The sequence below is a fragment of the Flavobacterium sp. WC2509 genome (assembly GCF_052683105.1).
The window spans coordinates 1,499,458-1,614,800 of the sequence record NZ_JBQZFG010000001.1 but is presented as its reverse complement, the minus strand read 5'-3'; the positions used below and the strand labels follow the sequence as shown (position 1 = coordinate 1,614,800).

The 115,343-nt window shown below is 32.8% G+C and carries 85 protein-coding genes, 1 tRNA gene and 2 rRNA genes (2 of these 88 only partly in view); 44 read left to right on the top strand and 44 right to left on the bottom strand.

The window, feature by feature from the left end; translation table 11 throughout:
• Together ACUN3A_RS06790 and rrf are read left to right on the top strand one after the other, a co-directional pair.
• Window positions 1-201, top strand: a 23S ribosomal RNA gene (locus ACUN3A_RS06790) (it extends 2,682 nt beyond the left edge of the window).
• A 156-nt stretch (window positions 202-357) separates the two neighbouring features.
• Window positions 358-467: ribosomal RNA gene (rrf, locus tag ACUN3A_RS06785) — 5S ribosomal RNA — on the top strand.
• 269 nt (window positions 468-736) lie between these two features.
• On the opposite strand, the gene ACUN3A_RS06780 is transcribed toward rrf, so the two are convergent.
• Together ACUN3A_RS06780 and ACUN3A_RS06775 are read right to left on the bottom strand one after the other, a co-directional pair.
• Entirely contained in the window at window positions 737-1,366 is a 630-nt protein-coding gene (locus ACUN3A_RS06780; protein ID WP_445550552.1) for a response regulator, read from the bottom strand.
• A gap of 18 nt (window positions 1,367-1,384) precedes the next feature.
• On the bottom strand, window positions 1,385-2,857 hold the full coding sequence (locus ACUN3A_RS06775) for a sensor histidine kinase (RefSeq protein WP_445550551.1): 1,473 nt from the start codon (window positions 2,855-2,857) through the stop codon (window positions 1,385-1,387).
• Between the two features lie 463 nt (window positions 2,858-3,320).
• Here ACUN3A_RS06775 and ACUN3A_RS06770 point away from each other — a divergent pair, with 463 nt between their 5' ends.
• Genes ACUN3A_RS06770 through ACUN3A_RS06760 form a run of 3 tightly spaced genes read left to right on the top strand, consistent with a single transcriptional unit; the run spans window position 3,321 to window position 14,045 of the window.
• Window positions 3,321-11,123, top strand: coding sequence for a DUF7507 domain-containing protein (locus ACUN3A_RS06770; protein WP_445550550.1), 7,803 nt, complete (start codon window positions 3,321-3,323; stop codon window positions 11,121-11,123).
• A gap of 53 nt (window positions 11,124-11,176) precedes the next feature.
• A complete protein-coding gene (locus ACUN3A_RS06765) occupies window positions 11,177-12,088 on the top strand; it encodes a PorP/SprF family type IX secretion system membrane protein (RefSeq protein ID WP_445550549.1) in 912 nt (303 codons plus the stop codon).
• Between the two features lie 13 nt (window positions 12,089-12,101).
• On the top strand, window positions 12,102-14,045 hold the full coding sequence (locus ACUN3A_RS06760; protein ID WP_445550548.1) for an OmpA family protein: 1,944 nt from the start codon (window positions 12,102-12,104) through the stop codon (window positions 14,043-14,045).
• A 432-nt stretch (window positions 14,046-14,477) separates the two neighbouring features.
• On the opposite strand, the gene ACUN3A_RS06755 is transcribed toward ACUN3A_RS06760, so the two are convergent.
• From ACUN3A_RS06755 to gldJ, 3 genes are all read right to left on the bottom strand, one after another.
• Complete coding sequence (locus ACUN3A_RS06755) at window positions 14,478-17,312, bottom strand: pectate lyase family protein (protein WP_445550547.1); 2,835 nt, start codon at window positions 17,310-17,312, stop codon at window positions 14,478-14,480.
• Between the two features lie 987 nt (window positions 17,313-18,299).
• A complete protein-coding gene (locus tag ACUN3A_RS06750; protein ID WP_445550546.1) occupies window positions 18,300-19,583 on the bottom strand; it encodes a UDP-N-acetylmuramoyl-tripeptide--D-alanyl-D-alanine ligase in 1,284 nt (427 codons plus the stop codon).
• 64 nt (window positions 19,584-19,647) lie between these two features.
• Window positions 19,648-21,348: a gliding motility lipoprotein GldJ gene (gene gldJ, locus ACUN3A_RS06745; protein WP_445550545.1), complete on the bottom strand. Its 1,701-nt coding sequence runs from the start codon at window positions 21,346-21,348 to the stop codon at window positions 19,648-19,650.
• Between the two features lie 212 nt (window positions 21,349-21,560).
• Between gldJ and porU the strand changes: the two genes are divergently transcribed.
• The 5 genes from porU to ACUN3A_RS06720 all read left to right on the top strand — a co-directional run bounded on the left by porU (window position 21,561) and on the right by ACUN3A_RS06720 (window position 30,240).
• Window positions 21,561-25,388 (top strand): type IX secretion system sortase PorU, encoded by a 3,828-nt coding sequence (porU, locus tag ACUN3A_RS06740; RefSeq protein ID WP_445550544.1) that lies wholly within the window; start codon window positions 21,561-21,563, stop codon window positions 25,386-25,388.
• 44 nt (window positions 25,389-25,432) lie between these two features.
• Window positions 25,433-26,626 (top strand): type IX secretion system outer membrane channel protein PorV, encoded by a 1,194-nt coding sequence (porV, locus tag ACUN3A_RS06735; RefSeq protein WP_445550543.1) that lies wholly within the window; start codon window positions 25,433-25,435, stop codon window positions 26,624-26,626.
• 337 nt (window positions 26,627-26,963) lie between these two features.
• The gene (gene cdd / locus ACUN3A_RS06730; protein ID WP_445550542.1) at window positions 26,964-27,446 is read left to right on the top strand and encodes a cytidine deaminase; all 483 of its coding nucleotides are present in this window, start codon (window positions 26,964-26,966) and stop codon (window positions 27,444-27,446) included.
• A 162-nt stretch (window positions 27,447-27,608) separates the two neighbouring features.
• The gene (gene pdhA, locus ACUN3A_RS06725) at window positions 27,609-28,607 is read left to right on the top strand and encodes a pyruvate dehydrogenase (acetyl-transferring) E1 component subunit alpha (protein ID WP_445550541.1); all 999 of its coding nucleotides are present in this window, start codon (window positions 27,609-27,611) and stop codon (window positions 28,605-28,607) included.
• A gap of 7 nt (window positions 28,608-28,614) precedes the next feature.
• Window positions 28,615-30,240 carry a 2-oxo acid dehydrogenase subunit E2 gene (locus tag ACUN3A_RS06720; protein WP_445550540.1) on the top strand — a complete coding sequence of 542 codons (1,626 nt, stop codon included), beginning with the start codon at window positions 28,615-28,617 and terminating at the stop codon, window positions 30,238-30,240.
• A gap of 91 nt (window positions 30,241-30,331) precedes the next feature.
• On the opposite strand, the gene ACUN3A_RS06715 is transcribed toward ACUN3A_RS06720, so the two are convergent.
• From ACUN3A_RS06715 to ACUN3A_RS06700, 4 genes are all read right to left on the bottom strand, one after another.
• On the bottom strand, window positions 30,332-30,997 hold the full coding sequence (locus tag ACUN3A_RS06715) for a fibrobacter succinogenes major paralogous domain-containing protein (RefSeq protein ID WP_445550539.1): 666 nt from the start codon (window positions 30,995-30,997) through the stop codon (window positions 30,332-30,334).
• Window positions 30,998-31,008: 11 nt separating this feature from the next.
• Window positions 31,009-31,584, bottom strand: coding sequence for a hypothetical protein (locus ACUN3A_RS06710; RefSeq protein WP_445550538.1), 576 nt, complete (start codon window positions 31,582-31,584; stop codon window positions 31,009-31,011).
• 64 nt (window positions 31,585-31,648) lie between these two features.
• The gene (locus ACUN3A_RS06705; RefSeq protein WP_445550537.1) at window positions 31,649-32,791 is read right to left on the bottom strand and encodes a hypothetical protein; all 1,143 of its coding nucleotides are present in this window, start codon (window positions 32,789-32,791) and stop codon (window positions 31,649-31,651) included.
• Window positions 32,792-33,117: 326 nt separating this feature from the next.
• Window positions 33,118-33,693, bottom strand: coding sequence for a Crp/Fnr family transcriptional regulator (locus tag ACUN3A_RS06700; RefSeq protein ID WP_445550536.1), 576 nt, complete (start codon window positions 33,691-33,693; stop codon window positions 33,118-33,120).
• Between the two features lie 237 nt (window positions 33,694-33,930).
• On the opposite strand from ACUN3A_RS06700, the gene ACUN3A_RS06695 reads away from it, so the two are divergent.
• Window positions 33,931-35,052 carry a pectate lyase family protein gene (locus tag ACUN3A_RS06695; protein WP_445550535.1) on the top strand — a complete coding sequence of 374 codons (1,122 nt, stop codon included), beginning with the start codon at window positions 33,931-33,933 and terminating at the stop codon, window positions 35,050-35,052.
• A 145-nt stretch (window positions 35,053-35,197) separates the two neighbouring features.
• Here the strand turns inward: ACUN3A_RS06695 and ACUN3A_RS06690 are convergent, their stop codons facing one another.
• Entirely contained in the window at window positions 35,198-35,602 is a 405-nt protein-coding gene (locus tag ACUN3A_RS06690) for a secretion protein (protein ID WP_445550534.1), read from the bottom strand.
• Window positions 35,603-35,918: 316 nt separating this feature from the next.
• On the opposite strand from ACUN3A_RS06690, the gene ACUN3A_RS06685 reads away from it, so the two are divergent.
• Complete coding sequence (locus tag ACUN3A_RS06685) at window positions 35,919-36,470, top strand: nucleotidyltransferase family protein (protein ID WP_445550533.1); 552 nt, start codon at window positions 35,919-35,921, stop codon at window positions 36,468-36,470.
• A gap of 88 nt (window positions 36,471-36,558) precedes the next feature.
• Here ACUN3A_RS06685 and ACUN3A_RS06680 read toward each other — a convergent pair.
• Window positions 36,559-36,633 (bottom strand) — tRNA-Val (locus ACUN3A_RS06680).
• Window positions 36,634-36,979: 346 nt separating this feature from the next.
• Window positions 36,980-38,230, bottom strand: a complete 1,251-nt coding sequence (locus ACUN3A_RS06675) for a glycosyltransferase (RefSeq protein ID WP_445552816.1) — start codon at window positions 38,228-38,230, stop codon at window positions 36,980-36,982.
• 110 nt (window positions 38,231-38,340) lie between these two features.
• Here ACUN3A_RS06675 and ACUN3A_RS06670 point away from each other — a divergent pair, with 110 nt between their 5' ends.
• Together ACUN3A_RS06670 and ACUN3A_RS06665 are read left to right on the top strand one after the other, a co-directional pair.
• A complete protein-coding gene (locus tag ACUN3A_RS06670) occupies window positions 38,341-38,922 on the top strand; it encodes a tRNA-(ms[2]io[6]A)-hydroxylase (RefSeq protein ID WP_445550532.1) in 582 nt (193 codons plus the stop codon).
• A 60-nt stretch (window positions 38,923-38,982) separates the two neighbouring features.
• Window positions 38,983-41,745, top strand: a complete 2,763-nt coding sequence (locus tag ACUN3A_RS06665) for a hypothetical protein (RefSeq protein ID WP_445550531.1) — start codon at window positions 38,983-38,985, stop codon at window positions 41,743-41,745.
• 62 nt (window positions 41,746-41,807) lie between these two features.
• Here ACUN3A_RS06665 and ACUN3A_RS06660 read toward each other — a convergent pair whose 3' ends face one another.
• The 3 genes from ACUN3A_RS06660 to ACUN3A_RS06650 all read right to left on the bottom strand — a co-directional run bounded on the left by ACUN3A_RS06660 (window position 41,808) and on the right by ACUN3A_RS06650 (window position 44,789).
• Window positions 41,808-42,398: a hypothetical protein gene (locus ACUN3A_RS06660; protein ID WP_445550530.1), complete on the bottom strand. Its 591-nt coding sequence runs from the start codon at window positions 42,396-42,398 to the stop codon at window positions 41,808-41,810.
• A 241-nt stretch (window positions 42,399-42,639) separates the two neighbouring features.
• Window positions 42,640-43,440: a hypothetical protein gene (locus ACUN3A_RS06655; RefSeq protein WP_445550529.1), complete on the bottom strand. Its 801-nt coding sequence runs from the start codon at window positions 43,438-43,440 to the stop codon at window positions 42,640-42,642.
• 113 nt (window positions 43,441-43,553) lie between these two features.
• Window positions 43,554-44,789 (bottom strand): bifunctional folylpolyglutamate synthase/dihydrofolate synthase, encoded by a 1,236-nt coding sequence (locus ACUN3A_RS06650; RefSeq protein WP_445550528.1) that lies wholly within the window; start codon window positions 44,787-44,789, stop codon window positions 43,554-43,556.
• 128 nt (window positions 44,790-44,917) lie between these two features.
• Between ACUN3A_RS06650 and ACUN3A_RS06645 the strand changes: the two genes are divergently transcribed.
• A complete protein-coding gene (locus ACUN3A_RS06645; protein WP_445550527.1) occupies window positions 44,918-45,613 on the top strand; it encodes a MotA/TolQ/ExbB proton channel family protein in 696 nt (231 codons plus the stop codon).
• Window positions 45,614-45,616: 3 nt separating this feature from the next.
• Window positions 45,617-46,012, top strand: a complete 396-nt coding sequence (locus ACUN3A_RS06640) for an ExbD/TolR family protein (protein ID WP_445550526.1) — start codon at window positions 45,617-45,619, stop codon at window positions 46,010-46,012.
• A gap of 460 nt (window positions 46,013-46,472) precedes the next feature.
• On the opposite strand, the gene ACUN3A_RS06635 is transcribed toward ACUN3A_RS06640, so the two are convergent.
• From ACUN3A_RS06635 to ACUN3A_RS06625, 3 genes are all read right to left on the bottom strand, one after another.
• Window positions 46,473-47,375 carry an energy transducer TonB gene (locus tag ACUN3A_RS06635; protein ID WP_445550525.1) on the bottom strand — a complete coding sequence of 301 codons (903 nt, stop codon included), beginning with the start codon at window positions 47,373-47,375 and terminating at the stop codon, window positions 46,473-46,475.
• 358 nt (window positions 47,376-47,733) lie between these two features.
• A complete protein-coding gene (locus ACUN3A_RS06630; RefSeq protein ID WP_445550524.1) occupies window positions 47,734-48,318 on the bottom strand; it encodes a chalcone isomerase family protein in 585 nt (194 codons plus the stop codon).
• A gap of 262 nt (window positions 48,319-48,580) precedes the next feature.
• On the bottom strand, window positions 48,581-49,666 hold the full coding sequence (locus ACUN3A_RS06625) for an anhydro-N-acetylmuramic acid kinase (protein ID WP_445550523.1): 1,086 nt from the start codon (window positions 49,664-49,666) through the stop codon (window positions 48,581-48,583).
• Between the two features lie 96 nt (window positions 49,667-49,762).
• Between ACUN3A_RS06625 and ACUN3A_RS06620 the strand changes: the two genes are divergently transcribed.
• Together ACUN3A_RS06620 and ACUN3A_RS06615 are read left to right on the top strand one after the other, a co-directional pair.
• Window positions 49,763-50,902 carry an acyl-CoA dehydrogenase family protein gene (locus ACUN3A_RS06620; protein ID WP_445550522.1) on the top strand — a complete coding sequence of 380 codons (1,140 nt, stop codon included), beginning with the start codon at window positions 49,763-49,765 and terminating at the stop codon, window positions 50,900-50,902.
• A gap of 185 nt (window positions 50,903-51,087) precedes the next feature.
• Window positions 51,088-51,726, top strand: coding sequence for a hypothetical protein (locus tag ACUN3A_RS06615; protein WP_445550521.1), 639 nt, complete (start codon window positions 51,088-51,090; stop codon window positions 51,724-51,726).
• A 2-nt stretch (window positions 51,727-51,728) separates the two neighbouring features.
• Here the strand turns inward: ACUN3A_RS06615 and ACUN3A_RS06610 are convergent, their stop codons facing one another.
• Window positions 51,729-52,298, bottom strand: a complete 570-nt coding sequence (locus ACUN3A_RS06610) for a GNAT family acetyltransferase (RefSeq protein ID WP_445550520.1) — start codon at window positions 52,296-52,298, stop codon at window positions 51,729-51,731.
• A gap of 134 nt (window positions 52,299-52,432) precedes the next feature.
• Between ACUN3A_RS06610 and ACUN3A_RS06605 the strand changes: the two genes are divergently transcribed.
• From ACUN3A_RS06605 to ACUN3A_RS06595, 3 genes are read left to right on the top strand one after another with little or no spacing between them, the layout of a single operon-like run.
• Window positions 52,433-53,110 carry an SDR family NAD(P)-dependent oxidoreductase gene (locus tag ACUN3A_RS06605; protein WP_445550519.1) on the top strand — a complete coding sequence of 226 codons (678 nt, stop codon included), beginning with the start codon at window positions 52,433-52,435 and terminating at the stop codon, window positions 53,108-53,110.
• Window positions 53,111-53,159: 49 nt separating this feature from the next.
• Window positions 53,160-53,759, top strand: coding sequence for a SprT-like domain-containing protein (locus ACUN3A_RS06600; protein WP_445550518.1), 600 nt, complete (start codon window positions 53,160-53,162; stop codon window positions 53,757-53,759).
• A 35-nt stretch (window positions 53,760-53,794) separates the two neighbouring features.
• A complete protein-coding gene (locus tag ACUN3A_RS06595; RefSeq protein ID WP_445550517.1) occupies window positions 53,795-54,850 on the top strand; it encodes a mannose-1-phosphate guanylyltransferase in 1,056 nt (351 codons plus the stop codon).
• Between the two features lie 90 nt (window positions 54,851-54,940).
• Here the strand turns inward: ACUN3A_RS06595 and ACUN3A_RS06590 are convergent, their stop codons facing one another.
• From ACUN3A_RS06590 to gcvP, 7 genes are all read right to left on the bottom strand, one after another.
• Window positions 54,941-55,702 (bottom strand): ABC transporter ATP-binding protein, encoded by a 762-nt coding sequence (locus ACUN3A_RS06590; protein WP_445550516.1) that lies wholly within the window; start codon window positions 55,700-55,702, stop codon window positions 54,941-54,943.
• Window positions 55,699-56,448 carry an MlaE family ABC transporter permease gene (locus ACUN3A_RS06585; protein WP_445550515.1) on the bottom strand — a complete coding sequence of 250 codons (750 nt, stop codon included), beginning with the start codon at window positions 56,446-56,448 and terminating at the stop codon, window positions 55,699-55,701. The genes ACUN3A_RS06590 and ACUN3A_RS06585 overlap by 4 nt, the downstream gene beginning before the upstream one ends.
• Window positions 56,449-56,528: 80 nt before the next feature.
• The gene (locus tag ACUN3A_RS06580) at window positions 56,529-57,377 is read right to left on the bottom strand and encodes a glycosyltransferase (RefSeq protein WP_445550514.1); all 849 of its coding nucleotides are present in this window, start codon (window positions 57,375-57,377) and stop codon (window positions 56,529-56,531) included.
• A 56-nt stretch (window positions 57,378-57,433) separates the two neighbouring features.
• Window positions 57,434-57,961, bottom strand: coding sequence for a methyltransferase (locus ACUN3A_RS06575; protein WP_445550513.1), 528 nt, complete (start codon window positions 57,959-57,961; stop codon window positions 57,434-57,436).
• A 205-nt stretch (window positions 57,962-58,166) separates the two neighbouring features.
• Entirely contained in the window at window positions 58,167-59,225 is a 1,059-nt protein-coding gene (locus tag ACUN3A_RS06570; RefSeq protein WP_445550512.1) for a 3-oxoacyl-ACP synthase III family protein, read from the bottom strand.
• Between the two features lie 273 nt (window positions 59,226-59,498).
• Window positions 59,499-60,443 carry a lipid A deacylase LpxR family protein gene (locus ACUN3A_RS06565; RefSeq protein ID WP_445550511.1) on the bottom strand — a complete coding sequence of 315 codons (945 nt, stop codon included), beginning with the start codon at window positions 60,441-60,443 and terminating at the stop codon, window positions 59,499-59,501.
• Between the two features lie 187 nt (window positions 60,444-60,630).
• The gene (gcvP, locus tag ACUN3A_RS06560; RefSeq protein WP_445550510.1) at window positions 60,631-63,480 is read right to left on the bottom strand and encodes an aminomethyl-transferring glycine dehydrogenase; all 2,850 of its coding nucleotides are present in this window, start codon (window positions 63,478-63,480) and stop codon (window positions 60,631-60,633) included.
• Window positions 63,481-63,699: 219 nt separating this feature from the next.
• Here gcvP and ACUN3A_RS06555 point away from each other — a divergent pair, with 219 nt between their 5' ends.
• On the top strand, window positions 63,700-64,521 hold the full coding sequence (locus tag ACUN3A_RS06555; protein WP_445550509.1) for a hypothetical protein: 822 nt from the start codon (window positions 63,700-63,702) through the stop codon (window positions 64,519-64,521).
• 108 nt (window positions 64,522-64,629) lie between these two features.
• On the opposite strand, the gene ACUN3A_RS06550 is transcribed toward ACUN3A_RS06555, so the two are convergent.
• From ACUN3A_RS06550 to ACUN3A_RS06535, 4 genes are read right to left on the bottom strand one after another with little or no spacing between them, the layout of a single operon-like run.
• Complete coding sequence (locus ACUN3A_RS06550) at window positions 64,630-65,016, bottom strand: hypothetical protein (RefSeq protein WP_445550508.1); 387 nt, start codon at window positions 65,014-65,016, stop codon at window positions 64,630-64,632.
• Between the two features lie 19 nt (window positions 65,017-65,035).
• A complete protein-coding gene (locus ACUN3A_RS06545; RefSeq protein WP_445550507.1) occupies window positions 65,036-65,383 on the bottom strand; it encodes a hypothetical protein in 348 nt (115 codons plus the stop codon).
• A gap of 2 nt (window positions 65,384-65,385) precedes the next feature.
• Window positions 65,386-65,829 (bottom strand): hypothetical protein, encoded by a 444-nt coding sequence (locus ACUN3A_RS06540; protein WP_445550506.1) that lies wholly within the window; start codon window positions 65,827-65,829, stop codon window positions 65,386-65,388.
• 56 nt (window positions 65,830-65,885) lie between these two features.
• A complete protein-coding gene (locus tag ACUN3A_RS06535; RefSeq protein WP_445550505.1) occupies window positions 65,886-66,389 on the bottom strand; it encodes a GbsR/MarR family transcriptional regulator in 504 nt (167 codons plus the stop codon).
• Between the two features lie 184 nt (window positions 66,390-66,573).
• Here ACUN3A_RS06535 and ACUN3A_RS06530 point away from each other — a divergent pair, with 184 nt between their 5' ends.
• On the top strand, window positions 66,574-66,816 hold the full coding sequence (locus ACUN3A_RS06530; protein WP_445550504.1) for a type II toxin-antitoxin system HicA family toxin: 243 nt from the start codon (window positions 66,574-66,576) through the stop codon (window positions 66,814-66,816).
• A gap of 3 nt (window positions 66,817-66,819) precedes the next feature.
• The gene (locus ACUN3A_RS06525; RefSeq protein ID WP_445550503.1) at window positions 66,820-67,170 is read left to right on the top strand and encodes a type II toxin-antitoxin system HicB family antitoxin; all 351 of its coding nucleotides are present in this window, start codon (window positions 66,820-66,822) and stop codon (window positions 67,168-67,170) included.
• 52 nt (window positions 67,171-67,222) lie between these two features.
• On the opposite strand, the gene ACUN3A_RS06520 is transcribed toward ACUN3A_RS06525, so the two are convergent.
• The 3 genes from ACUN3A_RS06520 to ACUN3A_RS06510 form a co-directional block, all read right to left on the bottom strand.
• Window positions 67,223-69,250 carry a M3 family metallopeptidase gene (locus tag ACUN3A_RS06520; RefSeq protein ID WP_445550502.1) on the bottom strand — a complete coding sequence of 676 codons (2,028 nt, stop codon included), beginning with the start codon at window positions 69,248-69,250 and terminating at the stop codon, window positions 67,223-67,225.
• Window positions 69,251-69,542: 292 nt separating this feature from the next.
• Entirely contained in the window at window positions 69,543-70,022 is a 480-nt protein-coding gene (gene purE, locus ACUN3A_RS06515; protein WP_445550501.1) for a 5-(carboxyamino)imidazole ribonucleotide mutase, read from the bottom strand.
• A 108-nt stretch (window positions 70,023-70,130) separates the two neighbouring features.
• On the bottom strand, window positions 70,131-71,285 hold the full coding sequence (locus tag ACUN3A_RS06510; RefSeq protein WP_445550500.1) for a 5-(carboxyamino)imidazole ribonucleotide synthase: 1,155 nt from the start codon (window positions 71,283-71,285) through the stop codon (window positions 70,131-70,133).
• Window positions 71,286-71,601: 316 nt separating this feature from the next.
• On the opposite strand from ACUN3A_RS06510, the gene ACUN3A_RS06505 reads away from it, so the two are divergent.
• The 4 genes from ACUN3A_RS06505 to ACUN3A_RS06490 all read left to right on the top strand — a co-directional run bounded on the left by ACUN3A_RS06505 (window position 71,602) and on the right by ACUN3A_RS06490 (window position 79,407).
• Window positions 71,602-72,687: a T9SS type A sorting domain-containing protein gene (locus tag ACUN3A_RS06505; protein ID WP_445550499.1), complete on the top strand. Its 1,086-nt coding sequence runs from the start codon at window positions 71,602-71,604 to the stop codon at window positions 72,685-72,687.
• Between the two features lie 281 nt (window positions 72,688-72,968).
• Entirely contained in the window at window positions 72,969-76,658 is a 3,690-nt protein-coding gene (locus tag ACUN3A_RS06500; RefSeq protein ID WP_445550498.1) for a rhamnogalacturonan lyase family protein, read from the top strand.
• Between the two features lie 66 nt (window positions 76,659-76,724).
• The gene (locus ACUN3A_RS06495; RefSeq protein ID WP_445550497.1) at window positions 76,725-77,861 is read left to right on the top strand and encodes a hypothetical protein; all 1,137 of its coding nucleotides are present in this window, start codon (window positions 76,725-76,727) and stop codon (window positions 77,859-77,861) included.
• A 259-nt stretch (window positions 77,862-78,120) separates the two neighbouring features.
• A complete protein-coding gene (locus ACUN3A_RS06490; RefSeq protein WP_445550496.1) occupies window positions 78,121-79,407 on the top strand; it encodes a HupE/UreJ family protein in 1,287 nt (428 codons plus the stop codon).
• Window positions 79,408-79,414: 7 nt separating this feature from the next.
• Here ACUN3A_RS06490 and ACUN3A_RS06485 read toward each other — a convergent pair whose 3' ends face one another.
• Window positions 79,415-79,975: a hypothetical protein gene (locus ACUN3A_RS06485; protein ID WP_445550495.1), complete on the bottom strand. Its 561-nt coding sequence runs from the start codon at window positions 79,973-79,975 to the stop codon at window positions 79,415-79,417.
• 23 nt (window positions 79,976-79,998) lie between these two features.
• Window positions 79,999-82,089, bottom strand: coding sequence for a TonB-dependent receptor (locus ACUN3A_RS06480; RefSeq protein ID WP_445550494.1), 2,091 nt, complete (start codon window positions 82,087-82,089; stop codon window positions 79,999-80,001).
• A 290-nt stretch (window positions 82,090-82,379) separates the two neighbouring features.
• Here ACUN3A_RS06480 and hpt point away from each other — a divergent pair, with 290 nt between their 5' ends.
• From hpt to obgE, 4 genes are all read left to right on the top strand, one after another.
• Complete coding sequence (hpt, locus tag ACUN3A_RS06475) at window positions 82,380-82,910, top strand: hypoxanthine phosphoribosyltransferase (protein ID WP_445552815.1); 531 nt, start codon at window positions 82,380-82,382, stop codon at window positions 82,908-82,910.
• A gap of 31 nt (window positions 82,911-82,941) precedes the next feature.
• Complete coding sequence (locus ACUN3A_RS06470) at window positions 82,942-83,514, top strand: adenylate kinase (RefSeq protein WP_445550493.1); 573 nt, start codon at window positions 82,942-82,944, stop codon at window positions 83,512-83,514.
• 198 nt (window positions 83,515-83,712) lie between these two features.
• Window positions 83,713-84,987 carry a hemolysin family protein gene (locus tag ACUN3A_RS06465; protein WP_445550492.1) on the top strand — a complete coding sequence of 425 codons (1,275 nt, stop codon included), beginning with the start codon at window positions 83,713-83,715 and terminating at the stop codon, window positions 84,985-84,987.
• 73 nt (window positions 84,988-85,060) lie between these two features.
• Entirely contained in the window at window positions 85,061-86,062 is a 1,002-nt protein-coding gene (gene obgE, locus ACUN3A_RS06460) for a GTPase ObgE (protein ID WP_445550491.1), read from the top strand.
• A 217-nt stretch (window positions 86,063-86,279) separates the two neighbouring features.
• Here the strand turns inward: obgE and ACUN3A_RS06455 are convergent, their stop codons facing one another.
• The 3 genes from ACUN3A_RS06455 to ACUN3A_RS06445 all read right to left on the bottom strand — a co-directional run bounded on the left by ACUN3A_RS06455 (window position 86,280) and on the right by ACUN3A_RS06445 (window position 94,533).
• Window positions 86,280-87,272: a glycosyltransferase family protein gene (locus ACUN3A_RS06455; protein WP_445550490.1), complete on the bottom strand. Its 993-nt coding sequence runs from the start codon at window positions 87,270-87,272 to the stop codon at window positions 86,280-86,282.
• A 51-nt stretch (window positions 87,273-87,323) separates the two neighbouring features.
• Entirely contained in the window at window positions 87,324-88,139 is an 816-nt protein-coding gene (locus ACUN3A_RS06450) for a UDP-2,3-diacylglucosamine diphosphatase (protein ID WP_445550489.1), read from the bottom strand.
• 121 nt (window positions 88,140-88,260) lie between these two features.
• Window positions 88,261-94,533 carry an alpha-2-macroglobulin family protein gene (locus ACUN3A_RS06445; protein WP_445550488.1) on the bottom strand — a complete coding sequence of 2,091 codons (6,273 nt, stop codon included), beginning with the start codon at window positions 94,531-94,533 and terminating at the stop codon, window positions 88,261-88,263.
• A 357-nt stretch (window positions 94,534-94,890) separates the two neighbouring features.
• Here ACUN3A_RS06445 and ACUN3A_RS06440 point away from each other — a divergent pair, with 357 nt between their 5' ends.
• The 11 genes from ACUN3A_RS06440 (at window position 94,891) to ACUN3A_RS06390 (ending at window position 104,678) form a co-directional block, all read left to right on the top strand.
• Complete coding sequence (locus ACUN3A_RS06440) at window positions 94,891-95,505, top strand: RDD family protein (RefSeq protein WP_445550487.1); 615 nt, start codon at window positions 94,891-94,893, stop codon at window positions 95,503-95,505.
• Window positions 95,506-95,642: 137 nt separating this feature from the next.
• On the top strand, window positions 95,643-97,553 hold the full coding sequence (locus ACUN3A_RS06435) for a M48 family metalloprotease (RefSeq protein ID WP_445550486.1): 1,911 nt from the start codon (window positions 95,643-95,645) through the stop codon (window positions 97,551-97,553).
• 274 nt (window positions 97,554-97,827) lie between these two features.
• Entirely contained in the window at window positions 97,828-98,406 is a 579-nt protein-coding gene (locus tag ACUN3A_RS06430; RefSeq protein ID WP_445550485.1) for a YdeI/OmpD-associated family protein, read from the top strand.
• Between the two features lie 37 nt (window positions 98,407-98,443).
• Window positions 98,444-99,019, top strand: a complete 576-nt coding sequence (locus ACUN3A_RS06425) for a Crp/Fnr family transcriptional regulator (protein WP_445550484.1) — start codon at window positions 98,444-98,446, stop codon at window positions 99,017-99,019.
• A gap of 67 nt (window positions 99,020-99,086) precedes the next feature.
• Window positions 99,087-99,527, top strand: a complete 441-nt coding sequence (locus ACUN3A_RS06420; protein ID WP_445550483.1) for a carboxymuconolactone decarboxylase family protein — start codon at window positions 99,087-99,089, stop codon at window positions 99,525-99,527.
• A gap of 178 nt (window positions 99,528-99,705) precedes the next feature.
• Complete coding sequence (locus tag ACUN3A_RS06415) at window positions 99,706-100,410, top strand: tetratricopeptide repeat protein (RefSeq protein WP_445550482.1); 705 nt, start codon at window positions 99,706-99,708, stop codon at window positions 100,408-100,410.
• Window positions 100,411-100,444: 34 nt separating this feature from the next.
• Entirely contained in the window at window positions 100,445-101,800 is a 1,356-nt protein-coding gene (locus ACUN3A_RS06410; protein WP_445550481.1) for a UDP-N-acetylmuramate--L-alanine ligase, read from the top strand.
• Between the two features lie 130 nt (window positions 101,801-101,930).
• Window positions 101,931-102,392 carry a GNAT family N-acetyltransferase gene (locus tag ACUN3A_RS06405; protein ID WP_445550480.1) on the top strand — a complete coding sequence of 154 codons (462 nt, stop codon included), beginning with the start codon at window positions 101,931-101,933 and terminating at the stop codon, window positions 102,390-102,392.
• Between the two features lie 11 nt (window positions 102,393-102,403).
• Complete coding sequence (radC, locus tag ACUN3A_RS06400) at window positions 102,404-103,096, top strand: RadC family protein (RefSeq protein ID WP_445550479.1); 693 nt, start codon at window positions 102,404-102,406, stop codon at window positions 103,094-103,096.
• Between the two features lie 148 nt (window positions 103,097-103,244).
• On the top strand, window positions 103,245-103,934 hold the full coding sequence (locus ACUN3A_RS06395; protein WP_445550478.1) for a YjjG family noncanonical pyrimidine nucleotidase: 690 nt from the start codon (window positions 103,245-103,247) through the stop codon (window positions 103,932-103,934).
• Between the two features lie 3 nt (window positions 103,935-103,937).
• The gene (locus ACUN3A_RS06390) at window positions 103,938-104,678 is read left to right on the top strand and encodes a hypothetical protein (protein ID WP_445550477.1); all 741 of its coding nucleotides are present in this window, start codon (window positions 103,938-103,940) and stop codon (window positions 104,676-104,678) included.
• A 20-nt stretch (window positions 104,679-104,698) separates the two neighbouring features.
• Here the strand turns inward: ACUN3A_RS06390 and ACUN3A_RS06385 are convergent, their stop codons facing one another.
• Window positions 104,699-105,976: a replication-associated recombination protein A gene (locus ACUN3A_RS06385; RefSeq protein WP_445550476.1), complete on the bottom strand. Its 1,278-nt coding sequence runs from the start codon at window positions 105,974-105,976 to the stop codon at window positions 104,699-104,701.
• 290 nt (window positions 105,977-106,266) lie between these two features.
• Here ACUN3A_RS06385 and ACUN3A_RS06380 point away from each other — a divergent pair, with 290 nt between their 5' ends.
• Window positions 106,267-107,067, top strand: coding sequence for a rhomboid family intramembrane serine protease (locus ACUN3A_RS06380; RefSeq protein WP_445550475.1), 801 nt, complete (start codon window positions 106,267-106,269; stop codon window positions 107,065-107,067).
• A 65-nt stretch (window positions 107,068-107,132) separates the two neighbouring features.
• Here the strand turns inward: ACUN3A_RS06380 and rlmB are convergent, their stop codons facing one another.
• From rlmB to ACUN3A_RS06355, 5 genes are all read right to left on the bottom strand, one after another.
• Complete coding sequence (gene rlmB / locus ACUN3A_RS06375; protein WP_445550474.1) at window positions 107,133-107,867, bottom strand: 23S rRNA (guanosine(2251)-2'-O)-methyltransferase RlmB; 735 nt, start codon at window positions 107,865-107,867, stop codon at window positions 107,133-107,135.
• A 105-nt stretch (window positions 107,868-107,972) separates the two neighbouring features.
• Window positions 107,973-109,442, bottom strand: a complete 1,470-nt coding sequence (locus ACUN3A_RS06370; protein WP_445550473.1) for a SusD/RagB family nutrient-binding outer membrane lipoprotein — start codon at window positions 109,440-109,442, stop codon at window positions 107,973-107,975.
• Window positions 109,443-109,458: 16 nt separating this feature from the next.
• Window positions 109,459-112,626, bottom strand: coding sequence for a SusC/RagA family TonB-linked outer membrane protein (locus ACUN3A_RS06365; protein WP_445550472.1), 3,168 nt, complete (start codon window positions 112,624-112,626; stop codon window positions 109,459-109,461).
• Window positions 112,627-113,137: 511 nt separating this feature from the next.
• Window positions 113,138-114,652 (bottom strand): SusD/RagB family nutrient-binding outer membrane lipoprotein, encoded by a 1,515-nt coding sequence (locus tag ACUN3A_RS06360; RefSeq protein ID WP_445550471.1) that lies wholly within the window; start codon window positions 114,650-114,652, stop codon window positions 113,138-113,140.
• An 11-nt stretch (window positions 114,653-114,663) separates the two neighbouring features.
• Window positions 114,664-115,343, bottom strand: partial view of a SusC/RagA family TonB-linked outer membrane protein gene (locus ACUN3A_RS06355; protein WP_445550470.1) — the final stretch only. 2,560 nt of this gene lie beyond the right edge of the window; 680 of the gene's 3,240 nt are visible here — the last part of the coding sequence; the start codon falls outside the window, past its right edge — the gene reads right to left on this strand; the stop codon is at window positions 114,664-114,666.

The window sequence follows — 115,343 nt, the reverse complement described above, 5'->3', positions numbered from 1 at the left end:
AGTGTATCTGTTGTCCCGCCAGGGGCACCGCAGAGTAGCTACGTTGGGAAGGGATAAGCGCTGAAAGCATATAAGCGCGAAACCCACCACAAGATGAGATTTCTTTTAAGGATCGTGGGAGATGACCACGTTGATAGGCTATAGATGTAAAGGCAGTAATGTCATAGTCGAGTAGTACTAATAATCCGTAAGCTTATGTACACCCTTTTCCCCCGATGCAAATCGGGGGGAGAAACTTTCTAATAAAATACTTTTATATTCTTTATCTCAGTATGTTAAAATATTGGTTTATGGTTGATAGTTGTCGGTTGACAGGCTATCATCAATAAACAAGTTGTCCAAAGCAACTAACAACCTTAAGGTGGTTATTGCGGCGGGGCTCACCTCTTCCCATCCCGAACAGAGTAGTTAAGCCCGCCTGCGCAGATGGTACTGCAGTTATGTGGGAGAGTATGTCGCTGCCTTTTTTTATAAAAACCCTGTTTCAATCTGAAACAGGGTTTTTTGTTTGGAAAAAATCCAGTTTTAAAACGATAGCATTATGGATCAGTTGCAAAAGTTGAGGATTAAGCAAAAAGATTAGATAATCTGAATAGAAGAAATCTATCTTTCTTACTCCTCTAAATTGAGATCTAATAGCTTTTATTTTAGCATTAAAGTATTATATTGCTAGAATTTATTTAATGCAATAGAGTCTCGGATTGTGTTAAATTTAAAATAAAAAAGTATCAATAACTTAGATTATATACTTGTTGAAAACGCCAATTAATTCTATTATATTTTTGATATTAAGTTTACTGAATATTTTATTCTTATGAGTACTTACTGTTGTCATTTGTATATTTAATTTATTAGCAATTTCTAGATTACCATTACCTTCTAATAATAATTCGGAGATTTCTAATTCTCTTTTTGATAATTTATCAAGAGGATTCATTGATCCCTTATGTGTGCTTGCTTTAATTATAGTGTTCATAATTTCAAATGAAACATAATTACCAGTTTTCAATATTGATTCAACAGCAAGGACGATAGTTTCTTTATCACTTAATTTATTTAAATATCCATTAGCTCCAGCTAGTATATATTGGTAGGCATGACTAGATTCTTCATAGCCAGAAAAAATTAATATTTTTATATTAGGTTGTATTTCTCGAATTGCCGAAATCATCTCTTTATTTTTTCCCCCGGGAATATTTATATCGAGAATTATTAATTTAACTTCGTTTTCTTTTAAAAAATCAATAGTTTCTGGGAAATTTTCAATTGTGAAAAACTCAACTTCTTTAAAATATTCACCAAGAATAATTGAAACACCTGTTCTTACAACTAAATGATCATCAACGATTAGTATTTTTTGAGGCATAGTAGAGGGGTTTTATAATTAATGATTTACTTCAATAGTTACCAAAGTTCCTTTTTTATCACCACTCGAAAATGTAATATTTCCTTTGAGGATAATAAGTAACTCTAGAACAAAATGTAATCCAACTCCAAAATTGTTTAGTATTAGTTTTTCTGATTCTTTATTTTTGAAACGATTTGTATAATATTCTATCAAATTACTATCCATGCCTACTCCTGAATCTTTTATAGAAAAAATTAATTTTTCATCATCAGTAGTTGCATTTATTTCTATTTGGCCATCATTAGTATTTTTTATTGCATTATCTAAGAGGTTATGAATGATGATAGAAATGATATTGATGTTGGTATGACAAAGCATTTTTTTGTCTATATTATTTATTATAATTATGTTTTTACTATTGGCAATTTCTTTAAATAACTCTACTTTTTTATGTGCTAAGTAATAAAATGAATAGTTTCTTTTTTTATGATTTTTATCTTCAATGTATATGTTAGAATATTCTACTAATACTTTAGTAAATTCATATAGTTGTGAAGATGATTTTAATATTGAACTGGCATATTTATGAGAAATTGAACTGCTGTCCTTTTGCGTTTCGGCACACAGATAGTTGCCAATTAAAACAATATACTTTAATGGACTTTTAATATCATGGCTGATCGTACCAATTATTTTTTTTTGTTGGAATATTTCTTTAGATAAATCTTCTTTTGTTTGTTCTAAATCTTTAATTGTTGACTGTAATTGCTGATTATTTTCTTTAATTTTTTGTTTTGATAAAAGTATTCTTCTAATCATTTTTAAGTAATAAAGGCTTACACAACTAAAAATTATTAATACAAAAAAGATATTAACTAATGTAAGATAGAATTTAATTATTCGTGTCCCTTCTCCTAAAAGGTTGGAGAAATTTCTTTCTCTAACAGTTAGTTTATCACTTATATCACTTAGGCTAGATAAAATGTTTCGTTGTTCATCAGGACTTAAATTTGATTTTTTAATTTTTCTTTTAATTTCAAGACCAATAGCATTTGTTTGATTAATTAAAATATCAGCTTGATTCCATTCATTTATGGCTTTTTTGAAAAATGAAACATCTTTAAAATTTATAAAAAGCCAGATTAAATCGTCTAAATCTTCTTCGTGATTTCTACCAGCTCTAAATCCGTCTTTAATAATTTCAATTTTTTGATTATTTATTAAAGCTCTTCTTGCATTTCCATCGCCTATGGGAACATTTAATTCGGTTTTGTATAATTGCCATTGTGCATTATTTTCTGTATATAAATATGTTATTAAATGTCTGATTGCATCTTTTTGACCTTTTGAGTAGTGTGATTCTCCATTTACATAAGCTCTACAACTGGATAAAATTTTTATTGTATAAAAGTTTATTATAATTATAGATAAGCAAGACATAAATATAATTACCAATAATATATGGATATCTGTATGCTTGATTTTTTTTATAAAAAAAGGTTTAAACATATTTATTGACTTTTTTTTGACGGATATTTTTTTAAAAAACTACTTTAAATGTAGTTTTTTTTTACATAATTACGTAATAATTTATTGTTAAAATAGGCGTAAAATACTTTAGATTGTTTTATTTTATTGATTTTCAGTATTTTTTGTAGTCATATTGTTCTGAATTACTGTAGGAATAAGTCCATTTTTAATTGAAAAATGTCAATATCCGTATAGTTTTAATTCTGCATTTTTATAGGTTTATCTTCGTAGTATTTATCGGATATAAAATTAACACTAGACTAACTTTATAAAACAATCAAAATAGATTTATTCGCCTTTCCTAAATCTTAAACCTATTCTATTAATATTTAATGAATGATAATATTGCCTCGAGTGCATTTCTTTTGATTGTTTTTTGGATTAACGTTTGAGAAATGTACCTCATTAATTTAGTAGTAAGTAAAATTTTAAAATCTATATTATGAAGAAAAATTACGTCAGCTTCTCGATTAATCTTATTGACAAATTTCCTCTACTATTCAGATTATTTGAATCGACATTTCGAAAAATTGGATACTTTTTAATTTTTGTCTTGTCTTATCTTTCCGTTTCAGCACAATGTAATTCGGTAGAGCCAATTCCAATGGTTCCAGGTTCATTTGACGATTTATCAGTTAGTACTTCCACAACAGGTTGTTTATTATGTGGGGTCACAGGTTCGGGAAATGTTATTGATTCCAATTTAAGTAATTTTGCGACTGCTGTTACAACTATTGGTTTAGGGGTAACTCATAGTATTAAAGTGGTTGATGGTAACGATACTTACGCTGCAGGATCATTCGTGGGTTATAGAATCAAACCAAGTGGCGGAGTATTATCTGTAAATTTATTAAATGGTATTTCTATTAAAACTTATCTAGGAGGTGTTTTAAAAGAAACCACGACAGGAGGATCACTTGTAAGTTTAAATTTGTTATCAAATCCTGGTGACTATATAGTTGGTTTTAACACGACAGAAGTTTTTGATAGTGTTGAAATTAGCATTAATAGTTTAGCAGGACTAGTGACTTCTACTAATATTTATTATCCTGTTATCACTACATATTGTCCTGGCCCTAATTTAAGTTGTAATGTACCTACAGCTATGAATTATCCTCTTTTTCCAACAATAATTGAAACATCTCATACTGGAATTTTTGGATTAGGAGCTGGAAGTGTAACTAATACAAACAACGTATTAACAGCAGATACTAACGATTTTGCAAGCATATCTGTTTTGGTTGGGGTTGCTAGTTCTGGAAGTATTTCAGTAAAAAATCAGGCAACCAATTATCCTTCTGGTACATATGCAGGATTTGAAATTTCAAACTCCAATTTGGTTGACATTAGTGCTTTAGGAAATGTTACCATTAGAACCTACCTCAAAGGAGCTTTTAAAGAACAATTTTCTGGAAATAATTTATTGGTTAATGGCAATTTACTAAATAATAATGATCGTTATAAAGTTGGGTTTGTTTCAACAATGAATTTTGATGAAGTACAAATTTCAATTAATCAAGTAGCGGGTATTAATTTAGGTTCTACCAAAGTATATAATGCTGTTTTTGAAAATTTTTGCGCTGGTCCCACTTTACCTTGTAACACTCCAACAACAATGACTGCTCCTACATATCCTGTTTTTATTAATGGGGTTAATACAGGAATTAGTGGCTTAACTTGTGCTTTATGTTCCATAACCAATGTTGATAATTTAATCGATACCAATCTTACAAATTATGCTCTGGTAAGCCTAACTGCAAGTGTTGGTTCTAGTGGAAGTATTTCTGTCAAAGATCAAATAACAGATTATCCAGCGGGTAATTTTGCTGGATTTGATATAGAAAGTTCAGGTCTGTTAAGTGTTGATGCTTTAAATGCAATTACAGTAACTACTTATTTGAATGGAACTGTAAAAGAAATAAAATCTGGTACAGGTGCTTTAGTTTCTGTGGGAACTGATTTATTAGTTTCAACAGGCAGAAAAACAATTGGTTTTACGACAACTACGGCTTTTGATGAAGTAAAAATCAGTTTTAATAATACTGGTGCAGTAACTTTAGGAGATACAAAAGTATATGGTGCTTTGTTTCAAAAATTCTGCGTACCTACAGTTTTATGTAATCAAACTTATGCTTTAACAAATCCTGATTTTCCAGTTTTTATTGATAGTGATAGATCTGGGGTATCTGGCGTAGTTTGTGCGGCTTGTACTGTTAACAATAGCAACAATGTGCTAACAGCAAGTACTACAGATTTTGCAAATATTACATTAGATGTAGGTGTTTTGGCAACTGGTTCTATTGCTGTAAAAGACCAATTATTTACATATCCAACTGGTACATTCGCAGGTTTCACAATTAGAGATTTAAATAATTTAGTAGAATTAAATTTATTTCAATCACTCACAATTTCGACTTATAATAACGGAGTACTTCAGCAATCAAGAACAGGAGGCCAATTACTAGGATTATCTTTAGTAGTTCCGGTTTTAGGAAGTGGTCCTGGTTTCCATAATGTTGGTTTCAAAGCAACATTACCATTTGATGAAATAAGAATTACAGTTAATTCTCTCGCCAGTGTAATTACGAATATTAATGTTTATGGAGCATTTGTAAATACAAAAGACAGTAATAGCGGAGGTTCTGGATCGCTGAATTGCGCTAGTTCAGATTTAGGTGTTGTTAAAACTGTTAGTAATAACGCTCCAGTTGTGGGTTCAAATGTAATTTTTACTATTACTGCAAGTAATGCAGGTCCTAGTGACGCTACTGGTGTTGTTGTAAATGATGTACTACCAACAGGCTACTCTTATGTAAGTTCAACAGTATCAACAGGAGCTTATGATAGTGCAACTGGCGTGTGGACAATTGGTAATATGACTGTAAATGTTAATCAGACTTTAACTATTACAGCAATAGTAAAAGATGCTGGTAATTACGCTAATACAGCAACTATTACTGGGACTGAATCAGATTTTAATATGATCAATAATACATCAACAGTTACTCCAGTTCCTGTTAATGCAATTGTTGCAAATGACGATACTGGTGGATTAATATATGCTACAGTTGGCGGGATTGCTGTAACTAATGTTTTGACAAATGATACCTTAAATGGACAACCGGTAACTATATCTCAAGTGAACTTAACTTTTATTTCTTCTACTGATCCAAATATTACTTTATCAGGAACAGATGTAATAGTTGCACCAGGTATAACTGCAGGAAATTACGCTTTGGTATATCAAATTTGTGAAAAATTGCATCCTACAAATTGTGATCAAGCAACAGTTACAATAAACATAATAGATCCAAATGTTCCAAGTATAAGAATAACCAAAGACGGTTTGTATGTTGATAACAATTCAGACGGAATCACAAGTGTAGGAGATACTGTTGTGTACAGTTTTGTAGTTACCAATACCGGAAATGTTACCTTAAGCAATATCACAGTTACTGATAACAATGCAACAGTAAGCGGAGGCCCGTTGGCTACTTTAGCAGTTGGAGCTTCAGATGCGAGTACTTTCACAGCGATTCATACGATCACTCAGGCAGATATTGATGCTAAATTGGTTTATAATTTAGCCACAATAAATGCTACAGATCCGAGCAATAATCCAGTGACAGCGACTTCAACAGATCCAACACCTTGTACTACTTGTCCAATAAACACAACATGTCCAACCTGTACTACAACAACACTGACCACTTCTCCTGGTATTAAAATCACCAAAGATGGTTTGTATGTTGATAACAATTCAGACGGAATCACAAGTGTAGGAGATACTGTTGTGTACAGTTTTGTAGTTACCAATACCGGAAATGTTACCTTAAGCAATATCACAGTTACTGATAACAATGCAACAGTAAGCGGAGGCCCGTTGGCTACTTTAGCAGTTGGAGCTTCAGATGCGAGTACTTTCACAGCGATTCATACGATCACTCAGGCAGATATTGATGCTAAATTGGTTTATAATTTAGCCACAATAAATGCTACAGATCCGAGCAATAATCCAGTGACAGCGACTTCAACAGATCCAACACCTTGTACTACTTGTCCAATAAACACAACATGTCCAACCTGTACTACAACAACACTGACCACTTCTCCTGGTATTAAAATCACCAAAGATGGTTTGTATGTTGATAACAATTCAGACGGAATCACAAGTGTAGGAGATACTGTTGTGTACAGTTTTGTAGTTACCAATACTGGAAATGTTACCCTAAGCAATATCACAGTTACCGATAATAATGCAACAGTAAGCGGAGGACCGTTGGCTACCTTAGCAGTTGGAGCTTCAGATGCGAATACTTTCACAGCGATTCATACGATCACTCAGGCAGATATTGATGCAAAATTGGTTTATAATTTAGCAACAATTAATGCTACAGATCCAAGTAATAATCCAGTGACAGCGACTTCAACAGATCCAACACCTTGTACTACTTGTCCAACAAACACAACATGTCCAACCTGTACTACAACAACATTGACCACTTCTCCTGGTATTAAAATCACCAAAGATGGTTTGTATGTTGATAACAATTCAGACGGAATCACAAGTGTAGGAGATACTGTTGTGTACAGTTTTGTAGTTACCAATACCGGAAATGTTACCTTAAGCAATATCACAGTTACTGATAATAATGCAACAGTAAGCGGAGGCCCGTTGGCTACCTTAGCAGTTGGAGCTTCAGATGCGAATACTTTCACAGCGATTCATACGATCACTCAGGCAGATATTGATGCAAAATTGGTTTATAATTTAGCAACAATTAATGCTACAGATCCAAGTAATAATCCAGTGACAGCGACTTCAACAGATCCAACACCTTGTACTACTTGTCCAACAAACACAACATGTCCAACCTGTACTACAACAACATTGACCACTTCTCCTGGTATTAAAATCACCAAAGATGGTTTGTATGTTGATAACAATTCAGACGGAATCACAAGTGTAGGAGATACTGTTGTGTACAGTTTTGTAGTTACCAATACCGGAAATGTTACCTTAAGCAATATCACAGTTACTGATAATAATGCAACAGTAAGCGGAGGCCCGTTGGCTACCTTAGCAGTTGGAGCTTCAGATGCGAGTACTTTCACAGCGATTCATACGATCACTCAGGCAGATATTGATGCTAAATTGGTTTATAATTTAGCAACAATTAATGCTACAGATCCAAGTAATAATCCAGTGACAGCAACTTCAACAGATCCGACACCTTGTACCACTTGTCCAACAAACACAGCTTGTCCGACCTGTACTACAACAACACTGACCACTTCTCCTGGTATTAAAATCACCAAAGATGGTTTGTATGTTGATAACAATTCAGACGGAATCACAAGTGTAGGAGATACTGTTATGTACAGTTTTGTAGTTACCAATACTGGAAATGTTACCTTAAGTAATATCACAGTTACCGATAATAATGCAACAGTAAGCGGAGGCCCGTTGGCTACCTTAGCAGTTGGAGCATCAAATGCGAGTACTTTCACAGCGATTCATACGATCACTCAGGCAGATATTGATGCAAAATTGGTTTATAATTTAGCAACAATTAATGCTACAGATCCAAGTAATAATCCAGTGACAGCGACTTCAACAGATCCAACACCTTGTACTACTTGTCCAACAAACACAACATGTCCAACCTGTACTACAACAACATTGACCACTTCTCCTGGTATTAAAATCACCAAAGATGGTTTGTATGTTGATAACAATTCAGACGGAATCACAAGTGTAGGAGATACTGTCGTGTACAGTTTTGTAGTTACCAATACTGGAAATGTTACTTTAAGAAATATCACAGTTACCGATAATAATGCAACAGTAAGCGGAGGCCCGTTGGCTACCTTAGCAGTTGGAGCTTCAGATGCGAGTACTTTCACAGCGATTCATACGATCACTCAGGCAGATATTGATGCAAAATTGGTTTATAATTTAGCAACAATTACAGCTACAGATCCAAGTAATAATCCGGTGACAGCGACTTCAACAGATCCGACACCTTGTACCACTTGTCCAACAAACACAGCTTGTCCGACCTGTACTACAACAACACTGACCACTTCTCCTGGTATTAAAATCACCAAAGATGGTTTGTATGTTGATAACAATTCAGACGGAATCACAAGTGTAGGAGATACTGTCGTGTACAGTTTTGTAGTTACCAATACTGGAAATGTTACCTTAAGTAATATCACAGTTACCGATAACAATGCAACAGTAAGCGGAGGCCCGTTGGCTACCTTAGCAGTTGGAGCATCAAATGCGAGTACTTTCACAGCGATTCATACAATCACTCAGGCAGATATTGATGCTAAATTGGTTTATAATTTAGCCACAATAAATGCTACAGATCCGAGCAATAATCCAGTGACAGCGACTTCAACAGATCCAACACCTTGTACTACTTGTCCAACAAACACAACCTGTCCGACCTGTACTACAACAACATTGACCACTTCTCCGAGTATTAAAATCACCAAAGACGGTTTGTATGTTGATAACAATTCAGACGGAATCACAAGTGTAGGAGATACTGTTGTGTACAGTTTTGTAGTTACCAATACCGGAAATGTTACCCTAAGCAATATCACAGTTACCGATAACAATGCAACAGTAAGCGGAGGCCCGTTGGCTACCTTAGCAGTTGGGGCTTCAAATGCGAGTACTTTCACAGCGATTCATACGATCACTCAGGCAGATATTGATGCAAAATTGGTTTATAATTTAGCCACAATTACAGCTACAGATCCAAGTAATAATCCAGTGACAGCGACTTCAACAGATCCAACACCTTGTACCACTTGTCCAACAAACACAACCTGTCCGACCTGTACTACAACATTAATATTGAAAGCAAAGGATGATCCATATAGTATTGTTGCTTGCGGTTCTGCTAGCTTAGTTGGTAATATATTCACTAACGATGCTTTGGGTATTATATTTGTAAATACGTCCATAGATAGCCATGTTGATTTGACTATTTTAACAGGTAGTTATCCTAATATAAACATTGATAATAATGGTGACATTAAGGTAACTGGTACTTTAAGCAAAGGAGTCTATACATTTACTTATAGAATTTGCAGTAGCGCACTAAATATTTGTGATGTAGCAAAAGTAACAATTAATGTAACAGACACTACTAATCCAGTTTGGACATCCAGTTTACCAAACAACATAACAGTAAATTGTACCAATATTCCTGTTGCTCCAATTTTAGCTGGTAGTGACTCATGTGGAAGTACTACAGTTACTTATAATGAAATAATTACAGCAGGGAGCTGTCCAGGTAATTATGTAATAACAAGGACTTGGGTGTTGATGGATTCTTCAAATAATAGTATAACACATACTCAGACCATTACTGTGCAAGATACATCAGCTCCAACATTTGTAGAAGCATTACCAGCAAATGTAACTGTTGAATGTTCAAATATTCCGGTAGCAGTTATACTTACAGCCATTGATAATTGTAGTTCAGCGAATGTAAGTTTCACACAAACAATTTCAGATAAAGATTCTAAAGGGACTTATACTATTTCCCGAACTTGGAGAGCAAGTGATTTGTGTAATAACAGTAATGTGTATACGCAAATTGTAAAAGTAACAACTCCTAATTATTCTGAGACATTAACATTAGATCAGCAGTGTAACAGTGATAGTAGCTTGTCATTGGATTTAATAAATTTAATAAAATCCAAATATCCTGATATTATAGTTCCAACAGGAACTTGGACAGTTATGTCTGGTGCTTCGAGTGCATTTAATGCAACAACAGGTATTTTTACTCCTTTTGGATTGCAAATTGGTGATTATGTGGTAAAATACAATAATAATGATCTCAATTGTCCAAAGGCTGTTGAAATTACGATCCCAGTTGTATTAAACTGTGTAGTACTGCCTTGTGCTAGCATAAATATCTATAACGGAATATCAGCAAATAATGATGGACAAAATGACTTTTTCTTTATTGAAAACATTACTGAACCATGTTATACTTCGAATACAGTAGAGGTTTATAACCGTTGGGGAATCAAAGTATTTGAGAGAACAAATTATGATAACATCACTGGTGTTTTTAATGGTGTTTCTGAAGGAAGAGATACTATTAATCAATCATCAGAGTTGCCATCAGGTACTTACTACTACGTCTTGAAAATCAAATCCGATGGAGGTAATGATATAGTCAAAAATGGATATTTATATTTAACAAGATAACATATAATTAAAGGAGTTTCTATTTTCTAATATTTGTTTAAACATCTAAACGTATGAGATCAATATTTATAAATTTAGCCATAATGCTACTGAGTTTTTTGTGTTATTCACAGCAAGATGTTCAGTATACACAATATATGTACAATACGATCAATGTCAATCCAGCTTATGCAGGTTCACGTGGTGTGATGAGTATTTTTGGATTGTACCGATCACAATGGGTTGGGCTAGATGGAGCCCCAGTCACCAATACATTATCTCTAAATTCACCTATTGAAAATAGCAAATTAGGTTTTGGAGTGTCTATTGTGAATGACCGTATTGGTCCAACAGTTAATAATACTATTTCTGGAGATCTATCATACACGATTGAAACATCAGAAACGTATAGACTATCATTTGGAATAAAAGCGACTGCAAGTTTATTCAATTTGAATGCGAATAAATTAAACATAAAGAATCAAGGAGATGCATCGCTACAGGATATGGATAATTATTTTTCACCAAATGTTGGTGCTGGAGCCTATTTTTATTCAGATAAGATGTATTTAGGTTTATCTTCTCCCAGCTTATTACAAACTAAGATGTATAATAATAATGATATAGCCGTTTATGAAGAAAAAATGAATATCTATTTTATGGGGGGATATGTATTTGATTTGAGTCCCAGTTTAAAATTCAAGCCTACTTTTTTAAATAAAATTACTCAGGGAGCACCTTGGCAGCTAGATGTTTCGGGAAATTTTTTAATCAATGATAAATTTGTCGTTGGAGCTGCATGGCGATGGAGTGCGGCCATGAGTTTTTTGGCTGGATTTCAAATTAATGAAAAAATGTATATTGGATATGGATATGATTTGGATACAACTAATTTAGGAAATTACAATTCTGGTTCTCATGAAGTTTTTTTGAGATTTGAATTGTTTAAAGATCAGAGTCGAATATTGTCACCAAGATTTTTCTAAATAAATTATAATTATGAGAAATAAAATTACACTTCTGGTATTCGTATTTATTTCATCAATAAATATGATGCAATCCCAAAAATTAGAGGAAACCAAAGCGGATAAAGAATATAATAAATTTGCTTATGTAGAAGCAATAAAAACGTATGAGCGAATTATTGAGAAGGGATACGTATCACAAGAGATGTTGCAAAAATTAGGAGATTCTTATTATTTCAAAGGCGATTTAGTTAATGCTGAAAAATGGTATGCTAAATTATTTGGCTTTACTAAGGATGATGCTCCAGAATATTATTTTCGCTATGCACAAACATTAAAAGCAATAAAGGATTATAAAAAAGCCGATGAGATGCTGGCAAAATTTAATGAAAGAAACGGTAATGATTTGAGAGCAAAATTAGCAGTTTCTCAAAAAGATTATTTAGCTCAAATTAAGAAAAACTCAGGGAGATTTACTATCGAAAATGCAGGTGATGTTAATTCTAAGTACTCTGATTATGGAAGTGCTTTTTATAAAGACAAAATAGTGTTTGCATCTGCAAGGGATACTTCCAGATTCAAAGGAGGCAAAAATTCATGGACAGGAGAAGGGTATACCAACTTATATGATGCTAATGTAGATGCTGCAGGTGAATTAGTGACACCTGAAAGATTTGGGGGTAATCTAAATTCAAAATTTCATGAATCAACACCAGTTTTTACCAAAGATTTAAAAACAGTTTACTTTACTAGAAATAATTTTTTGGGTGGAAAAAAAGGAGAAGATTCTAAAAAATCAATTTTACTCAAATTATATAAAGCAACGTTAAAAGATGATAAATGGATAGATATACAAGATTTGCCATTTAATAGTAACGAGTATAGTGTGGCACATCCAGCATTGAGTGCCGATGATAAAACATTGTATTTTGCATCAGACATGCCTGGTACTTTGGGGCAATCGGATTTATTTAAGGTAGCTATCAATGACAATGGAAGTTACGGAAAACCTATTAATTTAGGCAATGTAATTAATACCGAAGGGAGAGAAACGTTTCCAATGATTACTCCGAGTGGTGAATTGTATTTTGCTTCAGATGGACATCCAGGACTTGGAGGATTAGATGTATTTATGTCCAAACTAGAAAGTGATGGAAGTTTTAAAGAAGTTCAAAATGTAGGTGAGCCATTAAATAGTTCTTATGATGATTTTGGATTTTTAATTAATGAAAGTAGTAGAATTGGGTATGTGACTTCCAACAGAGAAGGCGGACGTGGGGGAGATGATATTTACAATTTTAAAGAAATAAGAAAATTAGAATGTGAGCAAAAAATATCAGGAATTATAACAGATAAAGAAACCAAAATACCTTTGGCAGATGTCAAAGTTACTCTTTCAGATGCTAATTTTAATATGCTAAGAGAAACAAGGACAGATAAAGATGGTAAGTTTGATTTTGGACAAGTAAAATGCAATTCTAAATATTATATTAAAACAGATAAAGAGGAGTATCTTACAATGGAAACTCCAGTAATCACTGCGGAAGAATCTGGGCAAACTTTTGTGAAAATTGAGATTGAAAAAGCTGTTAAGGCTGTTACTATTGGTGATGATTTATTTAAAGCCTTTAATATAAAAGAAATCTATTTTGATTTAAATAAATGGGACATCCGTCGAGACGCAGAAATAGAATTAGCCAAAATACTAGATGTCTTAGAACAAAATCCAACTCTTGAAATGGAAATTCGTGCTCATACTGATTCACGACAAACATTTAAATATAATCAGGTACTATCAGATAAAAGAGCTAAATCAACTATGGATTGGTTAGTATCGCAAGGTATTAATAAAAATCGCCTAAAAGCTAAAGGATACGGTGAAAAAGAATTGGTAAATAAATGTGCTGATGGTGTTCAATGTACAGAAGAAGAACATCAAGCAAACAGAAGATCTGAGTTTTTAGTTATTAAGATGTAGGTTGATTAAAAAAAATATTTTTCCAGCATTAATTCGATAACAATTTCGCCCATTTATGCATGAAGATGTTACAATATTTGGAAGTTTTTTATACTGATGAAATGATGCTGTATGTTTTATTCAAGACCATTTTAAAGAAAATGAAATATTAATATAGGCCAGTAAAGAAGCTTTTATTACTTTTTATTACAGAGCTTCGTCTGATTATGAAATGAAAGAGTTTGAGCGATTTTGCAGAGAAGAAGATAATTATTCTTTAAAATAATATATAAAGTGAATCGAATCTAAATTCGAATCTCTTTTAAAAGTTCTCAAGAAAATGTTATTTTTCTTTTATTAATAGCTATAGTTTTTCAGAATTATACAAGTTTTAGAAATAGAAAAACCTCGATTAAATTGCTTTAATCGAGGTTTTTTTGAATGCTAATTCAATTATTTTTTGATAATTTTTTGAGTAGTTGATCCTTGATCAGTAGTTACTTTTACTAAATAACTTCCTGTTTTTAGATTACTTACATCTACAGATTCAGAAACATTTGATGTTGTTTTTACAATCGAACCTAATAAATTGTAAATCGTAACATTTTCGATTCTCTGATCTGTATTAGAGAAATACAATTGATCTGTTACTGGATTTGGGTACAAAGTTAATTTTGGACCTTGAGCAGTATTGTCGTTTAAACCTAACGTTGCGTATGCTGTTTTTATATAAAATAAGTTCGCAGTATCACCTTTAGAAATAACATTAGTACCAGCAGCAACATTTGATATTGTTATAATTCCTCCTACAGCTGCTGCACTACTCACTCCATTGAGTTTGATTTTACCCACAAAAGTAGGGTCAAATACCAAAGTTAAAGTAGAAACCGCTGCAGTCGTATAAGTAATTGTTGTAGCACTTTCAATTTTTAAACGTGCCGTTAATGTTAAACCATCATAAGTTGCTGAACCTGCCGTTGAATTCATATTTGCGGTTGTACCAAATGTATAAAATGAACTTGTCTTTCCAGTTGCAGTGAAATTATGAATTTGATTTCCAGAAACTACTGCATTTACAGTAATAGTTCCTGATACTGAAACTGGAGTTCCTGCACTTCCCAAAGTTGTTATAGTATAAGTAGAAGAACCTGTTGCAGTTGGTGTACCTGATAAAGTAATGGTTTTAGCATTTACATCTTTAGTAGCATCAATACCATTTGGTAATCCTGTAATAGTTACATCTGTTGCATCTCCACTCCATGTAAAAACTATAGTAGGAATAGCAGTTCCAACAGTTATGTTTTGGCTGTTATTGTTGCTAGTTGAAGTAAGTACTTGGCTGCTTGGAGGCAAAAGTGTGATAGTTCCGGAATCTGAAGCTGAAACACCAAGACTTCCTGTAGTAGTTACTGTGTACTCCATTGTTTCAGTAGGTGTTCCTGAAAGTGTTAATGTTTTTGCTGTAGTGTTTTTTGTAGCAGTAATTCCGTTAGGCAATCCAGCTACAGTAGCATCAGTAGCATCACCTCCCCAAGTAAATACGATATTACTAATAGCAACACCAGCAGAAACTGACTGATTATTATTGTTAGTTGTTGCTATTAAAGATTGATTTCCTGCAGGTGCAGTTTCACCTTGAACTGCTACCATTGTTGAAGTATAATTAGTAAGTGCGGTCTTTAATCCTGCAATAACTATGTATGATTTGTCATCTACTGAATTATCAAAAGTCCATTTTAAATCACCACCGGAAATACGTCCTGCGTATTGCATTACAGTAGCTTTAGCATTTGCTGGAGTTTGAATTACTAAATTCTTTACATAAAATGCTGGGTCTGTATCAAAATTGTTATAAATATTTCCACCTGACTTTGATACTACTGTAGCTGGCACAGTCTCTCCTCTTGTTGCTACTGAATAAGCATCAAAATCAGTTGTTGAATTAATTTTACCTGAAATATTATATAAAGGATTAGTACTACCATAAGACACAAAACGCATACTGTTTGTAGCGATATCAGAATCAAATGTATTGTTGAATTCTTTGATAGAACCTCCTGCCTCTCCAGAGAAAGTCCCCATGGTTCCTGCATTGTTTACTTGATTTGTTTCGTCCCAGATATCAGTTCCTTGCATAGAAACCATCATTGGATGTTTAGCATTACGATAATAATTTCCTTCTACAAATAATGAAGATCCTAAAGTTGATCCTGAACCATATTTTGCATTCCCATCAAAATAATTGTTATAGATATGAGTCGAATAATAACGAACACGAGGGTGGCGAGAGTCAGAATGGTCAAACCAGTTATGGTGATATGTAACATATAGTCCTGCTGTAGAACCTTCACTCAATCCCAAAAGACTTGCTTTTCCATTATCCCAAAAGTGATTATAAGACATTGTAATAAAAGTAGAGTTTTTATTATCTAATGCGCCATCTCCTTTTATCTGATCAGCATCACTTCCTGCATTACCATAGAACAAATCATTATTATGTACCCATATATGATCATTATCTTGTTGCATTCCGATGTTATCACCAGCAGTACTGTTACAGTTCATAAAACCAAGATTGCTTACCTCAATATTAGAGGCTGATTTAAGACGAACACCCATTCCGTTTACTACAGCATCATTACCTACTCCTTCAATAGTTAGGTAACTATTTGCGTTGTTTGCGTTTTCTATCGTGATATCTCCGCCTTCCATAACAGTCATATCAGTAATATTTCCTATCAAACGAATAATAAAAGGACGTGTGTCTTTTCCTTTTTTGATTGCATATAAAATATTTTGAAGACCTACGCAAGGATTTACACTAGCTCCAGTGATATTTGTAGAAATTGTATTTTTTGTATTTTGAGTAATATAAAGAATTACAGCTCCAGGTTTTGGAGTTCCATTAGATGTATATCCACCAGGAACACGGCCTCCATCAAATGCAAAACCATTACGGTCATGAGCTATGACGGTTATAGGCGTAGTTGTTACTCCAGCTTGTTCTGCACCTGACACAACAGGTTTTACAGTTACAGTGTAGCTTCCTGCAGCAATCCCAGGTATATCTGCTCGGAAATAACTTCCATAACTACGGATAAGTTGTTCGTCAATTTTTTGGTCGGTTTTTCCGCCTCCTGTATAATATACATTATAGCTTGTAGCATTAGTTACTGGAGACCATTTTACAAATGCTGATTCTAGCCAGCCATTTTGTTCTGTAATTGTTTGTGACCAAATATTTGCTGTCGCTAATATAAAAGCCATGATGAGTAAAACTTTTTTCATAAAATGTGATTTTTTGAAATTTAAATAATAGTTTTTTTTGTGAATTTGGTTTGGTTTATTTTAGTGTAATCGATTGCACAAATATAGTATTATTTTTAAAAAAAACATATAATTTAAAAAATTATGTATTTTTTTTAAAATATTTTATTTTTTAGTCATTTTACGTGTTATTAAATAATTTTATTTTGTTTATAAAATTAACTAAATTGTCTATTTATGAATATTTTTGCAGCTATTAAAGTGTTATTATTTGCTTTAAATGTAATTATTAATGTCTTTGTAATGATTAATTATTTTTTAGACAAGCTGTTTTATTTAACAAATAAACTTCTTCATAAAATCATGGCTAGTTTTGAGTTGAGTTTATAAAAAGGCATGATTATTCTAGAAAAAGACAATACTTTCATTTGAATAATATGGATATTCTATGAATTTTATTTGCTAAACGAAATGAAGAGTTTTTAAGCGAATGTCACAGTATTAGATAGATTAATTTAAACATTAGAATTACCAATTTTAAGTAAATTCTATTTGTTTTCTGCTTTTAAATTTTTGATAGATAAGATTTATTTAAATAAAAATTCAAACCTCAAACCATTAAGTAGGATTTATCTGTATAAATTAAAAATTACGGTGGATTGATGTAATATGTTGAATATGGAAGAGTAAGCTCTTTCTTTATGAAAATGCTATTTTAAAATTGTAATCTTGGTTTCGTTGGTTTTATTTTAGATAATGTAAGGTAGGGAAAGTATTGAAAAATTTTATCCATTACATTTTGGTAAAACAAGTTGAAAGTTTTCTTTTTGGGAGTAAATATTCTAAAAAGAGTTGATTAAAAACTTGCTAAAATTACAGAAATAAGGAATAATTTGATGGTGAATACTGACTTAGTATAATAAAAAAATTAGAAAAACGTAATGGCTTTTAATGAGTGTTTAATAAAAGGAAACCAGCATTTGATGCTGGTTTCTCGTTTTCTTTTTATTATATAAACTCTAAAGTTCGTTCTAAAGCCATTCCTCTTGATCCTTTAATAAGAATCATATTGTTGTTGATTTTTTTCTGTTTAATAGCTTCAGAAAAATTTTCAAAATTTTCGAAGAAGAAAAAATTAGATTTATCCAATTTATTTTGATAAAAATCTTTCCCTATAAAATAGCAATCAATATTATCTTGACTGATCAATAAATCTATAACTCCTTTGTGTTCTATAAGGCTTTCTGCGCCTAATTCAAACATGTCTCCAAGGAAAAGTGTTTTATTGATTTTATCTAATAGTATGAAGTTTTCAATTGCAACTTTCATGCTGCTAGGATTGGCATTATAGGCATCTAAAATGATTTCATTTGTGCCTTTAGTTGTTAATTGGGATCTATTGTTTTCAGGAATGTAACTTTCAAGTGCATCTTTGATGTCTTTTTTTTGAACGCCAAAATAGCTGCCTATTGATATAGCTGCATTGATGTTATTAGCATTATATAAGCCAATTAAATGTGTTGTAATAGTATTTTGAGAATATGTAACAGTTACAAAAGGATTCGCTTCTATGTGGTTAATGTTTATGTCAACATTCTCATTTTTTACTCCAAAAGAAAATGATTTAATATCTTTAGTCTTTTCGACTTGAATAGGATCTTCAAAATTTACAAAAACTAGCTTGTCATTCTTTAAAAGATACTGATACATTTCGCTTTTGCCTTGAATTACGCCTTCAACTCCCCCAAAACCTTCAAGATGAGCTTTTCCAAAATTAGTAATATATCCATAATCAGGTCGAGCAATTTTGCAAAGAAATTCAATTTCTTTTTTATGATTGGCTCCCATTTCTACAATACCAATCTCTGTCTTCTCATCAAATGATAGTAATGTTAAAGGTACTCCAATATGGTTGTTTAGATTTCCAATAGTAGCTTTGGTGCTGAATTTCTTTGAAAGTACAACATTGATTAGTTCTTTGGTCGTTGTTTTGCCATTGCTGCCAGTTAGAGCGATTATAGGTAATTTTAAATAATTTCTATGATATGTTGCTAATTCTTGCAGGGTAACTAAACTATTTTCAACCAAAATGGTTCTTTCGTCAATATAGTAATCATTATTGTCAATTATTACGTATGAAGCGCCCTTGTCAAGTGCTTCCTTAGCAAAAGTATTTGCGTCAAAATTATCTCCTTTGATGGCTACAAAAAAAGAATTTGCACCAATTTTACGTGTGTCAATTGAAACTGAATTGCATTTCAGAAACAAACTATGAATGTAACTAATATCCATATATAAATATAATTTAAAAAATAAAAGCCCTATGAAAGGGCTTTTATTGGTTTATCTAAAAAAATTAATTTCTAGGTGTTTTTTTTGTGTTTGATTTAGAACCTACTCTTGACATAGCACATCTGAATCCGATGTAATCTGTCGCCATATCTTGCGGGAAGAATCTTCTTTGTGCAGGATCTAGCCAATATGCTCTATCTCTCCAAGACCCTCCTTTGTATACACGAACTGCATCGTTTATTAAAGTAGTTCTTTTGTTTGATTTATCGTATTTTCTTTCCATATTCCCTAAACTGTCAATTTTGACATTTTGTTTGGGTGAATTATACATATTTTCTTTGTCAGTTACTTTTCCGTTATCTGCATCTGATGCTCCAAACTTGTAGAATTTACTAGATTGTTTGTCTCCATCTCTGTAATTGATATTGTTACTAGTACTGAAATTTTGTCTCAAATATGTTTCATTTTCATCAACAGGAACTTGAGCAATTTCACCAGGCATGTATTTAGGAACTAATTTACCATTGCTTAATGTGTCATAAACTACATTTTTATTAGTGATAATTTCAATTTTTCCGTCTTTACCTATTTTGTTTTTAGTATAAACATTTCCTCTGAAATAATTAAAATCATTAGTTTCAACATCTACAATTGGTCTGTAAACATCAGCAACCCATTCAGCTACGTTACCTGCCATGTCATATAATCCAAAGTCATTCGCTGGGTAACTTTTAACTTGGTTAGTGATATCAGCACCATCGTCAGACCAACCTGCGATTCCGCCGTAATCTCCATTACCTTGTTTGAAGTTAGCTAATTGGAAACCTTTATTAGATCTTTTTCCTGAACGAGTATAACTTCCAGACCAAGGATATTTTTTTTGTCCTTTATAGATATTATATTCTCTTTGTCCTACATCAGCTGCAGCAGCGTATTCCCACTCCGATTCTGTTGGAAGTCTGTATTCTGGCAATATAATCCCTGAAGATCTTTGTGCGTATACATTTTTTTCTTCGGTTACATTACCGTTTTTGTCTGGTTTTGGAGCTCTTTTAGAAGTTGCTCTTCCTTTCAAAAGAATTTCTTCATTACCTCCATAAGTCATTGTTGGAGCGGCTAAGTATGTTTCGGTATTAAAATTGCTTTCTGCAGAAACATCTAATGTCTTAGCATCTTTCTTTAGATAATGATTTTTCTCTAAAACAGCTTCGTTTACACGATCTGTTCTCCATTTGCTGAATTCAACAGCTTGAACCCAATTTACCCCAACAACAGGATAGTTAGCATAAGCAGGATGTCTTAGATAATTGTTGGTCATAGTTTCATTATAACCTAATCTGTTTCTCCAAACAAGTGTATCAGGAGATGCGCCTTCATAAATATTTTTGTAATTTTCTTCTGTAGGAGGGTAAACCTTTTTCAACCATTCAAGGTATTCAAGGTACATTAAGTTTGTAACTTCTGTTTCGTCCATATAGAAAGACATTACATGTTGTTCGTTTGGAATGTTATTCCAATCATGCATTACATCGTCTTGAACTAGTCCTTTTGTGAAAGTTCCACCTTCTATAAATACTAATCCTGGGCCAGTTTCTTGCTGTTTTCCAGCTGCTCCTTTAGTAAAACCTCCTTTGGAACTACTTACATTCCAGCCTGTACCCCTTGAGGCACTATCGGATTTAGATTTTTTGCTACAACTAGCTAAACCTAATATTAACGCAAGCGATAGCGTTATATTTAGGGCTATAGTCTTATTTACTTTCATAGTTTCTGGTAGGTAATAATTAAAATTTAGGTAGTGCAATGTAATAATTAAAATTAAATCACAAAATCATTTTCAACTTAATTTGTTTAACACTTTTTAGATGCTTTATAAACGCAAAAATATATTTTTTATTACAGAAAACAAGAAAAAAGACTTTAATATTTTTTATTTATTTTAGCAATTATTTAGACTTCAATTTGTAATATTTGCCCATGAGAAATTTAATCTTTTATTTTGTTCTATTCTTTCCTATTATAGCTTTTACTCAAGTTAAAGGTGATGTTAGTATTGATTGGATAGAAAACAATACTACAACCTCTATTGGTGTCAAATCCAAAGCGCCAGTTTTTAAAGGAGATAGTTATTTTTATGACGGTTTTAATCAAGCACTTTATTACAGTTTAAATCTAAATAGTAATGCTGATTTGAATGCAAATAGCCTTCAGATTAATAATGTTGTGTATGAGCCGGTAATAGCGTCTTTTATTGAAAACTTAAACCCTGCAACGATTCCGACAGAAATTAAAGCTACTATTTACAGTACAAAATCTAGAAATATCATTCAGAATTTTTTAAAAATATCTCCAATAATTAAAGATAATTCAGGTTACAAAAGAATAAAATCATTTTCCTACAGCATAGATGTTGGTTCAACTAGGAAAATTTCTTCAATGAAAAGCAAAACAAGCATTAGTAATTCAGTTTTAGCGTCAGGGGATTGGTATCGTTTTTATATTGAAAAATCTGGAGTTTATAAAATTTCAAAAGATTTTCTACAACAGCTAGGAATAGATTTAAATGGAGTGAATCCAAAAAGAATTAAACTCTATGGAAACGGTGGTAAGATGCTACCTCTATCAAATAACGATTTTTATCCTGCAGATTTAACTGAAAATAGTATTCAAATTCAAGGTGAAAGTGATGGTGTTTTTAATTCTGAAGATTATATTTTGTTTTATGGTCAAGGAACTTCAAATTGGAATGAGGAAAGTCAAACCAATCTTAATTTGTATGATACAAAGTCTTATTATTATATAACAGTGCAAGGTGGTGATGGAAAAAGAATTTCGGATATGTCGCAACCAACTGCTCCAAGTACTACAGCATTGTCATCGTATGATGATTATCAATTTCATGAAGTAGATCAAACAAATATTGCACAAGTTGGCCGCCAATGGGTTGGAGAATCATTCGAAATTAATAATACTCAGGAATTTGCATTCGATTTTCCTAATATCGATACTTCAGTTCCTGTTAATTTGAACGTTTTTTTAGCATCAGGTGCGTATACTCCGACTTCGTTTAAAGTTACTGGCAATGGTATTGATCTTGGTGCAGTTTCTTTTGCGGCTTTGACTACAAGTTCAGAAACACAGTATTTCAACGGTGCGCTAACAGATGCTACATTCACAGGAACTTCAAGCATAAAAATAAAGTTGATCTATAATAATAATGGTGTTCCAGGATCTAAAGGTTTTTTGGACTTTATCCAATTAAAAGCAAAAAGTAAATTGCAAGGATTTGGAAAACAGTTTCATTTTCAATACGATTTAGCAGATTCTAGTCTTGGGGTAGTATCATATAACTTTACAAATGCCTCTGCTATTTCACAAGTTTGGAATATTACCGATATTTATAATGTGACAAAAGCAGAAAACAATAAAAGTACTGCATTTTCATTTAAAGCAAATCTTGGAGAACTTCAAAAATATATTGCTATTGATTTAAATGATTATTATGTTCCTTTGAAGGAGAGTAAGTCAAAAATAACCAATACAAACATCAAAGGAACAGTGTTTAAAAATGCTCAAGGGCAGTTTCAAGACATTGATTATGTTATTATTTCACCAGAATTTTTAAAGACTCAAGCGGAAAAATTAGCCGCTTTTCATCGGGTAAATTCTAATTTAAATGTAAAAGTTCTTACGCTAGAATCAATTTATCAAGAATTTGCTTCTGGAAAACAAGATATAGCAGCGATTCGAAATTGTATTAAATACATTTACGACAATGCATCCTCTTCTGATAAAAAAATAAAATATGTAAATCTTTTTGGTGATGCCTCTTTCGATTATAAAAACAGAATAACAAATAATAATAATATTGTACCTATTTATGAATCTTTAACGAGTAACACTCCTGGAGAAGCTTCTTTCGCCTCAGATGATTTTTATGGGTTAATGGATATTTCCGAAGGAAATATTACCAATTATTATGGAGGTATTGATATTGCAGTTGGCCGAATGCTTGTTAGTACGACGACTCAGGCTGATGAGATGGTTACTAAAGTTCTCGAGTATCATGACAAAAAAGCGTATGGATCTTGGAGAAATAATTATGTAGCCTTATCTGATGATTCGGATAAGCTTAGTGATAATTCTTTACAGTCAAATCAAAATATTCTAGCAGATGAAATTGGGGTTCAAAAACCATTTTTGAATGTGTCAAAAATATTTTTAGATTCTTACGTACAAGAATCATCTGCGGGAGGTCAAAGATATCCAAAAGCCAAAACTGAATTTTTAAACGAATTTGGCAAAGGAGCATTGGTTTTTAATTATTTGGGACACGGTGGTGAAGATGGTTTGGCTAGCGAACGACTTTGGAATAAATCGGATAGTCAAAGTTTAAATAATCAATATAAATATCCATTATTTATTACTATAACCTGCGATTTTTCGCGTTTTGACAATCCTACAAGGCCTACGGCTGGAGAATATATTTATTGGAATCCAAAAGGAGGTGCTGTCTCTCTAATTTCTACTATTCGATCAATTGGACAATTTAGTGCTGAAAATTTTAATGCTGTTTTTGCAAAACATCTTTTAGCTTATGGTTCAAATCAATATGTTTCAATAGCAGAAGCTTTAAGAATATCCAAAAATGAAAATCCAAATTCATCAACAAACGTAGTTCTTTACTTAGGAGATCCTGCGCTATTTTTGGCTATTCCAAAGCCAAAAATAATACTTACTAAAGTAAATGATGTCCCAATTAGTCAACCTATTCCTGATTTTAAATCACTAGGAAAAATGAAAATATCTGGAGAAATAACAGATGAAAATAATACTCCAATTACTAATTATAACGGTGTTTTAGCTGCGATTTTATTTGATAAAACGGTAACAAAAAGCACTTTAAATAATGATGGTTATAGTCCTGCCATGACTTTTAAGGCTTTGGGAGAGGCTATTTTTAGAGGAAATGTATCCGTAGCGAATGGTCAATTTGAATGTAACTTTATTGTGCCTAAAGATATTCGTATTCCTTTAGATAATGGAAAATTAAGTTTTTATGCGCAAAAAAATCAAGTATTAGAGGATGTAGCAGGGTATGATACGTCAATAAAGGTAGGAGGGATTAATGAAAATGCTGTTGCAGACAATAATAGTCCAAAAGTTAAGTTATATATGAATGATGAAACTTTTGTTTCTGGAGGTATAACCAATGAGTCGCCTATTTTTATTGCTTACATGGAAGATGAAAGTGGAATAAATACTGCGGGAGGAATTGGTCATGATATAATTGCTGTTTTAGATGGGGACATAACTAATCCTGTTGTGTTGAATGATTATTATCAAACGGAACTAGATAGTTATACCAAGGGTAATTTGCAATTTCCCTTTAGAGATTTAAAAGTTGGTATTCATACTATTGCATTTACTGTTTGGGACGTTTATAATAATGCAACAACGACAGAAATACAATTTTTAGTAGTTGGAAATGAGACATTGACATTGACAAACGTTTTAAATTATCCTAATCCATGCGTTAATTATACGCAATTTTGGTTTACCCATAATAAGCCAAATGAACCGTTAGAAGTACAGGTTCAAGTGTTGACAATTACTGGTAAAGTAGTCTGGACAAAAAATCAGACTATATCAAATCCAGGATTTTTATCACGAGATATAACATGGGATACGCGAGATGATTTTGGGAACAGGATTGGAAAAGGAGTGTATGTTTATAAGCTCACTGTAAAAGCTACCTTGTCTAATAAAAAAGTAGAAAAGATTGAAAAACTTGTAATTCTTTAATAATATAGTATATTTACCCCTAATTAATTTTTTTATTTAACACAATGAAAAGAGCATTTTTAATAGTTACATTTTTATACGCATTTAATTCTGTTCATGCCCAAGAGAACAACATAACGACAGCTGTTCCTTTTCTCTTAGTAGCTGCAGATGCTAGATCAGCAGGTATGGCGGATAATGGGGTTGCTTCAACTCCAGATAATTTTTCACAACAATGGAATCCTTCAAAATATGCTTTTGCTGATGATCAACAAGGTTTTTCAGTGAGTTATACTCCATATTTGACTCAATTAGTAAATGATATTTCATTAGCTCAATTAAACTATTACAATAAATATAATGAAAGAAGTGCTTTTGGTGCTAGTTTTCGTTATTTTGGATTAGGTGATATTGATTTAAGAACTGATTATGACAGTGACGTGCTAGTTGTTTCGCCTAATGAGTTTGCATTAGACTTGTCTTATTCTTTAAAGTTAAGTGACAAATTTGCTATGGCAGTAGCTGGGCGCTTTATAAATTCTAATCTAAAGGTTCCTTCTGATAATAATGATGCTTCCTCAGCAAGCAGTTTTGCTGTAGATGTAGCTGGTTTTTTTCAATCTGATGAAATTGCATATAGCGATTTTAATGGAAGATGGAGAGGCGGATTCAATATACAAAATATGGGACCCAAAATGAGTTATGATAATGATCAAATAAATAGAAGTTTTCTTCCTGCTAATATGAAAATAGGGGGTGGTTTTGATTTTATTTTAGATGAATACAATAAAATAGCTGTTAATTTGGAACTAAGTAAATTATTAGTGCCAACTCCACAAGTGTACAATACTAGTAAAGGTATTTATGAAGGTAAAGACATGAATAATGACGGAATAGTTGATAAAACTGATTACGATATATCTAATGAAGATTACAAAAATATAGGTTGGTTTTCTGGAATGTTTCAATCATTTACAGATGCTCCCGGAGGATTTAGCGAGGAATTAAAAGAGGTGACTTATTCATTAGGGTCAGAATATGTATATCAGGATGCTTTTTCATTTCGTGCAGGATACTTTTATGAAAATCCAAATAAAGGAGCAAGGGAATATTTCTCTCTTGGGGCGGGTTTCAAATACACTTCTATTAAAGTAGATGTTTCTTATTTGTTCTCAGCATCTAAAGTGCAAAATCCACTAGAGAATACATTACGTTTCTCTTTGTCTTTCAATTTTGGAGACAAGTATGAAAACTATTAGTATAAAATTTTAATTCATCAAATAAAAAATCCAATTTCAAAATAATGAAGTTTGGATTTTTTGTTTTTTATAGACTACAGCTTATTTCGGAAAAAAGGAATCTTAAAGCTCTGTTTTAATTTACAAAAATGTATTTTGTAGGAACTAATAGTGGCAATAAACAAGTAATGTCCTTGTCTTTAGTTTTGGTTAAAATGATTCTTTTGTCTTTAGAAAAACAAAAAAAACAAAGATTTAATGAAGAATAGGTTTTTTGTTTCCAAAAAAGCCTTTTGTTGCTGCTTCAAAAATTAATAATAAACTTAGATTAATGTAAATCATTAAAGATAGTATTCAAATGAAAGAAATAACAATTACTTCAAAAATTAATGTATTTGAATCTATTCAAGAATTACCTCAAATAGAACAAAGCTTAATGCGAAAAGCTATTGAAGTAAGAAAAAATGCTTACGCTCCTTATTCTAAATTTAGAGTTGGAGTGGCTATTTTGTTAGACAATGGAGAAATAGTGGTTGGTTCCAATCAGGAAAATGCAGCATATCCTTCTGGTCTTTGTGCGGAAAGAGTTGCGATATTCTATGCTGGAGCAGTATATCCTGATGCTGTTGTATTAAAAATAGCCATTACTGCAGCTTCGGACGATAATGCTACAACAATTCCTGTGCCTCCATGTGGGGCTTGTAGGCAATCAATTGCTGAATATGAAATTCGTCAGAACACCCCCATAAAAATATATTATATGGGAGAAACAGGAGAAATTCATCAATCAGAATCCTTGAGAAATCTGCTTCCTTTTATGTTTGATAACAAATTACTTTAAAAAAGAACTAAAAATTAGCTTTTAAATTTTAGTTCTTAGCAGGAATGTCTTATTTTTGCATCCCGACCCCTCTGGGGCGCAAATTTGTGGTGAGGAAACTATTTTGCGTTACTAGGTCATGATTGATAAAACAATAACACTTAAGCAAAAGAATTATTTCAGATGAAAGAAGTTACAAAAGAAGTTTATTTAAAGTGGTATGAAGACATGCTGCTTTGGAGAAAGTTTGAAGACAAACTTGCAGCATTATACATTCAGCAAAAAGTTAGAGGTTTTCTACACTTATATAATGGTCAAGAGGCTGTTTTAGCAGGAGCTTTACATGCTATGGACTTGACAAAAGATAAAATGATTACTGCTTACAGAAATCACGTTCAACCAATTGGTATGGGTGTAGATCCAAGACGAGTTATGGCTGAACTTTTAGGAAAAGCAACAGGGACATCTAAAGGAATGGGTGGATCGATGCATATTTTCTCTAAAGAACACCGTTTTTATGGAGGACATGGAATTGTAGGTGGTCAAATCCCATTGGGAGCTGGTTTGGCATTTGGAGACAAATACAACGGAACTGGTGGAGTTACTATGACTTACTTTGGAGATGGAGCTGCACGTCAAGGTTCATTGCACGAAGCTTTCAATATGGCTATGTTGTGGAAGCTTCCTGTAGTTTTCATTGTAGAAAATAATGGATATGCAATGGGAACTTCTGTTGAAAGAACTGCTAATCATACTGATATTTGGAAACTAGGTTTAGGATACGAAATGCCTTGTGGACCAGTTGATGGAATGAATCCTGTAAAAGTTGCTGAAGCAATGACTGAAGCAATTGATAGAGCAAGACGCGGTGATGGTCCAACATTTCTTGAAATGAAGACATACCGTTACAGAGGACACTCTATGTCTGATGCTCAATTGTATCGTTCTAAAGATGAGGTTGAGGAATACAAAAAAATAGATCCAATCACTCAAGTTTTAGATGTGATTTTAGATCAAAAATTTGCTACTCAAGACGAAATTGAAGTGATTGATCAAAGAGTAAAAGATCTTGTTGAAGAATGTGTTAAATTCGCAGAAGAATCTCCTTACCCGGAAATTCAACAATTATACGACGTAGTATACGAACAAGAAAACTATCCATTCATACCTCATAAACTATAAATCAATTATGGCAACAATTGTAACAATGCCTCGCTTGAGCGATACTATGACAGAAGGAACGGTAGCAGCTTGGCTTAAAAAAGTAGGAGACAAAATAAGCGAAGGTGATATCTTAGCTGAAATTGAAACCGACAAAGCAACAATGGAATTTGAATCCTTCAACGAAGGAACTCTTTTATATATTGGAATCCCAGAAGGCGAAACAGCTCCTGTAGATTCTTTATTAGCAATTATTGGTAAAGAAGGAGAAGATGTTTCAGCTTTGATAGCTGGAGGAGCAGCTGCACCAGTAGCAGCCGATTCAACGCCATCACCAGTTGAGGTAAAAACAGCGGAAGCTCCTGCAGCAGCCCCAGCGACAGCGTTACCAAAAGGAGTTATTGTTGTAACAATGCCTCGTTTGAGTGATACTATGACTGAAGGAACAGTTGCTTCTTGGTTGAAAAAAGTAGGTGACTCAGTTGCTGAAGGTGATATTCTTGCTGAAATCGAAACTGATAAAGCAACAATGGAATTCGAATCTTTCAACGAAGGAACTTTGTTATTCATTGGAATTCAAGAAGGAAATACTGCACCAGTAGATAGTCTTTTGGCTATAATTGGGCCTGCGGGGACTGATATCAGTGGAATCGCAGAAAACTATAAAGTTGGTGGGGCCGCTCCAGTAGAAGTAAAAGAAGAAGGAAAAGCTTCTGTTGTAGAAACTGCTGCACCAGTAGCAGAAGCTGTTAACGACGGAAGAAGAATTTTAGCTTCTCCATTAGCTAAAAAAATAGCTAGCGACAAAGGAATTCAATTAGCTCAAGTAAAAGGATCTGGAGAAAACGGACGTATCGTGAAAAGCGACATCGAAAACTTTACACCAGTAGCTACTGCTCCTAGTGCAAGTGCATCAAAAACTTCAGAGACTGCAAAAGCAGAAGCTCCAAAAGTTTTTGTACCTGCAGGAGAAGTTTTTACAGAAGAAATAAAAAATTCGCAAATGCGTAAAATCATTGCGAAACGTTTGGCTGAATCATTGTTTACAGCACCTCATTACAACCTTGTAATTGAAGTAACAATGGATGATGCAATGCAATCAAGAGCTATTATTAATTCAGTGCCAGATACTAAAGTGTCTTTCAATGATATGGTAATCAAAGCTTGTGCATTAGCATTGAAAAAACACCCAAAAATCAATTCGCAATGGAAAGAAGATGCTATCATCATCAATCACCATGTAAATATTGGTGTTGCAGTTGCAGTTGAAGATGGATTAGTGGTTCCAGTTTTAAGATTCACAGATGCAATGAGCCTTTCTCAAATTGGCGCTAGTGTTAGAGATCTTGCTGGTAGAGCAAAAAACAAAAAACTTGGTCCACAAGAAATGGAAGGAAGTACTTTCACTGTTTCTAACCTTGGAATGTTTGGTATTACTGAATTTAACTCTATCATCAATCAACCAAATTCTGCTATCTTATCAGTAGGAGCTATTGTTGAGAAACCGGTTGTTAAGAATGGACAGATTGTAGTTGGAAATACAATGATGCTTTCATTAGCTTGTGATCACCGTACAATTGACGGAGCAACAGGTGCTCAGTTTTTACAAACATTAAAACAATACATTGAGAATCCAGTAACTATGCTAGCTTAATAACTAGTTAGTTTTTATAATAGAAATCCCGTTTTGAGTAAATTCAGAACGGGATTTTTTAGTTTTAGAGCTATAATAAACAGTTCTTGAATTATTCTTCTTTTATGCACTTTATTGCAAAACCATATTGTTTAAAAACTTCATCTCTTCTCACATCTGCAAAGGCTTGAAACATTCTTGCGCTCCAATGATACAATTCAAAACTTCCATTGTCAGTCCAATAATATCCGTTTGCTTTTAGCATATAAAAACCTCCTTCGTTATCTCTAAATCCGCCAGGAAGTGCGTTAAAACCAGTTGCATTATTTCCAGTTGTATTTGAGGGAAGCCAATGTGTATTACCTTTTTCTTTTAAAAAGATACCTGTTTGACTGTTAGAATTTATAAATAATTCTAACTCTTTTAAATCTTCTTCAGTTGGGATTCTCCAGCCTTTGGGTGCGATACTTCTGCTGTCTTTCAGACAGAAGTAATTGTATAAAAAGCCATAATCTTTTATAAGTGAGCTATCGTTATTGTATACACTATAAGCAGCTTGTTGGGATTGCTCCCAATTAGTATTGCTTTTTATATTTGCGATCAAATCACCGTTATTAAACCGAGTTGTTTTAAGATTTTCTACCATCCAAGTTTGGTTGCCAATTCTTGTTGTGTGGTATATGTTCCCGTCTAAATCTTCTACAGTATCTGTGCTATTACAGGAAGAAATAAGAAGAGATATAAAGATGTAAATACAAATCAATTTAGAATTTATCATTGTAAATTATATTAGAGCATTTTAAATATCATTATTTTATTGTCAGCTTCATAAAGCGTTAAATAGTCTTGTTCTAGATTTTTTAAAAGAAATCCATTATTCTTTAATACTAGAGATTCAGGTTTCTTTTTTACAACATCTGTTCGGCCTGCAGGTTTTATGGTTACGCAAAAATTGACTCCTTTGGTGTTGATTTTTTCAATTGAAAATGGTGAAATCCAATAAGAATACCCTTTTTTTGTAGAAAAAGCAATTATCACTTTTAGATTGTTTTTCTCTTTTACCAGCAATGCATAATCCATAATTTGATCGTTATTAATGTCTGTAAAACATTCATTTGGAGTTACAGTTCTGTCATAAAAATCCCAAAACAAATTAGAATATGCTTCTTTGTTTATTATTTCGGCTTCTGAAAAGTGTTGTAACAAACTATCTTTAATCTCTTTAGGAATAGTAAAAGTATGGCTTTCTGTAGTGACATTTCTTTTGAATTCGCCAACCGATTCTTTTGATGATTTGCTGCATCCGTTAAAAAATAATGAAAGAAATAAAAAAAACAATAATCTACTTATTAAACTATTCATCATAAAAGTGTTTTGCAAAAAAAGCGATGTAAAAATACACCGCTTTTCTTTTTAAAATTAGAAACTATTACCAAATACCGTTTACTGCAGTATAGGTTTGACCATTTACTTTAGTGCTGCAATTAGTTGCGTTTTGGTGTTGTACATTAGGATTTCCATTGCTTACTGTTCCAGCTAACACTTTTGTATTAGAAGCATCTTGCAATAATATACCCTGAATAGCAGTATTGGCAATATCTACTGTATTAACAGTACACCCGTTGCTGCCTGTAACACTAAAAAAACCACGGCCACTACCGCGAGAATACACTTTACTACAAACCACATTTGGTCCATTGCTATTGGCGCAACGGAAAGTTGCGTAACCAGTAACAGAACCTGTAGTACTATTATTTGTTCCGGTAACGGTACCTACAGTTCCGTTTTTAGACTGATTCAATAATACTCCACAAGCAGCATTATTACTAGAAGTAACATTACCAATAGTAAATCCATCTACGCCATAAGTTTCTATAGAATTGTCTCCACCAGTTATATTGATTGTACCACTGATAGTTAAATTGCTAGTTGCTGCAGTGCTATTATCAACTCTGATACCTAATCCAAGATCCGTTTGCGGTATGCCAATATTCATAGTAATGTTGCTAATATTCATCACTGTGCAACCTTTAAACCAAATACCATAGCGAGGTTTTCCTGTTACTTTTAAATTTTTCACTTCAACATTAGTTTTTCTATCAGCCCAAATAGGAATGATTAATGCATCACCACTATTAGCGTTGAAAGTATTGTTTGTAAAATCCAAACCAGTATAGCTAGCCATATTTACATATTTTAAAGCTCCACCTGATGAACCAGAAGCGCCAGAAGCGCTAATAGTAACCCATTCTTTTACATCTCTGCCTGAAGTAAGACCATTAATGGCTGCCTGAATAGCTGCAACATAATCAGAACCTGAATATTTTGTAACACCATTTACTTTGGCTACATAAGCTCCTGTAGAACCTGTAACCGTTCCAGAAAGAGTACCTCCTTTTGAGGTTGAATTTTTTTCAGCTTCTTTTGTGACAGCTGTTTCAGTCTCGGTTTTCATACTAGTTTCTGCTCCAGTTTCTACATTTTCACTTTCGCAGTTTGTAAAAAAATTAAGACCGACAAATAATACAGAAGCGATAAAAAGCTTCTTAAACATTTTTTCTTTTTTTTTCATTATTATCTTTTTTGGTTGTTAATTAGGTATGCAATTTATTGATATATAAGTAAGTAACTGTCCTGCTCAATCCTGATTGCTTAAAAAATTAATAATATTTAAATTAAAAATTTAAATAAAATGCTAAAAAAATGATGAATTTTAATAAAAATAACACTTTGGCTTTTGAGTGTTAATTGAAGATTATTTTGTTGTTAAACTCAGTAAATTCAGTTGATATGAGCGAAACAAAAAGAAAGATTAATCCTTGTTTTTTTAATAATTAAATAAGAAAAGTATATTTAATACATTAATGAGTTTTTATCCAAAATTAAAAAAGCATTTATTTAAAAAATAAATGCTTTTTTAATTTTGGATAAAAACTCATGTGAAACACCTAGATAAGAGGATAAGTTTTTGTTGTTGATTTTATGGCTTTTGTGAGGGTATTTTTTTATGAAATCTGCATATCGCTGTTTGGATGTTTTGTTTAATACATCTAAAAGTCTTTCTTGCATAGCAATATTGGTTCGTTCGACCATTAAGGTGTGAAATTGAATCAATTTTGGAACTTGCTGAAATAAGAAAGTTTTATTCACTTTATTGATGACCAATATGTCACTGTCTTCTAATGCTTTTATGTTGTATTTAGTTGGTTTTTGATGGTAAAAACTTTCAATATCTGATAGCCAGTCGTTTTCAAATGCAAAATAGAGGACACTTTCAGTCCCATCTTCTTTTAGTATATAAATTTTAAAAGATCCTTTCAAAATAAAACCCTCGTATTTACTATTTGAATCTTGAATTTGTAAAAACTCATTTTTCTTCAATTTGATGAATTCAGTCTTCTCAAGTATTGTTTCCCATTCATTATTTGTGAGCGGAATTTTACGTTCTATATTTTGCCTTAGTAATTCGTACATGTCATTGGGGTTTTATATGTGCTTAAATTTTTCTAAGTATTTGTAATACATTTTAGTATGAAAATGTAATCGATTGCGCAAAAATATGAAAAAATTACAATACTCATAAAAATATTGTTAATAAAAAATTAAAAGCATAATTTTTTTTACAAAAAGTTGAACTTGTTCAATCTTTTTACGGCAAACTTTTTACAGATTTGCAGTGTTATAACTAACACTAACCATAAAAAAAATATTATGAAATCTAAATTATCAGTGCTTTTACTTGCTGTCTTTTTCAGTTTTGCAAGTTGCACAAATGAAGATCTTAACACGACCGAAAAAGATCAAACTGCTATTGCTAATAATGAAGAAGTGACAATTCAAAAAGGTTCAACTGCAAAAGTTGGGAATTGTTCTGAAGTTCCAGGATGGGCATCACAAAATGGAGGAACAACTGGGGGAGGAAGTTCTACTGAAACTGTAGTAACGACTTATGCGCAATTAAAATCAGCTATTGAAAACAGTGCCGTAAAAGTGATTAAAGTTTCGGGTACAATTACAATACCAGCAACTTCTACAGGAAGATTGGCTTTTCAGGATCAATCTGGAAAAACAATATATGGGGCTAGTGGCGCCAAAATTGTTTCTACAGATCAAACGAAAGCAAATTCAGGTATCATTTACATTAAAAGATGTACTAATATCATTATTAGAAATTTAATTTTCGAAGGACCAGGTGCTTATGATACGGATGGTTGGGATAATGCTACTTTGGACAATTGCCAAAACGTATGGGTAGATCATTGCGAATTTAGAGACGGTGTTGATGGTAATTTTGACGTAAAAAACATGTCTGATTATATTACTGTTTCTTATACGAAATTCACCTATCTTAAAGCTCCAAAAGCTGGGGGTTCAGGAGGTTCAGACGATCATAGATATTCAAATTTAATTGGTTCTAGTGATGATGCAACTGCTGATCGTGGTAAATTAAGAATTACATTCGCCCGTTGTTGGTGGGCTAGTGGTTGTAGAGAAAGAATGCCAAGAGTTCGTTTTGGAAAAATACACGTTATAAACAGTTATTTTAACAGTTCTGTTAGTAATAAATGTATTGCTGCTGGTTTTGAAGCGAACATTCGAGTTGAAAACAATGTGTTCGAAAATGTTAAGCAACCTATTGATTTAATGACAGGTTACACGGCGGTTACAGCTGTTGGAAATGTTTTTACTAATGTTACTGGAAATACAGCAGGAAGTAATACTGCTTTTACGCCTCCTTATACAATTGTGACTCTTGCTGCGTCAGCGGTTAAAGCTGATGTTTCTGGTGGTGCAGGAGCTACGTTTGCAGGTAATACTTGTGGTTCATTTTAATCGTTTTTAAGTTTAGATTATATCAAAGCTGCCTTAATTGGCGGCTTTTTTATACGAATACATGAAAATATAAACTTAAATAAAGTTTTTGGCTAAAAAAAAAACAGCTTCAAAAGAGCTGTTTTTGTATATTTAAATAAAACTATTAATTAGTAGTAGCTATATTTTGATTTTTTACTTTTAAATCACCTTTGTAAACTTCGGCAATTGATTTTCTAGATAAAGTTGAAATCTCATTGGTAACTACGATTTCGTGTGTCACTTTTTTTAAATCAGTTTCAACTTCTAAAAGATAAACACCATCAGCAAATTCCTCAAGATTGTAGGCTCTTTCTAGGCCATCTTTTCCAGTTAAAGTTTCGCTATAAATTAAATTATGTGACTTATCGTAAATTGTTACATTGGCTTTTTGAATTCCATTTACCAAAATAATAATTTTTTTGCCTTCTCTATTTTTTACATTAAGCAAAAAATCACCGTTATCTGCGTATGTGTTCAAACTACTCATAGCTAACAATACGGCTAAGCTAATTTTTAATATCGTTTTCATAATGCTCTCATTTTAAATTAGTACTTATTTTCTACAGCTAATTTACTTTCGTAATTTCTTTAAAAGCACAGCAGTGTTGTCTGATGTAGGTGTTATTTTAACTTTACGAAAACGATATATTGATTGTTTGGATAATATAGAGTATAATTAGGTCAATTCAGCATAGTTGGAATTTGTGAGACTATGAATAAAAGATGAAAGAAGAGGGCGTGTTTGGGCCTTGAATTTTCTATCTTCGTCAAGTCTATAATCATTATATTAAATGATAATTGGAGAATTTAATAATTAATAAAACTATCAGAAATTGTATTGAGTAATGGAATATAGAAATGAATTAATTTATATATTGACAAAAGATGAGCTAATTATTGAAATTCTTACTATTGTTAAAAATTTAGAATTAAATGATTGTTGGGTTGGGGCTGGATTTATAAGAAATAAAGTTTGGGATACTTTACATGAGAAAAAAACAATAAAATTTAATGATATAGACGTTGTCTTTTTTGATGAAACTAATATTTCAGAAAAGTTGGAAAAAGAGATTGAACAAAAACTTACTGAAATAAACTCAAAGATTAAGTGGTCTGTTAAAAATCAGGCAAGAATGCATTTTCGTAATAACCACCTGAAATATAGAAATACTGAGAATGCAATTTCCTATTGGCCCGAAACAGCTACAGCAATTGCGGCTAGGTTAAATTTAAATGATAAAATAGAAATTTTGGCACCACATGGTTTAAATGATTTGTTTAACTTAATAGTTAGGTCTACTCCTAATTTTGATTTAATTGTTTTTCAAAAGAGAATAAATGAAAAACAGTGGGGGAAGCAATGGGGAAATTTAAAATTTTATAATAATAACTCTTGATTGAACTTTCGAAAAATTGCAGTTTTCTAAGATCAAAACATTTCAATATAAAGCAAAAAAAAACTTCCCAATTTCTTGAGAAGTTTTGTGGGCGATGAGGGGTTCGAACCCCCGACCCCCTCGGTGTAAACGAGGTGCTCTGAACCAGCTGAGCTAATCGCCCTTTCGGGTTGCAATGTCTTGCGTTATTGCGAGTGCAAATATAGGCTAGTTTTTCGCTTATGCAAAACATTTTTAAAGAAATTTTACTTTTTATTTTAGTAAAATTGTCATTGGCTTAATATTTAGTGTTTTAAAAAATAAAAAATTTGCAAAAAAAATGGTTTTAATTCGGAAAGTAGATACGAAGAGACTAAGTTGCTAAGATTCTAAGTCGATAAAAGTCGCTAAATAGTCTACAATTTTCACAGAATCTCACAGGATATTTTTTCATATTATTTAGTAGACGGTAAAAAATCCGTGCAAATCCGTTTGATCTGTATAATCCGTGGGCTATTGCGCTATAAGGATTAATCTTTTTTACTGTTTTTGGCTTCAATCCAGCGTGACATATATTTTGTGCTGCTCAAAGTATGATGCTGTAACAAAGCTCCCAAGAAATTATTTAAACGATGTTGCTCTAAATTGGATTGTAAAAATTCAATTTTGGATGCAAAATCAATTTCAAACAATTTTTTAGAATACCGTTGATTGATAATCGTAATTCCATTTTGTTGTGCTGTTGTCCAAAGTTCTTTGTCTTCGTATAACTCTTTTGCAGATTTTATAAATTCTGGTACATCATCAGTTACATATCCATTCCAAGGTAGATTTCCCTGCATGGATTCGGCACCAATCGTAGTAGTAATGCTAGGCGTTCCGCATTGCATAGCTTCAATAAGTTTTCCTTTAATGCCTGCTCCAAAACGCAAAGGAGCCAAAACAATTCTAGCATTTTTTACTACCTCATTGGCATCAGTCGCTCGGCCTTTGATATAAAAACCTTCTTTTGGTTGGTGCAATTGTGTTACTTTTTGTGATGGATAAGCACCGTAAATATGAAGTTCAGCTTCGGGCAATTGTTTTCTTAGTAAGGGCCAAATTATTTCTTTCAGATATTGAACGGCATTCCAATTGGGTTCATGTAGAAAGTTGCCTATGAAAATAAAACTGTTTCTTTCTTCGAAAGAGGGTAGGCTTTTAAAGGTGTCTTCGGAAATTGTATCTAATAAAAATGGCAAATAATACAGTAATTTTTCGTCTATTTTAAAAGTGGTTTTTAGTAATTCTATTTCAAATTCAGAAATCATTAGCGATAAATCACATCTCAAAATACTGGCAATTTCTCTTTTGGCAACTTCTTCTTTTAAAGTATCAAGAATCGAAAATTCATTTTGGGATTTGAATGCTTTTTGTCTTGCCAATCGTAAACAATGCAAATCTTCTGTGTCTAATATTCGTAAAGCATTGGGGCAATTCTCAGCAACTCGCCAGCCAAATTGCTCTTCAATCATAAACCGATCAAATAAAACGATTGATGGATTTAACTCTTTAACAAAAACATCAAAACTGGAGCAGTTCAAAGTAATCGACTTTTTATCCACATTCAGAGAAGTCAAGTCAACCATAAAATCACTATCCATTGCTGGACTGGCAAATGTGATACTGAAACCTTGTTCTTGAAACTCGGTAATCAATTGCAACATACGACCACCTGCTGCTGAGGAATTGGGTTCTGGCCATACAAAGCCAATGATTAAAAGCTTTTGAATTTGTTGCATCATAATAAAAGATAATAGTGCAAAATAATGCAATTTGGCTGGTTAAAGTATCATTTAAGTGGAAAATACACAGGAAAAGACTAATTTTGCAGCACATAAAATTATGTATTATGCTTGGATTAAAGTTAGTTACAGACCCACGTTGGGTAAATATAGTAGAGTCGAATATTGAAGAAATATTGACAGATCATGCTTGGTGTGAACAAAAAGCAGCTTCAAATGCAATAAGTCTGATTACTTATAACTCAGAGTTAGAGGAATTAGTGACTGAATTACTTGTTATTGCTAAGGAAGAGTTAGACCATTTGCAATTGGTTCACAATTTAGTAAAGAGTAGGGGATTAACATTAGGGAGAGAACGTAAAGACCATTATGTTAATGAACTTTTTAAATTCATGAAAAAAGACGGTAGCCGAAAAGATGCTTTAGTAGATCGGTTATTATTTTCGGCAATGATCGAAGCAAGAAGTTGCGAACGATTTAAAGTATTATCTGAAAATATAAAAGACCCTGAATTAGCTAAGTTTTATAGAGATCTTATGATTTCAGAAGCGGGACATTATACTACTTTTCTAGGATTTGCTCGAAAATATACAGACAATTTTGATGTTGATAAACGTTGGCAAGAATGGATTGAATTCGAAACTTCTATCATTACCAATTATGGTAAAAGTGAAACAGTACACGGTTAAGAAGTTTTATAAAATCAATTTATTATTCATTTTCAATTTTTAATTCAGCATATAAAAAACATGTCAACAACCAATTATAAAGCAATTGCTTTTAAAATTTTTAAATATACAGGTATTACTTTTATTGTTTTATTGGCCTTGATGTTTATTACACCTTTTGTTTTTTCGGATAAAATAAAAGAAGAGGTGAAAAAAACAGCTAATAAAAAATTAAGCGGAGAACTAAATTATTCGGATGCTGAAGTTTCTTTTTTTACTCGCTTTCCTTCGTTGACTTTGACTTTAACGAAGTTCAATCTAAATGGATCTGCACCTTTTCAAAATGAAAAACTAATTAGTGCCGATGAGGTTGCTTTTGGAATTAATTTAAGCAGTCTTTTTTTTGGTGAAAGTATAAAAGTAGACCAGATTTTCCTTTCCAATTCATTGATAAATATTAAAGTCAATAAAAAGGGCGAGGCTAATTATAATGTGTACAAAGCCGAAAAAGAAACGGCTTCAAAAGAGGATGAAAGCGAGACTGGATTGAAATTAGAAGAAATTAATATTGATAATAGTAAATTGGTTTATGATGATCAATCTACGAATGTACATGTAGATGCGACGGGATTCAATTATTTAGGAAATGGAGATTTGAGTAAGGCAATATTTGAATTGCATTCTAAAGCAAAAATTGAAAATCTCAATATCATTTATGCGAATGAGCCTTATCTGATGAACAAAAAAGTGGATGGGGATTTGATTACCAAAATAAATACCAATTCATTGTCTTTTGTTTTTGAGCAAAATGATTTGTCTATTAATAAGCTTTTGGTTGACTTTAAAGGGAAATTTGATTTTCTGAAAGATGGTTATAATATTGATTTTACTATTAAATCGAACAAAAGTAATCTGAATGATCTCTTCACTGCTTTTCCTCCAAAATACATTACGTGGTTAAAAGACACTGAATTAAAAGGAAATGTTGATTTGTTGTTTACGTTAAAAGGAAAATATATAGCTTCTCAAAATTTGGGTCCTGATTTAAATTTAGATTTTAAAGTTAAGGATGGCTTTGTGAATTATAAAAAAAGTGCTTTTCCGGTTTCTAATTTGAATATGGATATCGCTACCAAAGTACCAAATTTGAATCCTGAACTTTTAATTCTGGATGCTAGAAATCTGTCTTTGAATATTGATAAAAATTATCTTAAGGCTAAATTGAAAATGAACGGAATGACAACTCCTGATATTGATATGGCTTTGAATTCTCAAATTGATTTGGAGAAATTAAATCGCGCACTTGGAATTCCAAATATAGAATTAAAAGGGATGCTTGTTTCTGATTTGAAAGCGAAAGGGAAATTTGATCAAAAAAATAGACTTTTTCCAAATGCAAATGGAACGTTAGATTTGAAAAATGGATTTATAAAAACACAATATTATCCAAATCCAATCACAGATATTAATGTTGTTAGTACTATAAACAATCAAAAAGGGACTTATGATGGTTTGTCTGTAGTACTGAAACCTGCGAGCTTTACATTCGAAGGAAAGCCATTCTTGGTAGAAGCAGATTTGAAAAATTTTGATGATTTGAATTATGATATCAAAGCAAAAGGAACTTTGAATATCACTAAAATATACAATGTGTTTTCTCAAAAAGGATTAGATGTTGATGGTTTCATTAAAGCAGATTTGGAATTAAAAGGGATTCAAAGTTATGCTCAAAAAGGAGATTACAGCAAATTGCAAAATAAAGGAACACTTGAACTTCGAAATATAAATGTTACGACCGAGTATTTGCCTAAATCACTATTGATTAAAGAAGGGATTTTTAAATTCAATCAGGACAAAATGTTTTTCAATACATTTTTAGCTTCTTATGGGCAGTCAGATTTTAAAATGAATGGTTATTTGAGAAATGTATTCAATTTTGTTTCTTCCAAAAACGGAGTTTTAAGAGGTTCCTTTACCTTAAATTCAAAATTCATCAATGTTGATGAATTTATGTCTAGCACAACTACGGCTTCTGCAACTCCTGCGACTGTCGATCCAAATAGCACGCCAAAACCTGCAACGCAAGAGACAGGTGTGATTATCATTCCATCAAATTTAGACTTGCAATTTTATGCTACGGCACATAAAATTAATTATCAAGGACTTATTTTGCAAGATGGAAAAGGAGCTGTAAAAATGAAAAATGGCAAAATGCTGATGCAAAATACTGGATTCAATCTCATAGGTTGTAATGTTAGCATGAATGCAGCTTACCAAGGAATCACTCCACAAAAAGCGGTTTTTGAATATGATATTAAAGCGACTGATTTTAGTATCAAAAGAGCTTACGATGAAGTAGAAATGTTTAAAGAGATGGCTAGTTCTGCCAAAGGTGCTCAAGGAATTATTTCATTAAATTATAAAATAAAAGGAAGACTGAATCAGCAAATGATGCCTGTTTATCCTTCGTTATTAGGAGGAGGGACACTTTCTATAAAAGATGTAAAAGTGAAAGGGATGAAAATGTTTAATGCCGTAAGTAAAACTACAGATTATGAGTCAGTTAAAAATCCTGAACTTTCTAAGGTAGATATTAAAACAACCGTAAAAAATAATATCATTACTATTGAACGTTTTAAATTTAAGTTCGCTGGTTTTAGACCAAGAATTGAAGGAACTTCAAGTCTTGATGGGCGATTGAATATCAAAATGAGATTAGGTTTGCCTCCTTTTGGGCTTTTTGGAATTCCGCTTACCGTTACAGGAACTAATAATAATCCGAAAGTAAAAATGGGTAAACAAGGCCAGGATATAGAAGAAACTAAGGATACAGAAGATAATTAGAGAATAACAATTTGTATTGCCCTATCATAAAATAGAAAGCTCCCAATCACTTGGGAGCTTTCTTATTTTTGGCATTCTATGTAAACTGGAGAATCAAAGAAATCTAGAATATCCAGATTTTGATTTTTTGCCGTATCATAGGAAGAAATTCGTGTGATTAACTCTTGGCAATCTCTAAAATGAAATTTAATTTTAGGAAAAATATCTTCACGTGCAGTGATTGATTTACTGCTTTTAAGATTGTCAAATTGAAGGCTGTCCAGAACATTATTGTTTAAATCTAATACATAAAAAACATAGTTAACTTTAGTACTTTCTTCGTTTTCATCTGGTATAGTTGTAAAAACAAGTGTTTTTGAAGCTGTTTCAGATAGAACAAAATAGCCGTTTATTTCTTTGGAGCTATTTAATTTATATGTTTTAAATTTAGTTGTTCCTATATGAACATAATCAAAGTCTTTAAATTTAATCTTATTTTCAACATCTGAGTTGGGGAGTTTATAAAAAACTATTTTTTCGGTAGTATCAATTCGAAAAAAATTAGTTTTTATGTTAATCTTGGATCCATTATTAGTAAGTATAAAACTTTCGGAAACGGGCATAGAAAAAGAATTCATGCTAAGAAATAGCATTAATACGTAGAATTTTTGCATGTTGTAGTAGGTTGTGATTTGTTTATCAAAACTATACTAATGCTATTAGTTCTTTGTTAACAAACTATAAAACTTAGATTAATAAAATCTAATTTTAGTAACATTAAAACACAAATAAAGTGTGAAACGGAAGGATGTTGTTTTATGATTTTAAAAACTTATTTGCGTGTTTAAAAAAGGATATAAAAAAAGTACAAATTGTATATGAGCTAATGCCGATACAATTTGTACTGTCTTTTATTTATTTTGAAACACCTGGCAGATTATGATAAATGTAATCACCGTGAATACCAGTAAAGCCTAATTTTAATTGATCAAAAAAAGTTTTTTTGTCTTCTTCTTTAGGCCATGCAGTTTTTGTTAATTCATCCTGTTTTAGATTTGATTTTTCTACATCCCCAAAAGAGTCATAGAAATAGGCTTCCATGAAATCCCTGCTATCAGATCCCCAAGCGTGACGAAATGGATAATAGGCTTTGATGAATGGATCTTTTAATGTTACTTTTTCATTATATTCTTTCATGCCTTTTCCTTTTCCGCTCATCGACATTTGTGATTTTCGGATATACACAATCATGGGTTCTTTGTTAGTTGCTTTGAACTCTTTTGACCCTATTGTCTCAATGGAAGAATAGATTTCATCAGAATGCATAGGCATATAATAGCTATTTTGTTTGTCAAAAAAAGCGGTTCTGGCTTTTTCATCAGGCCACGCTTTTTTGATGAGGTCTTCGGAGGTAGTATAAGATTTTTCAATGTCCTCCCAAGTTTTATAAACACTCACTAATATAACCTCAGAACTGTTGTCTGTATAATAATGTGTTAGGATTTCCGAACCCAATATAAGTGGATTTTTGCTGGTTACCTTGTCAAAGTACTCTTGTTCCGTTGCCTTCCAATCCTTACTATCGGTGTTGAAATTTCTGTGTAGGGTTGTCATTGTGATAAATACAGGTTTGGGGGGATCCTGAGCATAAATAATTATGCTTACTAAGAATGTTAAAATTAGCATTCTCAACGAAAAAAAGTCTCTCTTTTTCATAATAAACTAAAAATTAAATGATTAATTAACAAAAAACACATATAAAGTTAGTTAATTGCTAATCAAGTAATTACGAAAAATAGATTTATTTTTAAGAGAAAATTGAATATAATTTAGCTTTCCTTATTTAACGGTAATTCAGCTACTACAAAGGTACTCCCGCCAATATAAATGAAATCTTCTTTTGTAGAATTATTCTTGGATTCTGTGTAAGCTTCTGTTACAGAGTCATATGTGTTTCCTTTTAATGAAAAAGAAAAAGCTTTTTCTTGTAATTGGTCAGCATCTAAACCACGCGGAATATTTGGCCTGCAAAAGTAATACGTAGCGTTTTTGGGAAACAAAGGCAGTACTTCATCCAATTCTTTATCATTAACAACTCCTAACACAATATGCAGGTTTATAAAAGTTTCTTTTTGTATTTGATTCAAAACAATTTCAAGACCATTTTTGTTGTGTGCAGTGTCGCAAATTACTTTTGGATTTTCACCTAGCTGTTGCCATCTCCCTAGTAAACCAGTATTTTTTACAACATGTAGTAATCCTGATTTTATATTCTCTAGACTTACTTTAAAATCGGTTTGTTCGTTTAGAATTTTAAAAGTTTGTACAACTGTTTTTTTATTGTGTTCCTGATAATCGCCTATTAAATCTGAAGGGAAAGTTTCTGAAACTAATTCTGAGGCAAAATAAATTTCTGCTTTATTTGCTGTGGCCTTTGCCAAAAATACAGGTTTAGTTTCAGGAGTATATTCACCGATAATTACAGGAATTTTAGGTTTTATGATTCCTGCTTTTTCAGCTGCGATTAACTCCAAAGTGTTGCCTAAAAACTGAACGTGATCAATTCCAATATTTGTAATTACAGAAACCAGTGGTGTGATAATATTAGTTGCATCCAATCTTCCGCCAAGACCTACTTCGATAATGGCGATATCCACTTTTTCTTTTGCGAAATAATCAAAGGCCAATCCAACAGACATTTCGAAAAAACTCATATCGTTAGCCTCAAAAAAAGATTTATGTTGAGCTACAAATTCACAAACAAAATCTTCGGAGATTTCCGTTCCATTAATTTTGATTCGTTCTCTAAAATCTTTTAAATGTGGTGAAGTATAAAGTCCTACTTTGTACCCGGCTTCTTGTAGTATCGAAGCAAGCATGTGTGAGGTAGAACCTTTACCATTCGTACCTGCAACATGAACACATTTTATCTTTTTATGAGGATTATCAAGATGATCCGCCAATAAATTAACATTGGTCAAGTCCTTTTTATAAGCCGAAGCTCCTTGCAATTGATACATTGGAAGTTGATTAAACATCCAGTTTGTGGTTTCTTGATAGTTCATTATTTTTTGATAAAATAGTTGTAAATTGAAATAAATTTCGCTTTTTTTAGTTTAATATTACAGTTGAATTATTTTATGCAAAATTGAAATATTTTTTACAATTAATGATTATAAACCCAGAATAAAATATGTTTAGTTTCATACAATTACAAGCTGATACTATTGCTAATGTTGCATCCAATGTTGTTATCGAAAAAATAGCTCCCAATACCGAAATCTCCGTTTTAGGATTTATTCTAAAAGGAGGATTTTTTTTAATTCCTATCGCAATCTTATTATTTTACACTTTTTATATAATTATAGAAAGGTATTTATTCATCAATAAAGTGTCTAAAGTAGATCCACTTTTAATGCGTGATGTTAAGGAACAATTGACTGCCGGGAATTTCGATTTGGCTCGTTCCATAACCGAAAGAACCAATACAGCTTCTGGAAATGTAATCAAAGAAGGAATTTTGTTAATCGGTCGTCCTATTGCCGAAATTGAATCTAACATGGATCGTGCTGCCGATATAGAAATTGCGCAAATGGAACAACATTTGGGACAATTAGGACTTATCGCGGGTATTGCTCCAACGTTAGGATTTATCGGAACAATCTCTGGGGTAATCAAGATTTTCTACAGTATCTCTGTGACCGAAAATATCAGTATTGGTAATATCTCAGGAGGTTTGTACGAGAAAATGATTAGTAGTGGTTCTGGATTAATTGTAGGGATTATTGCCTACAGCGCCTATCACTTGCTGAACGGAAAAATCGATAATTATGCTTTAAAAGTGCAAAAGCAAATATTAGAATTCGTGAATATTATTCAAAAAGCATAAGTCATGTCAATCAAAAGAAAAAGAAGATTTCACGCCGAAGTAGCTACTTCCTCCTTGAGTGATATTATGTTTTTTTTGTTGCTGTTTTTCTTGATTATTTCCACTTTGGCAAATCCGAATGTCATCAAAATGACACTACCAAAGTCAAAAACTAACGAAAAAACCAACCATCAATACATAAGTTTATCGGTTACCGAGGATAAGAAATTCTTCATCGATAAACAACCCGTTGATTTCGAAGAGCTGGAAACTACGTTGATGTCTAAGATTAGTACTCAAAAAGACCAAACGGTTATTGTAAGGATTCCGTTTAATTTGCAAGTGCAGGATTTGGTCGATGTTCTGCAAATAGGAGTGAAGAACAACTTAAAATTTGTCATCGCTACAAGTCCGAAGTAAATTATAAAAATCAGTTGGGCGTGACCACAATAAAAAATGGGGCTACTTTAGATTATCTAGAGTTGCCCCATTTTTTATTGCGGTCGGGCTATCCATGCTACTTTGGTAGCTTATTTCTATCCCTCACGCGACATTCTGCAACACACAAACTGAGTCATTGCGAGGAACGAAGCAAACTCACTCCGTACTTCCTTTTCGATAATTACTTAGATTGGTTGACCATGTTAGTGAGATTGCTTCGTTCCTCGCAAAGACATGCGGAGTCGTTTATGTGTTTCGATAGCTTTTGAGGAAAAGTTCTTCTGAAAAACTAAATTTCTAGAATAGCCCCGATGGAAGTGACATCTCCCGATTTAGAAAAACAAGGCTTTTTTGCCGTAGTTTTTGTTAATCGGGAATATAACGGACAGCGGGACAAATGGTAATTGGAACCGAAAAAGGTATGCTCCTAATTATTCTTCTAATTCAGATTGAAATTATAAACAATCTTGCCCACTTGTTTTTCGGGAGCCTCAGAGCTGGCGTCCCATTTGGTATTCATAGCGGCAATTCGCGCCTGATCTAATAGACATTTTGCAGTATTGGTTGTACCTTTTATCCCGGCAGTAGCATTTATGGTGTTCCCATTTCGATCGACAGAAACTTCTACGACCACCTTGCCAGATTCGTTGCAAGTGTATTTGGGAGCTGGTTTGGAGAGTGCTTTTCTGTTGCCAAGCGAATAGCCAGAGCCACCACCAGTACCGCCACCAGAGCCACCGCCGCTACCTGCGCCATAACCACTACCATTGCCTATGCCATTTCCAGTTCCGTTACCGCCACCAGTTCCTCCGCCAGAACCACCAGTGCCGTAATAGCCTGTTGCAGCTAAACTTCCGTTGGATTTTCCTTTGTTACCAGCGGTTTTATCATCGCCATCGCCTCCTTTATTGGAGCCTTTTAGAATGCTGGATAACGCATCATTAGTAGAATTGGATACTTTTGGTTTTACGACCTCAGGTTTAGGAGTCTCTTTGACAACGACTTCGGTTTTCTTAGGTTTTTCTTTTTGTGGAATAACAACACTTTCTTCGGTGGTATTCTCTTGCGATAAAATGGATTCTTGAGGCGTGTTTTTTACAGGAGTTTGTTTGGCTTGATTTTGAACATTCAAGGTCTCACTTTTTGTATTCTTACCTGATCCTAAATCACTGTCGCCAAAATTTAAGGTAACGCCACCGCCACCTCCGCCGCTACCTATCATTTCTTCCAGATTGGCAGGTGGCCAAAAGCGAATGAAGAATAACAGCAATAACAATGATGCATAAAGGAGTATGGATAGGAGTAATGATTTCTTTTGATCGGTTGAAAGGGGAGAACTCATTGGTAAAATTGAATTAAAAAGTGTACTTATAAAAACGTTGAAAAGTACTAAAAATTGTCAAGAATAAAAAACGGGGTGAGTGTTAAACCTTAGAACGAAATAAAAAAATGAATCCAACGCGTTTTATGATCTCCTTCTTTCATAATTGCATAAAAAAAGTGCTTTTCTATTTTTTTAAAATAGCTAAAAGCACTTTTGTGTTTGGGGGATTCTGAATTAATAATATAAAAACCAATATGGTTTTTTAATTAAAATGAGCATGATTTTATTGGTATTGGCAACCAAGTTCATGCTCATTTTGTAAATGTAGTATTTACTGCGGCATTATAGGGCATTTTTGGAATAATGACATTTAATATTAGATGCCTAATAAACTATTTTTTAATTCTTCATCGACTGGTTTGTCGCCTAACCAAATTCCGAAAAAGACTTTTTTGAAATCGAATCCAGGTATTTTTCCTTTAAGTTCTTTGTTTTTTATAATCCAAATTGAACTGTCTGTTGTAGAATAGGTTAGTTCGAAAACATCTCCTTTAGTGATTTCATCTGATAGAAAACCTTTTAACAGTTCCATTCTTGGCTTGTATTTTTCAAAATCAGCTCCAGCAGATTTTTCAAATCCAGTATTCAAAGCTCTTGTTAATTTGCCTGACGAAACCAATGCTGAAGTAATTTCAATTCGGATAGACATTTCTAAATTGTCATTAATGATTTCTTTAGCATTTTGAGATAATGGATTCAAATATAAAGCTTGAATATAAACTTCTACCCACATTTTGGATCTAGAACCTGCACCATTAAGTTGTAACGTTTTGTTTTCAAATTTCATCGTTCTAGGGATAGTTACTCCTTCAAATACAATTTGCTTTTGAGCGATGGCTTCAGACGAAAACAGGGCTGAAATAATAAGAGTTAATCCTAATACTATTTTTTTAACAATCATAATAATTTTTAATTTTCGCGCAAAATTAATGCTAAATTATTAAAAATGATACGTTAATGATGCTTTATTTTGCTGAATGTGCATATTATAACGTTATAGTTAATTATTTCTTGCAAATTCACAAGTTCTTAGTAAATAAACACTTACAGTGAAGTAGGGAAATGTTATAAATTCATTCCTATTGTGATAAAAATTGATTTGAGTAGTAGAACTAGATTTAAAAATGAAAGTTTGAGTTTGTAAAAAAGGCTTTTTTTTTAGTTTAATTGCTATATATTATCCCAGAACTATGATCGTGAAGTGCTCCAGTAACACTTTGAAGAGCATTAACTTCTCCTCGCAATTTTAAAACGCCTAATAAGCCAAAAATTAATGCTTCTTTAAATTCTAAAATTTTAGGAGAGGGTATAATTATCTTCATTTTGGGCAAATGAAATTGAATTCTTTCAATCATGAAGTCATTGTAAGCACCGCCTCCTGTAATAAGCATGCTTTTTTCATCGTTTTTTTGAGACTCAAAACTATTTAAGGAGAATGCTATTTGAATAGCAATATGTTCTGTAAATGTATTTAATTTATCTTCGATGGAAATAGGATAACGTTCAATCATGGGTAGAAGAATTTCTTTTACAAACTCAAAGCCTAATGATTTAGGATGTTTTTTTTGATAAAAGTCTAAGGAGTTCAACTCATTTAGTAAATCTACATTACAATGACCAGTTCGGGAAATTTTACCTTTGTCATCATAATCGAATCCTAATTGATTGGCATAAAAATTAAGTACAGTGTTGACAGCCGAAATATCAAATGCAATTCGGGTGTTATTTTCTTCAAAAGAAACATTCGAAAAACCACCTAAATTCATGCAATAATCATAATCAGAAAATAAGATATGATCACCGATTGGAACTAACGGTGCGCCTTGTCCTCCTAACTGAACATCTTGAACTCTAAAATCGCAAACAACTGTTTGTTGGGTTAATTGGGCAATTTCGGGTAAATTCCCAATTTGAAGTGTAAAACCGTTTTGAGGTTGATGTAAAATGGTGTGACCATGAGAGCAAACTGCATCCAGGTTTTCAATTGCATTTTTGCTTATGAAATTAGTAATAATAGTAGCAAGAAGCTGAGTATAGTTTTTATTTAATTCGATCAGTTGATTTTCATTGTAATCTACAGCTGTTTTTAAGATACTAATCCAATTAGAATCGTAAGGTATAGTAGCGGATTCGAGGATCTCGAATGTCCATTTATTGTTTTTTATTTGGAATTGAATATGTGCTAAATCGACTCCATCAAGCGAAGTTCCTGACATAACTCCGATAACGTTATAGTAATCTTTTTTCATAGGCCAAATTTACGATTCAAAATTGAAAATTTGATAATTAAAATATACCTTTGAGAATATTTTTAAAACAAAAATCACACTTTATTTTATATTATTATGGATTTTAATCTAACCGAAGAACATTTAATGATTCAGCAAGCAGCGCGAGATTTTGCTCAAACTGAATTGTTAGAGGGTGTAATTGAAAGAGATGAGTACTCTAAATTTCCTACTGAGCAAGTCAAGAAAATGGCTGAACTTGGGTTCTTAGGAATGATGGTTGATCCAAAATACGGTGGTTCTGGGTTAGATAGTGTTTCCTATGTGCTTGCGATTACAGAAATTGCTAAAATTGACGCTTCGGCAGCAGTTATTATGTCCGTAAATAATTCTTTGGTTTGTTCAGGATTAGAAAAATATTGTAACGAAGAACAAAAGATGAAATATCTTGTTCCACTTGCCAAAGGTGAGGTGATTGGTGCCTTTTGTCTTTCTGAACCAGAAGCCGGATCTGATGCTACTTCACAAAAAACAACCGCAATTGATAAAGGTGACCATTATTTGTTAAACGGAACTAAAAATTGGATTACCAATGGGGGAACAGCGTCAACTTATATAGTGATTGCCCAAACTGATATTGAAAAAGGACACAAAGGAATCAATGCTTTTATTGTTGAAAAAGGCTGGGCTGGATTTGATATTGGTCCAAAAGAAAAGAAAATGGGCATTAGAGGTTCTGACACTCATTCATTATTATTTAATGATGTAAAAGTGCCTAAAGAAAATAGAATTGGAGCTGATGGTTTTGGGTTTAATTTTGCTATGGCAGTTTTAAACGGAGGGCGTATTGGTATTGCTTCTCAAGCCTTAGGAATAGCAACAGGCGCTTATGAATTGGCTTTGAAATATTCGCAGGAGCGTAAAACGTTTGGTAAAGAAATTTTCAAACATCAAGCGATTGCTTTTAAACTTGTGGATATGGCTACCCAAATTTCGGCAGCCAGATTGTTGTGTTTACATGCGGCTAGCCAAAAAGACGAAGGAAAGGATATTTCGCAATCAGGAGCAATGGCCAAATTGTTTGCTTCTCAAACTGCAATGGATGTTACTATTGAAGCGGTACAAATTCACGGAGGAAATGGTTATGTCTCTGAATATCACGTAGAACGTATGATGCGCGATGCTAAAATTACCCAGATTTATGAAGGAACTTCCGAAATTCAGCGTATTGTAATTTCAAGAACTTTAATAGCATAATTGATTTTTTATTAAATCGACATAAAATCCAAACTTGAATTTCGAGTTTGGATTTTTCTTTTTAATTAATTGTTTGATTTTAATAACTTAGATCTTTATATATTCGTTTTTTAGGGATGAAAATTAGACAGAAAAAAACTTTGCATCTTAGAATCTTAGTAACTTAGTGGCTTATTTTTATAAAAATGAAGCCTTTCAAAAATATAGCAGTCGGATTTATTGTAAGTTTCTTAGGCTCATTACCACTAGGATATTTAAATATTATTGGGGTTGAGGTATTCTCTAAATTAGGAATGCATTCATTGCTCTTTTTTTTATTTGGAGTCGTTATTGTTCAGACTGTGATAGTGTATTTCACTGTGATTTTTGCAAACCAATTAGTGAATAATAAAAAATTAATGAAGGTTATTGATTTTTTGGCTGTACTTTTTCTATTGTTGTTGGCTTATTTGTTTTATGCCTACTCAGGGCAAACGACACAGAATCATAATTATTTGCAGCATTATATTCAATATTCTCCTTTCTTGATTGGAGTGGTTTTGTGTGCATTGAATTTTCTTCAAATACCATTTTGGGTCGGGTGGAATTTATATCTAATAAATGCCAACCATATTGTGTTATTGGGTAAACTTAAATTCCATTATATAGTAGGAACCTTTTTGGGAACTTTTTTTGGAATGATGCTCGCAATAGTCGTTTTAGATTCTTTATCGCATACCACATTTTCTTTTTCAAGATATATCATGCCAATCGGTATTCCGGTGTTTTTTATAGTTTTGGCTGTTTTTCAAGCGTCTAAAGTTTATAAAAAATACATTAAATAATTTTATAGTGAAGACTGATTCATATCATAAGCCAAAATAAAATAATTGTTATTATTGAATTGAAAATCACCAATAACAGTCCATTTTAATTTTTCAATATGCGCTTTTTGCGAAGGTATATTGGTTTTATTGATGAAAGTGATGCATACAGGGAATCTTTTCAAAAGATGAATTCTCATAAAGTCAAAGAAAGGATTAATCAAACCTTTTCCTCGGTATTTTTTGTCAATACAAATAGGGCCATATTGAAAAGTATTACTATCTGTAAGATTAAAATCTTTGAACGTAAGCCCAGGAAGCAATGGAGTCATATGATTGAAAATTCCCCATTGACTGAAATATTGCCAGCTGGCAGCAAAAATATAAGCAATGATTTTGTTGTTGTCTTTAGCAATAAATAAACCTTCTTGACGAATTACCTCTTGTAATTGTTCTATAGAAAAAGGAGTCGTTACAAATCCTGAAGCTTTTTCTTCTTCGGTCATATTGGATACTAAATAAATGTCTTGTAAAGCGATTACACCTTCTATATCTGAGTTTTTGGCTGCTTCAAAGTGAATGTTTTCAATCATTTTTGGATTCTAGTTGGAATTGTTTTTGTAAAAATAAGTAAAATTGCAGTAAGGTTTTTGGATATTATTATCTTAAAAAAATCCATCTAGTTATATACTTGATGGATTTTTTTTAATTTAGCAAAAATATTAGAATGAAAAATATCATTATTACAGGTACGTCAAGAGGAATAGGTTTCGAGTTGGCTTTGAAGTTTGCCAATGCAGGTCATCAAGTACTTGCTTTGTCAAGAAAAGAGCATCCTGAATTGCTTTCCCATAAAAATATTACTTTCCTTTCAGTTGATTTGTCTAATGAAACAGAGTTGCAACAAGTGACGGATTTTTTATCATCTACATGGCAGAAAATTGATGCAGTTGTACATAACGCAGGGAGTTTATTATTAAGACCTTTTTCGGAAACAACTCAACATGATTTCGAAAATATATATAAAGTCAATGTTTTTGGAGTGGCTAATTTGACTCGTATTTGTTTACCTTATTTGCAAAAAGGAAGTCATGTAGTTACGATTAGTTCTATGGGAGGTGTGCAAGGAAGCTTGAAGTTTGCCGGATTGGCTGCTTATAGTTCCAGTAAAGGAGCTGTAATTACTTTATCTGAATTATTGGCAGAGGAATATAAAGAGCAAGGGATTTCTTTTAATGTTTTGGCTTTGGGCTCTGTTCAAACGGAAATGTTACAAGAAGCATTTCCAGGATATGAAGCACCACTTTCAGCAGGTGAAATGGCCAATTATATTTATGATTTTACTCTTACTGGAAATAAATACTTTAATGGTAAAGTACTGCCAGTTTCTTCAACCAATCCTTAAGTATTTAGAATTTTAAATACTATTTTTAAACCCAAATCCTATAGTTAATTTGTCTGATACACTTTTGAAATATTTGCCAGAACATGCCGTAAAACCAGTTTTTGAACTGATTGTTACGCATCAAGTGCATCTCAAAATTGTCAATGAAAGGCAAACACGTCATGGAGATTACCGGAAAGGATTGAGTGGAAAACATGAAATCACAGTTAATTCGAGTCTTAATAAGTATAAGTTTCTAATTACGCTGATTCATGAGATTTCACATTTGGTGGCATTCGAAAAATTTGGAAGAAATATTAAACCCCACGGAGATGAATGGAAATATTCTTTTCAAAGGATGATGGTGCCGTTTATTAGGCCTGAGATTTTTCCAAATCATTTATTACCTTTGTTGGCCAGGCATTTTAAGAATCCTACTGCAAGTAGCGATACAGATGCTACATTAGCATTGGCTTTAAAACAGTATGATAAACCCAATGATAAAAATTATATCTTTGAAATTCCTTATGGAAGTGTTTTTAGAATTTCTAACGGAAAGATTTTTAAGAAAATAGCAATACGAACAAAAAGATACGAATGTTTGGAAGTAAGCTCTGGACGACTATATTTATTTAACCCAAATGCTGAGGTGGAATTATTGCCTAGTTAAAAAGATGCTATAAAGAAGCATAAAAAAATAGTATAATGAATAAAAATTATTACGCAATTATAATGGCTGGTGGAGTTGGATCTCGATTTTGGCCAGTGAGTACTAGTGAATTTCCAAAACAATTTCACGATATGTTGGGTGCGGGAGAAACCTTAATCCAAAAAACGTTTAGCAGATTGTCGAAATTGATTCCTGTTGAAAATATTTTGATTTTAACCAATGAAAAATACAATTCGATTGTTTTAGAACAATTGCCATTGGTAAAACAAGAACAAGTTTTGTTAGAACCAGCAATGAGGAATACAGCTCCTTGTATTTTATATGCTTCTTTGAAAATTCAAAAACAAAATCCAGACGCTGTAATGGTTGTTGCTCCTAGCGATCACTGGATAGAAGATGAAAATGCTTTTGCTGCCAATTTGAAACAATGCTTTGATTTTTGTGGTAATGAAAATGCATTGATGACTCTTGGAATTCAACCTACATTTCCTAATACTGGTTTTGGTTATATTGAATATGATAAAACAGATGTTAATCCGGTAAAAAAAGTATCACAATTTCGTGAAAAACCAGATTATGAAACGGCCAAATCATTTTTACAAAGTGGTAATTTCTTATGGAATGGAGGGATTTTTATCTGGAGCGTTAAATCGATAACTGAAGCTTTTGAGAAATCTCAACCAGAAATGAATGCTTTGTTTCAAAAAGGGTGTGAAAGTTATAATACAAGTTTTGAAAAATCTTTTATTGAAGAAAATTATGCCTTAGCAGAAAACGTTTCTATTGATTATGCTGTGATGGAAAGCGCCAAAAATGTATATGTTCTTCCCGCAACTTTTGATTGGAACGACTTAGGAACTTGGGGGTCTCTACATGAAAAATTAGATAAGGATATAAATAATAATTCGGTGGTAAATGCTAGAGTATTATTGCAAAATTCTTCGAATAATATCATTAGTACTGCTGTAGGTAAACAAGTGATTGTAGATGGATTAGAAGACTATATTATTGTAGATAAGGACTCAGTTTTGTTGATTTATCCTAAAAGTAAAGAACAAGAAATAAAAGGAATCATTTCTCAATTAAAATAATTTAGAAAATATATTACTAAAAAAGGGTAGCAATTATTTAATAATGCTACCCTTTTTTTATTTTGAAATTCAAATGAGTTTGTATCTTGATTATTCTTTTAAATGCGCTTCTCTGACTTTTTTAAATAATTCTGAAGAATACACAAATTCTACAATAGCTTCATTATCAGTTTTAAAAATTTCTTCTTTACTTCCTTGCCAAGCTTTCACGCCATTTTTCAGGAACAAAATATTATCCCCAATCTCCATTACAGAGTTCATGTCGTGAGTATTTACAACGGTTGTGATATTGTATTCTACAGTTATTTCTTTGATAAGATTATCAATTAAAATAGACGTATTTGGATCTAATCCTGAATTAGGTTCATCACAAAATAAATACTTAGGATTGTTTACAATAGCTCGAGCAATCGCAACTCTTTTTTGCATCCCCCCCGAAATCTCCGAGGGTAATTTTTTATGAGCTCCCACCAGATTTACTCTTTCTAAAACAAAATCAACTCGTTTTTGAATTTTTAACTTGCTATCATTAGTAAACATCCTTAATGGAAAAGCTACGTTTTCAGCTACCGTCATGCTGTCAAAAAGTGCACTTCCTTGAAAAAGCATTCCTATTTCAGTACGAAGCTCTCTTTTTTCATCCGAATTAAGTTCTGAATAAATACGTCCATCAAAAGAAATAGTTCCTACTTCTGGAGTGTGAATTCCTAGTAATGATTTTAATAAAACAGTTTTACCCGATCCACTTTGACCAATAATCAAATTAGTTTTACCTGTCTCAAAAATACTGGAAACTCCTTTTAGAATTTTGACACCATCAAATGATTTTTCTATGTTTTTAATTTCTATCATTTCGTTAAGAGTAATTGGGTAATAATGTAATTCAGTAAGATAATAGTAACTGATGTCCAAACAAATGATATGGTACTAGCTTTACCAACTTCAAGAGCTCCACCTTTCATATAGTACCCATGAAAAGAAGGGATAGTGGCTAATAACATTCCAAAAATAAAAGTTTTGGTAAACGAATATATAACGTGAAATGGAATAAAATCTCTTTGAATTCCTTCAATAAAATCGACATTAGCTCCAAATCCTCCATATACAGTTGCAATATAACCACCTGCAATACCTAAAAACATACCAATTCCGATAAGGAAAGGATATAAAAGTAACGCTATAATTTTCGGGAAAACTAAATAATTAAGGGAGTTAACCCCCATTACTTCAAGTGCATCAATTTGTTCGGTAACACGCATAGAACCTATGCTAGAGGTGATAAAGGACCCCATTTTTCCAGCCATAATAATCGACATAAAAGTTGGGGCAAATTCTAAAATCACTGATTGACGAGTGGCATATCCAATAAGATATTTTGGAATGAAAGAATTGGTTAGGTTCAAGGCAGTTTGTATAGAAACAACTCCACCAACGAAGAAAGAAATGAAAGCAACAATACCTAATGAATCAATAATTAAATCCTCGACTTCTTTGAAAATTAAGCCTTTCATTACAGACCATTTTGTTGGTTTTTTGAAGATTTCTCTCCACATCAAAAAATATTTCCCAATTTGGGATAAATAGCGAATAAGCATCATAGTTATATAGAATATGGGCTAAATTACGAAAATAGTGAATAGTAATCAGTGAATAATAAAAAGTAAAGCAGTCGATTTACTTAAAAAAGTTTCTGCTTCATTTTTTGTAAACGATAATTGCGAATGAATTTTGCTTGTTCATTAGTAACCAATAAAGGTGTTTTTGCAGATTTCGCTTTCCAAAAACCTACAATATAATCGAAAAACAAAAGTGGTTTTTTCTTCATCATTGCTAATTTGGCAGAAGCAATGGAAGTAATCCAAAATCCGTAACCTAAGGTGTAAAAAGCTTTTCCTTGTTTGTAACGTGCTGTTTTGTTATAGTTAGCACCCGTTGGTTTCAGATGTTTTACATGTAGGGTTTCATCTGTTACTACTTTCCAATTGTAGAATTTACAAAGTAATTCGTCAACAGTGTCCCAGCCCATAGCAGGTTTTAACCCGCCAATTTGCTTGAAAGTTGCTGCACGATATGCTTTCAATGCACCACGAATATGGTCTTTATCAGTAAGATTTTCTAAAACCCATTCCCCGTTTTTTTCGATATAACAAAAACCACCTGCCATTCCAATTCGGTCATCTGATTCAAAATGTTTGATTATTGTTTCAAAATAATTGGAAGGAAAAATCAAATCGGCATCAATTTTTACCAAAATATCATAGTTGTCATCAATGTGTTTCTCACCTTCGTGAAAAGCTTGAATCACTTTACTTCCTGGTAAATGTATTGCCTCGGAAGTTTTGTTTACCAAAGTTATGAATGGATTTTCTTTGGCAAAAGCCAAAACAATTTCGGCAGTTTTATCCGTTGAATTATCATTGACCACGACTACTTTTTTTGGCAAAACAGTTTGCGATACGAGAGATTGCAAAGTCAAAGCAATAAAAGCTTCTTCGTTATAGGCAGGAATTATTAAGTAGTAGTTCATTTAAAATATTTTTGAATGATGATTATAGATTTTCAATTGATAAAAAATCTGTAATCTTAATTCTTAATTTTTTCAGCGTAAACAATATAATATCTCGGGGTAAAAAAGCGTAATAATGGACGGAATCCAATTTTTTTAACGGGATGGGTAAATTTTTCTCTAGCGATAATTTTCCAGCCTGTTTTTTCTAAAAGCCAATCCAATTGCCAATCTTCAAATTCATGATAATGTCTGTCCCACATATCTGTTTTACTACGATAAGCGGATGAAAACCATAAACGCAATGGAATTGAAATCAATAATTTATCGCACTTTACATTTTCTAATACGGTGTAAGGATTCAATAAATGTTCAAAGATTTCAAAAGCAGTAAAAACACTATATTCTTCGTTTTGTAAAGCCGATTGATCGTTGTCGATATCTTCGCCAGTAGTGTTTTTTACAGTATATCCGTTTTCTAACATAATTTTAGAAAAAGGATTTGGAACACCTAAATCAAAGATAGTTTCAGAAGTAGAAATATGTTTTTGTAAAAACTCTAAGGTATGTTTGAATCTTTTATTCGGAAACGTTTTTTCGTACATGTTTTTATTTTTAGGCTATAGCTGTTGCTTTAGAGTTTGCAAATATAAAGATTCTCTTTCTTATACGGTTTCTAATTTCAAATTTGTCACTATTATTTGAATTTGAAATTACTTTAGATTCGAAGATTTATTTTCTATTTAAAACAGAAGCCCACTTCACAAATAAAAGTGAAGCGGGCTTGCATATAAAGGTACAGGTAATCTCTTAGTAACGATAAACAAAAGCATTGATGTTCATTCCAGCTCCTACTGAGGCAAAAATGATAACATCTCCTTTGTTAATCTCTTGGTCTTCAATTTCTCCTCTAATAATAAGATCAAAAAGAGTAGGGACAGTAGCTACGCTACTATTTCCTAATTCATGAATACTCATTGGCATAACATTTTTTGGAGGCGTTTGTCCATATAATTTATAAAAACGGTGAATGATAGCTTCGTCCATTTTTTCGTTAGCTTGATGTATAAGGATTTTTTTGACATCTCCAATTGCAATACCACTATTGTCTAAACAGCTTTTCATGGCTGCAGGAACTTGACTTAGGGCAAATTCATATATTTTACGACCATACATTTTGATGTATTTGGTGTCTGGATCTAACTCTGGATTATATGATTTTCCGAAGAAAAGAAAATTAGCTTCATCTGCAGCATAAGTGGCACTTTCATAAGAAAGCATTCCCGCTTCATCTTCAGAAGCTTCTATAACCGAAGCACCAGCTCCATCCGAATAAATCATCGAATCTCTATCGTGAGCATCAACTACTCTGGATAAAGTTTCGGCACCTATAACAAGGCATTTTTTAGCCATTCCAGATTTGATAAATGCATTGGCTTGCAATACGCCTTCAATCCAGCCTGGACAACCAAAAAGAATGTCGTAAGCAACACATTTTGGATTTTTTATTTGTAATTTATGTTTAACTCTTGTTGCTAAACTTGGAATAATATCCGATTGGGTAGTACCATATTTTACATCACCAAAGTTGTGTGCAAAAATGATATAGTCTAAGGTTTCTGGATCTATGCCTGCATTTTCAATAGCTTTTTGAGAAGCAAAAAAGGCTAAATCAGAAGCGGTATAATTATCTTCGGCATACCTTCTTTTATCGATACCTGTAATCCCTTTGAATTTGTTAATTACAACTTCGTTTGGATATGCAAAAGGGGAACCATCTTCGTTCAAGAAAACATGTTCGCTAAAATCAGTATTGTCTATTTCTTTCTCAGGAATGTAACTTCCTATACCAGTTATTTTTATTTTCATTTTGAGTATCTCCAGATATATTTCGGCTAAATTAATTATAATAAACTTATAAAAGGCAAAAAAAATACTATGCACGCATATAATTACAGAATAGTAAGTAGACGGCAAAATTATTGAATATTTTTTATTGAAAAATAATAAACAATGCATTTTATTCTTTGAATTTCTATAAACAACAAAGAGGAGGTTTTTTGTTAAAAAGTCAATTTTTGAAGTGAATCCATTTATAACCTAAGTAGAAGATAGTAAGGAATTTTATCAAAAAGTGAAGCATCACCTTAATAAAAATGATAATCCAATAGAGCCATAAAAAAATGAAATAGATGGGCTATCAGCAACTTCTTTACTAGTGAAAATAAATGAATAGGATAAATTGAAATTGTTTTTACGATACACGAATCCTGCTTTGGCATTAAAACGCAATGGCACGACCGGAAAAGTTACTGGACTATCGTCATTAAACAAACTACCCTGAATAGTAGCATCATAAATTTGATATCGAATACTTGGTGCCATATAAAAATAAAATTCATTATTGTTTCCTTTTGTGGTTCCAACGGATGCTCCATACAAATTAGAATTGGATATAGGCAGTAGTTTTTTGAAACCTATTCGTGTAACTAAGCCTGTGCTAATTCTGGTGAAAATAGTTCCAAGATCGGCTTCGGACTGCCAGTTAAAATCGATAGTTTTTTGTTCTGCTTTTGGGAATAACTTTTTTGAAAACATAAAATGCGATTGTAAAGCCAATGCATTATGAATTTGATTTTCCCAACCGCTAGGTTTATTTATAGTAAGCATTTGATGAATTGCATATTGAACTTCTTTTGCGTACGAATTAGGTCCAATTGTGCCAATTTGTAAGCCAATCTTTAGAACATTTTGATTTGTATAAAAAAAACTTTTTTCAAAGCCTGTAAAAAGATATCCTGCAAAAGGGCGATCATTTTTGTCAACGGCTTTCGGATTTAAAAATCTAGGAGTGTAGATATATTGGCCTAAAAGGATATCATTCGTTTTTTTTGCAATAGTAGTATCGGTAGTTTTTCCTAAATAACGATAAAAAAAAGTTAGACCATTAGTATAATACCTGTCGTTTCTAGAAGAGGTGTACGAATCGTTATCGGTAATCATACCAAGTTCTTTGGTACGGATTTGAGCAAGAATACTGCTTGAAGACAATAGTAATAAAAATAAAATTTTGCCGAAAGTTTTCATTTGTATTCCAGTTGCTTTTAAGATGCGTATAATCAGTATGCTATTGTGAAAATAATAAAATTAAACGAGTGGCTAAAGTATAGAGAATCAGCGTTAAAGAGTATGATTTTTAACGACAAATAATTTATTAAACAAAAATACCTTGAAGACTTCGAGGCATTTTTGTTTAATAAAGTTTTTATAATTTCTAGCTTTCCATGTATGCTTCGATAGGCGCACAACTGCACACTAAATTTCTATCTCCAAAAGCATCATCGGCTCTACGGACAGAAGGCCAGAATTTATTTTCAGCGATATATTCTAATGGGAAAGCGGCTTGTTCTCTAGTGTAAGGAAAATTCCAAGTCTCCGTTGTTAGCATGGCTAAAGTATGAGGAGAATTTTTTAATACATTATTTGAATCTTCGATTGTTGATGCTTCAATTTCTTTTCTAATTGAAATCATAGCGTCACAAAAACGATCTAATTCTTCTAAGTTTTCGCTCTCTGTTGGTTCGATCATTAAAGTTCCAGCAACTGGGAAAGAAACTGTTGGTGCGTGGAAACCGTAATCCATTAAACGTTTTGCGATATCAGTAACTTCAATTCCTTTTTGTTTGAAAGGACGACATTCTAAAATCATTTCGTGAGCTGCACGACCCATTTCTCCAGAATATAAAGTATCGTAATGACCGCTTAATTTTTCTTTGATATAGTTAGCATTTAAAATAGCGTGTTCTGTAGCTGATTTTAATCCTTCGGCACCTAACATTTTGATGTATCCGTAAGAAATCAAACAAACTAATGCTGATCCCCAAGGAGCAGCAGAAATAGCTGTAATTGCGTTTTCTCCTCCGGTACTAACAACAGGATTGGTTGGTAAGAACGGAGCTAATTGAGGTGCTACACAAATAGGTCCTACACCCGGTCCTCCACCTCCGTGAGGAATAGCGAAAGTCTTGTGTAAGTTCAAGTGACATACGTCAGCTCCAATAGTTGCAGGATTTGTTAATCCAACTTGAGCGTTCATATTGGCACCATCCATATATACTTGTCCGCCGTTATCATGGATGATTTTGGTGATTTCTTTAATAGCACTTTCGTAAACACCGTGCGTTGATGGATACGTAATCATTACACAAGACAAGTTATCTTTGTGTAAAATTGCTTTTTCACGTAAGTCTTCAACGTCTATATTTCCGTTTTCAAGTGTTTTAGTAACTACGACTTTCATTCCTGCCATCGCTGCAGACGCTGGATTTGTACCGTGTGCTGATGATGGAATTAAAGCAATGTCTCTGTGGTGATCGCCACGAGATTGGTGATAGGCTTGAATTACCATTAATCCTGCGTATTCTCCTTGCGCACCAGAATTAGGTTGTAAGGTAGTGGCAGCAAAACCAGTAATTTCGTTTAATTGCTCTTCTAATTTAGCCAACATTTCTTGGTATCCTTGTGCTTGATCTAAAGGAGCAAAAGGGTGAATGCTGTTCCAACTTGGAGAACTCAAAGGCAACATTTCGGCTGCTGCATTTAGTTTCATTGTACAAGATCCTAACGAAATCATTGAGTGATTCAATGCTAAATCTTTGCGTTCTAACATTTTGATGTAACGCATCAAAGCTGTTTCTGAATGATATTTATTGAAAACTTCGTGTTGCAAGAACGTTGAGGTTCTAACTAAACTTTCTGGGAAATGATTCGTTTCTGATAATTCATCAATAGTGATTGTTTCCACATTTTTTGCAGTAGCGAAAATAGAAACTACTTTATTCAAATCAGCAAAACCGATAGTTTCGTTTAATGAAATAGAAACCGAATTTTCGTTTGGATAAAAGAAATTCACTTCGTTAGCTTCGGCGATTTCTTTTATTTTTTTAGCATCTGCTTTTATTACAATAGTATCAAAGAAAGCGGTATTCGTTTGTTCGAACCCTAATTTTGCTAAGGTATTTGCTAAAGTAACCGCCGAAGCATGTACTTTATTAGCAATATATTTCAATCCTTTTGGACCATGATAAACAGCATACATACTTGCCATAACAGACAATAAAACCTGTGCTGTACAAATGTTTGAAGTTGCTTTGTCACGTTTGATGTGTTGCTCACGAGTTTGTAAAGCCATACGCAAAGCACGATTCCCATTAGTATCAACCGTTACACCAATGATTCTTCCTGGCATAGAACGCTTGTATTCTTCTTTGGTAGCAAAGTAAGCCGCATGAGGACCACCGTAGCCTAATGGAATCCCAAAACGTTGTGTTGTTCCAAGAACTACCGCAGCTCCCATTTCTCCTGGAGGAGTTAGTTTTGCCAAACTCAAAATATCAGCAGCAACAGCTACTTTGATGTTGTTTTCAGCTGCTTTAGCAATAAAAGCAGTATAATCGTTTACTTGTCCAAATTTCCCTGGATACTGAAGGATTGCTCCAAAGAATTCAGTAGAGAAATCAAAAGTTTCGTGATTTCCTATTACTAATTCTACTCCGATTGGAGTAGAACGTGTTTGTAAAACTGATAAAGTTTGTGGTAGAATTTCTTCGGAAACGAAGAATTTACAAACATTAGCTTTCTTTTGATCTCTTGTTCTTACATCAAGTAATAATGCCATAGCTTCGGCTGCAGCTGTACCTTCGTCAAGAAGTGAAGCGTTAGCAATTTCCATTCCTGATAATTCGATAACAGTAGTTTGGAAATTCAAAATAGCTTCTAGACGACCTTGAGCAATTTCGGCTTGGTAAGGGGTATAAGCAGTGTACCAGCCTGGGTTTTCAAACACATTTCGCTGAATAACAGCAGGAACAATAGCTTGATTATAACCTAAACCAATGTAGGTTTTGAACATTTTATTTTTGCTTCCTAAAAGCGTAATATGTTTTAAATATTCATATTCCGTCATTTCAGGGTCTAAATTCAAAGGCGCTTTTAGACGAATATCATCCGGAAGTGTCTCATAAATAAGTTGTTCTATCGAGTCAACTCCGATTGTTTTTAACATCTGTTCTAGGTCGGATTCTCCCGTACCTATGTGTCTTAAAGCAAAAGCATCTGTTTTCATTTGTAGCTATATATTTTTAAAAAAGAAACGTAATTTGCAAAGTATATTCTTGATTCAAATTAAGTTTATACAAAGTTTGTTACATTTTACAGTAATATGTTGTTTTTTTGTGGCGCAAAATTAAGTATTATTAATAGTTTATAGGGTATTTTTAACTTCAATTTTTGTGAAATTTATAACTAAAGACTTGATTTGTTAATAATTGATTAGATTTAAGAAATGAAATTATTGAAGCAACTATTAGATTTTTACTTGAATTGCAGTATTCATGTGGCTTTGTCCTGTTATACATTGGTGCGAATCACGTTTCATATGTTTCATATTCAGTATGATGAACCAATGGCTTTATTTGCTTTTTTTGGAACAATTGTAGGATATAATTTTGTAAAATATGATGCTTTGGTTCGGGTAAAAAAATATCCGATAAGTAATTCATTAAAAGGTATAGCTCTTTTGAGTTTGGTTTCGTTTGTTTTGGTTGGTTATTATTTTTTTCAGCTAAAGCGAATTACTCAAATAGTTGCGTTTGGAATTTTGGCGATAACAGTATTGTACACGCTTCCTTTTTTTCCCAATAGAAGAAATGCCCGAAATTGGACTGGAGTTAAAATTTATATGGTCGCTATTTGTTGGGTAGGAGCAACTTTAGTTTTGCCGTTAATTAATGCTGGAATTTCATTTTCTTTAGATTTCTTCATCAAATGTATCCAGCGATTTATTTTGTTTTTTGTAATGATTCTTATTTTTGAAATTCTGGATTTGGCAAACGACGATCCATATTTGCAAACTGTACCTCAAAAGATTGGAGTAAAGCGAACAAAAATTTTAGGATTGCTGTTATTGATACCGTTTTGTTTATTAGAATTATCACTATCCATATTTACTCTCACCAATTTCTTTATTAATATCATAATTATTACAATGTTGAGTTTGTTTATTGTATTTGCCAATGTAAATCGGTCTAAATATTACACTTCTGTTTGGGTAGAATCAGTGCCGATTTTTTGGTGGCTGATGATTTTTACGTTTTTAAAAGCATAATAGAAAACACTTTATTTGATGTAAAGTCTGCGGATAATTTTAGTGAGTTTTTGAAATAAAAAAAGCCGAAGTAGCAATGCTTCGGCTTTATACATATTAGAAGAATAGTTATCCTTTAAAAACAATTCTTTCTTCATTTTGAGCTTCTTTAGCTTTTCTTTTTCCTCTAAAAAAGAAGTATAAATTGAAGAATAACATGAAGCCAAGGTAGATAGAAAATCCTCCAATTTTATAACTCAAAGCTTCGATAAGTGTTTGATAATCGTTTTTGTATTCGCTTATGGTTAATATCATCAAGGCAAATCCTAGATTGAGGAGATAAAACCCAGTTTCAAAAAGTTTGTTTGTAGCATTCGCAATTTCTTCTCTGTCTTTGAAAATGTCGAGCATGTATATTTTTCCGTTTTGGAATAATGTTCTTGAAACATAATAGGTCAATAAGATTGCAATTGGTAAATAGATTGCATAACCGATTAGAATTTTTGTAGTTTCCATAATAATAAGTATTTAAATGTTATTTAATTAATTTGTGAATGTATTTGGTTAGAATTATAATGTTCATGTAATGCAGTGCCGAAATAATAAAAACGATTGTTGCTGTTTTTATAGCGATAACTTCTATGAGTTGATTGGTCGAAAGTATTTTCTCCCATGAAATTAAAGTCATGGCGCAGTAACCGATGTTCAAAAGATAATAGCCCAGTAGCAAAATCTGATTGATTTTTTGGCATAAATCAGTGTGATTTGGAATCAATTCAGCGACGAATATATTTCCGTTTTTATAGCAGATTTTACCAACTTTCAGAATAATAAAAACCGTTATGCTGAGGTAAATAAAATACCCGATGATGTTGAGGTTCATGATTATAGTAGTTTATAATGTCCAATCGAATTGTAAATGAACAAAGCTGAATTTACTACTGCAAATAATACAAATAAGGTATTCATACAGTAGCTTCCAATTTTGAAAACTAATTTTTTCGGAATCTGATACATTGGATAATAAGCAATTTGAGTAGCTACTTTTCCAACCCAGTACATAGCAATTAATCCAGTTAATGCAACTGCTAAAGCTGATTGTTCTTTTAATTCAGTAGTAAATACTATTGCAATTAACCCAAAACAAAAATTTAATCCTTGAATGTACCTTCCATAAGTTTTAGCAATTTCCTGATTGAGTGGTTTGAGTTGTTTAACATCATTGTACCGATCAAAAACATTATGTCGAATGTATGGATAAATAAGAGCAGTAAATATTTGACCTATTCCGCTTAGAATTATCAGCCAATTTGGTATTGTTGCATTCATAGTTATTAAGTATTTTAAACTTTCAGAAAAAAATGAAAGTTTTTGATTAAATTTTTTTATTTCATTATTTTTAAAACCAACTTGCCTAACCAGTTTTCATTAAATTCAGTCATTTTGTCTAGCATATTATCTGCTTTTAAAACGAAATCATATAGTTTAGTTGTTTGATCAACAAAGTGTTTTTCTTCTGCGGTATCTTTGGATTCAATTGAGGAAACTTCTTTTAAAATTTTAAGAGCAGGTTTGATTTCTCTTTTACTTCTTTCTCTGGCAATTTTGGATGCTAATTCATCTAAGTCTTTTTCGGCGGTAAAAAATTCTCTTCTTTCTCCAACTTTATATTCTTTGTAAACAATTCCCCAATCCATTAAGGCTCTCAAATTCATACTGGCATTTCCACGAGAAATTTGCAATTCATCCATAATATTTTCCATCGAAACTGCTTCGTTCGAAACCATCAATAAAGCATGGATCTGTGCCATAGTTTTATTAATTCCCCATTGAGAACCTAATGCTCCCCAGGTTTGAACGAATTTATTTTTTGCTTCTTTGAATTCCATTTTTAGATTAATTTCCTTTTGTTGAAACAAATGTAAGTAAAAGTTTTTAAACTTTCAATAATAAATGAAAGTTTATTTTAGGAAACATTTATTTGAAAGAATTTTTTTATATTTGAATAAAGTATTAATAATAAATAGACTTTGTAACTATTTTTTAGTTGCAAATAAAAAATAGTATCTTTGTATGGGTAAAGTTGAAAAGTTAATAGAAAAGCTAAAATCAAAACCTAAAGATTTCACTTGGGATGAAATGCTTAAAGTATTGAATTATTTTGGTTTTGAACAAATTGCACAAGGGAAGACAGGTGGTTCGAGGAGAAAATTTGTCAATAGCGAAAAACAAATTATTAGTTTGCATGAACCGCATCCTCAGAAAGTTTTGAAATCGTATCAATTGGATATTATTATTGATTTTTTAAAATTGTAGAAAATGAAAAATTATTTGGAGTATAAAGGGTATATAGGGACTGTTGAATTTTCTGCCGAAGACAAAATTTTCTTTGGAAAAATTCAGGGAATAAATGATTTAGTAACTTTTGAAGGAACTTCGGTAGATGAATTAGAAAAATCTTTTCACGAATCTGTTCTTGATTATTTAGAAACTTGTGTAGCTTTAAATAAAGCACCCGACAAAGTTTTTAAAGGTTCTTTTAATGTTCGTGTGTCACAGGAATTACATCAAAAAACGGCTCTTTTAGCTTTCAAAAAAGGACTGAATCTGAATGATGTTGTCAAAGAAGCATTGAATTATATAGTAAAACACGAAGAGGTTTTAAATTAAAAAACCGAAGCATTGCTACTTCGGTTTCTAAAATATCTAATAATCGTAAAATCTAAATTAACCCCGCTCTTTTCAACAAAGCATCCGGTTTAGGTTCTTGTCCTCTAAAACGTTTGTACAATTCCATTGGCAATTCAGTTCCTCCTTTTGAAAGGACATTGTCTTTGAATTTTGTAGCCACTTCTTTATTGAAAATTCCTTTTTCCTGAAAATAAGCAAAAGCATCAGCATCCAAGACTTCAGCCCATTTGTAGCTGTAATATCCAGAAGAATATCCTCCTTGAAAAATATGTGAAAAGGCCGTACTCATCGCATTTTCCTTTACATCAGGATACAATTGTGTCGAAGCAAACTGCTCGGTTTCAAAAGCTTTGATGTCGGTAATATTAGTAGGGTCTTGTCCGTGCCAAGCCATATCTAATAATCCGAAACTCAATTGGCGCATAGTTGCCAAACCTTCTTGAAAACTAGCACTTTCTTTGATTTTTTCTACATATTCCTGTGGAATAACTTCGCCAGTTTCATAATGATTTGCAAACAAAGCCAAAGCTTCTGGTTCGTAACACCAGTTTTCCATAATCTGACTTGGTAATTCTACAAAATCCCAATAAACAGAAGTTCCTGATAAACTTGGATAAGTTGTATTAGCTAACATACCATGTAATCCGTGACCAAATTCGTGAAATAATGTTGTTACTTCGTTGAAAGTTAAAAGGGATGGTTTGGTTTCGGTGGGTTTTGTAAAGTTGCAAACATTAGAAATATGAGGTCTTTCGTTTACACCATTTTTGATATATTGTGATTTGAAAGAAGTCATCCAAGCACCATTACGTTTACCTTTTCTCGGAAAGAAATCAGCATAAAATACAGCTACCAAATCATTGTTTTCGTCTTTTACTTCATACGTCATTACTTCTTCGTGGTATTTATCGATATCAAATACTTCTGTAAAAGTCAATCCATATAGTTTACCAGCAATAGAAAAAGCACCGTTCAGAACTTTTTCTAATTGAAAATAAGGTTTCAGTTTTTCATCATCCAAATTGAATAATTGCTGTTTTAATTTTTCTGAATAATAAGCACCATCCCATTTTTCAAGCTTTTCGATTCCGTCTAATTTTTTAGCGAAAGCCGATAACTGTTCAAATTCTTTTAGTGCAGCTGGTTTTGCTTTGGCTAATAAATCATTTGAAAACGATAATACTTTCTCAGGATTTTGAGCCATACGTTCTTCTAATACAAAATGAGCGTGCGTTTTGTAACCCAAAAGATTGGCTCTGTCAAAACGTAATTTGGCTATTTTTAAGACTATTTCTTGGTTGTCTAATTTGTCATTTTGAAAACATCTGGCGCCAAAAGCGATAGCCATTTTTTTGCGTAATTCGCGATTGTCCGCATACGTCAAAAACGGAATGTAACTAGGATGGTCTAAAGTAAAAATCCAGCCTTCTTTTTCTTGTGCTTTCGCCAATGAACGAGCGGCTTCGATTGTGCCTTCTGGTAAACCTGCTAGATCTTTTTCATCCGTTAGGTGTAATTCGAAAGCATTGGTTTCTGCTAAAACATTTTCACCAAATTGTAAACTCAATTTTGATAACTCTTTATCAATTTCTCGTAATTGATTTTTTTTATCTTCAGCTAAATTGGCTCCATTTCTAGAAAAACTTTTGTATTGTTTGTCAAGCAGCGTAGTTTGTTCTGTATTTAAGTTTAAAGTGTCTCTTTGATCATAAACGGTTTTTACTTTGGCAAATAAATCTGCGTTTAGTGTAATGTCATTTCCAAATTCAGAGAGTAAAGGTGAAACCTCTTGAGCGATTTTTTGCATTTCTTCGCTCGTTTCAGCAGAATTTAAATTGAAAAAGATGTTAGAAATTCGGTCTAAAGTGTCTCCACTAAACGCTAAAGTTTCAATTGTGTTTTCGAAAGTAGGATTTTTTGTATTGTTAACTATGGCGTCAATTTCGGCTTTTGCTAATTTAATCCCTTCTTGAAAAGCAGGAAGGTAATTTTCGTTTTTTATTTTAGAAAATGGCGCAGTATCTAGCTTTGTATCAAATTTTTGGAGTAATATATTCATAATTCAAGATCTATTTTGTGTCAAATAATTGGTTTCTATGACTTTATTTTTTTTATTTCAAAAATTAAAAACAATAAAAATTTATAAAATTCCCAAACAAATATGCGTTTTGTCGATTTTTTATATACTTTTGGCGAGTAGTTAATTTGTTAAACGAATTAATTCAGTCGAAAATGATAAGCTCTTTTTGTTCCCAAATCAAAAGAAATTTATATTGGTAATCCTAAATTTCCCCGAGTTTAGATTTTTACAATATTCAAAAAAGCTCCTTTTATAAAGGAGCTTTTTTTATTTATTTAAGTTTTTCAGAAGATTTGTAAACCGCTTCTTTAAGTCCTTCTTTATAAGTAATAATTTTTTCTAAAACAGTTTTGTCGCTACTTCCAATAATTTGTGCAGCAAGGATTCCGGCATTTTTAGCTCCGTTTAAAGCTACTGTTGCAACAGGAACGCCTCCAGGCATTTGCAGAATTGATAATACTGAATCCCAACCGTCAATTGAATTGCTTGATTTTACAGGAACTCCAATTACTGGAAGTGGAGACATTGATGCTACCATTCCAGGTAAATGTGCTGCTCCACCTGCTCCAGCAATAATTACCGAAATCCCACGATTGTGTGCGTTTTTGCTAAAATCGAATAATTTTTCAGGTGTTCTGTGTGCCGAAACAATATCTACTTCGGTTTCGATTCCAAATTCTTTTAATATATCTATGGCATCCTGCATGACCGGCATGTCTGAGATGCTTCCCATTATTATGGCTACTTTCATTTTATTTATTTAAAGATTTAAAAATTAAATGATTTAAAGATTTTTGTAAAGATAGAAGTTTGTGGTTTTACCATTTTTTTTCAATCTTTAAATCATTCAATCTTTTCATTATTTAGAAATTACTCTTATTGTATTCTTCACATCCTCGGCAATTTTTCTTGCTTCGGCCATATTTTCGTTTACTATGGTAACGTGCCCCATTTTTCTAAAAGGGCGAGTTTGTTTTTTCCCGTAAATGTGAGGTGTAACACCATTCCAACCTAATATTTTCTCAATGTTTTCGTAAATCACATCTCCAGAGAAACCTTCGGCACCTGATAGATTAACCATAATTCCGGCTGCTTTGCTATCGGTATTTCCAAGAGGCAAATTAAGAATCGCTCGCAAATGATTTTCAAACTGTGAAGTATAACTCGCTTCAATGCTGTAATGACCCGAATTGTGTGGGCGAGGAGCAACTTCGTTTACCAAGATTTCATCGTTTTCGGTTTGGAACATTTCAACAGCCAATAAACCAACATGGTTAAATTGCTGCGAAACATTCAAGGCAATTACTCTTGCTTCATCGGCCACTTTTTTGTCTATTCGAGCTGGACAAATTACATATTCAACCTGATTGGCTTCAGGGTGAAACTCCATTTCAACTACAGGATAGGTTTTTATTTCTCCGTTGGGATTGCGACAAACAATAACAGCCAATTCGTTTTTAAAAGGTACCATCGTTTCTGCGATACATTCTACATTCGGTAAATTTTCCAAATCAGAAGTTTGACGAATGATTTTTACGCCGTTACCATCATATCCAAATTCGGTACATTTCCATACAAAAGGAAGTTGAATATTAGATTCTACTAAATCAACTACCAAGTCTTTTAGGGTTGCGTAGCGTTTGAAAGGAGCTGTTGGAATATTGTTTTTAATATAAAAATCTTTCTGAATGCCTTTGTTTTGAATCAATTTCAAGGTTTTTGGCGAAGGATATACTTTTAAGCCTTCGTTTTCCAATTTTTCTAACGCATCAAGATTGACTAATTCAATTTCGAAAGTTAAAACATCTACTTGTTTTCCAAAATTATAGACGGTCTCAAAATCCATCAGGTCACCTTGAAAAAAATGATTACAGGCTATTTTGCAAGGAGCTTCATCGCTAGGATCAAGTACATACGTTTGTATGTCGAATTTTCGAGTGTCAGATAATAACATTTTACCCAATTGTCCACCGCCAAGAATTCCTAATTTAAAATCAGAAGAAAAATAATTCATTTTGTCTAAAATTTATAGAGTGCAAAGATACTTTTAAATGACCAAAAATAAAAAGATAGGAGTATACTATTTGAAAATAGAATAAATAATTTTTTTATTATAAAATTGATGTTTGTTGATTTTTTGAGGCTTTCTGTGAAATAAATGAATTGCTATAAAAATGAATAATCATTAAATAAATTCTGCTTTATAAATGTATAATTTATTTTTTATCTTAAAAATTTATGTATTTTTTGAGTTCCACAGGATAGTACAGGATAGAGTTTTTTTATTTATTTCCTTGTTTTACAGTGCTAATTAATTAAATATATAAATTATGAAAAAAAATTACTCTATTACGATTAAACAATTAAAAACAAATAAAGCTTCTTTGCTTTTTGCTGTAGCTTTTATGGCATCAGTAAATTTAAATGCTCAAAATTGGACAGGAGCAACTGATACTAATTTCACAACTGCCACTAACTGGGATACAGGTATTGCTCCCGTTGCAGCAGGAGTTGTTGTTGTTAATCCAGGGGCATTTAATCCCGTTGTTAGTAGTACAACTACAATCTCTTCGTTGGCTATAAATCCAAATGGTAGTTTAGGTGTTCAAGCAAATCTAACGGTTAGTGCAACATCATATTTGGGAAGTTCTTTGACGGTTGACAGTGGTACTATGAATGTTAGGAATTCACTTTATCTAGGTGTGGGTACTGCACCTGTTAATCCGGCAACAGTAACAGTTAATGGAGGAACCTTAAATGCTAAAGCTTTTTTAATCGTAGCAGAACGTGGTGCTTGTACATTAAATATAAATGGTGGAACAGTGTCTGTTGATCAAAGTGCTTCGACTAGTAATAGTATTATAATTGGAGGTTATTATAATTCTGGAACTGTCAATCTTAATGGAGGGGTTTTAAAAACAAATTTACTAAGAGTTGGAGTTCCTGGTCTTGCTATTACAGAGTCTCCTAAATCTGCTGCAGGTGTTGGTGTTTTGAATATTAATGGAGGAACATTAATATTGGGAGGTGATCAGACAGCATTTATTAATGGATATGTTACGGCGAATAAAATTGTCCCTGGTGCTGGTAAGCAAATAGTTGTGACTTACGATGGTACTAATACAAATGTTACTGCAGTTGCTAGTTTAGGTACTGATTCCTTCGAAAAAACAGATATAGTAAAAGTATATCCTAATCCTTCAACTGATGGAAAATTTACAATCTCATTGCCTAGTGGTTATGAAGGAGCGAATTTGAGTATACATAATACTTTAGGTCAAGTAATATATAAAGCTACTGTTGGAACAGGGAATTCTTATGATTTAAGTTCAAACAAAGTGCTTACTTCTGGAATTTATTTTGTACAATTAGAAAAAGACGGAAAATCAGTAACTAAAAAATTAGTTGTTAAATAGTTGATCTAGGTTAACAAATACATACATTATTAAAATCCCGATTAGTTCGGGATTTTTTTATGTTTTATTATGAGTGTGTATTTCTGATTTTTAATGAATGATTAATTGTTTGGGATTTTTATTATAGTTTATTAAATAGGGTTACTTTTTTGATTTATTTTTCTAAAATATCTTGATTTTTTTGTTAATATTTTAAGGAACAAGACAGTACAGGATGCTAATTTTATGAAATCAATTTAATTTTAGCACGCTAACTATTAATTATTTAATTGTGAATATTTATGAATAAAAAAACTACTTTCTGTTATCAGCGATCGTGTAAAACGTTTGCTTTTTTAATTTTAACTTTGTTTCTATCTTCTTTTTCTAGCTTTGCCCAGACATGGAATATTTTAGGGAATGAAGGTTTAATTTCATCTGTTGCGTCCTCCTATACCAGTATTGCTGTAGTGAATAATGGAGTTGATTATACTCCTTATGTAGCTTATACTGAAAGCGGAGTGCCAAAAGTGAAGAAACGCTTGAGTGATGGTACTTGGATACAGGTGGGTACGAATCTTGGAACTAATGCTTCTTATACTCAAATTTATGCCGATCCGACTGGTAATTTATATGTCGCTTATATTGATGTTGCGGCAGGTTCTAAATTAGCAATTCAGAAGTATGATTATGTGAATGGAGTTTGGGATGCCATAAATAATGATCAGGGTAATCTGTATGTTTCTACCGGAAACGTAAATCAGGCAAGCTCTAAGTTTAGTGGATTGCGTTACTCCATTGCATTTGATTCTTTTAATACACTTTATGTGGCGTTTACGGATGCTGGATTAATTCCTTATGTTAAAAAATTCAACTCGGATACGGCTGTATGGGAAACTATAGGCGCTGGTCCTGCTACTACTGGTCTTGCTGCATTACCAAGCTTAGCAATTGATTCAACGGATAAACCTTGGTTATTATATACTAGGTTAACAGCTACAGGAGACACTAATGGTACTTTGGCGCTTTTTAGTTTTAATGGTACTGGTTGGACTGAAAGTGTAAATCCAACCCCAATTGGGGGTATTCGTCAAGCTTGTTTAGCAAATAATGGCACGAACAAACTTTGTATTGCAATGTTTGATACTGGTAATACAAACAAAGCAACTGTTGTTTACTTTGATAAAACAACAGCTACTTGGAGTGGTAAAACAAGTCTTGCTAGCAGAGATTCCCCTAATATTAGCTTAATCAGTGATGCTTCGAATAACCTGTATTGCTCTTTTATAGATTATACAGCTTCAACTAATATTTTTCCGACACGTGTGCGTTATCTGGCCGCTGGTACTACTACTTGGACTGAATTGAAAGATCCTTCGGTTAGTAACGGTATTGATCAGCCGACAAGTTCGCCATCAATTGCTATTGGGAGCGCACCATATCCGTATGTTGTTTATACAAAGGCAAATTCAAGTGGTGTAACTACCCCTATTGTGCGTTTGTATGCTCCACCACCACCTCCAGCGGTGTTAACTACCAATGATTTAACTAGTATAACTACTACCAGCGCGGTATCAGGGGGTAATATAACATCGGATGGTGGACAGGCAATAACACAAAGAGGAATTGTTTATAGTAATAGCAATGCAAGTCCTACTACTGCTGACTCCAAAGTTGCTGATATAACAGGAGGTATGGGGAATTTCTCCGTGACACTTTCTGGACTTACTCCTGGAACATTTTATTATACGAGAGCCTATGCTACTAATAGTGGCGGCACCTCTTATGGTAATACCGTTAGACTAAGTACATTACAAGTGGCTGATGCTGTGGTGACAACTCCTAAACAGGTTGAATTCTTGTCTAGAGGGCTTGTAGCTATGCAAAAAACGGCAAGTTCTATATATTTAAGTTGGCGTTTGCTTGGAAACGATCCTCAAAGCATTGCATTCAACGTTTACCGTAATGGAGTAAAAGTTAATTCTGCTCCAATTACAACTTCAACCAATTACACAGATAACATTACTTCACAAAACAATAATTATAGTATTACCACGATTATTAACGGAGTTGAAAGTCAACAAGTCACTCCCGTAACAGTGTGGCCTATCAATACTTTTATTTATCCGGGTAATAGTGCCCCTCTCAAAAACAACAGATTATCTGTTCCTATCCAAATGCCTCCCGGAGGGACTTTGCCAGATGGGGTTACTTATACGTATACAGCCAATGATGCTTCGGTGGGTGATGTTGATGGAGACGGTAATTATGAAATTATCCTAAAATGGGATCCTACTAAAGTTAATGACAATGCTGGAGGGTATAGTGGGAAACAAATTTTTGATTGCTATAAACTTGACGGCACTTTGTTGTGGCGAATTGACTTGGGAATCAATGTTAATGCTGGACCACACTATAATCAGTTTATGGTATATGACTTTGATGGAGATGGTAAAGCTGAGATTATTTTAAAAACTGCCGATGGGACTGTTGATGGTCAAGGGACAGTAATTGGTAATTCTTCTGTAGATTATCGCAGTACAGCTGGCTGGGTACAACAAGGTCCTGAATTTTTAACCGTTTTTAATGGACTTACTGGTGCTGCTATGTCAACTATAACTTATCAGCCAGCAAGAGATAATGTAGCAGACTGGGGAGACAGTTATGGTAACCGTCAGGATCGTTTTGTGTCTGCTGTTGCCTACCTTGACGGTGCTAGACCAAGCTTAATCGTTGGTCGTGGTTACTACAACAGATTAGTTCGTGCAGCCTACAACTGGAGAGATGGACAACTGACAATGTTATGGAAGTTTGACAGTAAAGACCCCGCTCATCCTGAATACAATTCGTATTCAAGTCAAGGAAATCACCAAATGACCATAGGTGATGTGGACGGAGATGGTAAAGATGAAGTAATTAATGGCTCTAGCGTCATTAACGACGATGGGAAACCACTTTGGACTTATGGCATGGGACATGGTGATGCCTTACACATGACCGACATGGATCTAGATCGTCCAGGACAAGAAATTTGGATTAATCTGGAATCTCCAAGTAATTACACTCCTCTTGGACTTAGACAAGTCGACGCTAAAACTGGAAAGACCAATTGGGGAATTGCTACAGGCACTGATGATGTGGGACGTTCTATGGCTGCCGATATCGATCCTAACTATAAAGGTTATGAAATGTGGGGTTCTTCTGGTGGTAATGTTTATGATTCAAAAGGAAATTCAATAAGCACCTCAGTACCTACTTATAATTTTGGAATATGGTGGGATAATGACTTAGGTCGTGAATTGTTTGACAAAAGTTATATAGACAAATGGAGTCCTACTACTAAAAGTTCGGGTCGTTTGTTCACTATTTATCAAGCTTACCCAGTTTCGACTAACAATAGTACCAAAAGCAATCCTTGCTTGCAGGCTGATATCTTTGGTGACTGGAGAGAAGAAATCATAATAAAAAAATCGGACAATACAGAGCTTGCGATTTTCACTACAGACACTCCCACTACGTATCGTATTCCAACATTGATGCATGATCCGCAATATCGCGTAGCAGTTGCTTGGCAAAACTCAGGTTATAACCAACCACCAAATCCAAGCTTCTATATTGGGTATGATATGGCTATTAACCCTACAACAGGTAATGTTATAACACCTACATCTAATATTTATGTAGTAAATGCTAATACCAATAGTTTAGGTTTATCGTCAGCTAATGGAGAATTGCCATCATCAACAGTAAAGGTTTATCCTAACCCAACGTCAGGTTTGTTTTCATTACAATTAGACGGTTTAGAATCTGGAAAAGCAAGCATAAAGATTGTTGATTTGAATGGACAAACGGTTAAACAACGTGATGTTTTATTAACAGGGAAAAGTCAAACAGTTTTGTTTGATATCTCGGCTGAGGCAGCTGGAGTGTATTTAGTTAAAGTTACTTCTAAAGAAGGTGTAACTACCCAAAAAATTATATTACAAAAGTAATAGTATAATAAATAGCAAGGCGGCTCGTTCATCAGAGGAACGAGTCGCCTTTTTTAATAATAAAAAATGAAATATATTTTAGTTTTTGTATTGGCATATTTTGCACCATCATTCATGAAGTCTGGGGAAGTATTGGCGCATATTAGCAAAATACTTTATCTTCAAGGCAAAGTTGGAGAAAGGACGCTAGTTGTAAAAATGTTGTGTTACGATGAGTCTCCTATTAGAGATATGACTTATTTTTTTGATGATGCTAAAAAAGACTGTTTTTTTAAAGGCAGAATAATGGGTAATGCTTGGCGATTTTATTCAGAACCCGTAACGGGAACCGAGGCTCCAGAAAGTAAAGAAGAGTTGCTAATTGCTGAAAATAAAAATGGTTCTTATAAAGGGTATTGGCTTGATGTTGCTGGTAAAAAAATCAATGTCAATCTAAATCCAATTACTAATGTTCCAACATCCAAATTCAATTATTTTTCTCAGAATAATGATTTGGATTTATATGATGCATACAAGATTTCAAAAGTTAATCTGACTAAAGGGAAAACAGAAAAAACTTTAAAAAATGTTTCAATTGACTGGTTTAAGGAAAAAGAATCGGGAGTATCCTTTTTTAGATTGCGTAGCTTGAATAAAAAATTAAAAGTAGATAGTCTAAATATTGCTCTTGAAAATATGCACTTATCACTTTTATTAAACTATTTCCGTTCTAGAACAGAAAGAAAAGAATTAAAGGTATCGACAGAAATTCTGTATTTGACAAAAGATTTAATTAGTTTTAAAATTCTGTCGAGTAGTGCTTCTAAAACACAAAATTCTCCTAAGTCACAACAGTTGGCTGTTTTGAGTATTAAAAGTGGAAAACAGATAGATCTAGAAAGCATTGTATGGTTCGGAAAAAAAACAGATAAAAGACCTTCTGCAAATGATGTTCAAGAGACTTATGAGTATAGAAAGTATATTTTTGCGTCTAAAATTTTTTCAATATTAAAAACACTTTATCCAGAGAAAATGAAAAATACTGCTTGTGGATTAAATAAAGCAGAGACCTGGGCAGTACCTTCATATGCCATGACGAAGAAAGGATTGTTGTTAGGTTTTTTTCCTTCTGGAAGTTGTAATATTCTGGATTGGGCAATTATTCCTTATAAATCGCTAACGCCGTATTTAGAAAAAAAATACAGCTTAAGTGCAATGAATTAAGACTTCTAAATTGTTTCTAAATTCAAATTATTTAATTACTTACGCCAGTTAAAGTTTAAGTAATAACCATGATATAGTGTTTTATTTTTAAAATCAGATAAAATTTGTAATACCATTTAGATTGATTGACTAGTCTAATTATTTTTTGTCTCATCGAGCGCAGTGGAGATGCTGTAATAGTTCTCGACTGCGCTCGACCTGACAATTGTTAATATTGATTCTTTTGACTTTACGACTTTTAAACTTTCGACTTACATATATGTACAAAAATAAAATTATTGTTTTACTAGTGTTGCTGTTTTTTTTAGGAAAAGGATTAGCAATAGCTCATGCTTTACCTGATAGTAAAGCACAACTTATTGTTGAAAAAGAACAGATTTTAATTAAATTCAGTACTCCATTAGAAATACTAGAGACAGCTTATAAAAAATCTATTTCGCTACAATCATCAGTGGAGCTAAATAATTTAAAACAATATTATTTACAACATATTCTGGTAACAGATTCCTTGCGTAGTTCATGGAATGTCAGTGTAGGTTCTATTTTAATTAATGAAAACGAAGATCCTATTGTTGGTAAATACAAACAAGTTATTGCCTCAATATATCTTAAACCGAGTAATGTTAATAGTCTAAGAAATTTTGATCTTTCTTGTGATATTATCATACATCAAATCCCGACTCAATCTATTTTGTTTTCTGTTGACCAAGATTGGCAAAAGGGAATTGCACCCGAAAACGCGAAACAAATAGGAGTAATAGCTGTAGATCCTCAGATGGGAATAATACAGCCTTTAAAAATACAATTAGGACACGGAACATGGTTTACGGGTTTTAAGAGTATGGTAGAATTAGGAATGCAGCACATTAAAGAAGGAACAGATCACTTGCTATTTTTGCTCGTTTTGTTATTGCCTGCTACGCTTGTAGTAAATGGTAAAAAATGGGGCGGCTTTGGAGGTGTAAAGTTTAGTATTGTAGGGTTATTAAAAATAGTGACAGCTTTTACAATTGGACATTCGATTACTTTATTAATAGGTGCATTGGGTTGGTTGCATTTGCCTTCGCAACTAGTTGAGGTGCTCATTGCATTTTCTATTTTAATTTCGGCAATACATGCCATTTATCCTCTTTTTCCAGGAAAGGAAGTGTACGTAGCGGCTGGGTTTGGCTTGATTCACGGCTTGGCTTTTGCAAGTATTTTAGTCAATCTTAATCTTGATACAAGTGCGATGGTTTTGAGTATATTAGGATTTAATATCGGAATCGAATTGATGCAGCTTTTTGTAATAGGAATTACTGTTCCGTGGATTATTTTGTTAAGCCGATCTTCAACTTATAAATATGTGCGAAATATTTTGGCGGTTTTGTCAGGAATAGCGGCATTAGCTTGGATTGCCGAAAGGATTACAGAGCATTCAAATTGGATTTCTGTTTTTATCTTAAAAAGCACTCAGTATGCTCCATATCTAATAGGAATGTTAGCAATTACTGCAATAATTATAAATGTTGGGGAACGAATTAAAATTAAAAGAAAGATAATTTAAAAGATAATTATTTGCGATTATCTATTTTCTTTAAAACTTCTCTGGCGACAGCTTTATAGGCGGCTGAATGATTTGGATAATCCTTGTTTAAAATGATTTGCAGTTCTGGACGAATCCAATCGTATGTATTTCCTAAAAGATATAATGTTCGTATAGAATAGGCTTTAGTAGCCACTTTTGTATCTGTTATAAGCCAATCAAAAGAGGTTTCGATGCAGTTTTGAAGATTTTCTTCGGATAATATAATGCAGTTTTCGTCTTTTTTGTAATGTGATTTTACTAAAAGCTGTACTACTTTTGCAATTGGTCTAAGTGAACTTTCTTCTTTTAAAAGTTTCAAATTTTCGAAGAAAAAATCAACATAAGGTTCTAGCCAAATCAATTTTTCATAGGATACAAATTCTAAAATCCAACAGGCTTTGTGATTGTTTTTGTCAGAAGGAGAAAAGCAGATTTTAACCAATTCATCAAAATAATCTTTATTATCTAAAATTTCTTGAGCAACCTTAAGACGGTTTTCTCTGTAAGCATTTACATAATTGAGTTTTAATTGGAGTTCGGAGGACATCTTTTATTAAATTTAATAATCTTCTAAAATAAGTAATTTACAGAAAACATTCCATAATAATTTATAGGGAGACCTGGGTAATAATATCTCGGAGATGTATTTCCAACTGCAACTGCATTTGGTAAAATTAATGAAGCATATTTTTCATTAGTTAAATTGTTTACTCCCGCTGCCAGATGCGCAGATAACTGAGGTAATATTTGGAAACGATAACCAGTTTTTAGATTAATGATATCGTAAGAATCTGCATAAACTGAGTTGGAATCATTTAAAGGAATTTTATCAATAAATTGAAAATCACCGCTTAGATAAATTCCTGAATTTGTATTTAAAGTTATTCCAGCATTGACTTTATTTGCAGGAACACCAGTCAGTTTATTTCCTGAAAAGTCATTTCCATTGTCAACGAATTCTTTAAATTCATAAGTGCCGAAAGACCCAGAAAGGTATGAGTTTAGAGTAAAAAAGGTATTAATGGGTAAATTGTGATTTAACGTGATTTCAATTCCTTCATGAAGTGTTTTGCCTGCATTTACTCCAACATATTGATCATCGCCCACCCGTTTGGCAACCAATAAATCTTTTATTTCCATTCGATAAACACTCACTTCTGTGTAAAGACTTTTGTTAAAAAAGTAACATTTACTTCCAATTTCAAAATTATAGCCGTTCTCTGGTTTTATATCGGGATTTATAGTGCCTGAGCTAGTTAAAGTTTCTTCTGTTGCAGGCAATGAAAATCCTCGACTTGCAGAAAAATAAGCAGTTTGCTGATTGTTTGGTTTAAAAAGTAAAGAAAGCTGTGGCGAAAAAATACCATCGTAACTATAATTTTGAGTTGAATTGAGATTGTAGTTTTCCAATTCAAATTTCGTTTTATTATAATTCAGTCCCGCTTGAATTTCAAATTGTTTAGAAAGCAACGTTCTAATCTGCGAAAAAATATTGTAAAAATGTCTATTCTGACCCGTTTCTGTCAGCTGATTTCCTTGTAAGCTTCCTTGGCCATTATTCTGTTTATATAGATTTTCGAAAGTATTGCCTTTGTAATTATCTGTGAAATATTCAATTCCAGCAATAAATTGATTTTCAGTTCCTGCAATTTTAAAATTCCCCGAAAACTGAGTTCTTGCGCCAGTTGCAAAAGTATATTGTCGTAAAATATCAAAAGGTCTTGGTTCGTTACTGTCTTTATAATTGATGAAAATAGAAGTCGAATTACTCAGATTTTCATTAATCTTAGTATCATAAGCTAATCCTGCCAAAGTCGATTTATATTCTTTATATCCTTTTGATGCAACCCATGTCGGTGCTCCAGCCTGCGGATCAGTATCAAACATTGCTTTGTTAATAGAACTTGGGATGTAGGCTTTTAAATAGGTATAATTTGTAAAATATGTCAACTTGTTGTTTTTCTTCTTAAACAATTCGCCTGCCAAAGTAATTCCTTCCCGATTATAAGCACTGTTTTCTCTCCAACCGTCTGTTTTGAGATTGTGATAACTCAAATTCAAACTTCCTTGTTTTTCGGTTAAACTATAATTCAAACTGTTTTTTAATAAACCGTATGAACCAGCAACAGTACTTATTCCTGCAGTTTGTCCATTTTTTGTAGAAAGTTGAGGTGAAATTAAAATTGCCCCACCCAATCCCGCACCGTAAACACTCGAAAGTGGCCCTTTTATAATCTCAATTTGATTAAGGTTTTCTAGATCAATGTCATCAATAACAGTTTCGCTATTACCAGAAGTCAGCGGAATACTGCCGTAAAAAGCTCTGATTTTATTGGTTCCATAAGGTGTTCTTGCACCAATACCCCGAATCGAAATTCGAGTTGTAGTAAAGTTTGATGATTGCATAAAAACACCGGGAATCGTATTTAGGACAGTACTAATATCCGTCGTGTTATTTTGCAGTAAATCTTTTTTGGATAAAATACCAATAGAAGCAGGAGTGTCTTGCAAGTTTTTATTAATATGAAGCGGACTGATTAAAACCTCCTTGAGATTTTCAGTTTTTAGCGAATCAATAATTTCGCTTTTTTTATTTTGAGCCTGAATGTTTAGAAAACAAAATAATAAAAAATAGAGAGGATAATATTTATTTAGGATCATAATCCGTTGGGTGAAATTATTAAAAACATCCTCGTTTAATATCTTCGTAACATTATTAGAAACAAGGCTTCGCAGGGAAACAGGAAATAGTTGGAGGATGGTTTTATTGTGGTTTGTAGTTAACAAGTTTAGAGGATAGCAATTTAATAAAATAAAAATTTTTAAAAGGATTGATTTGCAAATATTCTGTGATATTTAATATTCTGAAAAAAAAATACTCACTGTATATTTTGATGTCTTCGTTTGTTTGTAATTCTGTATCTTTGCGCATTATTTTAAAACATAAAATGGTGATACAACTACACGATAAACAATTTGTTCCGTTTATTTCTGCCGAAGAGATAAACTTTGCTATTGAAAAGATGGTTGCACAAATAGAAGACGATTTTTTTGATGAAACACCTATTTTTATTGGGGTTTTGAATGGTTCTTTTATGGTAGTTTCAGATTTTTTAAAATTATATAAAAAACCATGTGAAGTTTCTTTTATCAAGTTAGCTTCCTATGAAGGGACATCTTCAACCGAATCTGTGAAGCAATTAATTGGCTTGAACCAGGATTTAACAGGGCGTACCGTAGTTGTTTTAGAAGATATTATCGACACAGGAAACACTTTAGAAGAGCTTAAAAATTTGTTTAAAAATCAAAATGTTAAGCATTTTAAAATTGCTACACTTTTCTTCAAACCCGAAGCTTACAAAAAAGACTTAAAAATTGATTATGTTGGAATTCGGATTCCAAATAAATTCATTGTCGGTTTTGGTTTAGATTACGATGGTTTAGGTAGAAATTTACCCGAAGTGTATCAATTAAAAGAATAAAAAATTAGTAAAAATCATATATAAAAAGGGAATGATCAATATTGTTTTATTTGGAAAGCCAGGGGCAGGAAAAGGAACTCAGGCAGAATTTTTAAAAGAAAAATACAATTTACAACACATTTCAACAGGAGATGTTTTTCGTTATAATTTGAAAAACGACACTCCATTAGGGAAAGAAGCCAGAGTGTTTATGGATGCTGGGGATTTGGTTCCAGATGAATTGACAACAAAAATGCTTATTGACGAAGTAAACAAACATTTAGATTCAAACGGTATTTTATTTGACGGATACCCAAGAACTATTGGTCAAGCCGAAGCATTGGATGCTTTTTTGCCAACGATTGGTACAAAAGTAGCAGCAACCGTAGCGCTAGAAGCTGATGATAATATTTTAGTAGCTAGATTATTAGAAAGAGGAAAAACGAGCGGAAGAGTAGACGATCAGGATGAAGAAAAAATCAGAAATCGTTACCAGGAATATAATGAAAAGACTGCCCCGCTAATTGGATATTACAAAGAGCAAAATAAGTTTCACGCTGTAAACGGAATAGGAACTATTCAGGAAATTACAGAAAGACTTACTGCTGTTATCGATAATTTGTAGGAGCAATCTCCAGCTGTACGTTTCAAGTCACAGCCATAAAATAACTATTTTTCTATGTCATAAAAGGAGCTTCCGTTGGTCGCTCTTTTATGACAAGAAAAATTAGTTTTTTATAGCTATGAGCTTTTCACTTCCATCTGGGCTAAAAAAAATACAGTTACACAACAACAAAACTTTTATAAACGAATTAACTAAACATTGGAAATAGTAATAATATTTTTTCTAATACTCTTAAACGGGGTTTTCTCTATGTCTGAAATCGCATTGATTTCGGCACGAAAAAACAGATTGGAAACCGCAGCAAAAAAAGGACATAAAAATGCCCAAATTGCATTAGATTTAGCTAATTCGCCTAATAAGTTTTTGTCAACCGTACAAATAGGAATTACACTTATTGGAATTCTTACAGGTATTTTTAGTGGAGACAAAATCACTACCGATGTAGAAACGTTCATAAAAGGATTTCATTCATTGGTTCCTTATGCACATTCAATAGCTGTTGGAATTGTTGTTGTAACATTGACTTTCTTTTCGTTAGTATTAGGAGAATTATTACCCAAAAGAATCGGATTAAACTATCCAGAAGGTATTGCAAAAGCTGTAGCTTTTCCTATGAAGATAGTTTCTATAATTACAGCTCCTTTTATATGGATGTTAACGACTTCGACAGATTTTTTATTGGATATTTTTCAAATAAAACCTACCGCTGACGGGAAAGTAACTGAGGAAGAGATAAAAGCCATCATCAAAGAAGGTACTGAAGGTGGAGAAGTTCAGGAAATAGAGCAAGATATAGTAGAACGTGTTTTTCATATTGGAGATCGAAAAATCAACTCGTTAATGACGCACCGAAAGTCAGTCATGATGTTGCCTTTACAAGCAAATAAAAGCGAGGTAAGGGGGTTTATGATCAAAGAATTGCATTCTGTTTATCCAGTTTATGGCGAGAATCATGATGATATTGTTGGGGTTGTCAATTTGAAAAGCATTTTTGCCAATGTTGATAACGAAAATTTTAATTTACCTGAAATTCTTACCGAAGCTCCTTTCATGATGGAGCAGACGACTGCCTATAAAGCATTGGAACAATTCAAAAGAACAGGAATTCATTATGCATTAGTTTCTGATGAATATGGAGTTTTTCAAGGAATTATTACGTTGAATGATATTTTGGAAGCTTTGGTTGGAAATGCATCTGATTTTTATAAAGATGATTTTAAATTAATCGAAAGAGAAGATGGAACCTGGATGGTAGACGGACATTATTCGCTACACGATTTTCTGACGTATTTCGAGTTGGATGATTTGATAAATGATTACGAAGTGACCACCGTAAGTGGATTAATAATGACCGAATTAGCACATATTCCAAAAGAAGGAGAAAAGTTAATTTGGCAAAAATTTGTGTTAGAGGTCATCGATATGGATGGCGTGAAGATTGATAAAGTAATGGTGAAAACCTTAAAGGGTTAAAAAATGGTTTAGAAGTTTATGAGTTTAGAAAATCAACTAAACGATTAAACGATTAAACTTTAAATAAGAAAATATGACAGAGGGAAATTTTGTAGACTACGTAAAAATTTATGTTTCTTCCGGAAAAGGGGGAAAGGGATCTACGCATTTGCATAGAGAAAAATTTATTGAAAAAGGTGGGCCAGACGGTGGTGATGGTGGACGAGGAGGACACGTTTATCTAGTAGGTAATAAAGGACTTTGGACTTTGTTTCACTTAAAATTTGCACGTCATATTAAAGCGGGTTATGGAGGTGATGGAAGTGGTGATAGAAGTACAGGTGCCGATGGTGAAGATAAATACATCGAAGTTCCATTAGGAACTGTTGTTAAAGATAAAGAAACCGGTGAAACTCTTTTTGAAATTACCGAAGACGGAGAAAAACAAGTTCTTTGTCGTGGAGGTAAAGGAGGTCTAGGTAACTGGCACTTTAGAAGCTCAACAAATCAAACGCCAAGATATTCTCAGCCAGGTTTGCCAGGGGTAGAAATGGATGTGATTTTAGAACTTAAAGTTTTGGCTGATGTTGGTTTGGTAGGTTTTCCAAATGCTGGAAAATCAACCTTATTGTCGGTTTTAACGTCTGCAAAACCAAAAATTGCTGATTATCCTTTTACGACTTTAAAACCAAATCTTGGAATTGTAGCTTACAGAGATTTTCAATCGTTTGTAATTGCCGATATTCCTGGAATCATCGAAGGTGCTGCCGAAGGAAAAGGGCTAGGTCATTATTTCCTGCGTCATATAGAACGTAATTCGACTTTGTTGTTTTTAGTTCCTGTTGATACTCCAAATATCAAAGAAGAATATGATATTTTGGTAAATGAATTGACAAAGTACAATCCAGAAATGTTGGATAAAGAGCGTTTGTTAGTAATTTCGAAAATCGATATGCTTGATGAAGAATTGAAAGCTGAATTGAAAATACAATTAGACGAAGAATTCAAAGGTACTCCTTATATGTTTATTTCCTCGGTTGCCCAACAAGGCTTGACCGAATTGAAAGATAAGCTTTGGAAAATGCTGAATGATTAATTAATTTAGATTTTTCACAATAAAAGACCCCGATTTGAAATATTTCAGATCGGGTTTTTTTTGTATAAATAAGATTTGAATTCTATCAAAAATGGTCTTCTTAAAAACGGAGCTGCATGAGGGATGGGAATGGCATCCTTTTCTTTTCCTCCTTTAGGAAAAGAAAAGATATAATGGACAGCCCGACCCTTGCGGTCATGCCCAAATTGTGAATATTTTATTTGTCATTATACGTGTCAAATAAATATTGCAAGGTCTCGGGAATATTATTGGCTTTCATTTTAGGGTATTGTATTGGGGAAGTAAGCCAGTTTTCGATTATTAAATCAAAGTCATCACCAACATCGTAGAGAACGGGAACGCCTAGTTTTTTGAGCGCTGCAGCATTGCATTCTTGCTCATAATGCTTCCGAATAGGAATGGAAAGTATTTTTTTGCCAAGGTATAAAGCTTCGGATGGCGTTTCAAATCCACCTCCTGTTATGATTCCTTCGCAGTTTATGAGACTTTCGTTGAAGTAGGCTTGATTGACAGGGTAGTAGGTAATGTTTTTTATGGTGTGTGTTGTTTGTATGTCATTTAGAAACCAATGGAATGATAAATTGGAAAGTTTATTGAAGGCTTTTTCTAAACAATCCTGTTGGAAAGAAGGTAAATAAACGGTGATGTGACCTTTGTTTTTAGGGTCGGCATTTACAATTTCATCTTTGATCACTGGCGGAAAAATAAAATCATCGTATTTGTCAAAATGCAAACCAATGTGTTTTGGCGAAGGCGCATAATGTTTCAGAATCATTTCGCCCATAAGACTCTTTTTTTCGGGTCTGGGAGTCAACGGTGATAAAAAACTGGCTTGATGTCCAAATTGTACGGAATGTACTTTTTGCATTTTGCAGGCTAAGGCAGTGATAGAATCAAAATCATTAATGACGACATCGTAGTTTTTTAGCGGTAATATATCGGCGTCTTTATATATTTGTTTTGGATTTACATTCTTGACGATGTCCCAGTAATTTAAACCGCCACATTTGCTATAATGTAAGCTACAACCCGCACTTTTGAATTTTATCGGCAAATTAATATCAAGGCTGGCGTTGTTGCCGCTAAGAAAAAAATCAACTTCACCAAATTTTTGTAAATAAGGATATAATTGTACGGCTCTGCTGATGTGCCCATTACCTGTTGCTTGAATAGCGTAAAATATTTTCATTGCTGTATATTTTGTGTTTAAGAACGTTTGAGAGTTAAGCTAAATTGGGTTTTAGGAGAGTATTTTGTTTACAATGTCGCTTTCGGATTTTTCTTCCTGGTGGTCTGAGTCTTTGTAATGGTCAGCTTTATAAAAGTAAAGACTCCAGTTTTGCTTTTTATATTCTAATGCAGTTAGGTTTTCTATCCAATCGCCGCTATTTAGGTACATTACACTTCCGTGCTCATTTACTATTTCTTTCATTTGCGGTTTGTGAATATGTCCGCAAACGACATAACTATATTTTTTTTCGATGGCAATTTCGGCTGCGGTAGTTTCAAAATTGGATACAAAAGAAACAGCTTTCTTTACACTGTCTTTTATCATTTTAGAATAACTTCTTTTTTCTTTGCCTAAAAGTTCCAAAAACCAATTGATTAAACTGTTAATTAGAATCAATAAATCATAGCCTTTTCCGCCTAGTTTGGCTAGTATTTTGGCATATCCCTGAGTCGAAGAATCAAATACATCACCATGAAAAATCCAGGTTTTTTTGCCGTCTAAATCAAGAATGAGTTTATCGACCAACTCAAAATTTCCTAAAATGAAATCGGAATATTTTCGCAATGCTTCATCGTGATTTCCAGTAATGTAGATTACCCGAGTGCCCATATTTGACATTTTTATAATTTGTCTCAGGACATTCATGTGTGCAGCGGGAAAATAACTTTTGGTGAAACTCCACATATCGATAATGTCTCCGTTTAAAACCAATGTTTGAGGATTGATTGATTTTAAATACTGTAATAATTCTTTGGCATGGCATCCGTAAGTGCCTAAATGAACATCACTTATAACAACCAGCGGAATTTTTCTTTTCCTTTTCATTTTTAGTTTTTGCGAAAGTAAGACCGTAATGTTATCTCAATGTGTTCTGAGTATTATTTATATATAAAAAAACCGTATCGTTTAATTAAACGATACGGTTTTTTACTGAATGAAGAATCTTTTATTCTTTGACGTTTACTCTAATTCCTTTGGTATGGCTTGAAAATTCTGGTGCATACATGCTTTCAATTGTTGTAATCCCGTTGGAGAAATCACCAAGATTATTTACTCGAATGTCATATTCTAAAACATAAGTTCCTTTGTTTATTTGGTTGAAAAAGAAATGGGTTGCAGTGTCTTTTGTGCTTTTGTAAAAACCGAGTCCGCCTTTGTATTGATAGCTCGAAAGTACATCTATGGGTTCAAAACAAGCAGCTCTCATATCTTTTAGGTGAATAAATTCGACATCTTCTTTGGTTGTAATAATTAAGCGAACGGTAACCAAATCGCCAATTTTCAAACCATTTTGGGCCGTTATTTTTTGTAATTCATCTCCTTTAGCGGTGCTTTTCTTTAGGTACAATTCTTTGGAAACGGATAAAAGGCTCCCTGAATTGGTTTTGATTTTATCCAAGTCTTCAAAATATTGCCAATAAACACCTCCAAAGCCGGGAACTTTTGATTTGTTTTCGATGGAAATAACAGCCATATTTTTTTTGATTTCGTCCGCTTTCCAATTGAGTTTTAAATAACCTGTTTCGGCTTCTTTTTCGTTTTCAGACAGTTTTTTGGTTAGAATTTTTTCTTCTCCAATTTTGATGATTGTGTTGTCTTTGATACTTAGCCAATCAGTTCCTTGCATCAGTAAAGCATAAATCGCTTCGGTGGTGGATTTTGTGGTGGGCCAGTTTTTGGTTTGTTTGTTTTTTAATAACCACACTTTCATGGCGTCAACCGATTTGGTGTCGTTTCCTATTTCGTCGAAAGCCTCAATCAAAAGTGCTTGGGTTTCTATCGGTGCTTGGTGCCAATACCAGCCTGCTTTGTTCGCAATCCAATACATGCCCCAATCTTCATTGTTGGAAGCGGTTTCTTTTAAGCTTTCAATAATTTTTTTGGCAGCATCTTTTTCGCCAAAGCGATTTAATGTTAACGCTGCTAATCCTTTTTCGTATAAAGAATAGTTTAGCCAATCATTTTTGGCTGTTTCAATATACAATTTTGTTGCTTTTTTTAAAGCGTCTGAAAGTGGATAATCTTTTAAATAGAAACTTCGGGTGTATAAATAATGCAAATCAGAATATGGGTTTATCCAAATTAATTTGTCTGTTGTTTTAAGATTTTGACTTCTGATTTTATGATATTCTAAAAATTTTCTATCAAGAAAAGGAATTCCAGTTGAGGAAATCGGCTTGATTTTAGCGGTATTGTTTTCGTTGCTACTTAATTTTGAAAGATGTCCCAAACCAGCCAAAATGTGACGGGTAATGTATTCGTTTTCATCGCTTCCGTCAAACCAGGCAAATCCTCCGGACGATTTTTGCTTTTGTTTTAATTTGTCGAAAGTAGCTTCCTGCGAAGTTTTCATTTTTTCTAAATCAAAAAGTAAGGCTAGATTCTTTTTCTTTTCATCTTCGTTTTGGGCATCGTTTAACCAAGGAGTTTCGGCAAGAATCATTGATTTTAATTCTTCATTTTCTTCTAATTTAGAATTTAATTTTCCGTTTTTTCTCCAAGTTTCAAAAAGGCTGGCAATTTTTGGATTGCTCGAAATGATTTCCGAAGCCAAAGCATTTGCATAAAAACGAGCGAAAGTTTGTTCGGCGCATTCGTGTTCGTATTCCATCAAATAAGGAAGCGATTGAATGGCAGTCCAAGACGGATTCGAAGTGTATTCTAACGTAAACTGATGGTTTTTTAAAGTAGCCGAATTGTTGTTTTTTAAATTCTCAAAAGTGTATTCTTTCTTAGAATTCTCCCGAATCCAAATCGGAATACTTTCGGTAACTAACATATTATTGGTTAAAACCGGTATTATATTTTCTTCCCCATCAGAGAAATTTCCAGCTTTAGCCAAAACTTTGTATTGAACGCCTTGCAGTCCTTCTGGAATTGCGATAGTCCATTTGGTATTTATATTTCCAAATGCGCCAATAGTAAAGTTTTTGACGTTTTTTGCATTCAGCATTTTCGCATTTATGGGCTGCATTGTTGCTGCATCAAAAAACTGTAAAACAGCAATTCCTGTTTTCGCCTGATTAGTCATATTCGAGATTTTTGCACTAATTACAATGGTGTCTTTTTCTCTAAAAAAGCGAGGAAAGTTTGGAGCAATCATCAATTCTTTTTGGGTTATAACACTTTTTTCTAAATAACCAGTTACAGCATCTTTGTTATGTGCTAATAAACGAAGTTTCCAAGCTGTCAAAGCTTCGGGGGAAACAAAACTAAAACTTACTTTCCCTTTGGCATCTGTTTTTAAACTAGGTAGAAAAAATGCAGTTTCAGAGAGATTTTTTCTTGCTTTTACTTGAGTTAAAGCTTCTAATGATTTTTTTGTTGTGATGATAATCACTCCGTTTATGGCTTCAGTTCCGTAAAGAGCAGTTGCGCTGGCGTCTTTTAAAATATCTATTGAAATGATATCCGAAGGATTTAATCTTTTAAAAATAGCTTCAGAGGAGATTTCTCCATCGATAACGTATAACGGTATTGGTCCATTGGCTGAACGAGAGCCATAAATTGAATTGCTACCTCTTACTGATACTCCAGTAAGAGCTTCTTTTTTCATTGAGGCATATCCAATTTTAGGAGATTCTTCTGCAACATCTTCTGCTTTGGCTACTACAGGTTTTACGAATTTAACTTGATCAACTCCAGGTGCAGGTGGAAGACTAATTGCCATTACATTTCCCACTTCTTCTACAGTTATTGCTGCATTTGCATCTCCTTTAATTGAATTAAAATTAAATCCAAACCATTTTAGTCGAGTTTCTTCATTCTGAAATTCTAATGGATTTGATTCTAAATTTAAATTTCGAACATAAATATTGGTCTTGTCAAATCCTAAACCTGTCCTGAAGTATACATTATTGTTATTATAGGCATAAAAATCCAATGCGCCCCAATCCGTTCTGGTAAATTGGTCCAAAGAGCTGTCATACATAGATGCCAAAATCTCGGCTTCCGATTTAGCATTGGAAGCATTCAATTTGAAAGACCAATTTTCATTGCTTCCGGGCTGGATCTTATTTCTAAAACTTTCTGTCAAAAATTCCATTTTTGGCTCTTCAAATTTTAATACTACTTCTATTTGATTATTGAAAGTTTGGTTTTCAAAAATACTTTCAAAACCAATTCTTATGGACTTTTCGAATTCTTTTTGAAACGGTATTATAATAGTAACTTGGTGGTTTTCTATAACAATATTTTTTTCATAAAATGTGCTGTTTTTATAATTGGCAATCGTACGAATGTGCAGTGTGTCTAATGTTGAACGGAGCTGAACGGTTACAAAACCATCTTTTTTCGGGTCTTTATTGATTTGTTCAACGGTAAATAATTGATTTGGGTTGTATTTGTCTTTGCTTTGTATAATTGAAAAACTAGAAATAGTTTCAAGTGGATTTTCAAAACTGTCTTTTGCAGAAAACACAATTTTATAATTTCCAGATTGATAATTAGAAATAAAATCAAGAACTATTTTTTTATCCTTTTCGGTGTCAACATTTTTAGAAAAAACTAAAGTTTCAGTTGGCTTTTCGGAAGCTTTAGAAAAGTTCATTTCGTAGGGAAATAATTTTTCAAAATCAGAATCCGAAATGGTGTTGATTTCAGGTTGTTGAAAAACTCTGTATTTGAATTTATTTGGAAAAGGATTTACAAAATACAATTTGATTTCGCCTTTTACTGCTTTAAATTCTCCATTCAAATTAGTACTGTTCAGTGTGATTTCATTTTTGTTTTTTGTCTCAATGCTATTTGGGATAGAAGCATTCAGTACCAAATCGTGATAGCCCACTTTGATAGTTGCTACCGCCGTGTGCGTTTCGCCATTAATATCGGTAATGCTTGCATTTATTCGGTAATTGAAAACTGGAAGTTGTTCCTTACTCGCATTTTTTGACGGTTGCGCAATAAAATCTATCGCAAATTTCCCAGAAGCATCCGTTTTGGTTTCACTGCTAACTATAATTTCTTCTGGCTCGTAATAGTTAAAATTTCTGAAAGAATTTGTAAAACGGGTTATAATGTAAGTCACTTTAGCATCCGAAATACTGCTTCCTGCAAATGCTTTTGCAGTACCTTTTACAGAAACCGATTGATTCACTTGAAAGCTTTCCTTTTTAGGTTCAAAAGTCACTTCAAACTTCGGACGCTTGTATTCTTCTACTTTAAAATTAGTTGATGAGTTCTGAAATTCTACATTATCCCAAAATGGGTGTTCGGCTTTTGTTTTGTCATAAGAAGTTTCTTTTTTGTAATCTTTAAGTTCGTGTGCCTCAATTCTAAAATCTCCTGTCAATCCTGTTTTTGGTAAAATAAATTCTCCCGAAAAGGAACCAAATTCATTGGTGGTAACTTCAAATTCTTTAAAATTGGTGTAATTAGGATCTTGGATGGTTATTTTGAAAGAAGTATTAGGAACAACACTTGATTTGTTTTTCTTTTTTTGAATCGCAATTCCTTTATAATAAACCGTTTGTCCCGGACGATAAATAGCGCGGTCTAAATAGAATTGTACTTTGCTTTTCGCTTTTTCGTTTTGATTATTTTCGGCATAATCAACGCCATATGCAATGTAGTTTTTGTTAATTAAAATAGTGTCGTTCGCAGTGGTGAATAGAATGGGGAAATTATTGTAATAGTTATTGTTGCTCTCTTTTGATTTATATGTCGCTAAGCCATCCGCATTAGTTTTCATATCAAAATAACTTGATTTTAAAATGACATTTTCCAACGGTTTACCTGTTTTTCTGTCGAGAACAGTGTAATATTCAGTGCCAGCTTTTGCATTTGCCAAAACCGAAAGATTAGATACTGTAATGGTTTCGTAGCCAAAACCTTTTTTGTCTTTGGAGTCGGTATCACTTTCAAAATAAACTAAATAACTTCCGGTTTCTAACATTGGTAAAACGACTTCGGTAGTATATTCGAAATAATCTTTTTTATCAATGAGTTGGTAACTTTTTGAGATTAATGGCTTTTTGTGAGTTACAATTTGTGTTGTTAAACTGTCTATTTTGTTGGGGATATTATGAAAATCTGCAATCTTGCTGTAATTGATTTTAAAAAAGGAAATCGTTAAGTTGTTTGTGTTTTTAGATCGAATAAAAGCTCTCGCGTTTTCTTTATTGTAAATGTATTTTTGGAGTTCGACTTGAATGGTTTTTGAAAGCAGCTCTTCCTTTTTTTGAATGGCCAGTTTGTAGGTATTTGAATTATTGTTGATTTTCAAAACATTTTCTAATTCGGAAATCGCTTTATTGTTATAATCAGGATGTGTTTCTTTGGATGCTAATTTGGAATAAACATTAGCCTTTTCTAATTGAATTTTTTGCAGTTGAATTGCTTCTTTTGTTTCTTTTTCTAAGGAAATTAAAGCATTCAATAAATCTTCATCTGATTTTATCAGGAACTCAGAGCAAAACAATATGCGTTCTAATTTGTTATCAATAGTTGGAGCGTCAGCTTCTAGTTTTTGATATAAGGAGAGCACTTTTTTTAGATTTTCATCTTTGATAAAATCAAGGTTTAATTTTAAAAAGGCACCTGTGTTGCCTAGAAAGATGTTTTTATAATTTTCATATTCTTTTGGCTGAAAATTCCATTCGTATATTTTTGATTTATAAAAAGTAATATTTTCTTCTAATAAATAATCAAATAGATTTTCTTTTTTGAATTTTTCTAAAGTAAAGAAATCAAAAATTGGTTCGTAATTAGTTAAAGGAGTTGCTTTTAAAGCAGTTTCGTTTTCTAATGTTTTATCGAATATTTTGACAATATCTTCTGCGGTTTTAAAATCATTAACTGTTGAAGTGTCAATTGTTGCTTCATTATTTCCCTCTGCGAGTGCGATTGTATCTGCAACTACAACTGCAACGTCATCATAATGCTCATTGTAATCACTCAAACATTTTGCATAAACCAAGTTCAGTATGGCCTGAGACGGAATACTTACATACTTAATTTGCGTTTTTAAATTATTTAAAATTTTGGTTTGTGCGTTTTCATCGACTACCTGCAAATATTTGGAAGAATAGAAAAAACATTTGATGATTTGAACTTCGTCTTTTTTGGAAACTGCCTTTTTGTAGATTTTGGCAACGATTTCATTGGCTGTTTTTATTTTGCCATCATTTTCGTTTTTGATGACCTTATTCCATTCCTTTTCGTATTGTTGCGAAAATAATGTAGTCGAAATTAAAAGAAGGAGCAAATAAATGTTTTTCATAAGTATAATGGAATTCTGCATTATATTAAAAAATAATTTTCGTACAAATTACTGATTTTTGGCTAAATCCAATTGTAATAGGCATGTTTTCTTATTTTTTCGAGCAAATGAATTGTGCTTATTTTTTGTAAATGATTAAGTAGCCCTAATCAGAGAAAGGAAATAGGTTCAGTTAATTTAGAAAATGGCAACGGAAGTGGATGAAGCTAAAATTGTGATATATATCACTTTTACTTTAAAAAATTAACATTATGTTTGTCAGATATAGCTCATTAGAACTTGTTTTGTAAGAACTATGTATAAATGATTGGTAATCAATTGAAACACGTATAATCTAAAATAAAAAAACCATTTATTATGAATGAAAACCAAACTCCTTTAGAAATTGACGGAATAGATGATAGTATATATGCAGGATTTTGGCTGAGATTTGCTTCGCTTTTAATAGATGCTGTCATTATGTTGCCAATAATATTTCTAATATTATATTTAAATGGATTAGGAAAAAATATTTATTTCTATACAGTTATACCAAATTTTGTTTTTGGACTCTGGTATTATATTTACTTGACTAAAAAAAATGGCGGAACACCTGGTAAAATAATAGCTGGTATGAAAATAATCAAATTGAATGGAGAATCAATTGATTGGAAAGAAGCCATTTTAAGACATTCTATTTTGTTAGTTTTAACTTTATTCAGTGTTATAATGATGACGTTATGTCTTTTATCTGCCGATGAGACAGTTTTTAATAATTTGGGTTGGATGAAGCGCTCACAATATCTAATGTCTTTATCTCCAATGTTTTTTTTGATTTATACATGGGTTTCTAATATTTGGATTTATAGCGAATTCATAGTTCTTTTAACAAACAAAAGAAAAAGAGCCATTCATGATTATATAGCAGGAACTGTAATTGTGAAAACTAGATATATAAGCAAAATTAGAGAAGCGATGAATATTCAAGACTAAATTAATTTAGTTGGCCTACAAGCACAATATTTTGTGAGACTATGAGATTTAGTAGAATTTGCGTTTTCAATCATAATTACTTTCAGCCAGAAAAATTTCTATCAGATTAATTAACCCCAACCAACCAATAACCAATTATGAAAAAAGTAAAGTTAAGTCTGTTAATTATTATTATGATGATTTGTGTCCAATTGCAGGCACAAGCACCAACAAGAAACCGTCAAAAAGAAGAAAAAATAGAAAAACAGCTTGAGGCGATAGATCCTTCACTGGTAGAAACTTTTAAAAAGGGTACCATCGCTATGGACGAACAAAAATATAAACTGGCAGACAGTTTATATTCGATTGTTTATGCCAAAGCTCCCAATTTTGACCCTGTTATCCGCCGACATGGCAGCTTACAGTTAAGCTTGGGAAATACTCAAGAAGGAATAAATTTATGCAAAAAGGCAGTTGAAATAAACAGATCGGCTTACAACTTATCAAGTTTGGCAGAGGGGTACATGATTTCTAAAGATTCAACAAAACTCTATGAAGCACAGCAATTATTTTTGGAGGCAGTAAAACTTCCAGGCGGTGATGATGTAGAAATTCTTGCCGAGTCTGTTCAAGCCTCGCTTCGGGTAAATGACATCACCACTGCAAAAGGAATAGTGGAAAAACTAAAAGGAAAATATCCAAATGAGATGTTTACCCATTACTATAGCGCTGTGATGTTGACTTATGGAGAACAATGGAAAGAAGCTAAAAAAGAAATACTCAAAGCTCAGGAAAAGGGGCTTCCGCAAGAAGATGTTGATCAATTTTTGAATTCGGGGATAAACGATGAAATATTCAAAATTAATGCCGTCTTTTATTTTGGTTTTTTTGTGGCTGTATGGGCTTTTGGACTTTTATTATTATTTCTTATCGGCAAATTGTTTTCCAATGTTACTTTAAAAGCCATCGAAAGTGACCAGTTAGAAACCAGTTCTGTGAAACCAGGAGGTTGGTTACGTTCAGGATATAAAACTCTAATTAATATAGGAGGTTATTATTATTACATATCGTTGCCAGTCATATTTGTTTTAATTATAGGGCTCACCGGTGGAATAATATATCTTTTTTTATTAGCTGGAACAATTCCGATTAAACTTGTAGCCATTCTGGTTATTGGTGCACTAATTACTATTTATAATATGATTCGTTCATTGCTTTTAAAAGTTGATTACAGTGATCCAGGTCGCGAACTAAAGAAAGAAGAAGCTCCAAAATTATTTAGTCTTACCGATGAAGTGGCCCAGATAATGGGAACTCGTCCCATAGAAGAAATTCGTATCACTCCGTTGACCGATCTCGCTGTTTACGAAAAAGGTACAAAGAGAGAGAAAATAAATGATGAAGGTAAACGAATCCTAATACTTGGCACGGCTGTTTTAAAAAATTTCAAAAAAGGAGATTTTAAAGCTGTACTGGCTCATGAATACGGGCATTTTACACACAGGGATACTGCGGGAGGTGAAGTTGCCTTTAGAGTGCAAAACGATATTACGAAATATTTTATAGCACTATACAATGCTCAACAAAATACAATATGGAATGTTGCTTTTCACTTTCTTAGATTGTACAATTTTATATTTCAGAATATAAGTCATGGTGCATCGCGCCTACAGGAAGTTCTTGCCGACAGGGTAGCTGCTGAAACATTTGGTACGCCAGCATTTGTAAATGGGTTGACGCATGTTATTAAAAGACAAATCGAGTTTGGAAAATATGCTGATGTTGAAATTGAAGAAGCTTTAGAATTGAAACGCCCGATAAACAATCTTTATGAATTAAAAGGTAATCAAGATGCAACAATTGAAGAAGAACTGAGCAAAGCGCTGAACAGCAAAACAACTGAAGACGACACACATCCTAGCCCAGCTGACAGATTCAGATATATAGATGGAATTAAAACAGCAAATATTTTGGAAGATGATTCGCTAGTAAGTGATTTGTTTGAAGATTGGAATGCCTTGACTGAAGAAATGACTAAAATAATAGAGGCTAGAATTGAAAGAAACTAATATAGATGATGATCCGATCACCAGAGTATTTTTGGCAGAAACTCATAAATAATAAGCCACTAAATAAATTTATAGAATTAGTTTGCTTTAGCTTTTGCAATGTTTTTAAACAGTTGTGCGTCTGGATATAAAAAATAAATTGTAGTGTTTTCAACGCGCTTAGGAAAAAGAGTACTTAATTTAAAATTAAATAAGTTGGCTCCTCTTTTTTTTATCCAGTTTTCTTAAAATCAATATATTTGAAATGAAAATCCAATCTTAAAACTAAAAAAGTATGAATCCTAAAGTTGATTTTTATTTTGATAAAACCTCAAAATGGCAGTCAGAATTGGAACAATTAAGAAGAATTGTTTTGGACTGTCAGTTAACCGAAGAATTAAAATGGGGCAATCCTTGCTATACTTTTCAAGGAAAGAATATTGTCTTGATACACGATTTTAAGGAATACTGCGCTTTTTTGTTTTTCAAAGGTGCTTTGTTAAGTAATGCTGATGGTATTTTGATTCAGCAATCTAAAAATGTGCAGGCGGCCAGACAGATTCGGTTTACCAATGTTGAAGAAATAATGGAGATGCAAACCATTTTGAAAGCCCATATTTATGAAGCTATTGAAGTGGAAAAAGCTGGTTTAGAAGTGAAATTCAAAAAAACGGAAGAATTTCTCCTTGTTGAAGAATTTCAAAAGAAATTGAACGAATTACCTGAATTGAAAACGGCGTTCGAAGCCTTAACACCTGGACGACAAAGAGCGTATATGCTTCATTTTTCTTCACCTAAACAATCTAAAACCCGGGAATCAAGAATAGAAAAATGCATGCCAAAAATTCTTGACGGTAAAGGATTGAATGATTAGTATCTTTGGAATAAATATAATCTTTTGTAGATAAATCATGTCTGAAATATTCAAAAATCATTTAAAAAAATTCATCGAAATAGAAGAAAGTGAGCTTTCTGGAATTTTAGCTTTTTTTCAGATTAAAAAGATAAAGAAAAAAGAAAATTTGCTTGTTGAAGGTCAGATTTGCAAATCACATTATTTTGTGTTGAACGGTTGTCTGCGAAAATTTTTTATCAATGGAAAAGGCATGGAGCAAACCACAGAATTTGCACTCGAAACTTGGTGGATGACAGATAATTTGGCTTACGAGCGGGGATTGTCAACAGAATTTTATATTCAGGCGGTAGAGAATTCTGAGATTTTGGTAATTGATCGTGAAGAACAGGAAAAGCTATTAATTGAATTTCCGAAAATGGAACGTTATTTTAGATTCATTTATCAACGAGCATACGCAGCCACGCAAATGCGGATAAAATACCTGTATGATTTTTCCAAAGAAGAATTCTATGAGCACTTGTGCAAAGGACATCCTGAATTTGTACAACGGATTCCACAATATTTAATAGCTTCTTTTTTAGGATTTACCCCTGAATATTTAAGTGAAATCAGGAATAAAAAGCGTTCTTAAACTGGTTTAAGTTTTTTCTATTATCTATTTCAGAAATTTGTACTGTTAATTTAAAACAAACAAAAAAATGGAAAATAGAATAGACATCAACGCAATCGAACCTCAAGCTTACAAAGCCATGTACGCATTGGAAGGTTATTTGGCAACAACACAATTATCAAATACAAATAAAGAATTAATAAAAATCAGAGCTTCTCAAATTAACGGATGTGCCTTTTGTCTCGATATGCACACAAAAGATGCATTAAAATATGGTGAAACTACACAGCGTATTTTTTTACTGAATGCTTGGCGTGAAACCAATTTATTTACTGACGAAGAAAAAGTGATTTTGGCGATTACCGAAGAAATTACGTTGATCCACAATCAAGGTTTATCTTCTGAAACATATAAAAAAGCTGAACAGTTTTTTGACAAAAATACCATCGCACAAATTATAATGGCAGTTGTTACTATAAATGCATGGAATAGAATTGCTGTGAGTACACAGTTGGAGCCTGCAAAATAAAAGAGTCGCTTCCACTTTGAATAACTGAAAAGCGCAAAAGTTCCTGACTTTTGCGCTTTTTTTATGATTGAACGTTATGTTGCAAAAAAGTTTTCAGGTAAAAGAATGAAAATGATTCAATTCCTATTTTTCAGTTAAAAAGACTACTATTCTTTTAGAAATTCTTTATTTTTGGAGAATGAAATTACTGTTAAGCTTTTTTTTGATATTTCCATTATTATTGAGTTCCCAATCTTTTGAAAAAGGGGAAAAATTATTCGTTGAAGGGAAATTTAACCAAGCACAACTTGTTCTTGAAAATTACTTAAAAAGCAATCCAAATCATCTTAAAACTTTAGAATATTTAGGCGATATTGCAGGCCAAAATAAGGCATGGGATAAGTCTATAAGTTATTATAAAAAGTTAGAAAATCTAAAGCCTACCGAAGCTAATTACTATTTTAAATATGGTGGTGCTTTGGCTATGAAATCTTTAGAAGTGAATAAAATCAAAGCGTTAGGAATGATTGGCGAAGTGAGATCTTCTTTTGAAAAAGCAATCGCATTGAATCCAAAACATATCGAAGCAAGATGGGCATTAATTGAATTAAATTTACAGTTACCTGCAATAGTAGGCGGAAGTGAATCTAAAGCGATTAAATATTCGTCTGAATTGAGAGAATTGTCTCCTGTTGATGGCTATTTATCCCGAGGTCATATTGAGGAACATTTCAATAGAAATACTGAGGCGGAAGTGCAATATAAAAGAGCTATTTTAATTGGAGGTTCGAAGGTTTGTTATCAAACATTGGCGGATTTTTATAAAAATAAAATGAAACAACCAGACAAAGCCAATAAAGTTTGGGAAGAGTATAAAAATAAAAACAATAAAGGAATCAAGTAATTGATTATCGAATAAAGCAATATAAAGACATTAGATGAAAACACATTTCATTGCCATAGGCGGAAGCGCAATGCACAACTTAGCATTGGCATTACACAACAAAGGATATCAAGTTACTGGAAGTGATGATGCTATTTTTGAACCTTCAAAATCAAGATTAGAGAAAAAAGGAATTTTGCCTGCTGAGTTAGGTTGGTTTCCAGAGAAAATTACTGCCGATATTGAAGCTATAATTCTTGGAATGCACGCCAAAGCCGATAATCCTGAGCTTTTAAGAGCACAGGAATTAGGATTGAAAATTTATTCATATCCGGAATTTTTATATGAACAGTCAAAAAACAAAACACGCGTAGTTATTGGGGGGTCACACGGAAAAACAACCATAACTTCGATGATTTTACATGTAATGCATTACCACAATATCGAAGTAGATTATATGGTTGGTGCACAATTGGAAGGTTTTGACACTATGGTTCATCTTACAGAAGAAAATGATTTTATGGTTTTGGAAGGGGATGAATATTTATCTTCACCAATTGACAGAAGACCTAAATTTCACTTGTACCAACCCAATATTGCATTGATATCTGGTATTGCTTGGGATCATATTAATGTTTTTCCAACCTATGATTTTTATGTAGAACAGTTTGAAATTTTTATCGATAAAATTACAAACGGCGGAATTTTGGTTTACAATGAAGACGATTCAGAAGTAAAACGTGTTGCCGAAAAAGCAACTAATCCAATTCGAAAACTAGCATATCATACTCCAAAATATACTGTAAATGATGGTGTAACTTTGCTGGAAACTCCAGAAGGAGCAATGCCTATTGAAGTTTTTGGGGCGCATAATTTAAATAATTTGGCTGGAGCCAAATGGATTTGCCAAAATATGGGAGTTGATGAAGCTGATTTTTATGAAGCCATTGCTAGTTTCAAAGGAGCTTCAAAACGTTTGGAAAAAATTGCAGAAGGAAAAGGAAAAGTAGCTTACAAAGATTTTGCCCATTCGCCTAGTAAAGTAGCTGCGACGACAAAAGCTGTAAAAGAGCAATACCCAAGCCGTACTTTAGTGGCTTGTTTAGAATTGCATACTTACAGCAGTTTGAATGCTGAATTTTTGAAAGAATATGAAGGAGCGCTTGAATATGCTGATGTTGCTGTGGTTTTCTATTCTCCAGATGCTGTTAAAATTAAGCAATTGGAAGAAGTGACCTATGAGCAAATAGCCAAAGCTTTCAACAGAGAAGATTTGATTATTTATACCAATCCAAAAGATTTTAAAGACTATTTGTTTAATCTGAATTTAGATAATTCTGCATTATTATTGATGAGTTCTGGGAATTATGGAGGGTTGAATTTTTATGAAGTAAAAGGTTTGATTGAATAAATCGCAAACAATACAAATAAAGGGATAAGCCAATTAGCAGTTGTTAATTGGCTTTTTTAATACTATTTAAGTAAAATTTATACGTATTTTCTTCTTTATTTATGTAGTTTAGCTAAATAAGATATTTTGTATGGATGCAAAGATTAAAGTTTCGAAAACAACTAGTGAGAACACTGATTTTATTTTTTTGATAAAAACTTTTGACGCTTATTTATGGGAACGTTACCCAGAGTTGAAAAAGGAATATTGGGGGAATAATTTAATAGAGTTTAATACCAATGTTTGTATTGTTTATTTAGATAAGAAAGCAGTTGCCTGCGGTTGTTTTAAAAAGTATAATACAGAATCGGTTGAGCTAAAACGGATGTTTGTTTTACCTGAAGCAAGAGGATTAGGTTTGGCTCAGTTAGTAATTAAAGAATTAGAAGCAGAGGCAAAAAGTCAAGGTTTTAAGGTTTTGATTTTAGAAACTTTATACAAACAAATTGAAGCAATTAATTTGTATCAAAAAGCAGGTTTTAAAATTGTAGATAATTACGAGCCTTATGTAGGTTTGTTGAATAGTGTTTGTATGAGTAAATCTATTATTTAAATTTTATGACAATGGAATCAAACAATTTTCCAATCACACATTGGTCCGAAGATGATAAACCGCGCGAAAAGCTAATGCTCAAAGGCAAAAGTGTTTTGAGCGATGCAGAATTAATTGCTATTTTAATTGGTTCTGGAAATCGAAACGAATCGGCAGTAGATTTAAGCAAAAGGATTTTAGCAAGTGTAGATCATAATTTAAATGCTTTAGGGAAGTTATCTATTGCGCAATTAATCAACTTTAAAGGGATAGGCGAAGCCAAAGCCATATCGATAATTGCAGCAATGGAACTGGGAAGGCGAAGAAGGAGCGAAGATGTAATTGAGTTAACAAAAGTAACCTCCAGTAAAGCTGTTTTCGAAGTAATGCAACCTATAATTGGAGAGTTATCTCATGAAGAATTTTGGGTTTTGTTTTTAAATAATTCCAATAAAATACTTTTCAAAGCACAATTGAGTAAAGGTGGAATGACAGGAACTGTCGTTGATACTCGGATTGTATTTAAAATTGCTTTAGAACAAAATGCAACTTCCATAATTTTGACGCACAATCACCCTTCGGGTAAATTACAAGCTAGTGATGCCGATATTCAGATTACAAAAAGAATTAAAAATGCTGGACAGCAACTGGATATTCCGGTTTTAGATCATATAATTATTGCCGAAAGAGGTTATTACAGTTTTGTTGATGAAGGGATTTTTTAAAATAGTAGTTTAAATAGATTGAGTTGTTTTATCTTTACACTTGAATGTTTTGTTTAGATAAAAATGAAGAATAATTTTTGTAAAATTAATTTACTGAACAAAACGATTTTCCTTTCGATAAACGAATCTTTAAATAATTAATTTTTACATGTTATCTTCTAAAATAACCGATATTTTCTTTGATTTAGATCATACACTTTGGGATTTTGATGTCAATTCTGAACTAGCTTTTAAAACTATTTTCAAGAAAAATCATCCAACAATTGTAATAGCCGATTTTATAGAAAAATATATTCCTATCAATCAGGCATGTTGGAAATTATATCAATATGACAAAATTACACATGCCGAATTACGATACAATCGTCTCAAACATACTTTTGATGCGTTAGAATATTTTGTCTCAGATGCTCAAATAGAAAATATTGCTCAAGATTATATTGAGTTATTGCCTCAAAATAATTGTTTGTTTGACGGGACAATAGAAGTGCTGGAATATTTAGAAAAAAAGTATAAATTGCACATCATAACAAATGGCTTTGCTGAGGTGCAATACAAGAAAATAAACAATTCGAATATTGCTGGTTTTTTCAAAACAATTACTAATTCGGAGATGGCTGGAGTTAAGAAACCAAATCCTATTATTTTTGAATATGCTCTTAATTTAGCACAAGCCAATAAAGAAAATAGTGTAATGATTGGAGATTGTTTGGAAGCCGATATACAAGGGGCTTTAAACGCAGGATTAAACGCCATTTTTTTTAATGACAAAAATATTCAAGTAGAACAGGATATTAAACAAGTAACTCATTTATTAGAACTAAAAAAATATTTATAAATCATGAAGTCAAAATTTCTATTCCTATTACTGTTTGTTTCCAGTTTTGGTTTTTCTCAATCTGTTAATGATTTTTCAGCAGTAATTGTTCCTTTAAAATATGATTTTCTTAGATCGGAAAATCAGTATCGTCTTTCTACACTAACTAAGCTTAATTTACAAAAAGCTGGTTTTAAAGTTTTTTATGCCAATGAATCGTTTTTTAACGGATATAATGATAGATGTAATTTGTTAAACGTAGATGTATTAAAAGAAAATGGATTTTTAGTTACTAAACTTTATGTTGTTCTTAAAGATTGTAACGGCAAAGAGATCTTTAAATCTGAAATAGGGAAGAGTAGAGAGAAAGAATTTGATGTAGCTTATGCAGAGGCCTTAAATGCAGCTTTTAAATCTGTATATGCATTGAATTATAAATACAATGGTACAGTTATAGCCAGTAATAATTCAAAAGCAACTATTTTAGAGCCAACTGTAAAAGCTACTGCGGCAGCTGCCAGTATGCCTAGTAGTGCAGCACAAGAAGGAACAGTTTTATTTGCTCAGCCTATTAAAAACGGTTATCAATTAGTTGATAGCACTCCAAAAGTGGTTATGAAAATGTATAAAACGGCCAACCCTTCTATTTATTTAGGTGTAAAAGAAAATATACAAGGGGCTGTTGTTTTAAAAGAAAATCAATGGTACTTTGAGTATTATGAAAATGATAATTTTATTTCTGACAAGATTGCAATAAAGTTTTAAGATAGAAAAAGTAGTAAATATTAATACCCGTATTTATCTTTCCAACGATTTTTCAAAAACTCACGAGTAGTATTTTCTCTTGAATTATGACCTGGAACATAAATAGGGGTATTACTCAATGCATCTGGTAAAAATTCTTGTTCGGCAAAATTGTTAGCATAATCATGAGAATATTTATAATCTTCGCCATATCCTAATTCCTTCATTAGTTTGGTAGGAGCATTGCGTAAATGAATAGGAACGGGTAAATCACCAGTCTGTTTGACTAATTGTTGAGCAGTACCAATAGCCAAATAGGAAGCATTGCTTTTTGGTGAAGTAGCAAGATAAATAGCACATTGGCTCAAAATAATTCTGCTTTCGGGATAGCCAATTGTCGAAACCGCCTGAAAAGCATTATTAGCCATTATAAAAGCAGTTGGATTGGCATTGCCAATATCTTCGCTGGATAAAATCAACATTCTTCGGGCAATAAATTTCACATCTTCACCACCTTCAATCATTCTGGCCAACCAATAAACAGCTCCGTTCGGATCACTGCCCCGAATCGATTTTATAAAAGCCGAAACAATGTCATAATGCTGTTCGCCAGTTTTGTCATATAAAACCGTATTTTGTTGTACTAATTCAAAAACCCGATCATTGGTGATTAAAATTTCGTCTTCAGCGGAAGCGTTTACGACCAATTCAAAAATATTTAATAGTTTGCGTCCATCACCGCCAGAAAGACGTAGGAGAGCCTCTGTTTCAACTAATTCTATTTTTTTAGAAGCCAAAGAACTATCGATTTTCATCGCTCTATGCAACAAAAGTTCTAAATCTACTTTTGTGAAGGCGTTCAAAACATAGACCTGACAACGAGACAATAAAGCAGGAATAACTTCAAAACTTGGATTTTCGGTTGTGGCACCAATAAGTGTAATCCATCCTTTTTCAACCGCTGCTAATAAGGAATCTTGTTGCGATTTACTAAAACGATGAATCTCGTCAATAAACAAAATAGGATTTTTTGCAGTAAATAATCCGCCACTTTGTTTTGCTTTTTCAATTACATCTCTAATATCCTTAACCCCAGAATTAATCGCACTCAATATATAAAAAGGGCGATTAGACTCTTGAGCAATAATTTGTGCCAAAGTTGTCTTACCTGTTCCGGGTGGTCCCCAAAAAATTAAGGAAGGTATAATGCCCTTCGCAATTTGTTGTGTCAACGAACCATTAGGACCAACCAAATGGGACTGACTAATATAATCTTCTAGTTTTTGAGGGCGTATGCGTTCTGCTAATGGTGCTTCCATTTGGTAAAATTACACATTTTTTATATTTTTTAGAAGCTAATCCAGCGCTACATTACAAGTCCTCGCTGCCTCAACTATTTTTCTAACCATAAAAGGAGCTTCCTTTGATCGCTCTTTTATGGCAAGAAAAATGAGTTGTTTCAGCTCCGGGCTTTTCATTTCGATCTGGGCTAGGGCATTGAGTTTCAAAACAAATATAGATTTATATGACAAAATAGCACTAAATTGATTTTGGATACATTTTTGATTTACATTAAAAACATATTTTGACAATCGTATGTAATTTAGAAATGGAAGAAAATAATTTTAAATTCACGAATGCCGTAATAGGAGTACCACTTTTTTTTGTGTTATTCTTGTGGTTTGTATATTGGTTAGAAATTCGTTTTGGTTTTGATTTTGACGATAACGGAATTTTACCAAGAACGATTTCGGGATTACAAGGCGTTATTTTTAGCCCATTTATTCATTCGAATATCGAACATCTCTATAATAATTCTATTCCATTAGTAGTTCTGTTAGCGGCGCTATTCTTTTTTTATAGTAAAGAAGCATGGAGTATAGTGATATTCGGGATTTTATTTTCGGGTAGTTTGACATGGCTCATCGGAAGAGAAAATTATCATATTGGAGCTAGTAGTCTAATTTATGTATTGGTTTCCTTTATTTTTTTTAAAGGACTGCAAACACAGTATTATCGTTTGGTAGCGTTGTCACTAACCGTTATCGTTCTGTATGGCGGAATGGTTTGGTATGTTTTTCCAAAAGTAGATGATACCATTTCTTGGGAAGGTCATTTATCAGGTTTGATTTCAGGTTTTATACTAACTTTTTTCTACAAAAAACAAGAATTTAAGAAAGTAATAAAATACGATTGGCAACGCCCTGATTACAATCCTGCAGAAGATAAATTTATGCAACGATTTGATGAGAATGGTAATTTTGTCAATTTACCAAAACCTGAAATTGAGGAAGAACCTGAATTAGAACTCATAGATCCTTTTTTCTTTACAAATACAAATGTTTTTTATGATTATACCGAAAATCAAGAATCTTTAAACGAAAAAAATGAATCAAAACCAGAGTCTTAATTCATTCTTTATAAGTTTTTTAAATCTAAAAATCGTTAATCTATATTCAAAAATCTAAAATATTTTTAACTTCTCTGTCTTACTGCTTCATATAAAAAAGCACCACAAGCTACAGAAACATTCAAAGAACCTATTGTTCCAAACATAGGAAGCTTTGCTTTCTCGTCTACAATTTTAAGTACAGAAGGGTTTACTCCTCTGTCTTCCGACCCCATGATAATTGCTAAAGGCTCGTTTAAAGAAATATCATAAATATTTTGATCTGTTTTTTCAGTAGCAGCAACAGTTTTAATACCACTGGCCTGCAAAAGGAAAATAGCATCTTTGATATGTTCTACTTTACAAATCGGAATATTAAATACCGCACCTGCTGAAGTTTTTACAGTATCACCATTTACTGGAGCTGAACCTGCTTTTTGAACAATAATTCCATTTACACCAGTACATTCTGCCGTTCTAATTATGGCACCAAAATTACGTGCATCCGAAATTTGATCTAAAATTAAAAACAAAGGTTTTTTACCATTTTCAACAACGGTATCAATTAAGGTTTCTAAATCAAAAAATGAAATAGGAGAGATGCTTGCTACAGCACCTTGATGATTATTTGGGGTTAATCGGTTTAGTTTTTCAACGGGAACATAAGAGAAATTGATGTTGCCACGTTTCATCACTTTCATTAAGTCTTTCATAAGTTCGCTACTAGCTTCCTTTTGTATATAGACTTTATCAACTGTTGCGCCTGCTTGTATGGCTTCAATTATTGCTCTGATTCCAAAAATTTGATGTTCTTTTTCCATGGTGCAAATATATAAAAAAAACCACCCCGAAATGGGATGGTTTTATGTTTTTCAAATTGATCTAAATTAAAGTTATTCATTAAATTAGATTATTGAGGAAAAATATTAACGAGTTCCTCCAGCCCACCAAACTTTTTCTTTATACACATAACTTCCGTCGCCAAATACTGACTTAACGTTGTCATTTGTAGATACATCAGAATCTCCATAAGGTAATCTAAGTGGAAACTGAGTTGCATTCTTAGGATTTGCTAATTGAATTGGATGTGCAGCTGCAGATCCATACATGGCAAGCAAACGTCTGTAGTCGTTGAATGCTTCAGCTGACTCGTTTTCGTAGAAAGAGAAATATTTTTGTACCGCAATTTCTTTTAGTAAACTAGCATTAGTTGTAATGCCTAATCCTGCAACATAAGTGGTTGCATTTGTTGTTGAAAAATTAACACTTTCATCTTTATTGAAAGCGGCATTTACAGCAGCAGTCAAACTAGCTGTACTTGTTACTGCTGTAGAGTTTCTTGCTTCAGCTTCCGCTTTGATGAATAATAGTTCGTGGTAGCTTAACATAAATATCGGATTGCTTGAGTTTGATAATGCTGATTGCGAATAAGTTTGGCTCTGAGAACTAACGCCATTATCATAAAGTACTAAAATAGCTGGTGTTCCAATTTTTGTAAAATAGCCGTTAGCACGAGGATCATTTGCTCTAGCGAATAATTTTTCATATAAGCTTTTGCTTGCAAATAAATAATTTCTTTCAGTTTTGAATTGATCGTAAGGATTAGGAATACTTGAATTGTTCATCTTGAATTCCTCATTTTTATTTGTAAATGATTTACTTACATACGTTAATACTTTAGCGTAATCAGGATTTTTAAATGAAAGACGTAATGTATATCGTGCCAACAAACCATTAGCAGCTTTTATCCATTTAGAAATGTGTACTGCTTCCGTGTCTTCTTTTTTATAATATATTAAATCCTGAGTTCCTAAAACTGGATAAGTTGATGTTTTTCCTAAATTAATAATAGCATCGTCTAGAGTTGCAAAAACAATTTTGTACAAGTCTTCTTGACGATCCAATTTAGGTTGGAAAATTACACCAGGTTGAAAAGCTTCAGTAAAAGGCACATCTCCGAACATATCAGTTAGCAAGGCTAAATTATATGCATAAAGGACTTGAGCTATTCCCAGTGTATTGTAGTTGCCTTTTTCCGAACCAGTTGAACATTTGTCGATAATCAGCTTTAGGTTGTACATTGTTCGATATATGCTGTTCCAAGAGTTGTTAAAAGTAGTCTGATTTTGAGGTTCAGAATTTCTTATCTCCGCATTGTACATTTGCCCAAAACCACCTGCGTTTAATTCTACATAAACACCAGTGTAAAATGGTATTTCTGAACCAGTATTGCTAAATGCCGTACTTGTCATGGCGTCAGTAATGGCAAAACGACTTGGTACGTCTGTTGGGTTGTTTACATTGGTGTTGATATCATCCATTACATCCTCCGAACAAGAATTTAATGAAATTGACGCAATAATCACCGAAAGTAATATGATTTTATATTTTTTCATGATTTTTTGAATTATATTAATTAATTGTTAGATTCAATCCAACTCCAATGCTTGTTGTCTGTGGAACAGATAATCTTTCAAAACCTCCTGCCATATTATTATTTCCTTGTGAAGATTCTGGATCTAAATTTGGCATCGCGGCCCATAATAGGATGTTTCTTGCAAATGCAGAGATACGGAGGTCGAGCACTTTTGAAAATTGTGGAATAGTGTATCCCAATGATAATTCTCTTAGTTTTACGAAAGAAGCATCATATATAGCAGTCTCAGCAATATTTGCATACGCTGTATTATAAAGAGCTTGTTTAGTCACTGCTTTTGTGTTTACTGCTCCAGTTTCAGTTACACCCTCTTGAACTATTAATTCATCACGGTTTCCTGTTTTAGTGCTTAATCCGTAGGTGTCTAACAAAGAATTTGTTCCGCTATACATTTTACCTCCATTTTTCCAATCGAAAGTAGCTGAAAGGGTTATTTTTTTGTATCTAAAAGAAGTTGTTCCTCCTAAGGTGAATTTTGGCGCTACCTCTCCAAGTGATTTAGTTTCTCCAGACTTAGGTAATCCATTAGCATCAACTATAATATTTCCATTAGCATCTCTTGCAAAGGCTGTTCCGTAAATGACAGGAAAACGTTCTCCTATACTAGCTCTAATTTGAGGTGTTGAAAATCCTCCTAAGAAAATATTTTGCACTCCTTCTTTTAATTCATCTACGTAGTTATCGATTTGTGTGTAATTTGCTGATATAGTCCAATCGAAATTAGTGGTTTTAAATGGGATGACACTTAGTATTAATTCATGGCTATTGGTGTGAATTTTACCTCCATTCGTTATTAATTCCGCAGCACCAGTAGAACCAGCTAATGGTACATTGAAAATTTGATCTATTACATCTTGTCTGCTAAATGTATAGTCTATGCTAATACGATTTTGAAACAATCGTATTTCGCCACCCAATTCATATGATTGTGTGTTTTGAGGTTTTAAGTTCGGATCGTATTGGACGTTGTTAGGTATGTATGAATTTACACCACCAACGGGGTAATTTACAGGAGTGTTTTGCCAGAAGCCACCTTCGTAGTCAGGTACTGTATAGTAGTTTTCTTTATAAGTATCAGCAGGTTGACCTACTTCAGCCCAAGATGCTCTCAGTTTAGCAAAAGATATTGTTGAGTTACCTTTTAGGGCTTCTAATTCAGTTAATACCAAGCCTAATGATACTGAAGGGTACACAAATGAACGATTATTTCGGGGCATTTGTGATACAATATCTTTTCTTATTGTGCTACCTAGGAAGATAAAGTTTTTGTATGACAAATTTAAGTTTCCAAAAAGACCAAAAGTTCTAAAGTTGTTAATTTCGTCTGAAGCAACTGTTTGTTGGGTATTACTTAAATTAGGCCAGCCACCAAAGTTAAGGTTATTACCTATCATCTCGTATTTTTTGTTATGTCTGTCGTTAATTTCATTACCAACTAGGGCTGTTAAATTTAAATCATCGGAAATTTTGTATTCATAATTTGCTGTAAATAATGAATTTATAGTTCGGGATGTGATTCCGTAAATTTTTAAATGACCTGGTGTAGTTTGTGCGTTTCCATATTCTTGAATGTCTCTATAATCTGTACTATATGAATCGGCACCAAGCTGGTAACGGAATGATAATTTGTGTTGGTCGTTTGTTGATATTTTTGGAGCAAATTCAATGTAGCTATTTCCATAAAAACGATTCGTCTGTTCGTCAAATATATTGTGCGCGGCAGCCCAATAAGGGTTGTTAAATCCAGTGCCTCTGTAATAGACTTGTTTATAGGGATCTGTGCTACTTTCGTATCCATTTCCTTTTAAATCGTAGCTTATTGGGCTCGCATAGGCGCCTGCAACTGATGAGTCATTTGCACCTGTAGCTTTGTCAATTTTTGACTGAACATAATTGCCTACAAATCCAGTTTTCCATTCACGCCCTAACTTTGTGCTAAATGCTCCTTTTGCATTATAACGAGTATAACCTGTGCCTGGAATAAAACCATCTTGATTTGTTGAACCAAAATTGAATGCATAATTGCTTGTTTCAGTTGCTTGTGTTATGCCTAAAGAATTGTTTACAGTTATTCCTGTTGTGAAAAAGTCACCAAAATTATCATATACCTTTGGACTTACCCATGGGTCTAGACCAGCAGTAGCTCTTTGTGGTACATAATATTGACCTGCATGAGCCGTTATGTTTCCACCATTATTAATGTTGGGAACGTTACCTCCATACAGTGTACTATTTGGTAAATCAGAAATTTTAGATCCCCAAGTTAGTGAATTTGTAGGATTGTAATTGCCACCTACTCCTTGAGCATATTGATTTTGATAATCAATCGATCTAGATATATTGTCGGCACTAAGTGAGCTTGAAAAAGTTATTGTAGGTTTTCCATTTTTAGAGGCGCCTTTACCACTTTTTGTGGTGATTACAATAACTCCATTTGTAGCTCTCATTCCATAAAGTGCTGCTGCAGCTTGACCTTTTAAAACATTTATTGATTCAATATCATTTGGATCGATATCTACAGCTCTGTTGGCACTGTCTGCTCCAGTTACACTGTCATCAGTATCGTAATCAGCAGTTGATGCTACAGGCATACCGTCAATTACATATAGAGGAGTGTTGTTTGTACTAAATGAACGAGCTCCACGAATTACAATTTGAGAAGAAGCTCCTGGAGCACCACTTGAAGGAGTGATAGTTACACCAGCTAATTTTCCTTGAAGAGCTCCAGCTAGGCTACTGTTGTTCCCTCTGGTTAATTCTTCTGCTTTAACTTCTTGTGTAGCATAACCTAATGCTTTTTTCTCTTTCTTAATTCCCAGTGCTGTTACTACTACACTTTCTAGTTGGGTTGCATCGCTTGTTAAATTTACATTTACTAATGTTGAACTTGCAGACTTCTCTGAAGTTTTCATTCCAATATAGCTAAACACCAATATAGCATCTGGTGTTGCTTTGATAGAATATTTCCCATCAAAATCTGATTGTGTTCCATTTTTTGTCCCTTTTACTAATACACTTACACCTGGTAAAGGCATACCTGCATTGTCAGTGACAACTCCTGAAACAGATCTTTCTTGCGCAAAGGTTAATTGCGTCACTAGTACTAAAAGTAGCACTAAGAATCCATTGAACTTTAGTTTCATTTTTGATTTTTTTTGAATTAGTATCGTAAAATTCACAATAATTTGTTAATTAACCTAATATTTGGAGCCTTTTTCTTGAAAATAAATTAAATATTTTAACGCAACATTATGTTTTTGTTATAAATATTTGTTTTTCTTTTGGTTAGTAGGTAGATGTTTTAATGTGTTATTTGTAATTTTTTGTGCCTAATGAAATTTAGTTGTTAATGTTTTTCCTTTATTTTGATAATGTGCAAAGTTTTAAATGTTAACATTTAGATTGTTTAATAGTGATTTAAAGTACTATTTTGTATGTCCAGAATTGATAAAATTGCTTGAAATTTCTTCAAATTATGAAAACAAAAGTTCCTATTACTTAAGTCTTAAATAGAGTTACTAACTAATTTTACAAAGATTATTTCTTTGATTTTTATAGAAAATTATATTGTAGAAAGTTTTTTGTAACATATACATATAAAAAAAACCACCAGCTAAGCTGATGGTTTCTATATGAATTATTTGTGATTGTTAATTAGTCAACATCCCAAAATAATTTAGTTTTTAATTTATCCCCTCCAATTGAACTTGAAGCAGCTTGGTAATTTGTAGCATTTAAGGTTTGCTCTCTAATAGGGTATGTCATTCTTGAAGGAACTTGACCTTCAGCAGCTTGATCTGCTGTAGCAGGTGGAACAAGTACTGGGAAGTTTAATCTTCTTGTAGATGTCCATCCTTCAAAACCTCTATTAAATTTTGCATACCATGATTGTTCACCGATTCTTTGTTGCCATGTACCTGTAGCAGTTGCATAAGCAACTGTAGGTTGTGCTAAGTATGTAGCAATATCGGTAGCAGAGATTTCCCAATCTTCCATAGATGCAGTGATTGCAGCTGTATAGTGAGATTCTATTGTTCCTCCTACTGCAACTCCTCTTGCAACTGCTTCAGCTAATAAAAACTCTACTTCAGAATAATCTAAAAGTGTTCCTTTGAAATTAGCCTCTTGAATAGCATTACTAACATGTGTGAATTTGCTGTAACTGTTTTTAGTACCAACAACACCGCCTTTGTAAGGAAGGATAACGATTGGTTCAACATCATTACCATCATCGTCTTTTAAGTGTAAATTTGTTGCGAAATATGCCGTAGTTCTTGGGTCATTTTTCGCTACAATAGCATCAACAAATGGTTTTGCAGGAACAAAGTCATGTCTTCCTGAAAATACTAAATCCTCATAGATAGGATTAGTATTCGGTAGGTTTTTCATGTATGGTAATTTTGCATTATCTTCATTTGACGTAAAGGCTCCTGCAGCTCCTGTAAGGATAGCATTATTTGCAATAGCAGATTCTAATCCTGAAGCTTTAAGATTGATACCCAATTTTAATTTGATACTGTTCGCGAATTTTACCCAAGCCTTTAAATCATCACTGTAGATTACATCAGCTGTGTCAAATGCTGTACCATGTGTGTCAATTGTTGCGATGTCTTTATCCAAACGAACAATAAGATCTTTGTATATATCTAATGCTTTGTCATATTTAGGTAAATAATCTCCTGAACCTTTTAAAGATTCTGTATAAGGTACGTCTCCAAAAGTATCAACAAGTATTTGATACGTATAAACAGTTAAGATATCAATTAAAATTAATTGATTTTTCTTTACAATTATTTTTGTAGCGTATTCTGGGTCGTTTGCTAAAATTTCAGAATTTTCTATGCTTTTTTTAGCGGTCATTAAGTTAGCTAAAGGTCCTACATACAATTGATTCCAATGATTGTCTGAAATTTTTCTAGTTGTCCAGTTGTAATTAGACTCGTCTAGATAAGTAGTTTCTGTCCATTGTTGGTTAACTAATCTGAAAATGTTTTTATTAACATTTGAATTTACCAATTGGTCTGTCAGTGTTTTTTCAGCACTTGTAAATAAAGTAGATGGTGGAACCGCTGATGGGTTTTTTTCATCCACATTTAAGTCTGTAAGAGCATTATCGTCACAAGATACTGTGAGGATAAGAAGTCCTAAGGCATATATTATTTTTTTCATTTCTTTTTGTATTAAAATTTCAATGTTAAGTTAAACCCGATATCTCTTGTTGTAGGAAGTGATCCTACTGAGTATCCTCTTGAGCTGTTTCCTGATGATAATCCACTTTCAGGGTCAGCATAAGGTAGGTTTTTGCTAATAATCCATAGATTTGAGCCTAACAAACTTAATGAAGCACTATTAACAAATGTTCCTTCAAACATAGTTTTAGGGAAGTTGTAAGTAATAGAAACTTCTCTCAATTTTACGTAAGAAGCATCATAAATAAACGCTTTGTTTGGTTCAGCTGTATAACCATAATTGTTGGAAAAAACTCCAGGGCCATTTGCAGCAGCATTACTATTAACTGTTGAAACAGTATTTGGTGTACCGTTTGGAGCAACTCCAGCATTTACAATACCAGTTTCTCTAATAGTTCCTTCAGCAGTTTCTTTGTATAATCCTGTTGCAAGTCCGTAATACATATCTAGTGAGAAAATATCACCACCTTGTTGAGTGTCAATTAAAAATCCTAAAGAGATATTTTTGTAAGTGAATTTGTTTCTAATACCTCCCATCCAGTCTGGAGTAACGTTTCCAATATTGTTGGTAGCAGAGGTAGTAATTAAATATCTACCAGTACTTTGATCTACAGTTTTTTCACCATTAGTATATACATAGTCTGTTCCTTTTAAAGTACCGTATGCTTCAC

Coding starts and splice junctions, on each gene's coding strand:
- ACUN3A_RS06620 (WP_445550522.1), top strand. CDS start 49,763: ATGGATTTTAATCTAACCGAAGAACATTTAATGATTCAGCAAGCAGCG.
- ACUN3A_RS06695 (WP_445550535.1), top strand. CDS start 33,931: ATGAAATCTAAATTATCAGTGCTTTTACTTGCTGTCTTTTTCAGTTTT.
- ACUN3A_RS06760 (WP_445550548.1), top strand. CDS start 12,102: ATGAGAAATAAAATTACACTTCTGGTATTCGTATTTATTTCATCAATA.
- ACUN3A_RS06770 (WP_445550550.1), top strand. CDS start 3,321: ATGAAGAAAAATTACGTCAGCTTCTCGATTAATCTTATTGACAAATTT.
- ACUN3A_RS06425 (WP_445550484.1), top strand. CDS start 98,444: ATGTCTGAAATATTCAAAAATCATTTAAAAAAATTCATCGAAATAGAA.
- ACUN3A_RS06700 (WP_445550536.1), bottom strand. CDS start 33,693: ATGTACGAATTACTAAGGCAAAATATAGAACGTAAAATTCCGCTCACA.
- ACUN3A_RS06495 (WP_445550497.1), top strand. CDS start 76,725: ATGAAATATATTTTAGTTTTTGTATTGGCATATTTTGCACCATCATTC.
- ACUN3A_RS06665 (WP_445550531.1), top strand. CDS start 38,983: ATGTCAACAACCAATTATAAAGCAATTGCTTTTAAAATTTTTAAATAT.
- ACUN3A_RS06505 (WP_445550499.1), top strand. CDS start 71,602: ATGAAAAAAAATTACTCTATTACGATTAAACAATTAAAAACAAATAAA.
- cdd (WP_445550542.1), top strand. CDS start 26,964: ATGAAAGAAATAACAATTACTTCAAAAATTAATGTATTTGAATCTATT.
- ACUN3A_RS06490 (WP_445550496.1), top strand. CDS start 78,121: ATGTACAAAAATAAAATTATTGTTTTACTAGTGTTGCTGTTTTTTTTA.
- ACUN3A_RS06590 (WP_445550516.1), bottom strand. CDS start 55,702: ATGATAGAAATTAAAAACATAGAAAAATCATTTGATGGTGTCAAAATT.
- ACUN3A_RS06670 (WP_445550532.1), top strand. CDS start 38,341: ATGCTTGGATTAAAGTTAGTTACAGACCCACGTTGGGTAAATATAGTA.
- ACUN3A_RS06440 (WP_445550487.1), top strand. CDS start 94,891: ATGAATGAAAACCAAACTCCTTTAGAAATTGACGGAATAGATGATAGT.
- ACUN3A_RS06450 (WP_445550489.1), bottom strand. CDS start 88,139: ATGAAAAGGAAAAGAAAAATTCCGCTGGTTGTTATAAGTGATGTTCAT.
- ACUN3A_RS06430 (WP_445550485.1), top strand. CDS start 97,828: ATGAATCCTAAAGTTGATTTTTATTTTGATAAAACCTCAAAATGGCAG.
- ACUN3A_RS06720 (WP_445550540.1), top strand. CDS start 28,615: ATGGCAACAATTGTAACAATGCCTCGCTTGAGCGATACTATGACAGAA.
- ACUN3A_RS06645 (WP_445550527.1), top strand. CDS start 44,918: ATGTTTAGTTTCATACAATTACAAGCTGATACTATTGCTAATGTTGCA.
- ACUN3A_RS06390 (WP_445550477.1), top strand. CDS start 103,938: ATGAAGTCAAAATTTCTATTCCTATTACTGTTTGTTTCCAGTTTTGGT.
- ACUN3A_RS06410 (WP_445550481.1), top strand. CDS start 100,445: ATGAAAACACATTTCATTGCCATAGGCGGAAGCGCAATGCACAACTTA.
- ACUN3A_RS06555 (WP_445550509.1), top strand. CDS start 63,700: ATGAAATTATTGAAGCAACTATTAGATTTTTACTTGAATTGCAGTATT.
- ACUN3A_RS06705 (WP_445550537.1), bottom strand. CDS start 32,791: ATGAAAAAAAAAGAAAAAATGTTTAAGAAGCTTTTTATCGCTTCTGTA.
- ACUN3A_RS06370 (WP_445550473.1), bottom strand. CDS start 109,442: ATGAAAAAATATAAAATCATATTACTTTCGGTGATTATTGCGTCAATT.
- gcvP (WP_445550510.1), bottom strand. CDS start 63,480: ATGAAAACAGATGCTTTTGCTTTAAGACACATAGGTACGGGAGAATCC.
- ACUN3A_RS06520 (WP_445550502.1), bottom strand. CDS start 69,250: ATGAATATATTACTCCAAAAATTTGATACAAAGCTAGATACTGCGCCA.
- obgE (WP_445550491.1), top strand. CDS start 85,061: ATGACAGAGGGAAATTTTGTAGACTACGTAAAAATTTATGTTTCTTCC.
- rlmB (WP_445550474.1), bottom strand. CDS start 107,867: ATGGAAAAAGAACATCAAATTTTTGGAATCAGAGCAATAATTGAAGCC.
- ACUN3A_RS06585 (WP_445550515.1), bottom strand. CDS start 56,448: ATGATGCTTATTCGCTATTTATCCCAAATTGGGAAATATTTTTTGATG.
- ACUN3A_RS06415 (WP_445550482.1), top strand. CDS start 99,706: ATGAAATTACTGTTAAGCTTTTTTTTGATATTTCCATTATTATTGAGT.
- ACUN3A_RS06550 (WP_445550508.1), bottom strand. CDS start 65,016: ATGGAAACTACAAAAATTCTAATCGGTTATGCAATCTATTTACCAATT.
- ACUN3A_RS06775 (WP_445550551.1), bottom strand. CDS start 2,857: ATGTTTAAACCTTTTTTTATAAAAAAAATCAAGCATACAGATATCCAT.
- ACUN3A_RS06540 (WP_445550506.1), bottom strand. CDS start 65,829: ATGAATGCAACAATACCAAATTGGCTGATAATTCTAAGCGGAATAGGT.
- ACUN3A_RS06435 (WP_445550486.1), top strand. CDS start 95,643: ATGAAAAAAGTAAAGTTAAGTCTGTTAATTATTATTATGATGATTTGT.
- ACUN3A_RS06630 (WP_445550524.1), bottom strand. CDS start 48,318: ATGATTGTTAAAAAAATAGTATTAGGATTAACTCTTATTATTTCAGCC.
- ACUN3A_RS06485 (WP_445550495.1), bottom strand. CDS start 79,975: ATGTCCTCCGAACTCCAATTAAAACTCAATTATGTAAATGCTTACAGA.
- ACUN3A_RS06500 (WP_445550498.1), top strand. CDS start 72,969: ATGAATAAAAAAACTACTTTCTGTTATCAGCGATCGTGTAAAACGTTT.
- ACUN3A_RS06655 (WP_445550529.1), bottom strand. CDS start 43,440: ATGAAAAAGAGAGACTTTTTTTCGTTGAGAATGCTAATTTTAACATTC.
- ACUN3A_RS06565 (WP_445550511.1), bottom strand. CDS start 60,443: ATGAAAACTTTCGGCAAAATTTTATTTTTATTACTATTGTCTTCAAGC.
- gldJ (WP_445550545.1), bottom strand. CDS start 21,348: ATGAAAGTAAATAAGACTATAGCCCTAAATATAACGCTATCGCTTGCG.
- ACUN3A_RS06685 (WP_445550533.1), top strand. CDS start 35,919: ATGGAATATAGAAATGAATTAATTTATATATTGACAAAAGATGAGCTA.
- ACUN3A_RS06635 (WP_445550525.1), bottom strand. CDS start 47,375: ATGAGTTCTCCCCTTTCAACCGATCAAAAGAAATCATTACTCCTATCC.
- ACUN3A_RS06545 (WP_445550507.1), bottom strand. CDS start 65,383: ATGAACCTCAACATCATCGGGTATTTTATTTACCTCAGCATAACGGTT.
- ACUN3A_RS06575 (WP_445550513.1), bottom strand. CDS start 57,961: ATGTACGAAAAAACGTTTCCGAATAAAAGATTCAAACATACCTTAGAG.
- ACUN3A_RS06395 (WP_445550478.1), top strand. CDS start 103,245: ATGTTATCTTCTAAAATAACCGATATTTTCTTTGATTTAGATCATACA.
- ACUN3A_RS06690 (WP_445550534.1), bottom strand. CDS start 35,602: ATGAAAACGATATTAAAAATTAGCTTAGCCGTATTGTTAGCTATGAGT.
- ACUN3A_RS06640 (WP_445550526.1), top strand. CDS start 45,617: ATGTCAATCAAAAGAAAAAGAAGATTTCACGCCGAAGTAGCTACTTCC.
- ACUN3A_RS06380 (WP_445550475.1), top strand. CDS start 106,267: ATGGAAGAAAATAATTTTAAATTCACGAATGCCGTAATAGGAGTACCA.
- ACUN3A_RS06420 (WP_445550483.1), top strand. CDS start 99,087: ATGGAAAATAGAATAGACATCAACGCAATCGAACCTCAAGCTTACAAA.
- pdhA (WP_445550541.1), top strand. CDS start 27,609: ATGAAAGAAGTTACAAAAGAAGTTTATTTAAAGTGGTATGAAGACATG.
- ACUN3A_RS06445 (WP_445550488.1), bottom strand. CDS start 94,533: ATGAAAAACATTTATTTGCTCCTTCTTTTAATTTCGACTACATTATTT.
- ACUN3A_RS06480 (WP_445550494.1), bottom strand. CDS start 82,089: ATGATCCTAAATAAATATTATCCTCTCTATTTTTTATTATTTTGTTTT.
- ACUN3A_RS06660 (WP_445550530.1), bottom strand. CDS start 42,398: ATGCAAAAATTCTACGTATTAATGCTATTTCTTAGCATGAATTCTTTT.
- purE (WP_445550501.1), bottom strand. CDS start 70,022: ATGAAAGTAGCCATAATAATGGGAAGCATCTCAGACATGCCGGTCATG.
- radC (WP_445550479.1), top strand. CDS start 102,404: ATGGAATCAAACAATTTTCCAATCACACATTGGTCCGAAGATGATAAA.
- ACUN3A_RS06710 (WP_445550538.1), bottom strand. CDS start 31,584: ATGATGAATAGTTTAATAAGTAGATTATTGTTTTTTTTATTTCTTTCA.
- ACUN3A_RS06650 (WP_445550528.1), bottom strand. CDS start 44,789: ATGAACTATCAAGAAACCACAAACTGGATGTTTAATCAACTTCCAATG.
- ACUN3A_RS06755 (WP_445550547.1), bottom strand. CDS start 17,312: ATGAAAAAAGTTTTACTCATCATGGCTTTTATATTAGCGACAGCAAAT.
- ACUN3A_RS06405 (WP_445550480.1), top strand. CDS start 101,931: ATGGATGCAAAGATTAAAGTTTCGAAAACAACTAGTGAGAACACTGAT.
- ACUN3A_RS06470 (WP_445550493.1), top strand. CDS start 82,942: ATGATCAATATTGTTTTATTTGGAAAGCCAGGGGCAGGAAAAGGAACT.
- ACUN3A_RS06570 (WP_445550512.1), bottom strand. CDS start 59,225: ATGAAAATAAAAATAACTGGTATAGGAAGTTACATTCCTGAGAAAGAA.
- ACUN3A_RS06510 (WP_445550500.1), bottom strand. CDS start 71,285: ATGAATTATTTTTCTTCTGATTTTAAATTAGGAATTCTTGGCGGTGGA.
- ACUN3A_RS06530 (WP_445550504.1), top strand. CDS start 66,574: ATGGGTAAAGTTGAAAAGTTAATAGAAAAGCTAAAATCAAAACCTAAA.
- porU (WP_445550544.1), top strand. CDS start 21,561: ATGAGAAATTTAATCTTTTATTTTGTTCTATTCTTTCCTATTATAGCT.
- ACUN3A_RS06615 (WP_445550521.1), top strand. CDS start 51,088: ATGAAGCCTTTCAAAAATATAGCAGTCGGATTTATTGTAAGTTTCTTA.
- ACUN3A_RS06365 (WP_445550472.1), bottom strand. CDS start 112,626: ATGAAACTAAAGTTCAATGGATTCTTAGTGCTACTTTTAGTACTAGTG.
- ACUN3A_RS06455 (WP_445550490.1), bottom strand. CDS start 87,272: ATGAAAATATTTTACGCTATTCAAGCAACAGGTAATGGGCACATCAGC.
- ACUN3A_RS06580 (WP_445550514.1), bottom strand. CDS start 57,377: ATGAACTACTACTTAATAATTCCTGCCTATAACGAAGAAGCTTTTATT.
- ACUN3A_RS06605 (WP_445550519.1), top strand. CDS start 52,433: ATGAAAAATATCATTATTACAGGTACGTCAAGAGGAATAGGTTTCGAG.
- ACUN3A_RS06625 (WP_445550523.1), bottom strand. CDS start 49,666: ATGAAAAAAGATTACTATAACGTTATCGGAGTTATGTCAGGAACTTCG.
- ACUN3A_RS06610 (WP_445550520.1), bottom strand. CDS start 52,298: ATGATTGAAAACATTCACTTTGAAGCAGCCAAAAACTCAGATATAGAA.
- ACUN3A_RS06385 (WP_445550476.1), bottom strand. CDS start 105,976: ATGGAAGCACCATTAGCAGAACGCATACGCCCTCAAAAACTAGAAGAT.
- ACUN3A_RS06750 (WP_445550546.1), bottom strand. CDS start 19,583: ATGGATATTAGTTACATTCATAGTTTGTTTCTGAAATGCAATTCAGTT.
- porV (WP_445550543.1), top strand. CDS start 25,433: ATGAAAAGAGCATTTTTAATAGTTACATTTTTATACGCATTTAATTCT.
- ACUN3A_RS06715 (WP_445550539.1), bottom strand. CDS start 30,997: ATGATAAATTCTAAATTGATTTGTATTTACATCTTTATATCTCTTCTT.
- ACUN3A_RS06765 (WP_445550549.1), top strand. CDS start 11,177: ATGAGATCAATATTTATAAATTTAGCCATAATGCTACTGAGTTTTTTG.
- ACUN3A_RS06535 (WP_445550505.1), bottom strand. CDS start 66,389: ATGGAATTCAAAGAAGCAAAAAATAAATTCGTTCAAACCTGGGGAGCA.
- ACUN3A_RS06675 (WP_445552816.1), bottom strand. CDS start 38,230: ATGCAACAAATTCAAAAGCTTTTAATCATTGGCTTTGTATGGCCAGAA.
- ACUN3A_RS06360 (WP_445550471.1), bottom strand. CDS start 114,652: ATGAAAAAAATAATATATGCCTTAGGACTTCTTATCCTCACAGTATCT.
- ACUN3A_RS06595 (WP_445550517.1), top strand. CDS start 53,795: ATGAATAAAAATTATTACGCAATTATAATGGCTGGTGGAGTTGGATCT.
- ACUN3A_RS06525 (WP_445550503.1), top strand. CDS start 66,820: ATGAAAAATTATTTGGAGTATAAAGGGTATATAGGGACTGTTGAATTT.
- ACUN3A_RS06780 (WP_445550552.1), bottom strand. CDS start 1,366: ATGCCTCAAAAAATACTAATCGTTGATGATCATTTAGTTGTAAGAACA.